This is a genomic window from Kitasatospora sp. NPDC018619, from assembly GCF_044391605.1.
Lineage (GTDB): Bacteria > Actinomycetota > Actinomycetes > Streptomycetales > Streptomycetaceae > Kitasatospora.
Genome location: NZ_JBISAI010000005.1, coordinates 55936 through 171278, shown reverse-complemented (window position 1 = coordinate 171278; position 115343 = coordinate 55936). Strand labels below are relative to the sequence as shown.

86 protein-coding genes and 2 pseudogenes (2 of these 88 only partly in view) are annotated in these 115343 nt (G+C 75.6%); 55 read left to right on the top strand and 33 right to left on the bottom strand.

Annotated features, from left to right (window positions below; translation table 11 throughout):
• From ACH5AR_RS09945 to ACH5AR_RS09930, 4 genes are all read left to right on the top strand, one after another.
• Positions 1-702, top strand: the final stretch of a protein-coding gene (locus tag ACH5AR_RS09945; protein WP_396300872.1) for an enoyl-CoA hydratase-related protein. The gene continues 999 nt to the left of window position 1, outside the view; the window shows 702 of its 1701 coding nt (coding positions 1000-1701); its start codon lies off the left edge, out of view; its stop codon occupies positions 700-702.
• A 366-nt stretch (positions 703-1068) separates the two neighbouring features.
• Entirely contained in the window at positions 1069-1512 is a 444-nt protein-coding gene (locus ACH5AR_RS09940) for a DUF5947 family protein (RefSeq protein ID WP_396300871.1), read from the top strand.
• Positions 1509-1724 (top strand): hypothetical protein, encoded by a 216-nt coding sequence (locus tag ACH5AR_RS09935; protein ID WP_396300870.1) that lies wholly within the window; start codon positions 1509-1511, stop codon positions 1722-1724. Before ACH5AR_RS09940 ends, ACH5AR_RS09935 begins: the two co-directional genes overlap by 4 nt.
• The gene (locus ACH5AR_RS09930; protein WP_396300869.1) at positions 1721-2614 is read left to right on the top strand and encodes a hypothetical protein; all 894 of its coding nucleotides are present in this window, start codon (positions 1721-1723) and stop codon (positions 2612-2614) included. The genes ACH5AR_RS09935 and ACH5AR_RS09930 overlap by 4 nt, the downstream gene beginning before the upstream one ends.
• A 54-nt stretch (positions 2615-2668) precedes the next feature.
• Here the strand turns inward: ACH5AR_RS09930 and ACH5AR_RS09925 are convergent, their stop codons facing one another.
• Together ACH5AR_RS09925 and ACH5AR_RS09920 are read right to left on the bottom strand one after the other, a co-directional pair.
• Complete coding sequence (locus ACH5AR_RS09925) at positions 2669-2971, bottom strand: hypothetical protein (RefSeq protein WP_396300868.1); 303 nt, start codon at positions 2969-2971, stop codon at positions 2669-2671.
• A gap of 390 nt (positions 2972-3361) precedes the next feature.
• Positions 3362-3772, bottom strand: a complete 411-nt coding sequence (locus tag ACH5AR_RS09920) for a hypothetical protein (RefSeq protein WP_396300867.1) — start codon at positions 3770-3772, stop codon at positions 3362-3364.
• A 391-nt stretch (positions 3773-4163) separates the two neighbouring features.
• On the opposite strand from ACH5AR_RS09920, the gene ACH5AR_RS09915 reads away from it, so the two are divergent.
• The 11 genes and pseudogenes from ACH5AR_RS09915 (at position 4164) to ACH5AR_RS09865 (ending at position 14766) form a co-directional block, all read left to right on the top strand.
• Positions 4164-4886 (top strand): DUF4232 domain-containing protein, encoded by a 723-nt coding sequence (locus ACH5AR_RS09915; protein WP_396300866.1) that lies wholly within the window; start codon positions 4164-4166, stop codon positions 4884-4886.
• Between the two features lie 74 nt (positions 4887-4960).
• Positions 4961-5590, top strand: coding sequence for a TOPRIM nucleotidyl transferase/hydrolase domain-containing protein (locus ACH5AR_RS09910; RefSeq protein ID WP_396300865.1), 630 nt, complete (start codon positions 4961-4963; stop codon positions 5588-5590).
• Between the two features lie 212 nt (positions 5591-5802).
• On the top strand, positions 5803-7503 hold the full coding sequence (locus ACH5AR_RS09905; protein ID WP_396300864.1) for a DUF4157 domain-containing protein: 1701 nt from the start codon (positions 5803-5805) through the stop codon (positions 7501-7503).
• Positions 7504-7640: 137 nt separating this feature from the next.
• A complete protein-coding gene (locus tag ACH5AR_RS09900) occupies positions 7641-8372 on the top strand; it encodes an SDR family NAD(P)-dependent oxidoreductase (RefSeq protein ID WP_396300863.1) in 732 nt (243 codons plus the stop codon).
• A gap of 100 nt (positions 8373-8472) precedes the next feature.
• Positions 8473-9030 (top strand): YciI family protein, encoded by a 558-nt coding sequence (locus ACH5AR_RS09895; protein WP_396300862.1) that lies wholly within the window; start codon positions 8473-8475, stop codon positions 9028-9030.
• A 122-nt stretch (positions 9031-9152) separates the two neighbouring features.
• Complete coding sequence (locus ACH5AR_RS09890) at positions 9153-9761, top strand: nucleotidyltransferase domain-containing protein (protein WP_396300861.1); 609 nt, start codon at positions 9153-9155, stop codon at positions 9759-9761.
• A gap of 143 nt (positions 9762-9904) precedes the next feature.
• A pseudogene (locus ACH5AR_RS09885) lies at positions 9905-10297 on the top strand (isochorismatase family protein); the annotation flags it as partial.
• A 133-nt stretch (positions 10298-10430) separates the two neighbouring features.
• Complete coding sequence (locus ACH5AR_RS09880; RefSeq protein WP_396300860.1) at positions 10431-11264, top strand: ADP-ribosyltransferase; 834 nt, start codon at positions 10431-10433, stop codon at positions 11262-11264.
• Positions 11265-11403: 139 nt separating this feature from the next.
• Positions 11404-12783 carry a carotenoid oxygenase family protein gene (locus ACH5AR_RS09875; RefSeq protein WP_396300859.1) on the top strand — a complete coding sequence of 460 codons (1380 nt, stop codon included), beginning with the start codon at positions 11404-11406 and terminating at the stop codon, positions 12781-12783.
• Between the two features lie 9 nt (positions 12784-12792).
• Positions 12793-14118 (top strand): aldehyde dehydrogenase family protein, encoded by a 1326-nt coding sequence (locus ACH5AR_RS09870; RefSeq protein WP_396300858.1) that lies wholly within the window; start codon positions 12793-12795, stop codon positions 14116-14118.
• A 45-nt stretch (positions 14119-14163) separates the two neighbouring features.
• Positions 14164-14766 (top strand): SAM-dependent methyltransferase, encoded by a 603-nt coding sequence (locus tag ACH5AR_RS09865; RefSeq protein WP_396300857.1) that lies wholly within the window; start codon positions 14164-14166, stop codon positions 14764-14766.
• 253 nt (positions 14767-15019) lie between these two features.
• Here ACH5AR_RS09865 and ACH5AR_RS09860 read toward each other — a convergent pair whose 3' ends face one another.
• The gene (locus tag ACH5AR_RS09860; RefSeq protein ID WP_396300856.1) at positions 15020-15682 is read right to left on the bottom strand and encodes a helix-turn-helix transcriptional regulator; all 663 of its coding nucleotides are present in this window, start codon (positions 15680-15682) and stop codon (positions 15020-15022) included.
• 157 nt (positions 15683-15839) lie between these two features.
• Here ACH5AR_RS09860 and ACH5AR_RS09855 point away from each other — a divergent pair, with 157 nt between their 5' ends.
• On the top strand, positions 15840-19028 hold the full coding sequence (locus ACH5AR_RS09855) for a bifunctional cytochrome P450/NADPH--P450 reductase (protein ID WP_396300855.1): 3189 nt from the start codon (positions 15840-15842) through the stop codon (positions 19026-19028).
• An 81-nt stretch (positions 19029-19109) separates the two neighbouring features.
• Here ACH5AR_RS09855 and ACH5AR_RS09850 read toward each other — a convergent pair whose 3' ends face one another.
• Positions 19110-19994: a S1 family peptidase gene (locus ACH5AR_RS09850; RefSeq protein WP_396300854.1), complete on the bottom strand. Its 885-nt coding sequence runs from the start codon at positions 19992-19994 to the stop codon at positions 19110-19112.
• A gap of 578 nt (positions 19995-20572) precedes the next feature.
• Positions 20573-21226, bottom strand: a complete 654-nt coding sequence (locus ACH5AR_RS09845) for a phosphoribosyltransferase (protein WP_396300853.1) — start codon at positions 21224-21226, stop codon at positions 20573-20575.
• Between the two features lie 395 nt (positions 21227-21621).
• On the opposite strand from ACH5AR_RS09845, the gene ACH5AR_RS09840 reads away from it, so the two are divergent.
• The 6 genes from ACH5AR_RS09840 to ACH5AR_RS09815 all read left to right on the top strand — a co-directional run bounded on the left by ACH5AR_RS09840 (position 21622) and on the right by ACH5AR_RS09815 (position 30358).
• The gene (locus tag ACH5AR_RS09840; RefSeq protein WP_396300852.1) at positions 21622-22086 is read left to right on the top strand and encodes an STAS domain-containing protein; all 465 of its coding nucleotides are present in this window, start codon (positions 21622-21624) and stop codon (positions 22084-22086) included.
• 11 nt (positions 22087-22097) lie between these two features.
• Positions 22098-22580 carry an ATP-binding protein gene (locus tag ACH5AR_RS09835; protein ID WP_396300851.1) on the top strand — a complete coding sequence of 161 codons (483 nt, stop codon included), beginning with the start codon at positions 22098-22100 and terminating at the stop codon, positions 22578-22580.
• A gap of 181 nt (positions 22581-22761) precedes the next feature.
• Positions 22762-23136 (top strand): STAS domain-containing protein, encoded by a 375-nt coding sequence (locus tag ACH5AR_RS09830; RefSeq protein WP_396300850.1) that lies wholly within the window; start codon positions 22762-22764, stop codon positions 23134-23136.
• Positions 23137-23347: 211 nt separating this feature from the next.
• Complete coding sequence (locus tag ACH5AR_RS09825; protein WP_396300849.1) at positions 23348-27529, top strand: HAMP domain-containing protein; 4182 nt, start codon at positions 23348-23350, stop codon at positions 27527-27529.
• A gap of 94 nt (positions 27530-27623) precedes the next feature.
• Entirely contained in the window at positions 27624-29939 is a 2316-nt protein-coding gene (locus ACH5AR_RS09820) for a PP2C family protein-serine/threonine phosphatase (RefSeq protein WP_396300848.1), read from the top strand.
• 122 nt (positions 29940-30061) lie between these two features.
• Complete coding sequence (locus ACH5AR_RS09815; protein WP_396300847.1) at positions 30062-30358, top strand: hypothetical protein; 297 nt, start codon at positions 30062-30064, stop codon at positions 30356-30358.
• A 169-nt stretch (positions 30359-30527) separates the two neighbouring features.
• Here ACH5AR_RS09815 and ACH5AR_RS09810 read toward each other — a convergent pair.
• The 6 genes and pseudogenes from ACH5AR_RS09810 to gcvPA form a co-directional block, all read right to left on the bottom strand.
• Positions 30528-31136, bottom strand: a pseudogene (locus tag ACH5AR_RS09810) (DUF4937 domain-containing protein); the annotation flags it as partial.
• Between the two features lie 401 nt (positions 31137-31537).
• Entirely contained in the window at positions 31538-32191 is a 654-nt protein-coding gene (locus ACH5AR_RS09805) for a GntR family transcriptional regulator (RefSeq protein WP_396300846.1), read from the bottom strand.
• Positions 32192-32282: 91 nt separating this feature from the next.
• Entirely contained in the window at positions 32283-33029 is a 747-nt protein-coding gene (locus ACH5AR_RS09800) for an SDR family NAD(P)-dependent oxidoreductase (RefSeq protein ID WP_396300845.1), read from the bottom strand.
• 19 nt (positions 33030-33048) lie between these two features.
• Entirely contained in the window at positions 33049-34287 is a 1239-nt protein-coding gene (locus ACH5AR_RS09795) for an ATP-NAD kinase family protein (protein WP_396300844.1), read from the bottom strand.
• Positions 34284-35882 carry an aminomethyl-transferring glycine dehydrogenase subunit GcvPB gene (gene gcvPB, locus ACH5AR_RS09790; protein WP_396300843.1) on the bottom strand — a complete coding sequence of 533 codons (1599 nt, stop codon included), beginning with the start codon at positions 35880-35882 and terminating at the stop codon, positions 34284-34286. Before gcvPB ends, ACH5AR_RS09795 begins: the two co-directional genes overlap by 4 nt.
• Complete coding sequence (gene gcvPA, locus ACH5AR_RS09785) at positions 35879-37237, bottom strand: aminomethyl-transferring glycine dehydrogenase subunit GcvPA (protein WP_396300842.1); 1359 nt, start codon at positions 37235-37237, stop codon at positions 35879-35881. Before gcvPA ends, gcvPB begins: the two co-directional genes overlap by 4 nt.
• A gap of 156 nt (positions 37238-37393) precedes the next feature.
• Between gcvPA and ACH5AR_RS09780 the strand changes: the two genes are divergently transcribed.
• The 11 genes from ACH5AR_RS09780 (at position 37394) to ACH5AR_RS09730 (ending at position 51468) form a co-directional block, all read left to right on the top strand.
• Positions 37394-38725 carry an ABC transporter substrate-binding protein gene (locus ACH5AR_RS09780; RefSeq protein WP_396300841.1) on the top strand — a complete coding sequence of 444 codons (1332 nt, stop codon included), beginning with the start codon at positions 37394-37396 and terminating at the stop codon, positions 38723-38725.
• Between the two features lie 11 nt (positions 38726-38736).
• Positions 38737-39669 (top strand): carbohydrate ABC transporter permease, encoded by a 933-nt coding sequence (locus ACH5AR_RS09775; RefSeq protein WP_396300840.1) that lies wholly within the window; start codon positions 38737-38739, stop codon positions 39667-39669.
• Positions 39666-40580, top strand: a complete 915-nt coding sequence (locus ACH5AR_RS09770; RefSeq protein ID WP_396300839.1) for a carbohydrate ABC transporter permease — start codon at positions 39666-39668, stop codon at positions 40578-40580. The genes ACH5AR_RS09775 and ACH5AR_RS09770 overlap by 4 nt, the downstream gene beginning before the upstream one ends.
• Positions 40581-40582: 2 nt before the next feature.
• Entirely contained in the window at positions 40583-42616 is a 2034-nt protein-coding gene (locus ACH5AR_RS09765) for a beta-galactosidase (protein ID WP_396300838.1), read from the top strand.
• Positions 42613-44844 carry an MGH1-like glycoside hydrolase domain-containing protein gene (locus ACH5AR_RS09760; protein WP_396300837.1) on the top strand — a complete coding sequence of 744 codons (2232 nt, stop codon included), beginning with the start codon at positions 42613-42615 and terminating at the stop codon, positions 44842-44844. Before ACH5AR_RS09765 ends, ACH5AR_RS09760 begins: the two co-directional genes overlap by 4 nt.
• Positions 44845-44886: 42 nt before the next feature.
• Positions 44887-45597 carry a ribonuclease H gene (locus ACH5AR_RS09755; RefSeq protein WP_396300836.1) on the top strand — a complete coding sequence of 237 codons (711 nt, stop codon included), beginning with the start codon at positions 44887-44889 and terminating at the stop codon, positions 45595-45597.
• A gap of 549 nt (positions 45598-46146) precedes the next feature.
• Positions 46147-46878 (top strand): dienelactone hydrolase family protein, encoded by a 732-nt coding sequence (locus tag ACH5AR_RS09750; protein ID WP_396300835.1) that lies wholly within the window; start codon positions 46147-46149, stop codon positions 46876-46878.
• Between the two features lie 36 nt (positions 46879-46914).
• A protein-coding gene (locus ACH5AR_RS09745; RefSeq protein ID WP_396300834.1) for an IS5 family transposase occupies positions 46915-47759 on the top strand; the annotation gives its coding sequence in 2 pieces (ribosomal slippage) (positions 46915-47272 and positions 47272-47759; 846 coding nt in all).
• Between the two features lie 198 nt (positions 47760-47957).
• Entirely contained in the window at positions 47958-49280 is a 1323-nt protein-coding gene (locus tag ACH5AR_RS09740; protein WP_396300833.1) for a hypothetical protein, read from the top strand.
• Positions 49281-49533: 253 nt separating this feature from the next.
• Positions 49534-50511 (top strand): sphingomyelin phosphodiesterase, encoded by a 978-nt coding sequence (gene sph / locus ACH5AR_RS09735; RefSeq protein WP_396300832.1) that lies wholly within the window; start codon positions 49534-49536, stop codon positions 50509-50511.
• A gap of 153 nt (positions 50512-50664) precedes the next feature.
• Complete coding sequence (locus tag ACH5AR_RS09730; RefSeq protein ID WP_396300831.1) at positions 50665-51468, top strand: thioesterase family protein; 804 nt, start codon at positions 50665-50667, stop codon at positions 51466-51468.
• Between the two features lie 126 nt (positions 51469-51594).
• Here ACH5AR_RS09730 and ACH5AR_RS09725 read toward each other — a convergent pair whose 3' ends face one another.
• Entirely contained in the window at positions 51595-52914 is a 1320-nt protein-coding gene (locus tag ACH5AR_RS09725; RefSeq protein WP_396300830.1) for a radical SAM protein, read from the bottom strand.
• Positions 52915-53334: 420 nt separating this feature from the next.
• Here ACH5AR_RS09725 and ACH5AR_RS09720 point away from each other — a divergent pair, with 420 nt between their 5' ends.
• Both ACH5AR_RS09720 and ACH5AR_RS09715 read left to right on the top strand, forming a co-directional pair.
• Positions 53335-54651 carry a family 2 encapsulin nanocompartment cargo protein terpene cyclase gene (locus tag ACH5AR_RS09720; RefSeq protein ID WP_396300829.1) on the top strand — a complete coding sequence of 439 codons (1317 nt, stop codon included), beginning with the start codon at positions 53335-53337 and terminating at the stop codon, positions 54649-54651.
• Positions 54652-54737: 86 nt separating this feature from the next.
• Entirely contained in the window at positions 54738-55616 is an 879-nt protein-coding gene (locus ACH5AR_RS09715) for a geranyl diphosphate 2-C-methyltransferase (protein WP_396300828.1), read from the top strand.
• Between the two features lie 276 nt (positions 55617-55892).
• Here the strand turns inward: ACH5AR_RS09715 and ACH5AR_RS09710 are convergent, their stop codons facing one another.
• Entirely contained in the window at positions 55893-56537 is a 645-nt protein-coding gene (locus tag ACH5AR_RS09710; RefSeq protein WP_396300827.1) for a dihydrofolate reductase family protein, read from the bottom strand.
• A 291-nt stretch (positions 56538-56828) separates the two neighbouring features.
• Here ACH5AR_RS09710 and ACH5AR_RS09705 point away from each other — a divergent pair, with 291 nt between their 5' ends.
• Positions 56829-57899, top strand: a complete 1071-nt coding sequence (locus ACH5AR_RS09705; RefSeq protein WP_396300826.1) for a phosphatidylinositol-specific phospholipase C domain-containing protein — start codon at positions 56829-56831, stop codon at positions 57897-57899.
• 113 nt (positions 57900-58012) lie between these two features.
• Entirely contained in the window at positions 58013-58405 is a 393-nt protein-coding gene (locus ACH5AR_RS09700; protein ID WP_396300825.1) for a ribonuclease domain-containing protein, read from the top strand.
• A 206-nt stretch (positions 58406-58611) separates the two neighbouring features.
• Here the strand turns inward: ACH5AR_RS09700 and ACH5AR_RS09695 are convergent, their stop codons facing one another.
• Positions 58612-60207 carry an alpha/beta hydrolase gene (locus tag ACH5AR_RS09695; protein WP_396300824.1) on the bottom strand — a complete coding sequence of 532 codons (1596 nt, stop codon included), beginning with the start codon at positions 60205-60207 and terminating at the stop codon, positions 58612-58614.
• A 144-nt stretch (positions 60208-60351) separates the two neighbouring features.
• On the opposite strand from ACH5AR_RS09695, the gene ACH5AR_RS09690 reads away from it, so the two are divergent.
• From ACH5AR_RS09690 to ACH5AR_RS09680, 3 genes are all read left to right on the top strand, one after another.
• On the top strand, positions 60352-61704 hold the full coding sequence (locus tag ACH5AR_RS09690; protein WP_396300823.1) for an MFS transporter: 1353 nt from the start codon (positions 60352-60354) through the stop codon (positions 61702-61704).
• A 59-nt stretch (positions 61705-61763) separates the two neighbouring features.
• A complete protein-coding gene (locus ACH5AR_RS09685; RefSeq protein ID WP_396300822.1) occupies positions 61764-62738 on the top strand; it encodes an SAM-dependent methyltransferase in 975 nt (324 codons plus the stop codon).
• A 101-nt stretch (positions 62739-62839) separates the two neighbouring features.
• Positions 62840-64474 carry a purple acid phosphatase family protein gene (locus tag ACH5AR_RS09680; RefSeq protein WP_396300821.1) on the top strand — a complete coding sequence of 545 codons (1635 nt, stop codon included), beginning with the start codon at positions 62840-62842 and terminating at the stop codon, positions 64472-64474.
• A gap of 58 nt (positions 64475-64532) precedes the next feature.
• Here ACH5AR_RS09680 and ACH5AR_RS09675 read toward each other — a convergent pair whose 3' ends face one another.
• The 5 genes from ACH5AR_RS09675 to ACH5AR_RS09655 all read right to left on the bottom strand — a co-directional run bounded on the left by ACH5AR_RS09675 (position 64533) and on the right by ACH5AR_RS09655 (position 69256).
• On the bottom strand, positions 64533-66014 hold the full coding sequence (locus tag ACH5AR_RS09675) for a cytochrome P450 (protein ID WP_396300820.1): 1482 nt from the start codon (positions 66012-66014) through the stop codon (positions 64533-64535).
• Between the two features lie 101 nt (positions 66015-66115).
• The gene (locus ACH5AR_RS09670) at positions 66116-66736 is read right to left on the bottom strand and encodes a GTP-binding protein (RefSeq protein WP_396300819.1); all 621 of its coding nucleotides are present in this window, start codon (positions 66734-66736) and stop codon (positions 66116-66118) included.
• Positions 66717-67079, bottom strand: a complete 363-nt coding sequence (locus ACH5AR_RS09665; RefSeq protein WP_396300818.1) for a DUF742 domain-containing protein — start codon at positions 67077-67079, stop codon at positions 66717-66719. The genes ACH5AR_RS09670 and ACH5AR_RS09665 overlap by 20 nt, the downstream gene beginning before the upstream one ends.
• A gap of 72 nt (positions 67080-67151) precedes the next feature.
• Positions 67152-67538: a roadblock/LC7 domain-containing protein gene (locus tag ACH5AR_RS09660; protein WP_363392345.1), complete on the bottom strand. Its 387-nt coding sequence runs from the start codon at positions 67536-67538 to the stop codon at positions 67152-67154.
• 17 nt (positions 67539-67555) lie between these two features.
• Positions 67556-69256: an ATP-binding protein gene (locus tag ACH5AR_RS09655; RefSeq protein ID WP_396300817.1), complete on the bottom strand. Its 1701-nt coding sequence runs from the start codon at positions 69254-69256 to the stop codon at positions 67556-67558.
• Between the two features lie 429 nt (positions 69257-69685).
• On the opposite strand from ACH5AR_RS09655, the gene ACH5AR_RS09650 reads away from it, so the two are divergent.
• Both ACH5AR_RS09650 and ACH5AR_RS09645 read left to right on the top strand, forming a co-directional pair.
• A complete protein-coding gene (locus tag ACH5AR_RS09650) occupies positions 69686-70621 on the top strand; it encodes a class I SAM-dependent methyltransferase (protein ID WP_396300816.1) in 936 nt (311 codons plus the stop codon).
• A 166-nt stretch (positions 70622-70787) separates the two neighbouring features.
• Positions 70788-71351, top strand: coding sequence for a DNA-binding response regulator (locus ACH5AR_RS09645; RefSeq protein ID WP_396300815.1), 564 nt, complete (start codon positions 70788-70790; stop codon positions 71349-71351).
• A gap of 34 nt (positions 71352-71385) precedes the next feature.
• On the opposite strand, the gene ACH5AR_RS09640 is transcribed toward ACH5AR_RS09645, so the two are convergent.
• Positions 71386-72375, bottom strand: a complete 990-nt coding sequence (locus tag ACH5AR_RS09640) for an alpha/beta hydrolase (protein WP_396300814.1) — start codon at positions 72373-72375, stop codon at positions 71386-71388.
• 311 nt (positions 72376-72686) lie between these two features.
• On the opposite strand from ACH5AR_RS09640, the gene ACH5AR_RS09635 reads away from it, so the two are divergent.
• Positions 72687-74135 (top strand): WGR domain-containing protein, encoded by a 1449-nt coding sequence (locus tag ACH5AR_RS09635; protein WP_396300813.1) that lies wholly within the window; start codon positions 72687-72689, stop codon positions 74133-74135.
• A 29-nt stretch (positions 74136-74164) separates the two neighbouring features.
• Here ACH5AR_RS09635 and ACH5AR_RS09630 read toward each other — a convergent pair whose 3' ends face one another.
• The 4 genes from ACH5AR_RS09630 to ACH5AR_RS09615 form a co-directional block, all read right to left on the bottom strand.
• A complete protein-coding gene (locus ACH5AR_RS09630) occupies positions 74165-75196 on the bottom strand; it encodes an LLM class flavin-dependent oxidoreductase (RefSeq protein WP_396300812.1) in 1032 nt (343 codons plus the stop codon).
• 216 nt (positions 75197-75412) lie between these two features.
• Positions 75413-75802 carry an SCO5389 family protein gene (locus ACH5AR_RS09625; RefSeq protein ID WP_396300811.1) on the bottom strand — a complete coding sequence of 130 codons (390 nt, stop codon included), beginning with the start codon at positions 75800-75802 and terminating at the stop codon, positions 75413-75415.
• A 122-nt stretch (positions 75803-75924) separates the two neighbouring features.
• Positions 75925-77469: an MFS transporter gene (locus ACH5AR_RS09620; protein WP_396300810.1), complete on the bottom strand. Its 1545-nt coding sequence runs from the start codon at positions 77467-77469 to the stop codon at positions 75925-75927.
• 159 nt (positions 77470-77628) lie between these two features.
• Entirely contained in the window at positions 77629-78615 is a 987-nt protein-coding gene (locus tag ACH5AR_RS09615; protein WP_396300809.1) for an endonuclease/exonuclease/phosphatase family protein, read from the bottom strand.
• Between the two features lie 217 nt (positions 78616-78832).
• On the opposite strand from ACH5AR_RS09615, the gene ACH5AR_RS09610 reads away from it, so the two are divergent.
• The gene (locus ACH5AR_RS09610; protein WP_396300808.1) at positions 78833-79762 is read left to right on the top strand and encodes a hypothetical protein; all 930 of its coding nucleotides are present in this window, start codon (positions 78833-78835) and stop codon (positions 79760-79762) included.
• A gap of 35 nt (positions 79763-79797) precedes the next feature.
• Here the strand turns inward: ACH5AR_RS09610 and ACH5AR_RS09605 are convergent, their stop codons facing one another.
• A complete protein-coding gene (locus tag ACH5AR_RS09605; RefSeq protein WP_396300807.1) occupies positions 79798-80889 on the bottom strand; it encodes a DUF5937 family protein in 1092 nt (363 codons plus the stop codon).
• A gap of 92 nt (positions 80890-80981) precedes the next feature.
• On the opposite strand from ACH5AR_RS09605, the gene ACH5AR_RS09600 reads away from it, so the two are divergent.
• A complete protein-coding gene (locus ACH5AR_RS09600; RefSeq protein WP_396300806.1) occupies positions 80982-81209 on the top strand; it encodes a hypothetical protein in 228 nt (75 codons plus the stop codon).
• A gap of 56 nt (positions 81210-81265) precedes the next feature.
• Here ACH5AR_RS09600 and ACH5AR_RS09595 read toward each other — a convergent pair whose 3' ends face one another.
• Positions 81266-82009, bottom strand: coding sequence for a class I SAM-dependent methyltransferase (locus tag ACH5AR_RS09595; protein ID WP_396300805.1), 744 nt, complete (start codon positions 82007-82009; stop codon positions 81266-81268).
• Positions 82010-82206: 197 nt separating this feature from the next.
• Positions 82207-85773, bottom strand: coding sequence for a DNA polymerase III subunit alpha (gene dnaE, locus ACH5AR_RS09590; protein ID WP_396300804.1), 3567 nt, complete (start codon positions 85771-85773; stop codon positions 82207-82209).
• 354 nt (positions 85774-86127) lie between these two features.
• Between dnaE and ACH5AR_RS09585 the strand changes: the two genes are divergently transcribed.
• Positions 86128-88056, top strand: a complete 1929-nt coding sequence (locus ACH5AR_RS09585; protein WP_396300803.1) for a glycoside hydrolase family 5 protein — start codon at positions 86128-86130, stop codon at positions 88054-88056.
• A 260-nt stretch (positions 88057-88316) separates the two neighbouring features.
• Positions 88317-88949: a class I SAM-dependent methyltransferase gene (locus tag ACH5AR_RS09580; protein ID WP_396300802.1), complete on the top strand. Its 633-nt coding sequence runs from the start codon at positions 88317-88319 to the stop codon at positions 88947-88949.
• On the opposite strand, the gene ACH5AR_RS09575 is transcribed toward ACH5AR_RS09580, so the two are convergent.
• The 5 genes from ACH5AR_RS09575 to ACH5AR_RS09555 form a co-directional block, all read right to left on the bottom strand.
• Positions 88912-90024 (bottom strand): glycosyltransferase, encoded by a 1113-nt coding sequence (locus ACH5AR_RS09575; protein ID WP_396300801.1) that lies wholly within the window; start codon positions 90022-90024, stop codon positions 88912-88914. The genes ACH5AR_RS09580 and ACH5AR_RS09575 overlap by 38 nt on opposite strands.
• Positions 90025-90110: 86 nt before the next feature.
• The gene (locus ACH5AR_RS09570) at positions 90111-91577 is read right to left on the bottom strand and encodes a condensation domain-containing protein (RefSeq protein WP_396300800.1); all 1467 of its coding nucleotides are present in this window, start codon (positions 91575-91577) and stop codon (positions 90111-90113) included.
• Complete coding sequence (locus tag ACH5AR_RS09565) at positions 91574-104710, bottom strand: MupA/Atu3671 family FMN-dependent luciferase-like monooxygenase (RefSeq protein WP_396300799.1); 13137 nt, start codon at positions 104708-104710, stop codon at positions 91574-91576. Before ACH5AR_RS09565 ends, ACH5AR_RS09570 begins: the two co-directional genes overlap by 4 nt.
• Before the next feature lie 225 nt (positions 104711-104935).
• Complete coding sequence (locus ACH5AR_RS09560; protein ID WP_396300798.1) at positions 104936-106198, bottom strand: MFS transporter; 1263 nt, start codon at positions 106196-106198, stop codon at positions 104936-104938.
• A gap of 262 nt (positions 106199-106460) precedes the next feature.
• Positions 106461-106919 (bottom strand): PaaI family thioesterase, encoded by a 459-nt coding sequence (locus ACH5AR_RS09555; protein WP_396300797.1) that lies wholly within the window; start codon positions 106917-106919, stop codon positions 106461-106463.
• Between the two features lie 403 nt (positions 106920-107322).
• Between ACH5AR_RS09555 and ACH5AR_RS09550 the strand changes: the two genes are divergently transcribed.
• The 8 genes from ACH5AR_RS09550 to ACH5AR_RS09515 all read left to right on the top strand — a co-directional run bounded on the left by ACH5AR_RS09550 (position 107323) and on the right by ACH5AR_RS09515 (position 115135).
• Positions 107323-108042 carry a Phenylacetic acid catabolic protein gene (locus ACH5AR_RS09550; protein ID WP_396300796.1) on the top strand — a complete coding sequence of 240 codons (720 nt, stop codon included), beginning with the start codon at positions 107323-107325 and terminating at the stop codon, positions 108040-108042.
• A 48-nt stretch (positions 108043-108090) separates the two neighbouring features.
• Entirely contained in the window at positions 108091-109209 is a 1119-nt protein-coding gene (locus tag ACH5AR_RS09545; protein WP_396300795.1) for a radical SAM protein, read from the top strand.
• A gap of 102 nt (positions 109210-109311) precedes the next feature.
• The gene (locus ACH5AR_RS09540; RefSeq protein WP_396300794.1) at positions 109312-109566 is read left to right on the top strand and encodes an acyl carrier protein; all 255 of its coding nucleotides are present in this window, start codon (positions 109312-109314) and stop codon (positions 109564-109566) included.
• Positions 109563-110819 (top strand): beta-ketoacyl-[acyl-carrier-protein] synthase family protein, encoded by a 1257-nt coding sequence (locus ACH5AR_RS09535; protein WP_396300793.1) that lies wholly within the window; start codon positions 109563-109565, stop codon positions 110817-110819. Before ACH5AR_RS09540 ends, ACH5AR_RS09535 begins: the two co-directional genes overlap by 4 nt.
• Positions 110819-111631: an enoyl-ACP reductase FabI gene (gene fabI / locus ACH5AR_RS09530; protein WP_396300792.1), complete on the top strand. Its 813-nt coding sequence runs from the start codon at positions 110819-110821 to the stop codon at positions 111629-111631. The genes ACH5AR_RS09535 and fabI overlap by 1 nt, the downstream gene beginning before the upstream one ends.
• Positions 111628-112587, top strand: coding sequence for a beta-ketoacyl-ACP synthase 3 (locus ACH5AR_RS09525; protein ID WP_396300791.1), 960 nt, complete (start codon positions 111628-111630; stop codon positions 112585-112587). Before fabI ends, ACH5AR_RS09525 begins: the two co-directional genes overlap by 4 nt.
• Positions 112584-113528, top strand: coding sequence for an alpha/beta fold hydrolase (locus ACH5AR_RS09520; RefSeq protein ID WP_396300790.1), 945 nt, complete (start codon positions 112584-112586; stop codon positions 113526-113528). Before ACH5AR_RS09525 ends, ACH5AR_RS09520 begins: the two co-directional genes overlap by 4 nt.
• Before the next feature lie 38 nt (positions 113529-113566).
• On the top strand, positions 113567-115135 hold the full coding sequence (locus ACH5AR_RS09515) for a long-chain fatty acid--CoA ligase (protein WP_396300789.1): 1569 nt from the start codon (positions 113567-113569) through the stop codon (positions 115133-115135).
• Positions 115136-115175: 40 nt separating this feature from the next.
• Here ACH5AR_RS09515 and ACH5AR_RS09510 read toward each other — a convergent pair whose 3' ends face one another.
• A protein-coding gene (locus tag ACH5AR_RS09510) for a branched-chain amino acid aminotransferase (protein ID WP_396300788.1) crosses the window boundary here: on the bottom strand, positions 115176-115343 show its 3' portion. Its footprint extends 921 nt past the window's final position; 168 of the gene's 1089 nt are visible here — the last part of the coding sequence; its start codon lies off the right edge, out of view — the gene reads right to left on this strand; its stop codon occupies positions 115176-115178.

The window sequence follows — 115343 nt, the reverse complement described above, 5'->3', positions numbered from 1 at the left end:
GCCTACCGCGCCGCCCTCGCCCGGCCGACCTCGGTGCTGGTGCTCGGCGGGGCCCGGGACTTCTTCTCCAACGGCATCCACCTCAACGTCATCGAGGCCGCGGCCGACCCGGCCGTCGAGTCCTGGGACAACATCACCGCGATGGACGAGCTGGTGGACGCGGTGCTGACCACCACCGACCGGCTCGTGGTCGCCGCCGTCGGCGGCAACGCGGCGGCGGGCGGGGTGATGCTGGCGCTGGCCGCGGACGAGGTGTGGTGCCGGGCCGGCTCCGTCCTCCACCCGCACTACCGGCTGATGGGGCTGTACGGCTCGGAGTACTGGACGTACACCCTGCCGCGCCGGGTCGGCGCGGCGGCGGCCGAGCGGCTGACCCGCCAGGCGCTGCCGGTCTCCGCGGCCACGGCCGAGCGGATCGGCCTGGTGGACCGGGTGCTCGCCTGCGGCCCCGAGGCGTTCGGGCCCGCCGCCGCCCACCTGGCCGGGCTGCTCGCCGCCTCGCCCACCACCCAGCAGCGGATCGCGGCGAAGAAGGCCGCGCGCGAGGCCGACGAGCGGACGAAGCCGCTCGACGCGTACCGGGAGGAGGAGCTCGCGGTGATGCACCGGCAGTTCTTCACACCCGAATCGCCGTACCACGCGCTGCGTTCCGCGTTCGTGCGCGAGCACGCGGTCCCGACGGGCCCCGCGGCGCGGGTGTGACCCGAACGGCCGCGCCGGGCCCGCCTCCCCGGGCGCCGGATCCGGGCGTGCGGAGCGGCGCCCGGCCCGGACCGTTGCTAAGACTGGCACCGAGCGATTCCCTCCGGCCCCGTCCCCGAGGAGGCGCGCGGTGCGCAGCTTCGACCCCTGTCCGCCCCGCGGCGTGCACCCGTGCGCGGGAGGCGGGCACACCGTGCGGACCGGGCAGGCGCCCGTCGGCCTGAGCGGCCTGGGCAGTCTGGGTGGGCTGGGAGGCCTGAGAGGTCTGAGCACGACGGACGCGCTGCCCGAGCGGTTCGAGGCGCCCGGCCGCCCCCCGAGGCCGCGCCGGGCCGGCACCCGGCCGCCGCAGGCCGCGGAGGCCCGATGAGCACCCGCCGGATATCCCGCGGCGGCACCGCCCTGCTGCCCCGGCTGCGCGAACCGGCGCCGCCGCGCCCCGAGCAGTGCGCCTGCTGCGGCCGGGCCCGCCCGGCCGGCCACCGCCACCCGGTGGACGTCGCGGGCCGCGCCCCGGCCTGCGCCGCCTGCGGCCTGCTGGTGCACCGGACCGGCGCGGCCGGCGGCCGCTACCGCACCGTGCCGGACCGCTCCCTCGCCGGCCCGGCGGGCGCCCCGGACGAGCGGGCCCGGGCGGTGCCGGGCCTGCCGGCCGGCACCGCCTTCCCGGTGTGCACCGCCGCGCCGGACCGGCTGCCGGCCTGCTACCCCGGCCCGGCCGGCGGCGCCGCGGCGCGGGCCGAACCCGACGCGCTCCTCGCCCCGTTGGCTGCCCGGGCCTGCCCGCTGCCCGCGGAGGTGACGGCGTGACGGCGCCCGGCTCCGGCTGCACCGGCGTGCGGGCCGACCCGTACGCGGCCGACCCGACCCCGCCGTTCCGGCGGCGGACCACGGCCCCGGCCCGCTGCTCCGACGTGCCGGAGCGCGACGAGGTGCTGCCGCTCTGCTCCGCCGCCGCCTCCGCCGGCCCCGGCGGGTTCCCGGTCAGCCCGGCGGCCGCGACCGCGGAGGCGGCCCGGTGAGCGGCCTCCCGGAGCGGATCGAGCGGGGCTTCGCGGCCGCCCGGCAGATCGCCGACGCGGTGCTGCCGGAGGGCCACGTGCTGCACCCGTACGGCGCCCCGGCGGCCAGGAGCCGGCTGCGCTGGCGGTCCGGCGTCCTGGTGCCGCCCGACTACACCGCGCAGGGCGGCGAGCACTCCCACCAGCGCACCGAGTGCCTGATGGAGGCGCGCGCGGGGGACCTGCTGGCCGTGGAGCTGCGGTTCCTGAGGGTCCAGCGCCGCACCGTCGAGCAGGCCACCGCCGCGGGGTTCGAGTCCGTGGAGCGGCTGGAGCTGGCCGACCGGGCCCTCGCCGAAGGCGAGGAGGGCGTCGCGGAGCGCGTCGACATCGTCGTCCCCGTCGAGGAGCTGGCCGGTGCGGGGGTGCAGCGGCCGTTCCGGCTGCCGGGCGTCGGCGAGACCGGGCTGGTCCACGAGCGCGGGGCGGTCGTCGGCCGGGTGGTGCGGCGGCGCGAACAGGTGGACGGCCTGCTCTGGCTGCGGGCCGAGGAGCCGGCGGGCCCGTACCGGGTGCAGCGGCTGACGGCGGAGGTGGAGAACACCTCCGCCTGGCGGCCGCCCCGGTGGGCCACCCGCGACCAGGCGCTGCCCCGCTCGCTGGTCTCCGCGCACCTGCTGCTCGGCCTGGAGCACGGCCGCTTCCTGTCCGTCACCGACCCGCCCGACTGGGCCCGCCCGGCCGTCGAGCGCTGCCGCAACGAGCGCACCTGGCCGGTGCTGGCCGGGCCGGACGGCGGGAGCGGGGTGGTGCTGTCCGCGCCGATCGCCCTGGAGGACCACCCGCGGACCGCCCCGGAGGGCCTGGGCACCCCGTACGACGCCGCCGGGACCACCCCTCCAGGGGGGTGACCGCGTCGGGCCGGAGGGGGCGGAAGCGCCCCTGGGCCCGGCCGGCCAGGGGGTTCAGTCCCGGAACGACCACTCGTCGAGCACGTCCAGGTTGCGGAACACCGGCGGGCCCTCGCAGAGCGTGGCCGCCCGGGCGGCGAACTCCGTGGTCTCCGGGCGGTCGGAGTTGCGCATCGCGTCCTCGTACGAGGGGAACTCGACGATGTTCAGGTAGACGTCGTCGCCCTCGCGGTCCCGGGACTGCACGGCGCGGAGCGCCAGCCGGTGGCCCGCGTTCCGCTCGACCCAGTCGGCGAGCAGGGCGTTGAACTCGTCGATGCGACGCGTCCGGTACTCGATGATCTGGATGAACCCCACGGGTCCGCCTCCTCGGCTGTGCGCGGCCGGCCCCTGCTTCCAGGGTCCTGCCGACGGCCACGCTCTGCCACCGTGACGGGCTGCGGCTCGGGAGGCGGCCCGGGCGGTGCGGGTGCCGAAGCGGTCGCCGGGCCGGACGGTGCCGTCGCCGAAGGTCCGGTGGGTCGCGAACTCGGGCTCCCCCTCGGCCTGCCAGCCCTCCGGGCCCGCGGACGGGCGGCCATCCCCGCCGGGCCGGGTAGGGGGCCCTCACCCGCAGTCCCGGGCGGCGGCTGGGGGCACGGCGCAGGCGCGCGCGGTGAACGCGCGCAGCAAAGGGGGGGCGTGTGCCCGGGCACACGCCCCCCTTCCGGTCGGCCCCGCGTCAGGGCCGCCGAGCGTCGGCGGGGATCAGCGGACGGTGACGGTGAAGACGGGGGAGGCGGCGTCCCCGCTGACGATGCGCAGCTCGTTCGGGCCCGTGAGCCCGAGCTTCACGCCGAGGGAGTAGGAACCGCCGGCCGTGGTGCGGACGGAGGCGGGCAGGGTGACCCACGCGCCGTGCTGCTTCTGCTGGAGCGTCACCGTGCTGCCGGCCGGGAGGCCGGAGGTCGTGCCGGTGACCCGGAACAGCTGCCAGGCCTGGACGGAGGAGACCGAGGGCTTGGCGGTGATGGCGGCCGCCGTGGCGGCGGGCTGCGGGGCGGACGCGGGGCGGGCGGCGGGAGCGGCCGCGAAGGCGGTGCCCGCCAGCCCGAGGGAGAGCACGCTGAGGGTGGTGACGGCGGCCAGGCGCAGGACGTTCCGCTGGGAGACGATCACGGGTGCACCCCTTTCAGGGGAGTGGTGGTGGTGCCCGGATGCGCGGACCCCGCGATCCGGGCGCTGCCGTTGGTGAGGACACGCCGCAGCGCCGGTCGGTTGCGGACGGATCGTCACCGCCGTGTCGCAGTAGGCGATCACATGGCCTGTCGCCGGCGGGTGCCGGGCGCCGTCATGCCGATTCGCCGCTCGCGGGGCGGAGGTTGGCGGGGCGGAGTGAAGGACCACCGGGGGCGGGCGGTGTCAACCGGTTCCGGCTGATCCGGTGTCACGGTCCTGTCGCTGTCATGTCCTGACGATTGTGACGCTGCGGGTGGCACCGTTCGCGGCCGTCCCGCCGTCCTGTCGGATGTCCGAGCAGTCAGCCCGCAACCGTCACCGGGGAGCCACCGTGTCCGTCCGCCGCCACCGCAGCCCGCTGTTCGCCGCCTCCGTCCTCGCCCTCGGGGCGGGTCTCACGCTGACCGCCTGCGGGCCCGACAACGCCGATCCGGCCATCGCGGGCGCGTCCTCCGCGCCCGCCCCGGCCGCCGCCACACCCGCCGCCCCGGCCGCCACGGCGGGCAGCCCGACCGGCGCCGCCCCGTCGGCGGGCGCGCCGACCACCGGAGGAAGCCCGCGGCCCGCGACGAAGGCGCCCTCCGGCGCGGCCGCCGACGCCGCCGCCCACCCGTGCGACATCCAGAACCTGGCGGTCCAGGCGACGGCCCGCGCCGGGGCCGCCACCCAGTGGGTGATCGAGGTGCGCAACAACGGTGCGAAGGCCTGCAGCCTGAGCGCCACCCCGGGCGTCGACCTGGGCAACTCCACCGCGCAGGACCGGAGCGGGAACATCAAGCCGGTGCTCGCCAGCGGCACCGCGCGCTTCACCGTCCCGGCCGGGCAGGCCGCCTACGCGGTGATCGACCTCGACCCGAGCGGCGCCACCACCGGCACCGCCCCCGGCATCGACGAGATCAACGTGCTGGTCGACCAGGACGGCACCAACATGCCGCTCGCGAACACCCGCAACTTCCCGCTCCCCAGCGGCGCCCGGGTCCTCAACCCGAAGCTGGGCCTCTACCGGGCCGGCGTGGCGGAGGCGGTCGCGTCGATGACCGCCGCCCCCAAGTAGCCCCGGCCGCAGGTCCGTCGGGCAGGCGGCGAAAATCCCGCGCCGCACCGCCCGGGCGGGGGCAGAATCGCCCCATGGTGGAGATGCGGGTGTTCCGGGAGGCGGTCCTCGGGCGGGCGGCCGGGGAGGGCGGCGGACCGGCGGGCGGGCTCGCCGGTGAGCTGGCGGGCCGGCTGGAGGTCCGGACGGCGGTACTGGTCGAAGGGCAGAGCGACCTCGCGGCCGTCGAGGCGCTGGCCGCCCGCCACGGCCGGGACCTGGCCGCCGAGGGGGTCTGCGTCGTCCCGATGGGCGGGGCGATGAACGTCGGCCGCTACGTCGGCCTGCTCGGGCCGCAGGGCCTGGGCCTGCGCCTCGCCGGGCTCTGCGACGAGGGCGAACAGGGCTTCTACCGGCGCGGCCTCGAACGGGCCGGCGCGCCCGGCGAGGGGTTCTTCGTCTGCGCGGCGGACCTGGAGGACGAGCTGGTCCGGGCGCTCGGCGTGCCCCGGGTCGAGGAGGTCGTCCGGGCCGAGGGCGACCTTTCGGCCTGGCGGGTCTTCGGACGCCAGCCCGCCCAGCAGGACCGGACGCCGCACCAGCGGATGCGGCGCTTCCTCGGCACGAAGAAGGGGCGCAAGATCCGCTACGGCCGCCTCCTGGCCGAGGCCCTCGACCTTGACCGGCTCCCCGCGCCCCTGGAGGGCCTCCTGCTGCACCTGTGACGGGCCGGCTCGACACCCCGGCACCGGTCCGTGCCGACGGGACCGCGCCGTCCGCACCCCGCCGTCCTGTACGGAAGGGCCGCGGGAGACCGTCGCCGGGCCCCCGACCTCTGCCCTCGAGGACCGTCCGCCTGCCCTCACGTACCTTCCGCGCGCCCGGGCCGTCGGGTTGAATCGATCATCGTCGACGATCCCAGGAGGGGCGGAGCCCGATGCGTGAGCGGGAGAACGAGAAGGCCACCGGGTTCGAGGCCGGTCGGGAGGCGAGGCGCGCGCCCGCCGAGGCCGGGCGCCCACGGTCCGGACTGCTCGCCCTCCAGGGCACCGTCGGCAACGCGGCGGTCGTCCAGATGCTGCGCCGGGCCGGCCACGGACCGGACGAGGAGGGGCACCGGCACGGGGACGGCTGCGGCCACGGCGGCTTCCGGGCCCCCGCCGTCCAGCGTGCCGCGGCCGCCGCACTCCAGCGCTCCGCCGTCCACGACGCCGTCCACGACGTCGTGCGCAGCCCCGGCCGGCCCCTGGACCAGGCCACCCGTACGGACATGGAGTCCCGCCTCGGCGCCGACTTCTCCGACGTCCGCATCCACACCGGCAGCGCCGCGAACGCCTCCGCCGCCGAGCTCGGTGCGCGTGCCTACACCTCCGGCAACCACGTCGTCATCGGCGCGGGCGGGGGTGACGCGCACACCCTCGCCCACGAGCTCACCCACGTCATCCAGCAGCGCCGGGGACCGGTCAGCGGTACCGACCACGGCAACGGGCTGAAGGTCTCCGACCCCTCCGACCGCTTCGAGCGCGAGGCCGAGGCCAACGCCCGTGCGGTGATGAGCCGTCCGGCCCCCGGGGCGGCCTCCGGCGTGCAGCGTTCAGCCGGCCCGCAGCCTTCGGCAGGCCCCGGGGCCGGGAGGGCGGGTGCGGCACCGGAGCCCGTGCAGCGCACCCTCGCGGCGGGCCTCGCGAAGGGCACGCAGGTCGTCAAGCACACCGACGAGGGGGACGTCGAGGGGCACACGATCCTCGGCTTCTCCTTCGGGTCCTACCTGATCTCCGCGGGCGCGGACGGCAAGAAGCCCCGGGCCTCCCTCAAGGACACGTCGTGGGGGACGGTGGAGGGGCGGGAGGCGTCCCGCGCGGAGTACGAGGCGGCCCGCGCCGCGGAGTCGGACCCGGCGGTCCTCGCGGCCAAGCAGAAGCAGAAGGACCTCGACCTCGGCGAGAACTACCTCAGTGCCGACTACCGCCGGATCAACCCGCTCCTCGCGGCCCTCGTCCAGGTCGGCTTCGCCCCCGGCGAGATCGCCGCCCCCGGCTTCTCCTACGCGTCCAAGGAGCGCGAGGTGCTCGACGTGTGGCGCAGCGTCGCCATCGCGCGGGGGTACGCGGACGAGCAGACCACGCAGGCGTGGGACGGGAAGCACCTCGCGGACACCTTCGAGATCTTCGCCCGGATCAACGGTGTGTGGGACGACTTCGCGACGCCCGGCGCGAACAAGGACGGCAAGGTGGTGCGGGGCGACAGCAGGCACATGTACGCCTCGTTCGGCGGCATCCTCAAGCAGCAGGAGAACCACCCGGACGGCGGCTACGTCTCGGTCGACCAGACCATCGAGTGGCCGGCGATCCTGTCGACCACGTACGGCGATCCGTTGACCCACACGTACGTGGCGGGCAAGGAGATCGTCTGGGAGTTCAGCCTCCCGAAGGACCACCGGGGAAGGTCGCTGGGCAGGAACAACCAGTCCGAGCAGGAGATGACCTTCCCCATCGGCACGAAGATCCGCATCCGCAAGGTCCTCGTGCGCAGCGGCGACTTCCGGCAGGAGCAGTCGGCGAAGTACGGCGAGAGCGCGGCCGTGATCGTTTTCGCCGACATCCTGGCGGGCGGGGGAGCGGCGGGAGGGGACGCCTGACGCGACGCCCGGCGGTGCTGCGCTGCCCCGCGGTGCCCGGGTACCCGTCACCACCGTCGGCCGTGACGTGCGACGGTCGTACCGTATGCTGCCCATCCGGTGCCGCCCGGAGCGCCGACCACCCCGAGGAGCCCGCCATGACCGACAGGACCGCGCTCGTCACCGGCGCCGGCCGGAGCCTCGGGCTCGGAATCGCCACCGCCCGGGCCCTGGCCGAGGAGGGCCACCACGTCATCGTCACGGCCCGCCACGGCGGCCAGGCCGAGGAGCAGGCGGCCGCGCTCCGCGCGGAGGGCCACAGCGCCGAGGGCCTTCGGCTGGACCTCGCCGACACCGACGACTTCGCGCGCATCGCCGACCACGTCAGGCGCGAGCACGGGCGCCTCGACGTCCTCGTCAACAACGCCAGCTGCATGCCCGACTTCGACACCCCGTCCATGCTCGACGCCGACATCGCCTACGTCCGCACCGCCCTGGACGTCAACCTCGTGGGGGTGTGGGCCCTCGTCCAGGCCATGGCCCCGCTGCTCCGGGCGGCGCCGGCGGCCCGGGTGGTGAACATCTCCAGCGGGGCGTACCGGCAGATCGCGGCCGGGGCCGACCTCCCGCGGCAGGTGGGCGCCCCGGCGTACTCGTTCTCCAAGTACGCCCTCAACGCCCTCACCGCGAGCCTGGCGGCGACGTTCCGCGGCACGAACGTCCTGGTGAACGCCGTCGACCCGGGGAGGGTCGCCACCCACCCCGAGCTCGGGCCCGACGAGGAGGACCGGCCCGCCTCGGAGAGCGCCGTGTGGATCGTCCGGGCGGCGACCCTGCCGGCCGACGGGCCCAGCGGCGGGGTCTTCCACGACGGCGAGCGCGTCGCCTGACGGGCCGTCGGCCGCGAACGGCCCGTCGCCTTCGCCGGCCCGGGAACCGCGGGTGGAAACCCGTTGGACCCGGTCGCCCCTGCGAGGGGATCCTGTGGGCATGGAATTCTTCGTCCACCACCGCGATCGGCCCGGCTCCGAGGGGCTGCGCCGGGAACTGCTGGAGGAGCACTGGTCCTACATGGACCGGTACGCGGGGGAGATGATCGCCCGGGGCCCGACCCTCACCGAGGACGGCGGCGTCCCGACGGGCAGCGTGCACATCCTCGACCTGCCCGACGCCGCCGCCGCCCGCGCGTTCGCCTTCGACGAGCCCGGCTACCAGGCCGGCGTCTACCGGGACGTGCTGCTGCGGCGGTGGCGCAACCTGCTGGGCCGCACCATGTGGGACTTCCCCGGCGGCGAGAGCGGCGGCAACCGCTACCTGGTGCTCGGCCTCGGCCCGGCGCAGGACGCCGGCCCGGCCCCCGCCGCGGTGGCCGACCGGGAGGAGCTGATCGCCTACGGGCCGCTGCTGTCCGACGACGGCGCCACCCGGCTCGGTGCGGCGGCGCTGGTCCGGGCGTCGGACCGGGAGGCGGCACGCGCCGTCCTGGGCCCGGCCGGGTACGCCGCCGTCGAGGTGCACCGGTGGCAGTTCGGCGGTCGGCCGGCATGACGAGGCGGCGCCGGGCCGGAGTCGACACCGAGGTCCTGCGGACCGCTCGGCACCGCCCCCGTGTCCCACCCGGACCCCCACGCGCGCCGGCGGGAGGACAACTGCCCGGCGGCGGGCACCTGTTGTCCCCGGAGGAGGTCGACGCCCTCCCGGCCCGGTGGTCGTCCTGCTGGACGCCGGACGAGGTCGCGCGGCGCCTGGCCGGGATCGGCACGCCGTGGTACGTGGCCGCGGGCTGGGCACTGGACCTGTTCCGGGGCGGGCCGACGCGTGCGCACGGGGACCTGGAGATCGCCGTCCCGGCCGCGGGCTTCCCCGAGGTCCGCGAGCGCTTCCCCGAGTACGTCTTCGACGCGGCCGGCAGCGGCCGGAGCTGGCAGGACGCCGCCCCCGAGGTGCTGGCCGCCGTCCACCAGACCTGGCTGCGCGACCCGGCCACCGGCGCCTACCTGCTCGACGTGTTCCGCGAACCGCACGACGGCGACACCTGGATCTGCCGCCGGGACGAGCGGATCCGGCTCCCGTACGCCGAGATCATCCACCGCACCCGGGACGGCATCCCGTACCTGGTGCCCGAGCTGGTCCTGCTGTTCAAGGCCAAGCAGCCCCGCCCCAAGGACCAGGCGGACTTCGAGGCGACCGTCCCGCACCTGGCCCCGCCCCGGCGAGCGGCCCTCGCCGGACTGCTCGCCCGCGTCCACCCGGGGCACGCCTGGCTCGCGGCCCTGTAGCGCCGCAGGGCCGGGTGACGGCCTTCGATGATGGCGCTGTTCGGATGCTGCGTTCAAGCGGCCGCCGGTCACCCGACGGGGTGGAGACGTTCGGGATGCGCGGCTGCTGCGGGGGAGCACGGGAGGGCCCTGACGGGGTGTTCTTCCAGGACTCCTTCCCGGTGCACTGCGTCGTCGGCACCGAGGGTGGCGAGTTCCACCCCGGGTTCGCCCCCACGGCCGCGCGGACGGTGGACGAGGTGTTCTACAAGGGCGCGCACTCCGCCTCCAAGAGCGGCTTCGAGGGCGTCACCGCGGACGGCACCGCCCTCGCGGACTGGCTGCGCGCCCGGGAGGCCACCGAGCTGGACGTGGTCGGCATCGCCACCGACCACTGCGTGAAGGCCACCGCGCTCGACGGGGTGCGGGCCGGCTTCGCCGTCCGGGTGCTGGTCGACTACACGGCCGGTGTCGCCCCCGGCACCACGGACCGCGCCGTCATCGAACTGGGTGACGCGGACGTCGAGTCGACGGGCACGCCGGTCGTCGTCGGCTGACCGCGGGGAGGGCCGGGGCGAGGCGCGGGCGCGTCCGCCCCCGCACGGGCGGGCGTCCACCGATGGGGCCGACGCGCCCTCGACCGGGTGAGTTGCGACACCGCGCGGCCGGTGGGCGGCCAGGCTGACTGGCATGATCGACTTCCGCATCCGCACGGCCGCCGGTGCCGTCGCCCTCGCCTGCTCCGTCGCGCTCGCCCCCGGCGACCCGGCCGCCGCCTCGGCCGGGACAACCGTCGGGACAGCGGCCGGGACAACCGCCGGGACGACCGGCGCCGCCCCGTTCCGCTGCCTCGACCCCAGCGGGCAAGGGCTCTGGAGCGGCCCCCAGTGCGACGGCGTCATCGTCCGCGAACTCGGCACCGGCGCCGTCGCCATCGTCCTGGACGGGCGCCGGATCGACTTCGCCGACGAGGCCGAACTGCGCGCCGACGACTGTGCCGCCCGCCCCTCCGTCACCCTTCCCGCCACCTCCTTCGAGAGCATCCCGGCGGGCCCGGACCCGCTGTACGCCGCCGTGGACCGCCGGGTGGACGTACCGCGCATCACCCCCGCGCCGCACTGGCGCAAGGACTGCCGCCCGGTCTACCGCTCGGACGGCCGCGACCCGTCCGTCATCTTCGAACAGGGCTTCGCCCCGAAGGACACCGTCGGCGGGCAGTACGACATCACCAGCTACGTCCTGCAGAACCAGCCCTCGCCGTACGTGAGCACCACCTACGACCCCGAGCTGTACAAGAAGTGGAAGAAGGTGCCCTGGGACTACTTCATCGACGCCCCGGGCGGCATCGAGGTCAACGCGACCATCGGGGACCAGCACCAGTACGCCGACCAGGTGGAGGTCGCGTTCCCCGGCGGGGTGGACCGGCACTTCATCCGCCGGGCCTGCCCGGTCGACCGGGCCACCGCCTCGCTGGTCGAGTCCGGCTGCGTGGACAACCCGAACTACCGGCCCTGGCTGCACTGAGCGCGCCCCCCGCGACGGCGAGCCGGGCCGCACCGCCCGGCTCGCCGTCCGGCCGTCACCCGAGCGGGGGCGGGTCGTTGAGCCGGGTGTGCCGCGCCGGGGCGCGGCGGCAGTCGGAAGCGGCCTGAGGGAGTCCACGGTGTCCACCGTCACCAACCCGTTCACCGGTGCCTACGCGCCGGTGGAGGAGGAAGTCACCGCCTTCGACCTGCCCGTCACCGGCACCCTCCCGCCGGAGCTCAACGGCCGGTACCTGCGCAACGGGCCGAACGGGATGCGGGCGGAGGACCCCAGGCCGCGGCACCTGTTCGCCGGGTACGCCATGGTGCACGGGGTGCGGCTGCTCGACGGGCGGGCCCGCTGGTACCGCAACCGGCTGGTCCGCAGCGCCGCCGTGGCCGAGGCCCTCGGCGAGCGGCCGCGCCCCGGCGCCGCGCCGCGGATCGCCGACGTGGCGCCCAACACCCACGTCATCGGGCACGCCGACCGCACCCTCGCGCTGGTCGAGGGCGGCTTCCGCCCGTACCGGCTCTCTTACGAGATCGAGACGGTGGGCGCCGACGACTTCTGCGGCACGCTGCCCGGCGGGTTCGCCGCCCACCCCAAGCTCGACCCGGTCAGCGGCGAACTGCACGCGATCACCTGGCAGCGGGACGACTGCGAGCGGCTGCGGCACCTGGTGGTCTCCCCGCAGGGCGCCGTCGTGCGCTGCGTGGACATCCCCGTCCCGCACCGGCCGGTGGTCCACGACATGGCGCTGACCCGGAACTTCGCCGTCGTCTTCGACCTCGCCGCGCGGGTCGGCACCGCCGACAACCTCGCCCGCAGGACGTATCCGGCCCGCTGGGACGGCGCCCGCGGCGCGCGGATCGGGCTGCTGCCCCGCACCGGGAGCGAGGTCGCCTGGTACGAGGTCGAGCCGTGCTTCGTCTTCCACGCGCTCAACGCCCACGAGGACGGCCCCCGGGTCGTCGTCGACGTGGTGCGCTACCCGAGGATGTTCGTGGACGGCGCGCTGCACGGCCAGAGCAGCCCCACCCTGGACCGCTGGAGCGTGGACACCGTCACCGGCAGGGTCACCGAGAGCCGTCTGGACGACCGCCCGCAGGAGTTCCCGGCGGTCAGCCCGGCGGTCGTCGGCGCCGCCCACCGCTACGGGTACGCCACCGTGGCCACCGACCTGCTGCGCCACCTCGCCGCCGCCGACTCCCTCGACGCGCTGCCCCCGGAGGCCGCCGGCGACGCCCTGATCAAGCACGACCTGACCCGGCAGTCCAGCACCGTACGGCGGTTCGGCGCCGGCCGCTACGCCGGCGAGGCCGCCTTCGTCCCGCGGCAGGGCGCCCGCGCCGAGGACGACGGCTACCTGCTGGTCTACGTCCACGACCCCGAGCGGGGCGCGAGCGACCTGGTCGTCCTCTCCGCGGAGGACTTCACCGGCGCCCCGCTCGCCACCGTGCACCTGCCGGTGCGGGTACCGGCGGGCTTCCACGGCAGCTGGATCCCCGACCCCCTCTGAGAGGCATCCATGACCACCACGTCACCGACCCCGGCCGAGGCCGTCGCCCGGCTGCGCGCGACCTTCCGCACCGGCCGGACCAGGCCGCTCGCCTGGCGCACCGGGCAGCTGACCGGGCTGCGCGCCCTGATGACCGAGAACCGCGAGGAGATCACCGCCGCGCTCCACGCCGACCTGCGCAAGCCGCGCGCCGAGGCGGAGGCCCTCGAAGTCGACTTCACCGTACGGGAGATCGACCACACCCTGCGGCACCTGGAACAGTGGCTGCACCCCGAGCCGGTGCCCGCCGCCGCGCTCACCCGGCTGCCCCCGGGCTCGACGGCCCACACCCGCCACGACCCGCTCGGGACGGTCCTGGTGATCGCGCCCTGGAACTACCCGGTGCAGCTGGTGCTGGTGCCGCTGGTGGGCGCGATCGCCGCCGGCAACACGGTGCTCACCAAGCCGAGCGAACTGGCGCCCGCCTGCTCGGCCCTGCTCGCCAGGCTGCTGCCCCGGTACGTCGACCCGCAGGCGGTCACCGTGGTGGAGGGGGACGGCGGGACGACCGCCGCGCTGCTGGCCGAGCGCTTCGACCACATCCTCTACACCGGGGGTGCCGGCCACGGCCGGGCGGTGCTGCGGGCCGCCGCCGAGCACCTGACCCCCGTCACCCTCGAACTGGGCGGCAAGTCACCGGTGTTCGTGGACCGGGGCGTCGACCTCGACGTGGTCGCCGACCGGGTGGCCCGCGCCAAGTTCGTCAACGCCGGGCAGACCTGCGTGGCCCCGGACTACCTGCTGACCGACCCGGACACGGCCGAGGCGCTGGAGGGTGCGCTGGCCCGGGCCGTCACCGCCCTGTTCGGCCCGGACCCGGCCCGCTCGCCCGCGTACGGACGCCTCGTCAACGAGCGGCACTTCGACCGGGTCGCCGCCCTCCTGGACTCGGGGCGCACCGTCTTCGGCGGGCAGCACGACCGCGCCGACCGCTACATCGCGCCGACCCTGCTGGCCGAGGTGAAGCCGGACGCCCCGGCCATGCAGGAGGAGATCTTCGGCCCCGTCCTGCCGATCGTCGAGGTCGCCGACGTCGGCGAGGCGATCGCCTTCGTCAACGACGGGGAGCACCCCCTGGCGCTCTACGCCTTCACCGAGGACGCCGAGGCGCGCCGCCGCCTGGCCGAGGAGACCGCCTCCGGCGGCCTGAACTTCGGCCTCCCGCTGGCCCACCCGGGCATCCTGGAGCTCCCGTTCGGCGGCGTGGGCGAGAGCGGCTTCGGCCGCTACCACGGCCGCTGGTCGCTCGACACCTTCAGCCACCGCCGCGCCGTCCTGGACGTCCCGCTGGGCTGAGGAGGCGCAACGGGCGGCCGGGGCGCGCGGCGTAGAGGGCCGGGCATGACGACCCCGCAGCCGCTCGGCCCCCTCTCCCGCACCGCCCTGGCCGTCGCCCGGGTGCGCGCCTACGAGAGCTCCCGCCCCGACCCGCTGTTCGCCGACCCGTACGCCGCCGCGTTCGTCGCCGCCGCGGGCCTCGACCTGCCGTCCGGCGGGCCGGCGAGCGGCCTGGCCAGGGCCCTCGCCGCCCACGGCGTCCTGCGCACCCGCTTCTACGACGAGCGGCTGCTCGCGGCCGGCGCCGACCAGGTGGTGCTGCCGGCGGCCGGCCCGGACGCCCGCGCCCACCGGCTGGACCGGCCGGCCGGGACCAGGGTGTTCGAGCTCGACCTCGACCCGGTGTCGGCCTTCAAGGCACAGGTGCTGGACGGGCTCGGCGCCGTCCCGCGCGCCGGGCGCACCGTCCTGCCCGCCGACCTGCTGGAGCCGGGCCGGCCCGACGGGCTGGTCGCCGCGGGCTTCGACCCGGCGCGGCGCCCGGTCTGGCTCGCCGAGGGGCTGCTGGTCCACCTCACCGCCGAGGAGGCGGCCGGGCTGCTCACGGCGGTGGCCTGGCCGGCCGCCCGGGCAGCCGCCTCCTGCTGGAGCAGGGCCGGGACCTGAGCCGTACGCCGGACGAGCCCACTCCCGCCCACCTGACCGGCCTGTGGCGCGGCGGGCTCGGCCCGGCGACCGACGCGTGGCTGGACGGGCACGGCTGGACGGCGGAGGTCACCACGCTGGTCCGGCTCGGGGAGGCCTACGGGCGTCCGCCGCCGGACCCGTCCGCCACGACGGCCTTCATCGAGGCGGAGCGGCGCGCCGAGCGCTGACCCCCGCGCCGGACCCGGGGTGGGCCCAGGCCCGACGGGGGGGCTCAGGCCGGCCGGGGCGGCCAGCTGTCCGGGGCCAGGACGCCGGTGGCGTAGGCCCGGGCGACCAGGGCGGTGCGGTTCGGCACCCGCCAGCGGCGGGTGAGCCGGGCCAGGTGGTAGTTGACCCCGTCCGCGGTGACGCCGATCTCCCGGGCGATCTGCGCGGTGGTGTCGCCGCGGGCCGCCGCGGCGAGGATCCGGGCCTCGACCGGGCTGACCTCGACCCGCGGGCCCGGCGGCGGGGCCTCGTGCGCGGGGTCCGCCGCCCGGAGCGACAGCAGCAGCCACGGGGTCTGATCCGGGGTGTCGCCGACCAGCTCGACGGTCATCACCCCGTGCCGTTCGCAGCCGCCGGCGGGCGTCCAGGACACCCGGGCCGGGTACTGCGAGCGGCGGTGCAGCCGGACGGCCTCGGTGAGCGCCTCCAGGGTGCCGCTGTCCCGCAGGGTGAAGAACTCCAGGATCTTCCGTTTGCGCAACTGGCCCGGGAGGCAGCCGAATTCGGCCGCCATCGCGCGGTTGACGATCAGGATCCCGCCGCCGAACTCGCACACCGCGATGGGCAGCGGCACGTGGTCCAGCAGCCGCAGCGCCCGGTTGCGCCAGATCACCGCCGCGTCCAGGCGGCTGCCCGGCTCGGGCCCGCAGCCCTCGGTGGTCCGCATCCGTGGTCCTCCTCCCCGGGGCCAGTGCTGACGGTCCGTGGGCAAGCCCGGCACCGACCCGGGTACTACACAATCATGTAGTGATCGCGCTCCGCTGCCCGGCCCGGTGGGCGCACAGTGGAGGCCGCAAGCATTCCGCCGTGGGAGGGGAACACCGATGACCGAGACCGTGGAGAGCAGGACCGAGGACGAGCGGGCGGGCGGGGCCGCGGGCGCCGTCCCCGTGGTGGACATCTCGTCCGCCCCGTCGGGCACCGTGCCGGTCCTGCGCACCATGGAGCTGGCCAGAGCCCACGGCCCGGCGTTCGTCCAGCGGACGCACGGCCGGGACCTGATGGTCGTCAGCAGCCTGGAGCTGGTGGAGGAGCTGGCCGACGAGACCCGGTTCACCAAGTCGATCGGCCCGGCCCTGGAGAACGTCCGCCGGTTCGCCGGCGACGGCCTGTTCACCGCCTACAACGACGAGCCCAACTGGGCGCGGGCACACGAGATCCTGATGCCCGCCTTCGCGCTCGGCTCGATGCGCACCTACCACCCGGTGATGCTGCGGGTGGCCCGCCGGCTGGTCGAGTCCTGGGACCGCCGGGAGGCGGCCGGACTGCCGGTGGACGTACCCGGCGACATGACCCGGATGACCCTGGACACCATCGGACTGGCCGGCTTCGGCTTCGACTTCGGCTCCTTCACGCGCGAGGAGCCGCACCCCTTCGTCGACGCGATGGTGCGCTGCCTGGAGTGGGCGATGACCAAGTTCACCCGCGACCCGGACGGCGACCACCGCGAGCGCGACGCCGCCTTCCAGAGCGACGCCGACTACCTGGCCGCCGTGGTGGACGAGGTGATCGCCGCCCGCGCCGCGGAGGACGTCCAGGGCCCGGCCGAGGACCTGCTCGGCCTGATGCTCGGTGCCGTCCGCCCCTCGGACGGCACCCGGCTGGACGCCGAGAACATCCGCAACCAGGTGATCACCTTCCTGATCGCGGGCCACGAGACCACCTCGGGCGCGCTCTCCTTCGCGTTGTACTACCTGACCAAGCACCCGACCGTGCTGCGCCGGGTGCAGCGCGAGGTGGACGAGCTCTGGGGCGCCGAGCCGGACCCGGAGCCCAGCTACGAGGACGTCGGACGGCTGCGCCACACCCGCCAGGTGCTCAACGAGGCGCTGCGGCTGTGGCCGACGGCGCCCGCGTTCAGCCGGGAGGCCCGTGAGGACACCCTGCTCGGCGGCCGCATCCCGCTGCGCGCGGGGGAGACGGTCTTCGTCTCCACGCCGATGCTGCACCGCGACCCGGCGTGGGGCGACAACCCGGAGCTGTTCGACCCCTCCCGCTTCGACCCCGAGGACGAGCAGGCCCGCTCGCCGCACGCCTTCAAGCCCTTCGGCACCGGTGAACGCGCCTGCATCGGGCGGCAGTTCGCGCTGCACGAGGCCGTGATGCTGCTCGGCATGCTGGTCCACCGCTACCGGCTGATCGACCACGCCGACTACCGGCTGGCCATCAAGCAGACGCTGACCATCAAGCCCGACGGCTTCACCCTCGGCCTCGCCCGGCGCACGCCCGTCCGGCGCGCCGCAGCCCCCGCCGCCCCCGCTGCCACCAGCGCCGCCACGGCGGCCCCGACGGCCGACGATCGCCCCCGGCGGGTCCGCCGCGGGACGGGCCTGCTGCTCCTGCACGGCTCGAACTACGGCGCCTGCCGGGAGCTCACCCGCCGGCTCGCGGAGGCCGCCGCCGACCTCGGCTGCGAGACGGCGGTCGCGCCGCTGGACGCCTACGCGGACGGGCTGCCCACCGACCGGCCGGTGGTGATCACCGCGGCCTCGTACAACGGGCAGCCGACCGACGACGCGGCGCTGTTCGTCCGCCGGCTCCGGGAGGAGCGCGCGCAGGGCGCGGCCGAGGGCGTCGCGTACGCGGTGCTCGGCATCGGCGACCGCACGTACGCCGCGACGTACCAGCGCGTCCCGGCGCTGATCGACGACCGGCTCGCCGCGCTCGGCGGCACCCGGCTGCTGCCCCGCGCCGAGGCCGACGCCTCCGGCGATCTGGCGGGCACCGTACGGCAGTTCACCGAGGCGCTGTGCGAGGCCCTGCTGGCGCGGCACGGGGACGCCGGGGCCCCCGCCGGGGAGCAGCCCCCGGCGGCCTACTCGGTGACCGAGGTGACCGGCGGCCCGCTGGCCGCGCTGGCCGCCCGGCACGACATGGCGGAGCTCACCGTCACCGCCGTCGGGACCCTGACCGACCCCGGCTACCACCGGGTCAAGCGGCTGGTCCGGCTGGCCCTGCCGGAGGGCACCGGCTACCGCACCGCCGACCACCTCACCGTGCTCCCGGCCAACGCCCCGGAGCTGGTCGAGCGCGCCGCCAAGCTGTTCGGCGCCGACCTCGACACGGTGCTGTCCGTCGTGGCGCACCGGCGCACCGGGCCGGCCTTCGACCGCCCGCTGACGGTGCGCGAACTGCTCACCCGCCACGTGGAGCTCCAGGACCGCCCGAGCCCCGAGCAGCGCGCCGCGCTGGCCGCGCTCAACCCCTGCCCGCCCGAGCAGGCCGCGCTGCGGGCCCTGCCCGCGGACGACCCGCGCACCCTGCTGGACCTGGTCGAGGACCACCCGGCGCTGCGGGAGCGGCTCAGCTGGCCGGTGCTGCTGGAGCTGCTGCCGCCGATCCGGCCGAGGCACTACTCGATCTCCACCTCGCCGGCCGGCGACCCGGGCCGGGTGGAGCTGATGGTCTCGGTGCTCAGCGGGCCGGCCCGATCGGGCCGCGGGGACTTCCGGGGCACCGGCTCCGGCTACCTCGACCGGGTGGCCGTCGGCGACACGGTGCTGGCCCGGGTCCAGCCCTGCCGGGAGGCGTTCCGGATCGGCCACCGCACGCCGGTGGTCATGATCGCGGCCGGCACCGGCCTGGCGCCCTTCCGGGGCGCCGTCGCCGACCGCCGGGCGCTGCTCGCCGAGGGGGCCGCCCTCGCCCCGGCGCTGCTCTACTTCGGCTGCGACGCCGCGGACGCGGACTACCTGCACCGGGACGAGCTGGAGGAGGCCGAGCGGGCCGGCGCGGTCTCGCTGCGGCCCGCCTTCAGCGAGCGGCCGCAGGACGGGCGGCGCTACGTGCAGGACCGGATCGCCGCCGAGGCGGCCGAGGTCTGGGAGCTGCTCGACGCGGGCGCCGAGGTGTACGTCTGCGGGGACGGCGCCCGGATGGCGCCCGGCGTGCGGGCGGCCTTCCGGGCGCTGTACGCCGAGCGGACGGCGGGCGCCGACGAGCAGCGGGCGCAGGCCTGGTTGCAGGGGCTGATCGAGGCGGGGCGGTACGTCGAGGACGTGTACGCGGGCTGACCGGGGCCGCCCCGCTGACGGCCGCCGGCCTGCCGCACCCCCGGTGCGGCGGGCCGGCGGCCGGCGGCCCGTACGGCCGGCTCAGTACACGCTGACCTGGTACGCGGACAGCGCCGCGTTGACCGGCTGGTAGAAGGTCGTCCCGCCGGAGGTGCAGTCGCCGCTGCCGCCCGAGGTGAGGCCGAGCGCCTTGGTGCCGTCGTACAGCGGACCGCCCGAGTCGCCGGCCTCGGCGCACACGTTGGTCTGGATCAGGCCGCGGACGGTGCTGCCGTCGGTGTAGCGCACGGTGGCGTTGAGGCCGGTGACGCTGCCGCCGTGGGTGCCGGTGGTCGAGCCGGTGCGCTTGACCGACTCCCCGACGTAGGCGTCCGGGGCGGAGGTGAAGCCGCCGGGGTGGCTGAGGGCGCTGTTGTCGTAGCGGACCAGCGCGTAGTCGTGGCCGGGGAAGGTCGAGCTGACGGTCGGTCCGATCCGGGTGCTGTGGGCGGCGTCGGTGTACCAGTCGGGGGCGACGTTGCCGCAGTGCCCGGCGGTCAGGAAGTAGTGGGTGCTGCCGCTGGCCACGTTGAAACCGAGCGAGCAGCGGTACTGGCCGCCGTAGATGGCGTCGCCGGCGGCGAGCAGCGGGGTGAACGTGCCGGGCACCCGGTGGACGTCGACGGCGGCGGCGCCGGGGCCTGCGGCGGACATCAGGCGGGCGAGCGAGGCCGGGGTCACGGTGCTGTCGGCGGTCACCACGACGCGTCCGGCGGCCTCGTCGACGTACCAGGCGGTGCCGTCGATCTCGGCGTTCAGGATCGCGTCGCTGACCGCCGCGAGCTGTTCGGGCTGGGCGGTGCCGACGGGTGTGGCGGCGGCTCCGGGGGCGGCGACCGCGGTGGCGGTCAGCAGGCCGAGCGTCGCGGCGAGCAGGCGGAAGCGGCGCGTGGTGCGGGTGCGGGGCATGGTGCGCATGGTCCTCACCGATCTCCTTCCGAAGGGGAGACGGCCCTGAGGGTTGGGGCCGTGAAGCGCGGTCAGGCGGTGGGCGGACCCCGACCGGTGCTCTCCGGAAGCCCGGCGATGATCAGCTCCTGATCGGCGCTGACCGGAAGTATGAGGAAACGGACCGTTCGGGACAAGCTTCCTGATGGGGTGTCGGCGGACCCGCAGGCCCGGGAGTGAGGCTGCGGGTCCGCCGTTCGGCGGCTGCCGGGGCGTGCCGCCCGGGCGGGCGCCGGTGCGGGGCCGGACGGGCGCCGACCGCGGCGGAGGGCGCGGTGGAGGGCGCGGTGGAGCGGGCAGGGCGGGGCGCCGTGGAGGGCGCGCAGAGCACTCCGAGGGCGCACATCGCCGACCGGAGGAGCGCGGCGGGCCCACCCACGCGGGCGTGGCAAGGGGGCGGAGCGCCAGGCGCTCCGCCGCGCGAGCCGGTGCGGGAGGCCGCCGGGCACGGCGCCCTCGGCCGCCACCGGGCGGGCGCCCGACCCGGACGGCCGCGCGCCCGCCCCTCGGGGGCGGGCGCCGCGACTACGTCAGCAGGAGGACGGTAGGGCGACCACTCACGGGCGACCGACCGGGCGGCTGCGCAGCAGGACGGCCGCCTCGCGGTCGGTGACCTCGTGGAACTCGCCGTACCAGGGCCCGGCGGCGTGGGCGTAGCGGGGCAGGTGGAGGCAGACCACCGCGTCCACGTCCCGGCGCAGGTCGGCCGCGATCCGGGCGTCGCAGACCGGCGCCGCCAGGACCAGCCGCTCCGGGTGCTCACCGGCGAGGGCGTGCAGGGCGGCCCGGGTGGTGAGGGCGTCCGTCAGACCGTCGGAGACCAACACGGCGGTGCGCCCCTCCAGCGGCGGCCGGGGGCGGTCCTGGTGGTAGAGGGCCTCCCGGCGGTGCACCTCGACCCGCTCCCGCGTGACGCTCGCGTCCAGTTCGGCCGCGGTGACGCCCAGGTCCTCCAGGGCGTACCGGTCGAACAGGGGCGGGTCGCCGTCGGCGATCGCGCCGACCGGGCGGTCGTGGCCGGGCACGGCCAGCGGCCGGACCACCGTGGCGTCGAGCGGGGCGTCCAGGGCCGCGGCGACCTGAGCGGCCACCGGCAGTCCGCCCGGGGCGACGCCGAGCACCACCACCCCGCGTCCGTTCCGCTCCTTCAGCAGCGGGACGAGCCTGCGGGCCAACTGGTGCCCGGCGGTGCTGCGGTCGGGGAATCTCACGGGCCCGGTCCTCACTCCTCCACGCGTTCGGGCGCCCGGTCGGGTCGGCCGAACCGGCGGGCTCCGGCGACCCCGCCACCGGGGCGGCTGCCCCGTCCCGCCGGGCTCTAACGCCGTCCGACGCCGGGACGCGCACACCACGGTGCGCAGGGGCCACGGGGCGGCCGGTCCGCACGGGCGCGCGGGACGCGGCGCACGGGTGCGCGGGGGGCTCCAGGTGTGCCCGGGCGGGATCAGGGCAGGCGCGCGGCATGGACGGCCTACGGACGGCGCAACCCTCCCTGCCGGCGGTGCGCGCGGGCACGTCCGTCCGTGCCGTCCGCACCGCCCGGCCCGGTGCGGGCGATGATGGCCCGGACGGCGCCCCGCCGTCCCCACCGGACCGGGAGCGAACCATGCCAGGGTCAGCCGAGCACCACCGCGAGCCCACCTCCGCCCAGGACGGGTCCGGCGCCGGGCCGTGCGGCGGCGAACCCGGGGAGCTGCGCGTCGAGGTGGCCGACCGCGGGGCGGTGCGGATCGTCACCGTCGACGGGGAGCTCGACCACGACAGCGCGGACGGGCTGCGCGCGGCGCTCGCCCGGCCGGCGCCGGGGGACGGCATCGAGCGGATCGTGGTCGACCTCGCCGGCCTGCGGTTCTGCGACTCCATCGGGCTGAACCTCCTGCTGCGCGCCCGGCTGGAGGCGCAGGCGGCGGGCGTGGGCCTGGAACTGGCCGGACCCGGGCGGCTGATGGCGCGGCTGCTGGCGATCACCGGTGCCGACCGCGTGCTGCGGGTCCACCCCGACCTCCGCACGGCCCTGGAGGCCTCCGGGGAGGAGCCCGCCGGACCCGCCGGACCGCCCGAGCCGAGGTGAGGAGACCGGTCGTGGACCACCCCGGGAACGGTGGGCCTGCAACCCGCGAGCAGACCAGGAGGCTGGCGCTGGAGGGCAGCGTCGGCGCGGTGCAGCGCAGCCGTGAGTTCAGCCGGCGGGCGCTGGTGTCCTGGCGCTGGCTGCCGGCCCCCGACGAGCGCCGGCGGGCGGCGGCCGAGGACGTCCTGCTGATGGTCTCCGAGCTGGTCACCAACGCCTGTCTGCACGCCCCCGGCGGCCCGCGCGAGCTGCGGCTGCGCTGGAACGGCGCCCGGCTGCGGGTGGAGGTCGCGGACGCCAGCCCCGTCCCGCCGCGGCTGCGCCCGTTCGCCGGAGCCGGCCGGCCGGGCGGGCACGGGTTGCGAGTGGTGGACCGGCTGGCCACCGCCTGGGGCTCCCGGCCCGAGGACGGCGGGAAGCTGGTCTGGCTGGAGGTGCGGCGGCCGACGGCCCGGTCGGCGGACGGCAGCGCGGAGCCGGAGCGGACGGGCTGACGGCGGCCGACGGGCGGGCTGGGCGCTCGCCGACGGACGGGCTGGCGCCGCACCGTGCGGGCTGGGTGTCGCTCCGCCTCCACCCGGGGTTTCCGGGGCGCCGCGCCGGATAGCCGCCGGTGCGAGGGTGCGGACCGGCCGCCCGGGCCGGGGCCGCCCCACACGAGAGGAGCAGCGCGCCATGGGGCACCGCCCGTCCGGGAGCCGGAGTCGTCCGACCGTCCAGCGGCCCGAGGGGCTGACGGTCGAGATCCGGCCGTGGGCCCTGGGCGCCGTGCTGGTGCTGCTCGGCGAGCTGGACCTCGACTCGGCGGGCGACCTGCGGACCGCGCTCGACCGGGTCCTCGCGGAGGCCGGCGCCGTGGTCGTGGTGGACTGCGCGGGGCTGGAGTTCTGCGACTCCACCGGGCTGAACGCCCTGCTGCGGGCCCAGGCCCGGGCCGCCGCGGCCGGCCACCGGATCGAGCTGGCCCGGCCCCGGCCGCTGATCCTGCGGATGCTCGAACTCACCGGCGCCACGGACGCCTTCCCGGTCCGCGACAGCGCCCCGGGCTGAGGACCGCTGCCGTCCTGCCGGTCCGCGACAGCGCGCCGGGGCCGGGTGCCCGGGAGAGCGCGCCGGGGCCGGGTGCCCGCTGCCGCCCTCCCCGCGTGTCACCCCCGGCCCGCGGTGGCAGAGTGGGAGCAGGGCGGCGCCCCGCCGCCCTCGGGGCCGCGGGTGCCCGCAGGCGCACCCCGGCCGTGCGAGCGATCCGGACGGTGGACGGATGGACGAGCACCCGGTGGCCGGCGCCCCCGCACCCGACCCGGCGGAGCAGGCGCTGCGGCAGTTGCTCTCCGGGCTGACGGCGGTGCGCGACGGGGACTTCCGCACCCGGCTCGCCCTGGACCGGCCCGGGGTGCTGGGGGAGATCGCGGCCGTCTTCAACGGCATGGCCGACCAGCTGGCCCGGGTGACCTCCGAGGTGACCAGGGTGGCCCGGGAGGTCGGCACCGACGGGCGGCTGGGCGGCCAGGCCCACGTGCCGGACGCCACCGGGACCTGGCTGGACCTGACGGACTCGGTGAACGCGATGGCGGGCAACCTGACCTGGCAGGTGCGCAACATCGCCCAGGTCACCACGGCGGTGGCGCGCGGGGACCTCACCCAGAAGATCGAGGTGGACGCGCGCGGGGAGATCCTGGAGCTCAAGAACACCGTCAACACCATGGTGGACACCCTGTCCTCGTTCGCGGACGAGGTGACCAGGGTGGCCCGGGAGGTCGGCAGCGAGGGGCGGCTCGGCGGCCAGGCCCGGGTGCCGGGCGTCTCCGGGACGTGGCGCGACCTGACGGACTCGGTGAACGCGATGGCGGGCAACCTGACCTGGCAGGTGCGCAACATCGCCCAGGTCACCACGGCGGTCGCGGAGGGGGACCTGACCCGCAAGATCGACGTGGACGCGCGCGGGGAGATCCTGGAGCTCAAGACGACCATCAACACGATGGTCGACCAGCTGTCCTCGTTCGCGGACGAGGTGACGAGGGTGGCCCGGGAGGTCGGCAGCGAGGGCAGGCTCGGCGGCCAGGCGGACGTCCGCGACGTCTCCGGGACGTGGCGCTCGCTCACCGAGTCCGTCAACGTCATGGCCGACAACCTCACCGCCCAGGTCCGCGCCATCGCCGAGGTGACCACCGCCGTCGCCGAGGGCGACCTGACCCAGAAGATCCGGGTCGACGCGCGCGGGGAGATCCTGGAGCTGAAGGAGACCATCAACACGATGGTCGACCAGCTGGGCTCCTTCGCCGACGAGGTGACGCGGGTGGCGGGCGAGGTGGGGACGGCGGGGAACCTGGGCGGGCAGGCCACCGTCCGGGGCGTCTCCGGCACCTGGAAGGACCTCACCGACAACGTCAACGTGATGGCGTCCAACCTGACCGGCCAGGTCCGCTCGATGTCCGAGGTGGCGACCGCGGTGGCCCGCGGGGACCTCTCCCGGAAGATCACCGTCGAGGCCAAGGGCGAGGTCGCGGCGCTCGCCGACGCCATCAACACCATGGTGGACACGCTGTCCGTCTTCGCCGACGAGGTCACCAGGGTCGCCCGGGAGGTCGGCACCGAGGGCATCCTGGGCGGCCAGGCCCGGGTGCCCAACGTCGCCGGGACGTGGAAGGACCTCACCGACAACGTCAACTTCATGGCGCACAACCTGACCAGCCAGGTGCGCAACATCGCCCAGGTCACCACGGCGGTCGCGGAGGGGGACCTGACCCGCAAGATCGACGTGGACGCGCGCGGGGAGATCCTGGAGCTCAAGACCACCGTCAACACGATGGTCGACCAGCTGTCCTCGTTCGCCGCCGAGGTGACGAGGGTGGCCCGGGAGGTCGGCAGCGAGGGCAGGCTCGGCGGCCAGGCGAGGGTCGAGGGCGTCTCCGGGACCTGGAAGCGGCTCACCGAGAACGTCAACGAGCTGGCCGGGAACCTCACCCGGCAGGTGCGGGCGATCGCCGAGGTCACCAGCGCCGTCGCGGCCGGGGACCTGACCCGCTCGATCAGCGTGGACGCCTCCGGCGAGGTCGCCGACCTCAAGGACAACATCAACGCGATGGTCGGCTCACTGCGCGAGACCACCCTGGCCAACCAGGAGCAGGACTGGCTCAAGACCAACCTGGCCGGCTTCTCCGCCGCCATCCAGGCCCGGCGGGACGTCCGCGCCGTCGCCGAGATGATCACCGACGAGCTGACCCCGCTGGTGGGCGCCCAGTACGGCGCGTTCTACCTCGCCGAGGAGGGCGCGGACGGCACCGAACTGGCCCTGGTCAGCGCCTACGGCCGGCCGGCCGGCGAGCACCGGCGGCTGCGGCTGGGGGAGTCCCTGGTCGGCCAGGCGGCCCGGAGCCGGCGCACCGTCGCGGTGGACGAGCTGCCGCCCGGCTACGCCACCGTCTCCTCCGGCGCGGGCGGCGCCGACGCGCGCTCGCTGGTCATCCTGCCGATCGCCCTGGAGGAGTGGCTGATCGGCGTGATGGAGTTCGCCTCCCTCCACTCCTTCACCCAGGTCCACCGCGACTTCCTGGCCCAGTTCGCCGAGACCTGCGGCGTCAACCTCGGCAACCTGCTGGCCAACGCCCGCACCGACGAGCTGCTCGGCGAGTCCCGGCGGCTCACCGCCGAACTCCAGGCACGCTCGGAGGAGTTGCAGGAAGGGCAGGAGGAACTCCGGCGCTCCAACGCCGAGTTGGAGGAAAAGGCGGCGCTGCTCGCCCAGCGCAACCGCGACATCGAGGCCAAGAACCTGGAGATCGAGCAGGCCCGCCAGGAACTGGAGGAACGGGCACGGGAGTTGACCCGCGCATCGCTCTACAAGTCGGAGTTCCTGGCGAACATGAGCCACGAGCTGCGCACCCCGCTGAACAGCCTGCTCATCCTCGCCCAGCTGCTCGCCGAGAACAGCGGCGGCAACCTCACCGCCAAGCAGGTCGAGTACGCGGGCGTGATCCACTCGGCCGGCACCGACCTGCTCCAGCTCATCAACGACATCCTCGACCTCTCCAAGGTCGAGGCCGGGAAGATGGACCTGGCCGTCGAGCCGTTCACGGTCCGCGAGCTGCTGGAGTACGTGGAGTCGGCCTTCCGGCCGCTGGCCGACCAGAAGGGGCTCGCCTTCGAGGCCTCCGTCGATCGGGCCGTGCCCGAGCGGATCGTCACCGACCAGGGGCGGCTGCGCCAGGTGCTGCGCAACCTGCTCGCCAACGCCGTCAAGTTCACCGACACCGGCCGGGTCGGGCTGCGGATCGAGCGCGTCGGGGAGGAGGACCTGCCGCCCGGGCTCGGCCGGACGCCCGCCGCGGTCGCCTTCCACGTGGACGACACCGGGATCGGGATCGACCCGGACCACCTGGACACCATCTTCGGCGCCTTCCAGCAGGCCGACGGCTCCACCGCGCGGCGCTTCGGCGGTACCGGCCTCGGGCTGTCGATCAGCCGGGAGCTGGCCAGACTGCTCGGCGGCACCATCACCGTGCGCTCCGAGGCGGGGCAGGGCAGCCGGTTCACGCTCTACCTGCCGCTGGGCGAGCCGGCGGCGGCCGACAGCCCCGAGCCGCGGGTGCTCGTGGTGGAGCCCGACCCGCCGGGGCTGCTCACCCAGCTCGCCCGGACGGCGGGGGGCGGGCGGGGCCCGGGCGCGCCGGGTGCCCTTGCCTCCCCGGGCTCCCCGGAACCCCCGGACTCCCCGGACGGCGGGACGGCGGCGGCGGTGCGGGTCGACGGGGTCGGCGACGAGGCCGGGCTGCGGGCCGCGCTAGCCGACGGTCCGTACCGCTGCGTCCTGCTGGACCTGGTCGGGTCCGCGGACCTCGCCCCGCTGCTCGGGGGGCTCGCGGCCGCGGGCACGCCGGTGCTCGGGTACGGGGTCGGCGGCGCGCCGCCGGAGGGCGTGGAGCGGGTCGACGGACTGGACCGGCTGCGGGCACGGGTGGTCCGGGCGCTCGGCGGTCCCGGGGCCGCCGGGGGCACCGGTCCGCCGGAGTCGGAGGCGGCGGAGGGGGCCGAAGCCCTCCCGTCGGCCCCACCCGCGACGGGTCCGCTCGCCGGGCGGACCGTCCTGGTCGTGGACGACGACATCCGCAACGTCTTCGCCCTGACCGCCGCCCTGGAAGCGCACGGCCTCGGCGTCCTGCACGCCCCCGACGGCCGGGCCGGGCTCGACCTGCTGCGCGCCCATCCGGAGACCGACCTGGTCCTGATGGACGTCATGATGCCCGGGCTCGACGGCTACGCGGCCATCGCGGCGATCCGCGCCGACGCGCGCTTCGAGCGGCTGCCCGTCATCGCCGTCACCGCCAAGGCCATGCCCGGCGACCGGGACCGCAGCCTGGCCGCGGGAGCCGACGACCACGTCACCAAGCCGGTCGACACCGGGCGGCTGCTGGCGCGGATGCGGACCTGGCTGGCCGCGTCATGACGGCGGCCCGCCGTTCCCGGCGCACCGGCCCCGTGGCCCGGCCCCCGGGTGCCGCCGCCCGGCCGGGTGCCGCCGTCAGGCCCCGGGGCGGGTCGTGACCGCCGAGCAGGAGTCCGCGGAGCGCACCGCCCGGGCGCTCGCCGAGACGGTCCGCCGCCTGCGGGCCGCCACCGCCCGGGCGCACGCCGAGGCGCGCAACCGGGCCGCCGTCGACCTCGCCACCGGCATCCTGGCCGAGCGGCTGGGCCTGTCGGTCGCCGAGGCCGCCGCCCACCTCGCCCGGCTGGCCCGGGAGGCGCGCGTCCCGGTGCTCGCCCTGGCGGCGGACATCGCCGGGCTGCCGGACCCGGGGACGGCCCCGGCGCTCGCACCGTCCGGTCCCGGTGCCACCGCCGTCGCCGCCGCCGTTCCGGGTGCCGCCGAGCCGTACGGGGCCGGCCCGCCCGTCGCCCCCGCCCTCGCCGGCGCAGCCGACCTGCGACGCGCCGCCGGGGCCGTGCTGGACCAGGCCGCGGCGGCGCTCGGCGTCCGGGCGGTGGCCGTCTGGCAGCGGCTGCCCGGCGGCGCGCTCGCCCTCGCCGCCCAGGCCGGGCTCTCCGCCGAGGAGGCGGCCGGCTGGGCCCGGGTGCCGCCGGGCGTCCCCACCCCGGCCCAGCTGGTCGTCGGCGGCCGAGCCGAGCTGTGGCCCGGCGAGCCGGGGACGGACGGGCCCTCGGTGGGGGCCGGCACCGCCCGGGCGGTCCTCCCGCTGGTCGACCGGCGCCGCCGCCGCGGCGCGCTGGAACTTCTCTGGCCGCAGGACGGCCCGCCCGTCGCCCTCGGCCCGGCCCACCGCCGCGAGCTCTGCGCCCTCGCCGACCTCTGCGCGACCCTGCTCGGCCCGCCGCCCGAGCCGGTGGCCCCCGAGGAGGCCGAGGCCCTCCTGGCCGGGCTGCCCGCCCCGGCGCTGCTGCTCGCCCCCGTCGTCCGGGCCGAGCGGACCGCCGACTTCACGGTGCTGCGGGCCAACGCCCGGTTCCGCGACCCGCTCGGCCGCCCCCGCGACGCGCTGGAGGGCGCCTCGGTGCTGGAGACCTACCCGGTCGCCTGCGCCGGCGGACTGTTCGACCGGCTGCTGCGCGCGTACGAAACCGGCGTGCCGGCCGCCGCGGAACCGGTCCGGCTGCCCTTCCGGGAGCACGGCCCGAGCGTCCCGGTGGCCGTCCTGCTCTCCGTCCTCCCGCTCGGCGACCGGCTGCTGCTCTGCTGGCAGCTGGACGACGAGGGCGAGGACGACGAGCGCAGCGCCCTGCTGCACCAGGCCCAGCGGCTGGCCCGGGTGGCCGGGTTCGAGGAGCGCTCCGGCGGGGGGCGGATCCGCTGGAGCGACGGGCTGCGCGAGTTGTACGGCCTGCCGCCGGACGCGCCGCCGGTACCGCTGGACCGGCTCGCGCGGCACGCCCACCCCGACGACCGGCCGGCGATCCGGCGCCTGCTGGACACCGTCCGCCACCACCACCGCACCGCCTCCGCGGTGGTCCGGCTGGTCCGGCCCGACGGCACCCACCGCTTCACCCGGGTGATCGCCGAACCGGTGGTGGACGAGGCCGGCCGGCTGGTCGCCGTCCGCGGGGCGTACCACGACGTCTCCGCCCAGCACTGGACGGAGGTCGCCCTCGGCGCCACCCGCGAGCGGCTGGCCGACTCCGAGCAGGAGTCCGCCGAGCGGGCGCAGCTGGCGCTGCGGCTCCAGCAGGCGATCCTGCCCGCCGCCCCGCCCCCGCTCGGCGTCACCGGCCTGCACGCCGCCGTCCGCTACCGCCCCGCCGCCCAGCGCGACCGGGTCGGCGGCGACTGGTACGACGTGCTGGTGCTGCCCGACCGTCGGGTGCTGCTCGCCGTGGGGGACGTGGCCGGGCACGGCGTCGGCGCGGCCACCGGGATGGTCGCCCTGCGGCACGCGCTGCGCGGCCTCGCCGTCACCGGCGCCGGCCCCGGCCGGCTGCTGGCCTGGGCCAACACCGTCACCCTGCGCGAACCCGGGCAGGTCACCGCGACCGCCGTCTGCGTCCTGCTGGACCCGGTCAGCGGCGAACTGCGCTGGGCCCGGGCCGGCCACCTGCCGCCGATCCGGCTCGGCCCGGAGGGCGCCGAGGTGCTGCCGCTGCCGCACGGCGTGCTGCTCGGCGCGCTCGACGACGCCGAGTACGAGGAGCACACCGCCCGGCTGGACCCGGGGGACGTCCTGCTGCTCTACACCGACGGCCTGGTCGAGCGCCGGGACCGCCCGGTGGAGGAGTCGGTGGAACAGCTGCTCCGGGCGGCCGGCGCCCCCGGCCCCGACCTGGAGCAGTACCTGGACCGACTGCTCGAACTCAGCCCGGCGGACACCGACGACGACACCTGCCTGATCGCCGTCCAGACCGAGTAGCACCGCACGGCGCGGCCGCCGCGCCCCGCCGGCCGCCCGACCGCGGCCGTTAGGGGCGGGTGCGACCGGGTAGGCGCGAGCGGACAGGGGGGCCGATCGAGAGCAGGAAGGAAGGGATTCCCATGGTGCTGCTGGGACTTCTCCTGATGGCGGCCTCCGGCGCGTTCGTCGGACTGCTGATCGCGGACAACCTCTCCGGCGGGCCCGACTACCAGGTGACGATCCTGGGCAACGACCTGGTGGTGCTGAACAGCCTGAGCATCTTCCTCGCCGGGGTGGCCCTGGCGCTGCTCTTCTGCCTCGGCCTCGCGCTGATGCGGCTGGCCCGGCGCGTCCCGCGCCGGACCCGACCGGCCCGGACCCCGGAGGACCAGGCCGCCGCGCAGGGCGGCCGCCTGCGCCACCGGGCCGGCCACTGAGCCGCCGCCCCCGGGGCACCGGGCCGGGCCCGGCGCCCCGACGGACTTCTCGACGTCTCGTCGTCGAGGGCGGTCCCGCCGAGCCGGCGGGGCCGTCGGCTGGTCCTCCGGAGTGCGGCACCGACGTGGCCCGGGGCCCGGAGCCGGGCCCTGACGGCCGCCGGGCCGGTCAGTGCGGCCCGGCGGGCACCACGCGCCAGGAGGGTTCGAGGGGGAGCAGGTGGCCGGTGAGGGTGAGGACGTCGGTGGGGACGGCGGCGCGGGGGAGCAGGGCGGGGAGGTGGCGGGCGGTGTAGGCGTGGTGGGCGGCGGGGGTGGTCCAGAAGCCGGCGACGAGGTAGCGGTCGGCGGCGAGGCGGGTGACGGCGCCGCCGAGCATGCCGTCCGCGGCGGCCATGCCCGGCGCCCAGAGGTCGCGTTGGACGTCGAGGAAGTGCTCGGCGCGGCCGGGGCGAAGGCGGCAGTCGGCGGCGCGCAGGACGGTGGCGCGGGCGAGGGCGGCGGAGAGGGAGGGGGCCGCGCCCGGCATCGTGAGCACGACCGGGCCGGCGGCGGCCTCGACGGCCGTGTAGCTGGAGCGCTGTCCGGCCGACGCGGCGACGCCGTCGTGGCGCTCGCGCATGAAACGGGCGTACGCGGCCTCGTCGGCCCACAGGGCATGCAGGAGGGCCCGGTCCGTGTCGGGCTTCCAGCCGCCGACCTGGCCCGCCAGGCCCGGCTGGTCGGTGATCGCCGACCAGCGTCGCTGGCCGGTGGCGAACGCCTCGCGTGCTCCGGGCCGTACCCGGCAGTCCGATCCATTTGCCGAACATGCGGGCCATCATGCTGCCGGGAGGCGGCGGGGCGTCAATCGGGCGCAGGTCCCGGGGACGGTCGGGCCGCAGGCGTAGGCCGCGGCGCGTGGGCGGATGTTGCAGAAGCCCGTCACCGCCGCCCTGTGCGCCGCCGGGCGGGGGTGGGGGCAGGAACGAAGCACCCCGCCTGCCGGACCTGGTCGTGATCCCGGTCTTCCCCGGCGTGAACGCGCCGGACGTGGCCGGGCCCGCCCGGATCCTCGCGCTGGCCGACCGGCTGCACCGGCTCACCCCGGGCGAGGTGCTCGACTGACGGCCACGGCCGGGCGCGGTCCGTACCGCGCGGCCGTGGACGGCCCGGAACACGGCGCCCGGGGGCGGTGGTTCAGAGCGCTGCGACCGGGGGCAGGCGGTCCAGGATGCGTTCCATGCCGCTGGTCCAGTTCGCCTCCAGCGCGGCGACGGCCTGGTCGAGGTCGCCGTCCAGCAGGCACTGGGCGATCCGCTCGTGCTCCTCGGCGGCGCGTTCGAGGATCTCGTGGTCGCCGACCACCACCCGCTCGTAGCGGTGCAGGGTGAGCTTCAGCGACTCGATCATCTCGCGCAGGCGGGCGTTGGCGCAGCCGGAGAGCAGCAGGGCGTGCCAGGCGTCGTCGTAGCGCTCGATGGTGCCGTGCGGGGCCTGCGGGGCGGAGAAGGCGCGGGCCTCCGCGAGCAGCCGGGGGGCGATCTCGGCGAGGTGCGCCGGGTCGGAGGTGCGCAGGGCGAGCGACTCCAGCGCGATCACGATCGCGGTGAGGTCGAGGAACTCCTGCTTTCCGGTCGGCGCGAAGCGGAAGCCCTTGCCGCGCTCGCTGGTGACGATGCCCTCGCGCTCCAGGCTGATCAGGGCCTCGCGCAGGGGAGTTCGGCTCACGCCCAGCTCCTCGGCGAGCTGGACCTCGTTGATCGACTCGCCGGGGGTGAACCGGCCGCGGCCGAGCTGCTCCAGGAGTTCGTCCTTCACCTGCTCGCGCAGCGGACGCCGCTCGATCGCCATCGGGCTTCCCTTCTTCCTCGGTCCGTAGCGTACCGGCCGGGCGACCGACCCCCACGGCCGGTCGCCCGCAGCCGTCGACAGCCCCCGCCGGTCAGGCGGTGCCGGCGCCGTCCACGGCGATGACCGCCCCGCTGACGAAGGCGGCGGCGTCGCTGGCCAGGAAGGCCACCGTCTGGGCGATGTCCCGGGGTTGGCCGATCCGGCCGAGCGGGCGGTCGGCGGCGTCGGTGTAGAAGGCGTCGGGGCTCTCGCCGAGCTGGCGGGCCTCCTCGGCGAGCATGCCGGTGTCGGTGTCGCCCGGGCAGACGCAGTTGACCCGGATGTTGTCGGGGCCGTGGTCGATCGCCATCGCCCGGGTCATGTTGACCACCGCGCCCTTGGAGGCGCAGTAGGAGACGGCCCGGCCGCCGCCCCTGATGCCCCAGCCGGAGCCGGTGTTGACGATGCTGCCGCCGCCGTTCGCGGCCATCAGCGGCACGACGAGGCCGCTGAGCAGCATCACCGAGCGGACGTTGACGGCCATCACCAGGTCCCAGTCCTCGTCGGTGATCTCGGTGACGGTGGAGCGGCGGATGATGCCCGCGTTGTTGAACAGCACGTCCACGCCGCCGTGTTGCTCCACGGCGGTGTGCACGGCCCGTTCGCAGTCGGCGCGCCGGGAGACGTCGCAGCGCACGAAGGTGCCGCCGACGGCCTTGGCGGCCTCCTCGCCGCGGTCGGCGTCCAGGTCGAGCAGGACGACGGCGGCGCCGAGTTCGGCGAGCAGGGCGGCGGTGGCCCGGCCGATGCCGGCGGCGGCGCCGGTGACGATGGCGCGCTTGCCGTGCAGGTCGATCATGGGGGGCTCCTTCACAGGGTCAGGCGGAGAGGCGGTACACGGCGCCGGTACGGCGGCCGGTGATCACCCGGACGTGGCCGGCGAGGGCGTCGTCCAGGTCGGGGTCGCCGGTGTCCAGCAGCAGGGGCCGCCCGGCCAGGGCAGCCAGCTTGGCTTCGTCGGCGAGCACCAGCAGCTTCTCCCGGCCGGCGGCGCGCAGCAGTTCGGGGGCGAGCTGCTGGTTGCCGCGGCCGAGCAGGAAGCCCTGGCCGCCGATCGGGGAGAGGGCGATGTGCGGGGTGGTGGGCAGGGCGCGCAGCTGGTCGGCGCGGGCGTCGCGGAGCAGGAGGCGGGCCGCGGTGGCGAGGCCGTCGCCGCGGCCGGGGCCGAGCGCGCCCTCGGGGCCGAGCCGCAGCAGGTCGACGCCGGTCAGGCTGGCGCCCGGTGCGCCGAGCGCGGTGGCCACGGCGTGGGTGGTGCTGCCGGGTCCGAGCAGCAGCAGCCCGCCGGGGCCGACCCGCTCGGCGACCTCGGCCGCGAGGCCGGCCGGAGTCCCCGGGGCGGGCCCCGAGCTGCCGGTCTTGCGCTGCTGTACCCGGGTGGGCAGCACCGGGACGGTGAGGCGCCCGTACAGCCGGGCGGAGACCCGGCCGGCCCGCAGCGCGGCCTCGTCCCGGTCCACCACCTCGGCGGCCTCCAGACGCACGCCCCGGCCGGCCGCCCAGGCGGCCGCGACCTCGGCGGCGGCCCGGGGGTGGACGGCGAACACGGCGGAGTGCATCTTGACCCCGGCGGGGATGCCGAGCACCGGCAGCCGGGGGTCGGGCCCGAGGGCGTCCAGCACGTCGCGGGCGGTGCCGTCGCCGCCGCAGAACAGCAGCAGCTCGGCGCCGGCCGCGACCAGGGAGCGGACCGCGGCCCGGGTGTCGGCGGCGGTGGTGGTGCCCGGTCGTCCGCCCGCGGTGTCCGGTCCGTCGGTGCTCCCCGGTCCGCCCGCGGTGTCCGGTCCGTCGGCCGGGCCGTGGACGACCCGTGCCGCCCGACCGGCCGCCCGTGCGGCGTCGGCGCCCAACGGCCCCCAGACGGTGACCAGGTCCACGCCGTCCGGTAGGCCGCGCAGCGCCAGGGCGGCCCGGGCGAGGGCCTGCGGGCGGGCCCCGAGCGCCAGGGCCCGCCGCTGGACGTCGGCGCCGTCGCTGCCCTTGAGGCCGACCCGGCCGCCGAGCCCGGCGACCGGGTTGACCACGAGCCCGATCCGGCGGCCCTGGGCCGCGGTCACGGCTGCTCGCCGAGGACCTTGCGGCGGTAGGCGCGCCAGCTGACCGCCCAGACCGCCGGGTCGTCCAGCGGCTCGTGCCGGATCCGGTGCACGGTGGAGTTGTGCGGCGCGGTGCGGACGGTCTCCGGGTCCTCGTACGCCTCGCGGGCGACCTCGGCGAGGATCTGCGCGTACTCGTCCAGGTCGGCCCGGGAGTAGGACTCGGTGGGCTCCAGGGTCATCGGCTCGGGGACGACGTAGGGGTGGTGGCTGGTCCAGTAGTGGGTGCCGAAGTCGGCGGCGCGGTAGCCGAGGTCCTCGCTGTGCAGCCCGGTGTCCTCGTTGAGCTGCTGCCAGCTGTAGCGGACCTGCTCGACCCGGGGGCGCCCCTCGGCGTACGGGACGGACACGCCGCGGATCCGCCGCACCTTGTGCAGCAGGTAGTTGTTGTTGAGCACGGCGGTCTCGGCGGCCTCGCGCAGCCCCTCGGCGCCCAGCGCGGTGATCCAGGCGTAGGCGCGCACCAGGTTGGGGACGACGCCCAGGTACGGGCGGATCTTGCCGACGGACTCGGGCCCGCCGTCGTCCAGCACGTACCGCTCGCCGTCGAACCCGACGGTGGGGCGCGGCAGGTAGGCCGCGAGTTCGGCGGTGACGCCGCAGGCGCCGGCCGCCGGCCCGCCGCAGGCGTGCGGGGTGGAGAAGGTCTTGTGAAGGTTGAAGTGGCACAGGTCGAAGCCGGCCTCGCGGGCGCGGGTGATGCCCAGGATGCCGTTGGCGTTGGCCTGGTCGTAGGCGCACAGGCCGCCGGCCTCGTGGACGATCCGGACGAACTCGGCGATCCGGGGGTTGTAGATGCCGGTGTCCTCGGGGTTGGTGATGAGCAGCGCGGCGGTGCGCGGGCCGACGGCGGCGCGCAGCGCCTCGATGTCGGGGTAGCCGTCGGCGTCCGGGTGCAGGGTGATCACCCGGAAGCCGGCGGTCTTGGCGCAGGCGGCGTTGGACGGGTGGGAGAAGGCGGTGGTGACGACCTCGTCGCGCTGCTCCAGCTCGCCGCGCGCGGCGTGGTGGGCGCGGATCACCGAGACGTTGGTCCAGATCGCCGCCGAGCCCGCGCCGGGCTGGAGGCTGACCCGGTCCATGCCGGAGACCTCCTTGAGCAACTGCTCCAGCCGGTGGACGAGTTCGAGCACGCCCTGGACGGTGGAGGGGTCCTGGGCGGGGTGCAGGGACGCGATCCTGGGGTCGCGGACGAAGGTGTCGTTGACCTTCGGGCTGTACTTCATGGTGCAGGTGCCCTGGCCGACGTCCACGTTGAGGTCGGCGCCGAGGTTCTCCTGGGAGAGCCGCAGGTAGTGCCGGAGCACCTGCTGCTGGCCGAGTTCGGGCAGGGCGGGCGGGGCGGCGCGGCGCAGCGCCGCGGGCAGGGCCGCGGCCGGGTCCCCGACGGCGGCGGTGACGGCGGGCTCTGGCAGCGGGGGCAGCACGCCGCGCTCGCCGGGCGCGCCCAGCTCGAAGACCAGCTTCTCGTCCCAGCGGGCCTGGTGGAAGCGGCGCAGGGCGGGTTTGGGGGCGATCCGCGGGTCCACCGCGCGGTTGTCCTGACGGTTCGTCACTTGACGATCTCCTCCAGCGCGTCGGCGAGGCGGTCGATGTCGGCCCGGGTGTGCAGCTCGGTCACGCAGTAGCGGCCCTCGTCGGGCCCGGCCGGGGTGCCGCCGTGCAGGCCGTGGGCGAGCAGGGCGTCGGCGATCTCGGCGGCGGTGCGCGCGCCGGTGTAGCGGACGGTGAAGTCGGCGAAGTGCACGGCCTCGGGGTCCGGCAGCTCCACCCCGGGGACGCGGGCCAGGCGCTGTCGGGCATAGGCGGTGTGGGCGAGGACCGTGGTGCCGATCTCGCGCATGCCGTGCGGGCCCATCAGGGCGAGGTAGACCCCGGCGGTGATGCCGTGCAGGGCGGCGGCGGTGCCGACCCACTCCTTGCCCTCCTCGCGTAGCGCGAAGGAGGTGCGCTCGTACGCGACGTCGCCGAAGCCGTACTCGCCGGGGACGTCGGTGGGGGTGAGGCCGAACAGCCGGCTCGGGTACTCGGCGACCAGCCGCTCGTCGTCCGCGCTGCCGATGAAGCCCGCGTTGCCGCCGCCGTAGCTCGGGTGGATGCCGAGCGGCTGGAGGTCGCCGCAGGTGAGGTCGGCGCCGAGCTCGGCGGGCGGGGTGAGCACGCCGAGGCTGATCGGGTTGACGTGGACGACGGCCAGGGCGCCCGCCCCGTGGGCGAGTTCGACGTACTGCGGCAGCTCCGTGTCCACCCGGCCGTCGTGGTCGGTGAGTTGGGCGTAGACCGCGGCGGTGTCGCCCTCGGCGAGCGCGGCCCGGACGGCGGCGGGATCGGCCGGGACGGGCACCAGCTCGTGGGCGCCGCGGACGTAGTCGCGGATCCGGGAGAGCCGGTCCGGGTCGATCGCGCCGACCAGCACCAGCCGGCGCCGGCCGGTGGCCCGACCGGCCATCCGCAGTGCGGTCGCCGCGGCCTGGAACCCGTCGTACGTCGGCACGTTGACGACGTCGACGCAGAGCAGCTCGGCCATCAGCGACTGGTACTCCCACAGCGCCTGGAAGCGGCCGTGGTCCTCGTACGGCTCGCCCGCGTAGGCGGTGAGGAACTCGCTGCGGTTGACGATCTCGTCCACCACGGCGGGCACGTGGTGGCGGTAGCACCCGGCGCCGAGGAAGCTGCGGCCCGGCGGCACGGCGGTGTTGCGGGAGAGCAGCTCCTCCAGGTGCGCGACCAGCCGGGCCTCGGAGTCCAGCGGCTCGGGCAGCCGCAGCGGGCGGTCCAGCCGGAGGGCGGCGGGGATGTCGGCGTAGAACTCCTCGACGTCTTGGGCGCCGACCGCCGCCAGCATCGCTTTCCTCACCTGCGGGGCGGAGTTGGGGATGTACGGGTGGGTTCGGGGGACGCGTGTGCTCATCCTGGCACCTTCCGCGATTTCAGTCACAAGCCTTGACGGGGTTGTGAATGCTGAGTTCTGTATACAGCATTCGGCATTCAGCAGTCGGGAGGCAAGATGTCCGCACCAACCCGGCACCAAAAAAATCCCCAACCACCCTGCGGCCAGGGCGAATCGGTGCCGGGACCGGCCCGCCGCCGAATCCTGCGGGCCGGGCTCGCGGGCGGCGCGGCACTGCTGGCCGGCGCCGCCGGCTGCGCGACCGGCGGCGCCGGCGGCACCGCCGCCAAACGGCTCGCCGGCAGCCCGGCCGCCGCCCTCTCCGGCAAGGTGACCGTCTGGTCCTGGGACGTCGCCGCCAAGGCCGTGCAGCGGCTCGGCCGGGCCTTCGAACAGGCCCACCCCGGCACCACCGTGGACGTGGTGGACATCGGCTACGACAACGCCTACGACAAGATCACCGTCGGGCTCGGCGCCGGCAGCGGGCTGCCCGACGTCCTCACCGTCGAGGGCCACAGACTGCCCACCTACATCGGCAACTTCCCGCACGGCCTGGTCGACCTCACCAGCCGTGCCGCCGAACTCAAGTCCCGTTTCTCACCAGCGGCCTGGCGCGCCGTCACGGACGGCGCGGGCAAGGTCTTCGCCCTGCCCTGGGACAGCGGCCCGTGCGCCCTGTTCTACCGGCGCGACCTGTTCCAGCAGGCCGGCATCGACCCGGCGGGCCTGAGCACCTGGGACGACTACCTCACCGCCGGCACCGCCCTCAAGGCCGCCACCGGCAGGAAGCTGCTCATCCTGGACGCCAAGCAGGACAGCATGTTCGCCATGCTGCTCCAGCAGCAGGGCCAGCGCTGGTTCACCGACGGCAGGGTGGCCGTCGCCACCCCCGCCGCCGAACGCGCGCTCACCCTGATGAAGCAGCTCGTCGACCGCGACCTGGTGGACTTCGAGAACGGCTGGGACGGCCTCGTCTCCGGCACCCACGACGGCAAGGCCGCCACCACCCCCACCGCCGCCTGGTGGGACGGCACCCTCACCACCGACATGGCCGACCTCGGCGGCAAGCTCGGCGTCGTCCCGCTGCCCGCCTTCACCCCCGGCGGCACCCGCACCTCCAACAGCGGGGGCTCCGCCCTGTGCGTACCCGCCCAGAGCAGGAACCCGGAGACCGCCTGGGCCTTCCTCTCCTTCCTGCTCGCCGACAAGGCCAACCAGGCCTCGATGATGCAGCACGAAGGGCTCTTCCCCGCCTACCTCCCGGCCCTGGACGACCCGTACTTCCAGCAGCCCGCGCCCTACTACGGCGGCCAGCCCGCCATGCGGCTGTTCGCCGAACTCACCCGGAGCATCCCCGCCGTCGAACTCACCGCCGACGACTCCAAGGCCGGCGACATCGTCACCACCGCCGTCAACCAGGTGCTGCACAACGGCGCCGACCCGGGCACCGTCCTGCGCTCCGCCGCGCGCCAGATCGCCACCGCGACCGGCCGCCAGACAGTCGGCTAGGAGCGGCCCCGATGACCAGCCCCACCGTCCCGCTGCACACACCGGCCGCCGCCGCCCCGGCCGCCCCCGCCCGTCGGCGCCGGCGCTCCCCACGCACCGCCGCCTGGCTGTTCGCCGGGCCCACCACCGCCCTCTTCGTCGCCTTCTTCGCCTACCCGCTCGGCGCCAGCCTCTACCAGAGCTTCACCGCCCGCCGCGACGGCGCCGACGTCTGGGTCGGCCTCGACCAGTACCGGCGGATGCTGCACGACCCGGCCTTCCTGCACTCCCTGGTCAACACCGGCCTGATCCTCGCCGTCCAGGTGCCCGTGATGATCGGCCTCGCGCTGGTCCTCGCCGTGCTGCTCAACCAGTCCTGGCTGCGCTTCCGGGCCGGCTGGCGGGCGGTGTTCTTCCTGCCCGCGATCACCACCCTGGTCGCCTACGCCGTCGTCTTCCAGGTCCTGCTGCGCACCGACGGCGGCCTCGCCAACCAGCTCCTCCAGGCGCTCGGCCTCGACCCGGTCGACTGGCTCAACTCGCCCACCTGGGCCCGGATCTCGCTGATCGCCTCGGTCACCTGGCGATGGACCGGCTACAACGCCGTCATCCTGCTCGCCGGACTGCACGCGATCGGTCGCGACCAGTACGAGGCCGCCGCGCTCGACGGCGCGGGCGCCCTGCGCACCTACACCGGCGTGGTGCTGCCGCAGCTGCGCCCGGTGGTGCTGTTCTGCGTCATCACCTCCACCATCGGCACCCTGCAACTCTTCGACGAGAACTACGTGCTGACCCGCGGCGGCCCCGGCGACGCCACCCTCACCCCGGTGGTCTACCTCTACAAGGTCGGCTTCCAGCAGCTCGACTTCGGCTACGCGGCCGCCATCGCCTGGGTCGTCGTCGTGATCATCGCGGCGGTCTCGCTCCTCCAGTTCCGGCTCTACGGAAGGGAACGCCGCCGATGACCGCCCCCGGACCGCTCCGTGGCGGCGGCGCCCCGCTGCCCGCCCGCCACGACCGCCCGCCGCTGCCCGCCCGCCATGACCGCCCGCCGCTGCCCGCCCGGCTCGGGCGCGCCGCCGTCCTCGCCGCCCTCGCCGCCGGCGCCGTGCTCAGCCTGGTGCCCTTCGCCTGGATGCTGATCGCCAGCACCCACAGCAGCTCCGAACTGTTCCACTCCCCGCCGCCGTTCCTGCCCGGCGGCAGCCTGCTGCGCAACCTGGCGCACCTCCAGGAGACCATCGGCTTCGGCCGGGTGCTGCTCAACAGCCTCGGGATCGCCGCCGTCTACACCCTGCTCAGCTCGCTGCTGTCCGCGATGTGCGGCTACGGCCTGGCCAAGTACCGCTTCCGCGGCCGCGGACTGCTGCTCGGCCTGGTGCTGGCGACCATGATGATCCCGTTGCAGGTGCTGCTGGTCCCGCTGTTCCAGATGATGGCCAGCCTCGGCTGGATCGACAGCTACCAGGCCGTGATCGTCCCCTTCCTGGCCAACTCCTTCGGCATCCTGCTGATGCGCCAGGGCTTCCTGGACTTCCCCGACGAACTGCTGGAGTCGGCCCGGATCGACGGCTCCGGCGAACTGCGCACCTTCTACCGGGTCGTGCTGCCCTGCGTGCGGCCGCAGCTCGGCGCCCTGGTGATCTTCACCTTCATGGGCCAGTGGAACAGCTTCATCTGGCCGCTGCTGATGCTCAACACCGAGGACAGGTACACCGTGCCGGTCGCGCTCAACACGCTGACCGGGCTGACCCGCGTCGACTACTCCGGCCTGATGCTCGGCGCCTTCCTGGCCACGCTCCCGCTGATGGTGCTCTTCCTGCTCTTCCAGCGGCAGTTCGTGGCCGGCCTGCTGGGCGGAGCCCTGAAAGGATGACGATGGACCGCCTCACCCGGGTCCCCGGCCTGCTCTACGGCGGGGACTGGAACCCCGAGCAGTGGCCCGAGCAGGTGTGGGCCGAGGACGTCGAGCTGATGGCCGAGGCCGGGGTCAACCTGGTCACCGTCGGCGTCTTCTCCTGGGCCCGCCTCCAACCCGACGCCGAAAGCTGGGACTTCGGCTGGCTGGACCGCCTGCTCGACCTCGTCCACCGGCACGGCATCGCCGTCGACCTGGCCACCGCCACCGCCTCCCCGCCCGCCTGGCTGGTCCGCGCCCACCCCGAGCTGCTGCCCGTCACCGCCGACGGCGTCCGGCTGGAGTTCGGCTCGCGCCAGCACTACTGCCCCTCGTCGCCGGCCTACCGCTCGGCCGCCGTCCGGCTCACCCGGGCACTCGCCGAGCGCTACCACGACCACCCCGCGCTCGCCCTGTGGCACATCCACAACGAGTACGGCGACCACGTCCAGGAGTGCTTCTGCCCCGCCTCGGCCGCCGACTTCCGCCGCTGGCTGCGCGAACGGCACGGCGGCATCGAGGAGTTGAACCGCTCCTGGGGCACCGCCTTCTGGTCCCAGCGCTACACCTCCTTCGCGCAGATCGAGCCGCCGCGCACCGCGCCCGGCCCCGTCAACCCCACCCAGCTGCTGGACTGGCGCCGGTTCTGCTCGGACGCGCTGCTCGCCCTGCACCGCGCCGAGAAGGCCGTCCTGGACGGGGTCTCGCCCGGCGTCCCGGTCACCACCAACTTCATGTCGATGCTCAAGGCGCTCGACTACTGGGAGTGGAGCCGGCACGAGGACCTCGTCTCCGACGACGCCTACCCCGACCCGGCCGATCCGCGCGCCCACGTCAACGCGGCGATGAACTACGACCTGATGCGCTCGCTCAAGGGCGGCCGCCCCTGGCTGCTGATGGAGCAGGCCCCCTCGGCGGTCAGCTGGCGCCCGGTCAACCTGCCCAAGCGCCCCGGCCTCTACCGCCTCTGGTCGCTCCAGGCGCTGGCCCGCGGCGCCGACGGCGTCCTGCACTTCCAGTGGCGCGCCTCGGTGGCCGGAGCCGAGAAGTTCCACAGCGCGATGCTCCCGCACCGGGGCACCGCCGGGCGCGGCTGGCAGGAGACCGTCCGCCTCGGCGCCGAACTGCGCCGGCTCGGCGAGACCGCCGGCAGCCGGCTGCGCGGCCGGGCCGCCGTGCTGCTCGACTGGGACAGCTGGTGGGCCCTGGAACTGGACGACCACCCCTCCGCCCGGATGCGCTGGCCCGACCTGCTCCGCCCCTGGTACGCGGCGCTGTTCGAGCGCGGCGTCACCGTCGACTTCGTGCCGCCCACCGCCCGGCTCGACGGCTACCCGCTGGTGCTCGCCCCCAACCTCTACCTGCTCGACACCGCCACCGCCGACCGGCTCACCGGCTACGTGCGGGCCGGCGGCCGACTGGTCTGCGGCCCGTTCAGCGGCATCGCCGACCGGCACGACCACATCCACCCCGGCGGCCACCCCGGGCCGCTGCGCGGACTGCTCGGGATCGTGGTGGACGAGCACTGGCCGATCCCGGACGGGGAGACCACCGCCGTCACCCTGGACGGCGCGACGGCGCCCACCGCGCTGCGCGCCGAGCGCTGGAGCGAGTGGATCGAGACCGAGGGCGCCGAGACCCTCGCCCGCTACGCCTCCGGCACCCTGGCCGGCCTGCCGGCCGTCACCCGCCACCGGCTCGGCGCCGGCAGCGCCTGGTACCTGGGCTGCCACCTCGGCGCCGACGTCGGCCGGGTGCTCGACCTGCCGCTCGCCGAAGCCGGGGTGGGGCCGGAACTGCCGGGCCTGCCCGAGGGCGTCGAGGCCACCCGCCGCCACGCCGCCGACGGCCGCCAGTACCTCTTCCTGCTCAACCACGGCGACGCCGAACGCCGGATCCCCCTCGACACGCCCGGCACCGACCTGCTCACCGGCACCGCCACCGGCACCGCCGTCACCCTCGCGCCGCTCGGCGCCGCCGTCCTTCGACTCCCCGCCGCCGAGGAGCGCCCGTGAACCCGCTGACCCGCCGCCACTTCCTCGCCGCCTCGGCCGTCGCCGCCGGCACCCTGGCCGCCCCGACCGCCGCGCACGCCGGGGACGGTCCGACCGCCGGGGACGGCCCGACCGCCGGGGACGGCCCGGAAGCCCCCCACGCCGGGGACGGCCCGGAAGCGGTCGGTGCCGAGCGCTACGCCGACCTCCTCGACCTGCACGGCACCCCCGCCCAGGCGTACCCCGGCGACGCCCGCGGCAACAACCCGATCAACGTCTTCGCCGACCTCGGCGCCTGGCACGCCTACGCCCTGCCCGGCCCCACCGACCCGCAGGGCGGCTTCACCGGCCCGCTCCACCTCGCCCAGGAGTACCCCTGGTGGCTCAGCGACGGCCTGCACCGCCTCCGGCTCACCGAGGGGGGCCGCCCCCTCGACCTCACCGCCGGCGGCCCCGCGCGCAGCACCTCGCTGCCCGGCCTGCTGCGGCTCGGCCACGACCTCGGCGGCGGCCTCACCCTCACCCTGGAGCTGCGCTTCGCCGGGAACCGCACCGCCCTGCTCCGCGCCCGGCTGGCCAACACCGGCCCCGCCCCGCGCACCCTGGCCGCCGCCTGGACCGGCCGGCTGCTGCGCCCCGCCACCGGCCCCCAGCACGCGGCGCCGGAACTGCGTGCCGCCGCACGCGGCGTGGAGGTGCGCTTCGCGAGGGTCCGGCAGACCTGGGACTACCTCACCGACGGCACCGAGCGCTTCGCCGTCCGCCACGCGCGGCCCGTACGGGTCGTGGTCAGCGCCGACGGCGACGGCCACCGCACCGAGCTCGCCGAGCCCGTACGGCTGGCACCGGGGGAGGCGCGCAGCCTGGACTGGACGGAGAGCTACACCTTCACCGGGGCCGAGTACGCGCGGGCAGCGGAGCAGGCCGAGGCCGCGCTGCGCGCCCCGGAGCGGGTCGCGGCCGAGGGCGACGCCCGGTGGCGCGGGTACCTCACCCGGGCCACCGAGGGCGTCCCGGCCGAGCGCCGCCGCACCGCCGCCAAGTGCGTGCAGACCCTGGTCACCAACTGGCGCAGCCCGGCCGGCCGGATCCGGCACGACGCCGTGACCCCCACGCTCTCGTACAAGTGGTTCAGCGGGGTCTGGGCCTGGGACACCTGGAAGCAGGCCGTCGGCACCGCCGCCTTCGCCCCCGCCCTGGCCGCCGACCAGATCCGGGCGGTCTTCGACCACCAGGTCCCGCCCGGCTCCGCCGGGCGCCCCCAGGACGCCGGGATGGTCCCGGACTGCGTCTTCTACAACGACCCGGCCACCGGCGGCGGCAACTGGAACGAGCGCAACTCCAAGCCCCCGCTGGCCTCCTGGGCGGTCTGGGAGGTGTACCGCCGCAGCGGCGACCGCGCCTTCCTGCGGGAGCTGCTGCCCGCGCTGAGCGCCTACCAGGACTGGTGGTACCGCACCCGGGACCACCACGGCGAGGGCCTGTGCGAGTACGGCGCCACCGTCGACCCGGCCAACGCCACCGCCGAGGACTGCCGGGAGGCGGCGGCCTGGGAGTCCGGCATGGACAACGCCCCGCGCTTCGACGCCGCCGGCGTCGTGGCCAACCGGGACGCGCACGGGACGCTGGTCGGCTGGTCGCTCGACCAGCGCTCCGTCGACCTCAACGCCTACCTGGCCGCCGACCACCGGTACCTGGCCCTGATCGCCGCCGAACTCGGCGACCGGCCCGCCGCCGAGCGGCTGCGCGCCCGCGCCGGACGGATCGACGCCGCCGTGCGCGACACCATGTACGACCCGGCCACCGGCTGGTTCCACGACACCGACCTGGCCACCGGCGCCCGGCTCACCGCCCGGGGCCGCGGCATCGAGGGCGCGATCCCGCTGTGGTCCGGCACCGCCACCGCCGCCCAGGCCCGGACCGTGCGCCGGCTGCTGCTCGACCCGGCGGAGTTCGGCACCGCCCTGCCCTTCCCCACGGTGGCCCGCAGCTCGCCGTCCTTCGACCCGGCCGGCTACTGGCGCGGCCTCGCCTGGTTCGACCAGACCTACTTCGCCGTCGAGGGCCTGCGCCGGTACGGCTGGCGCGAGGACGCCCGGCGCACCGTGGAGCGGCTGCTGGCCACCGCCGCCGGGCTGGCCGGCGACGACCCGGTGCGGGAGAACTACGACCCGCTGACGGGCGCGGGGCACAGCTCCAGCAACTTCAGCTGGTCGGCGGCGCTGCTGCTGCTCCTGCTGCGCGACTGAGCGGCTTTGGCTCCGGGCCCTGCGACCAGGCATGATCGGGGCATGGTCGAACGAGTCATTGCAGCGTGTGACGGAGCAGCCAAGGGCAACCCCGGTCCGGCAGGCTGGGCCTACGTGGTCGCGGACGCCGCCGGGGCGCCCCAGCGCTGGCAGGCGGGTGCGCTCGGGCACAGCACCAACAACGTGGGCGAGCTGACGGCGCTGCGGCAGCTGCTCGCCGCCACGGACCCGGCGGTGCCGCTGGAGGTGCGGCTGGACAGCACCTACACCCGCGACTCGGTGACCAAGTGGCTCAAGGGCTGGAAGCGCAACGGCTGGAAGACGGCGGCCGGCAAGCCGGTCGCCAACCAGGAGCTGATCCAGGCGATCGACGCCCTGCTGGAGGGCCGGGACGTCACCTTCGTCTACGTGCCGGCCCACCAGGTGGACGGCGACCGGCTGAACGCGATCGCCGACAAGGCGGCCAGCGACGCCGCCCGCACCCAGCAGGACGCCTCCGGCACCGCCGCCGACCTGCCCGTGCCCGACCCGGCCGCCGCCACCAAGGTGCCCAGGGCGCGCGGCGCCCGCCCGGCCTCCGGCTCCGCCTCCGCGTCCTCCGCCGGCGCCGCCAAGCGGGCCGGCGGCTCGCGCACCCTGAACGCCCGCTTCCCCGGCACCTGCCCGTGCAGCCGCCCGTACGCCAAGGGCGACAAGATCACCAAGGTCGGCGGCTCCTGGGGCCACCCGGAGTGCGCCGCTGCCCACGCCTGACGGCCGCGCCCGGGCCGGGTTCCGCGACGCCCGCCGGGCGGCTGCCCGTACCCGTCCGGCCGCCCGGCCCGGCGGTGGACCCGGGCCGTCGCAGGGCACCATCCGGACGCCCGGGCCCGGACCGTGCGGGCGGCCCGCGCGTCGGGGTGTGGACCGCGCCTCGGGTGCGCCGCTGCCCATGCCTGACGGCCGTGCCCGGGCCGGGTTCCGCGACGCCCGTCGGGCGGGTGCCCGTACCCGCCTGGCCTGGTGGTGGACCCGGGCCGTCGCCGTGCACCATCCGGGCGCCCGGGTCCGGACCGTGCGGGCGGCCCGCGCGTCGGGGTGTGGACCGCGCCTCGGAGTGCGCCGCTGCCCATGCCTGACGGCCGTGCCCGGGCCGGGTTCCGCGACGCCCGTCGGGCGGGTGCCCGTACCCGCCTGGCCTGGTGGTGGACCCGGGCCGCCGCCGCGCACCATCCGGACGCCCGGGGCAGCCGTGCGGGCCGACCGCTCTGCCGACGGCTAAGTCCGGCCCGAGCGGGGCCGGCCGTCACTAGAGTCCGGTCCATGACGACGGTCACCACACGCACGGTCGAGTACCCGGCCGACGGAATGACGATGATCGGCCACCTCGCGCTGCCCGCCGGCACCGGCCCGCGGCCGGCCGTCCTGCTCGGGCCCGAGGGCCCAGGCCTGAGCGACGTGATGCGCCGCCGGGCCGATGCCCTCGCCGAACTGGGCTACGTGGCCCTGGCCTTCGACCTCCACGGCGGGCACTGGTTCAGCGACCCGCAGGAGATGCTGGCACGTGTCCTGCCCCTGCTCGACGACCCCGACCGGATGCGGGACATCGGCTACGCCGCCCTCGGTGTGCTGCGCGCCGAGCCGCGGACAGACCGCGGGCGGATCGCCGCCGTCGGCTACGGGACCGGCGGCGCGATCGCGCTGGAACTCGGGCGCGCCGGCGTCGACCTGCGGGCGATCGCCACGGTCAACGGGCTGGTCACGGGCCGCCCGGGCGAGGCGGCCCGGATCCACTGCCCGGTCTGGGCCGGGGTCGGGTCGGAGGACCCGATCATGGCCGCCGCGCAGCGGGACGCCTTCGCCGCCGAGATGCAGGCCGCCGGGGTCGACTGGCGCCTGGTGGTCTACGGCGGCGCCCAGCACGCCTTCCACCACCCGACCGTCGACCACGCCGTGCTCCCCGGAGTCGGGTACCACCCCGAGCACGCCCGGCGGGCCTGGCAGGACCTCCTCGGTGTGCTCGCCGAGTGCCTGCCGCTGCCCGCGGAGGGCTAGGCAGTTTCGTTTGGATCACCTACTCGTTGGTCTGGTGTGCCGTTGACTGACGCGCAGTGGGCGCGGATCGAGCCGTTGCTGCCGGACCGGACGCCGAGGCGTGGTGGCCGGTGGCGTGACCACCGTGAGGTGATCGACGCGATCGCCTTCAAGTTCCGGACCGGCTCGCAGTGGGTGCACCTGCCGGAGAGGTACGGCAACCGGCGGGGCGTTTACAACCGGCTCCGGATGCGGGCCGTCGATGGGACCCGGGAGCGGGTGTTCGTCGCGCTGATGGCCCAGGCCGACGCCGGCGAGGACCTGGACCGGGCGGTCTCGGTGGACTCCACGGTCGTGCGCGCACACCGGCATGCGGCCGGGGCCCGCCAAAGGGGGCCCCGGTCCGAGAACCGGACGGCCACGCGATCGGGCGGTCCCGCGGCGGACCGACCACGAAGATCCACCTGGCAGCGGACGGCCGGTGCCGCCCGCCGGCGTTCGTCCCCACCGCGGGCCGGGTCGGCGACGCACCCGCTTTCACCGCCGTGACGGCCCGCCTGCGTGTTCCCCGGCCGCGGGGGCGGCCCCGAACCCGGCCGGACGTCGTCCTGGCCGACAAGGCGTACTCCTCGCGTGCCATCCGCGACCATCTGCGCAGGCGGGGCATCCGGACGGTGGTTCCCGTTCCGGCGGACCAGCGGGCCCACCGGCTGCGACGCGGCAGCCGTGGAGGCGGGCCGCCCGCCTTCGACCGTGAGACCTACAAGCAGCGGAACACCGTTGAGCGTCGCATCAACCGCCTCAAGCAGTGGCGGGGCATCGCCACCCGCTATGAGAAGACCGCGACCATCTACCTGGCCGGGCTCCACATCGCAGGCATCTTCCTCTGGTCCGCTCGATGATCCAAACGAAACCGCCTAGGTGTTCCGACCCGGGAGCCGGGGCCGCCGCGGCCGCACGGGGGCGGTGCGTTCCGCCTGTGTGCGGGAGTTGGCGAGAAGGTGTCCGTGTCGGGGAGGCCGGGTTGACCGTGGGCACGACCGGACGGTTGGCTCGGCCGAAGGGACGGGGAGCGACGGGGGCGAAGGGGAGGGGAACCCATGAGGACGACGACGGTACGGGCGGCGTGCGCCCTGGCGGCCGCACTGCTGGCGGGCGCCGCGGCACCGGCGGCCCAGGCCCGGCCCGTGCCCGCGCCTGCGGGCGGCGGCACGGTACGGGTGAACGTGAGCCCCGACGGCGCGCCCGCCGACGACTGGTCCGAGCCGCTCGGGCTGAGCGCCGACGGCCGCTACGCCCTGTTCACCTCGCTGGCCTCGAACCTCGTGCCCGGCGACACCAACCGCCTCTACGACGTCTTCGTCCGCGACCTGTGGACGCGGCACACCGAGCGGGTCAGCCTCGCCGACGACGGCACCCAGCTGGACGGCTCCAGCAGCCAGGCGGCGATCAGCGCCGACGGCCGGTACGTCGCCTTCACCAGCGACGCCGCCAACGCCGTCCCCGGGCACGGGGCCGGGCGCACCGACGTCTACCTCCGCGACCGCCGCACCGGCCGCACCGAGCTGCTCACCGCGGGCAGCGGCGTCGGGAACTCCGTCGCCCCGGCGATCAGCGCCGACGGCCGCTTCGTGGCCTACTCCTCGGACCGCACCGACCTCGCCCCGGGGGCGCGGACCGGCACCGCCAACATCTACCTGACGGACCGCCGGGCGGGCACCACCCGGCTGGTCACCACCGGGCAGGGCGGTGTCCCCGCCGACGGCGGCTCGGTGGAGCCCTCGCTCAGCGCCGACGGCCGGACCGTCGCCTTCCGGTCGAAGGCGGCCAACCTGCTGCCGGCGCCCGGCCCGACAGCCCCGACAGCCCCGGCGGCCCCGGCGGCCCCGGCGGCTTCGGACACGCCGACCGCTTCGAGCGCCCCGAAGCCGCCGCCCGCCCGCCAGCTGTTCCCGCTCTACGTCTACGACGACCGCACCGGCCGGATCGAGGGCGCGAGCACCGACCCGGGCGGCGCCCTGCGCGACGCCGCCCGCCAGGGCCGGGTGAGCCCCGACGGGCGGTACGCGCTGTACCGGGTGTTCGAGCCCGTCCCGGAGGGCAGCCGGGTCGCGCTCCGCGCCCGCGACCTGCGCACCGGGGAGGTCACCGAGGTGGCCCCGGTCGGCACCCACCCGGCCGTCATGACGATGGACGACCGCTGGGTCTACTTCGCCTCCGACGACGCGGGCCTCGTCCCCGGCGCGGGCGCCCTCCCGGCCGTCTTCCGGCGGGACCTGCGGACCGGTCTGGTCGAGCCGGTCGCCGAGGGCGTGGGCCCGTCCCCCCAGCCAGCCGTGGACGCGTTCGGGACCACCCTGCTCTACGGCGCCCTGGAGGGCACCCGCGCCGACGTCCTGGTGCGCTACCTGCCGCCCCGCTGACCGGTAGGCGCCGCAGCGGCGGGGCTCGGCCGCCGCGGCCGCCCGGAAGCCGTCCGCCCGGAAGCCGTCCGCCCGGAAGCCGTCCGCCCGGAAGCCGTCCGACGCGGCCTCAGGGGCCCCGGGCGGGCGGCGGCTGTGTTACCGACGAGTTCACCCAATGCTCGCCCGGAGTCTTGCGGGCCGTGCCGCGGGCCGAGTTGGATACACAACATCCCTCGACCCGACGGGTCCACGACAACGCCACGGAGCTCCGATGCCCCTGTCGACCGTCCGCCGCGCCCTCGCCGCCGGTGCCGCCGCGACCGTCCTCGCCGTGCTCGGCGCCGCCCCGGCCTCGGCCGACAGCGCCCCGACGACCGCGCCTCCGCTGGACGTGCTGACGTACAACACGTTCCTGATGAGCACCAACCTCTACCCGAACTGGGGCCAGCAGTACCGGGCGCAGGCCATCGCCTCGGCGGACTTCTTCCAGGGCCACGACGTGGTCGTGCTGGAGGAGGCCTTCGACAACGCCGCCTCCGACGCACTCGTCGCCAAGGCCTCGGCCGCCTACCCGTACCACACCCCGGTGGTCGGCCGCTCGTCCAGCGGCTGGGACGCCACCTCCGGCAGCTACAGCTCCGCCACCCCGGAGGACGGCGGCGTCACCCTGCTCAGCAAGTGGCCGATCCTGCGCAAGGAGCAGTACGTCTACAAGGACGCCTGCGGCTCCGACTGGTTCTCCAACAAGGGCTTCGTCTACGCGGTGCTGGACGTGAACGGCCGCCGCACCCACGTGGTCGGCACCCACCTCCAGTCCACCGACTCGGGCTGCGCGAGCGGGCAGGCGGCGGACATCCGGGCCAGGCAGCTCACCGCGATGCGCTCCTTCCTGGACGCCAAGCGGATCCCGGCCGACGAGCCGGTGCTGCTCGCGGGGGACCTCAACATCGACTCGCACGGCTCCGAGTACCAGGCGCTGCTGACCAACGGCAACCTCGCCCCGGCCTCCGCGCGCACCGGCTGGCCGTACTCCTTCGACACCGTCGACAACTCCGTCGCCGCCTACCGCTACCCCGGCGAGCCCCGGGAGGACCTCGACTACGTCCTCTACCGGGCCGACCACGCCCGCCCGCAGCAGTACGCCAACGAGGTGCTCCGGGTGCACAGCGCGCCCTGGACGGTGAGCAGTTGGGGCAAGAGCTACACCTACACCGACCTCTCCGACCACTACCCGCTCGCCGCGCACTGACGGCCCCGGGGCCGGCGCGGGTGTGGGATGCGTCACGCGTGGCGCCGCACCGGCGGTTCGGCCCCTTACGATCCTGAACGCCGAGGCCGGGCGCCGTCGTACCACGGCGGCGCCCGCCCGGCAGCCAGCGATCCGGCCCGAGGAGAAGCGCACGTGACCACCCCCACCGCCGCGCCCGACAGCTACTACCAGCGCACCGGCGAGCACACCTACAAGCCGACCCTCCAGGCGCAGGGCGCCTGGCACCCCGACGAGCAGCACTTCAGCCCGCTCGGCGGCCTGATCGTGCACGCCGTCGACCGCCACCGGGCCGGGCGCCCGGCCGACGGCCTGGCGCTGGCCCGGATCAGCTACGACATACTCGGCCTGATCGCGCTGGAGGAGTTCGAGATCACGGTGGAGACCGTCCGCCCCGGGCGCACCATCGAGCTGGTCGAGGCCACCGTGGCGATCGGCGGGCGCGCCGTGGTGCGGGCGCGCGCCTGGTTCCTCGCCGAGCTGGACACCACGGCCGTCGCCGGCACCCACGACGAGCCGCTGCCCGCGCCCGAGGAGTTCGAGCCCTGGACGATGCGCGGGGTCTGGGGCGGGGGCTACATCGCCTCGATCGACGTCCGCCGCCGGGCGGTCGCCCCGGGCCGGGCCGCCGCCTGGATCACCACGCCGGTCGAGCTGGTCGCCGGGGAGCCCAGCGGCCCGCACGCCGCCTTCGTCGCCCTGGTGGACACCGCCAACGGCATCGCGGTGCGGCAGGACCCCACCGCGTGGATGTTCCCCAACACCGACCTGACGATCCACTTCCACCGCCGCCCCGAGGGCCGCTGGACGGGCCTGGACACCAGCGTCAGCTTCGGGCCGGCCGGGCACGGCGTCACCAGCTCCGTGCTCCACGACGTCCACGGGCCGCTGGGCCGGGCCGAGCAGATCCTCACCGTCCGCCCGCTGGGCGGGAGCTGACGGAGCCGGCGCCACCGACGCGCGCGCCCCTTCGCCGCCCGCCCCCCCCGTACCGCCGGCGCCCCGCGCGCCCCCGGCGGTACGGGGGGGCGGGCGGCGGCGCCGGACGGGTGGGGGCAGGGGGGCTCAGCCGGTCAGCGAGTCCATGAAGGAGCTGACCGAGAACACCGCGTTGCCCGGCCCCGCCGGGCCGTAGCCGGGCGGGGAGGAGAGGCCGAACTCCTCCAGGGTCGCCCGGTAGGTCCGCAGCAGCCGGATGTGGTACTCCAGCGGCGCGCCCTGCGGGTTGGCCTTGCCCAGCGGGGTGGTGGGCTCGGGGCACCACGTGGTGAAGCGCGGCACCACCCCGTGCGACATGAAGAAGCGCAGGCCCTCCTCGGTGGAGGCGATCGCCTCGTCCACCGTGGTGAAGCCGAAGGGCCCGGCCATCTCCACACCCGCGACGAAGTTGGGGATGACGTTCTCCGGGCCGAACACCTCGGTGGAGTCGAGGATCCGGCGGTGCCACTCGTCCCGCCCGACGTAGCGCTCCTTGCCCGGGCAGTAGAGCTCGAACAGCCGCCTGTCCCACACCTCGAAGTTGGGGTGGTAGATCCGCACGCCGTAGTCGTGGAAGCGCTGGACGTCCTCGCGCGGCAGCGCCTGGGCCACCACCTTGCCGATCCAGCGGCCGGGGAAGCGCTCCTCGATGGCCTTGGCGTACTGCCCGTAGAAGTCGGCCTCGTCCCGGCCGCCGACGTGCGAGGTGATCGCCCCGCCGGTGAGGGTGTACGCCTGCGAGGCGCGGGCGGTGTCGTGCTCGTCGATCAGCGCCAGCGCCTCCAGCACCTCCTCGACCGGCTTGACCCCGGTGTACGGGCGGCCGGCGGCCTTGTGCTGGCGCCAGTTGTGGTTGATGTCGCAGTACTGGCACTCCTCCTTGGCGCCGAAGTACTGGCAGACCCGGAACACCGTGAGGTAGATCAGGTAGCCCCACTGGATGGTCGGGGCGACCTCCATCACGGACTTCCCGTTGGCCAGCGTGTGCCGGTAGTAGTCCGGCATCGGCGGCAGGCCGACGTCGGCGATCCGCGCACCGTCCAGGTAGAGGCCCAGCGTGCCGTCCTCGCCCGCGCCGACCCGGTACGGCGAGTCCGGGTTCACCCGCACCGACACCACCGTGCGGCGCAGCCCGTACGGCCCGCCGGTCAGCACGACCTCCTCCGGGGGCCGGTTGAGCGCGGCGGCGCCCAGCTCGGGCAGGGTGCGGTGGTCGAAGGAGAAGATGAAGTACGACTTCGGCTTGACCTCGCCGCTCCCGTCGGCGCTGCCGCTGAGGGCCGACTCGTCGAAGGCCATGCCGCCGCGCAGCAGGTCCTCCTTGATCACCGCCTCCCGGGGCACGTCGGGATAGCGCTCCATGAGCTCCTCGACGAGGGCGGTGCGGCTGCGGGCCTGGCTCTCCATGGGCTGGTCTTCCTTCCTGGCCCCGTCCTCACGGCGCCCCGCCCATTCTCGTCCCCCTTACGCGCGCGCCCGCGCACCGGGGCCCGGCGGGGGGACGGCCCGGCGGAGGCGGCCCGGGTGGGGAGCGCGGGTGGGACCTCCCTGCGCGGGCCGATCGATGCACGACCTCGGCGCACCAAACGCCGTCAGCACAAACGTTCACCCTATCGGGTGAGGAAGATCGTCCGTTGCGATGCGGAACGCTCCTTCGCCCCTACGGTGGTGACCGAGCGGGACGGGGGCGGAAGCCGGAGTTCCCGTTCCCGGCGGGCGGACTGACGGACCGTCATATTGTGCGACCCCTTCCAGAGGAGGCTCCATGCCCCTGCGTGCCAGACCGGCGACACCGTCCGGGCCCGTCACCGTCCCGGCGGTGGGCCCATGAGCACCCCGGCGATCGACCGGATCCTGGGCGGGCCCAGCGGCCTGGGCACCTCCGGGCTGCGGTTCCGGCCCCAGGAGCCGGAGGCCGCCGCCCCGGTGCCCGTGGCCCCGGCCGCGGGGGCCGCGGCGCAGGCGCCCCAGGCGCGGGTGCCCGAGGTACGGGTGCCCGCGCCCGCGGCGCCCGGGCTGCCGGAGGCCGCGGCCGCCACCGCGGCGGCCACCCCCGGCTTCCGCCCGCCCTCCGCCCACGTCCTGCCCGTCCCGGCCGCGCCCGCCCAGGCCCCGGTCGGCGTCGGAGGCGCCGCCGAGGCGCCGAGCGGCGGCAAGCCCCGGCCCGGCGACCCGATCCCGGGCCTGTACCACCACCCGATCGCCGAGCCCGACCCGGTACGGGTGGCGGAGCTCAGCGAGAGGGTCAAGGTCTGGGCGATGGAGGAGATCGAGCTCTACCCGCCGGACTGGGAGAAGGACTTCGACGGCTTCTCCACCGGTCGCTACATGGTGGCCTGCCACCCGGACGCGCCGAGCGTCGACCACCTGATGCTCGCGGCCCGCCTGATGGTGGCCGAGAACGCGGTGGACGACTGCTACTGCGAGGACTTCGGCGGCTCGCCGATCGGCCTGGGCAGCCGCCTGCTGCTCGCCCACACCGCGCTCGACCCGCTGCACACCACCGCGGAGTACCACCCGGCCTGGGAGGACTCGCTGTCCTCGGACGCGCCCCGGCGCGCCTACCGCTCGGCGATGGGGTACTTCACCCGGGCCGCCACGCCCTCCCAGTCGGACCGCTTCCGGCACGACATGGCGCGGCTGCACCTCGGGTACCTGGCCGAGGCCGCCTGGGACCAGGCGGACCACGTCCCGGAGGTGTGGGAGTACCTGGCCATGCGCCAGTTCAACAACTTCCGCCCCTGCCCGACGATCACGGACACCGTCGGCGGCTACGAGCTGCCCGCCGAGCTGCACGCGCTGCCCGCGATGCAGCGGGTCATCGCCCTGGCCTCCAACGCGACCACCATCGTCAACGACCTGTACTCGTACATGAAGGAGCTGGACAGCCCCGGACTGCACCTGAACCTGCCGGTGGTGATCTCCGAGCGCGAGGGCGTCCCCCGCAAGGAGGGCTACCTGAAGGCGGTCGAGGTCCACAACGAGCTGATGCTGGCCTTCGAGGCCGAGGCGGCGGCGCTGGCAGTGGCCTGCCCCGTCCCCACGCTCGTACGGTTCCTGCGCGGCGTGGCCGCGTGGGTCGACGGCAACCACTACTGGCACCAGACCAACACCTACCGCTACACCCTGCCCGACTTCTGGTGACGCCGCCTCCTTCGGCGGCACCCGCCGCCGGCGCGGCGCACCACTCCCGATGACCGACACGTTGACCACCCGCTAGGAGCTGACCCATGTCCGTGACCGACGACATCACCACCCCCGGCAACGCCATCCCCGGCCCGGCGACTCCGTACCAGGGCGACATCGCGCGCTACTGGGACCACGAGGCGCGGCCGGTCAACCTCCGCCTGGGTGACGTCGACGGCCTCTACCACCACCACTACGGCATCGGCGAGATCGACCAGGCCGCGATCGGGGACCCGGCCGACAGCGAGCGCGAGAAGAAGGTGATCGCCGAGCTGCACCGCCTGGAGTCCGCCCAGGCCGACGTGCTGCTGGACCACCTCGGGGACATCCGCGCCGACCACACCCTGGTCGACGCCGGCTGCGGCCGCGGCGGCTCGATGGTGATGGCCCACCAGCGCTTCGGCTGCCGGGTCGAGGGCCTGACCCTCTCCACCCAGCAGGCCGACTTCGGCAACAAGCGCGCCGCCGAGCTGGGCATCGCGGACTTCGTCCGCTCCCGGGTCGCCAACATGCTGGACATGCCCGTCGGGACCGGCACGGTCGCGGGCTCCTGGAACAACGAGTCCAGCATGTACGTCGACCTGCACGACCTGTTCGCCGAGCACGCCCGGGTGCTGAGCGTCGGGGGCCGGTACGTCACCATCACCGGCTGCTGGAACCCGCGCTACGGCCAGCCGTCGAAGTGGGTCTCGCAGATCAACGCCCACTTCGAGTGCAACATCCACTCCCGCCGCGAGTACCTGCGGGCGATGGCCGACAACCGCCTGGTGCCGCAGGCCGTCATCGACCTGACCCCGGACACCCTGCCGTACTGGGAGCTGCGGAACACCACCTCGCTGGTGACGGGCATCGAGGAGGCGTTCATCGAGTCCTACAAGGACGGCTCCTTCCAGTACGTGCTGATCGCGGCGGACCGGGTCTGACCAGGTAGCGGCCCGGCTCCGGGCCGGTGGGCCGGGCAGCACGGCGGGGGGGGGCCCCCCCCCCCCCCCGGGGGGGGGCCCCCCCCGCGGGGGGGGGGGGGCGCCGCCGGGGGGGCGGGGGGGGGGGGGGCCCCCGCCCGCGGCCCCCCCGGCCGGGGGGGGGGGGGGCGGGGGGGGGGGGGGGGGGGGCCCGGGCCGGGGGGGGGGGGGGGGGGCCCCGCGGGGGCCCCCCCCCCCCCCCGGGGGGGGGCGCCCGCCGCCGTCGTCGGTGCGGCGCTACGGCCGGGTGAACGTGAGGTGGGTGACGCCGCTCGGACTGGTCACCGCCTCGGTGCGGAAGCGCTGTTCCAGCCCTTCCAGCCCGTCCCAGAGCCGCTCGCCCCGGCCGAGCAGCAGCGGCACCACGACCACGTGCAGGTGGTCGACCAGATCGGCCAGCAGGAAGTCCCGGACGGTCCGGGGGCCGCCGCCGATCCGCACGTCCAGGCCGCCGGCCGCCTCCCGGGCCCGGCGCAGCGCCTCCTCCGGGGAGGCGTCGAGGAAGTGGAAGACCGTCCCGCCCTCCATCTCCAGCGAGGGGCGCGGGTGGTGGGTGAGCACGAAGACCGGGGTGTGGAACGGCGGGTTCGGCCCCCACCAGCCCCGCCAGTCCTCGTCCTGCCAGGGGCCGCGCTGCGGCCCGAACTTGTTGCGGCCCATGATCTCCGCGCCGATGCCGTCGCCCCAGGCGCGCGCCATCGCGTCGTCCACGCCGGTCTCGCCGCCCTCCTGGCCGCTCATCCGCCGGAACGTCCGGGTCGCGAAGAACCACTCGTGCAGCCGGTGGGCGGCGTGGCCGAACGGCGCGTCGAGGCTCTGCCCCTCGCCCGTGCCGTAGCCGTCCAGGGAGATCGAGAAGTTGTGGACCCGGACCAGGGACATCGCTTCCTCCGCCGCTCGGCGCCTCGGCGCGCACCGGTCGGCCGCGCCCCGCCCGCGGGCCACGCTAACCCGGGGCGCCGACGCCCTGACGCTCCGCCACCGCTTTCGGCGTGGCGGGCGGGACGCGTGCGGGCCGGGGGGAGGGAGGGGAGCGGAGCGGGGGAGATGCGGTGCAGCCGTCATGCTGTTGTCGTGCCTTCTTCATCCCCAGCACGCCCGGGTGGGCGATGCTTCGTCAGGCTGCCCGGAAGCAGGGCGGCCGGCATCCCACGACCTGGGGGGACCGTTCCGATGACCGTACGCCGCACCCTGACCGGATTCCTCGCCGCGGGCCTGATCGCCGCCGCGGCGGCGCTGGCCCCGACCGCCCCGGCGGACGCCGCCACGGGCGGGACGGGCGGCCTGCCGCTCGGCTCCGCGACCACCGTCGGCATCCACAACACCTACGACCCGGCGGCCTTCCCGTACCTCGCCCAGGGCCTGGACACCGGCACCGGGATGATCGAGCTGGACATCTGGCCGAACGTCATCACCAAGCAGTGGCAGGTCAGCCACTCCGACCCGTTCGGCAACTCCAACAACTGCACCGCCGCGAGCACCCCCGCGCAGCTCTACGGCGGCAGCACCGACCAGAACCTGGAGGGCTGCCTGGACGACGTCCGGGTCTGGCTCGCCGCGCACCCGGGGGCCGGGCCGCTGGTGGTCAAGCTGGAGCTCAAGCCGGGCTACTCGGCCGACCTCGGGATGGGCCCGGACGAGCTGGACGCGCTGATCGCCGACCACCTGGGCTCCGCCGTGCTGCGCCCGGCCGACCTGCTGGCCAGGCCCGGCGGCGGCTCGTTCGCGAGCGTCGACGAGGCCGTGCGGGCGGGCAACTGGCCGAGCCGGGCGGCGCTGGCGGGCAAGGTCCTGCTGTACGCGATCCCCGGCACCTTCGAGTTGGGCAACCCCTTCGACACCCTGCACACCGACGTCGAGCAGGGCCGGCACCTGCGGGACCTCGCGGCGGCCGGCCGGATCGGCCGGGCGCAGGTCTTCCCGTCCGTGCTCGGCGCCGCCACCGGCGACCCGCGCGGCCGGTACACCGGCGCGGACGCCTCGATCCGGCCCTGGTTCGTGGTCTTCGACGGCGACGCCTCCACCTACGTCCGGACCATCGACACCGCCTGGTACGACAACGCCCACTACCTGCTGGTGATGACGGACTCCCACCTCGTCGCCCCGGAGATCAGCGCCACCGACCCGACCGCCGAGCAGGCCCGGGCCCGCACCGAGCAGCTGGCGAAGGCGCACGCGAGCATCGTCTCCAGTGACTGGCGCAAGCTCCCCGCGGTGCAGTCGCTGGTGCTGCCGCGCGGCTGAGCCCGTAGGGCCGCCGACCAGGTCACGTCAGGCGGGAGTACGCCGAGTTGAGCGGAGGTGAAGAGTTGGAACGGGGCTTCCGGTGGCTCCGGGCGGCGGCCATCCTGGTTGTCATGACCCGAACTCTACGCGCGTGGAAGACCCGCGTCGCCGCCACCGCCGCCGTCGCCCTGGTGACCCTCGCGCCGATCGCCGTCGCCACCGAGGCGCACGCCGCGGTGAGCGGCTCGGTGTGCCTGTCCGCCCTGCCCTCGCAGGCCCACACCACCCTGGACCTGATCGCCTCCGGCGGTCCCTTCCCGTACAGCCAGGACGGCGTCGTCTTCCGGAACCAGGAGGGCGTGCTGCCCGCCCGGACGTCCGGCTACTACCACGAGTACACCGTCGTCACCCCGGGCTCGCCGACCCGCGGCGCCCGTCGCATCGTCACCGGCAAGCAGTACCACGAGGACTACTACACCGCCGACCACTACGTGACCTTCCGCAAGGTCGACTTCGGCTGCTGACCCGGCCGCCTCCCGACCGGGCCCCGGCGCGCACCCTGCGCCGGGGCCCGTGGCCGCGCCCTGCGCCGGGGCCCGTGGCCGCACCCTGCGCCGGGGCCCGCGGCCGCGCCCGGCGGCGCGCGCAGGGCACCGGGCGGCTCCCGGACCACGGCGGCGGCGCCGGGCCCGTGGGGGCCCGGCGCCGCCGTCCTGCGGTGGTCCCGCGGTCAGTCCGTCGGGCAGCGCACGCCCGCGGCCGGGACGGTGCCGTCCAGCAGGAAGGCGTCCACCGAGGCGCGCACGCACTTGCTCGCGCCGTATCCGGTGTGGCCCTCGCCCTCGCGGGTGACCAGGACGGCGTTGCCGAGCTCGGCGGTGAGCTTCTCGGCCCAGGCGTACGGCGTGGCCGGGTCGCCGGTGGTGCCGACGACCACGATCGGGGCGGTGGCGGTGTTCCTGATCGCGTGCGGCTTCTCGGTCGAGGCGGTGGGCCAGATCCGGCAGTCCGGGTCGAACAGCGCGGCCAGCGGGTCGTGCCTGCTGACCAGCGGGGCCTTGGCGGCGAGGTCGGTCAGCGCGGCCTGCAACTGCTCGCCGGCCGGGGCGTCGGTGGCGCCGTCGGCGCAGTGGATGGCCGTGTAGGCGTCCGCCGACGAGTGGTACCTGCCGTCCTTGTCGCGGCCGTTGTAGCCGTCGGCGAGGTCCAGCAGGTAGTCGCCCTTGCCGCGCACCATCGCCCAGCCGATGGAGTTGCGCAGGCCGGCCCAGGCCTTCTCGCCGCCGTAGAGCCGGCTGAGCACGCCCGTCCAGGCCGCGCTGGACGTCAGGGTGCGGCCCTTCTCGGTCCTGAGCGGCTTGTCCTTGAGCCCGTCGAGGAAGGCGGCGAGCTTCTGCGGCGCCTGCTCGGGGTCCTTGCCGAGCGAGCAGGCATCCTTGGTGACGCAGTCCGCGGCGAAGGCCTTGAGGGCCCGCTCGAAGCCGCCCTGCTGCTCGATGTTGTGCTGGACCAGCGGGGTGGAGGCCGAGGTGGCGCCGTCCAGGACGACCCGGCCGACCCGGTCCGGGAACTCCTCGGCGTACAGCGAGCCCAGGTAGGTGCCGTAGGACAGGCCGAGGTAGCTGAGCTTCTGGTCGCCGAGGGCGCCGCGCAGCACGTCCATGTCCCGGGCGCTGTTGCGGGTGCTGACGAAGGGCAGGAGCTGGGCGTACTTGGCCTGGCAGGCGTCGGCCAGCTGCTTGCCGTGGTCGGCGGCGGGCTGGTCGGTGGTCAGCCAGTCGTCCCGGGTGCGGTCGTCCAGGCAGTTGAGCGGGCTGGTGCCGGCGGTGCCGCGCGGATCGAAGCCGACGATGTCGTAGCGGTCGTGCACCGGGCCGTCGAAGCGCTTGGGGTCGGAGGTGACCATGCCGACCCCGGAGCCGCCCGGGCCGCCGGGGTTGATCAGCAGCGAGCCGATCCGCTGGTCGGCCTTGGTGGCCGGGTTGCGGACCACGGCGACGTCCAGGGTGCCGGCGTCGGGGGCGGCGTAGTCCAGCGGCACCTTGAGGGTGGTGCACTGCAGGGCGGAGACGTCCTCCGTGTTCTGCGGGTCCTTCTGGCAGGGCCCCCAGGCGAGTTGCTGGCCGTAGAAGGCCTTGAGGGCCGGGTCGGCGGCGCCGGTGGGCTTGGGCGTCGGGGTCGGCGCCGGGGCGTTGCTCGGCGCGGCGGCCGAGGTGGCGGGCGCGGCGGCGGTGCCGCCCCCGCTGGTGCAGCCCGCCAGCACGGCGGCGGTGGCGAGGGCTGCGGCGGCGGCGGGCAGGGCGCGCCGCGGGGTCCTGGGGATCATGGAATGCACGGCACAGGAATATCACCCGCCTGTCACATCAGTCACATGGGATTCTCAGACTGCTCCGCTCGCAGCGCCGGGAGGCGCCCTCCGGGCCGCGCGCGGGTGATTCCACGCGGCGCCGCCCGGTGCCATGCTGGGCTCATGACAGACAGCAGCGCGGTGGCCGCGCTCCGCGACCGGACGGAAACCGGCGGCCGGCGGCGGGAGTTGGCCGCGGCGACGGTCGGCTCGGTGGTGGAGTCCTTCGACTGGAACGTCTACGCCGTGCTCGCGCCGTACTTCGCGGCGGACCTCTTCGGGCACGGCAGGCACGGCGTCAGCGGGGTCCTCGGCGCGTACGCCGCCTTCGCGGTGGGCTTCGTCGCCCGGCCGGTCGGCTCCTACCTGATCGGCCGGCTCAGCGACACCCGGGGACGGCGCTTCGCGCTCAGCCTCGGCATGGCGGTGATCGCCGCCGCCAGCCTCGGCATCGCCGCCGTGCCGGGCCAGCGGAGCATCGGGGCCTGGGCGGCGGTGCTGGCGGTGCTCGCCCGGGTGGTGCAGGGCCTCGCCTTCGGCGGGGAGGCGCCGAGCGTCGCCGCGTACGTCACCGAGACCGCCCCGCGCCGGCACCGCTTCGCGTTCAGCTCCGTCTCCTACGGCGGGATCATCCTCGGCTCGCTGCTCTCCTTCGGCGTGCTCGCCCTGCTGGTCCACACCCTCGGAAAGTCCGGCCTGGAGAACGGCGGTTGGCGCTGGGGCTTCGTGGTCGCCGGGCTGCTCGGGCTGGCCGCCGTCTGGGTGCGGCGGTGGGCGCCGGAGAGCGCGGAGTTCCACCGGGCCCGGCAGCGCTCCGGCCGCGCCGCCCGTCCGCCGTTCCTGCGCACCCTGCGCGAGCACCGCTGGGCGGTGCTCACCGTCTTCCTCAACACCCTGGGCGGGACGGTCGGTTACTACTTCGCGCTGGTCTACCTGCCGCAGTACGCCGCCGCCTACCACGTGATCGGCAAGGAGGAGGCGGCCTCCTTCATGACCGTGGTCCTCGGCGTGGTGCTGGCCACCATGCTGCTCACCGGCGCCGCCGCCGACCGCTTCGGCCTGCTGCCGGTCACCCGGATCGCCTTCGTCCTGCCGATCCCGCTGGTCGGGGTGGTGCTCGCCGGGCTGCGCCAGGGCTGGCTGCCGTTCCAGGCCGCGGCGGTGGTGCTGGGGATGCTGGTGGCCACGGTGCTCGGCACGCTCAACGTCTTCACCGGCCTGCTCTTCCCGACCGAGGTGCGGGCGGTCGGCCTCGGCGTGGTCAACGCGGCCACCATCGCGGCGTTCGGCGGGACCTTCCCGCTGCTGGCCGAGTGGCTGGGGGACCGCCACTGGCTGGGCGTGATCCCGGTGTACGTCACGCTCTGCACGGCCGGGCCCGCGCTCGCGCTGGTGACGGCGGTGAAGGTGCCCGCCTTCGCCGAGGCCGTCCGGGAGGCGGAGGGATCGGTTCGGCGGACACCGGGAACCGCCTGACGGGCAGTCATCGGCTGTGGTTGAGTGGTCCGGACCACTGCTGAACGGGGAGGACGAGCGTGGCCACCGACGCATCGGGTGCCGACACACCGGGCACCACCGCACCGGCCGCCGGGCGGCCGGCCGACGAGGCCTTGGACGACCGGGCCCCGGAGGCCCGCGAGCCGGACGACCACGAGCCGGAGGGCCGGGTGTCGGAGAGCTGGCTCACCGAGCCCGGCTTCGAGGACCCGCCGCAGGTGGACCTGCGCACCGACCGGGCGCACTCCGCGCGGGTCTACGACTACCTGCTCGGCGGCAAGACCAACTTCCCGGCCGACCGCGAGGTCGGCGACCGCGTCCTCGCCGAGCTGCCCGGCGTGCGCGAGGACGTCGCCGCGGCCCGGGCCGTGATGCACCGGATGGTCCGCCGGCTCGCCCGGGTGCACGGCGTCCGGCAGTTCCTGGACGTCGGCACCGGCATCCCGACCGCGCCCAACCTGCACGAGGTCGTCCAGGCCGTCGACCCGGCCTGCCGGGTGGTCTACGTCGACAACGACCCGATCGTGCTCGCCCACTCGCGGGCGCTGCTCACCAGCACCCCCGAGGGCCGGACCGCCTACGTCCAGGGCGACCTGCGCGAGCCGGAGCGGTTCCTCGCCGACCCGGGGGTGGCCGCCACCCTGGACCTGCGCGAGCCCGTCGCCCTGACACTCGTCAACATCGTCCACTTCCTCTCCGACGAGGCCGCCCACCCGCCGGTGCGCAAGCTGCTGGACGCGCTGCCCGCGGGCAGTTTCCTCGCGCTGTCCGCCGGGGCGGCGGACGTCGCCCCGGAGCGCGCGGAGACCGCCACCCGCCGGTACGCGGAGGCCGGGATCTCCATCCACCTCCGCTCGCGCGAGCGCGTCGAACGCTTCTTCGCCGGGCTGGAGTTGGACGAGCCGGGGGTGGTCCTGGTCGACCGCTGGCATCCGGAGCCGACGGAGGGCTCCGGGGAGGTCGCCGGCGAGGGCACGGTCGGCGTGTACGGGGGTGTCGGCCGCAAGGCGTAGCGGAGCCCGCGGGCCCGATTCCGCGAAAACGATCGTACTTGCGCGTACATGTCATTAAAGTGACAGCCCGTCGAACCCCCCACTCGACAGGCGGAGTCCTCATGACCCTTGCACGCAGGTCCATCCTCAAGGGCACCTCGGCGGCCGGCGCCGCCCTGGTGGCCGCGGGCCCGACGGCGGCCGCGCAGGCCGCGGCCGCCGGACCGGCCGACGAAGCCCCCACCAGCCCGCTGCTGCAGACCACCCCGCACCGCGCGGGCACGGCCTCCGTGACCGGGCTCCACCTCCAGTTCGGCACCGACGCCGGCACGGAGATGACCGTCTCCTGGCTCACCCCGCAGTCGGTGCGCCGCCCCCAGGTGCGGTACGGCTCACCGGACGGCGGCCTCGGCCGGGTCGTCCAGGCCGAGACCCGCACCTACCGGGACTCCCTGGACCGCACCGAGGTGTACGTCCACCACGCCCGGCTCACCGGACTGCGCCCGGGCACCAGCTACCTCTACAGCGCCGGGCACGACGGGGCCACCCCCGAGACCGGCACCTTCACCACCGCCCCGCGCGGCCGCGCCCCCTTCACCTTCACCAGCTTCGGCGACCAGGGCGCGCCCAACCTCCGCCGCCGGATCGCCTTCCCCGACGGCATGTCCTCCCCGCTCGGCAAGTACCCGGTGTACATGAGCAGCCAGGTGGGCACCCCGGCCGCCGCCGACATCGTCGCCGCCGTGGAACGCGTCGGGCCGCTGTTCAACCTGGTCAACGGGGACCTCTGCTACTCCTCCTACGCCGGCCGCCACGGCCAGAGCCGCACCGCGACCTGGGCCGACTGGTTCATCGGCAACAGCCGGTCCACCCGGCTGCGGCCCTGGATGCCCTGCGTCGGCAACCACGAGAACGAGGGCGGCAACGGCCCGGTCGGCGCGCTCGGCTACCAGGCGTACTTCACCCTCCCCGACTCCTCGGCCTCCTCCGACCAGGAGACCCGCGGCCTGTGGTACGCCTTCACCGTCGGCTCGGTGCGCTTCATCAGCCTCGCCAACGACGACGAGGCGATCCAGAACTCCGGCGACAACTACCTGCGCGGGTTCTCCGGCGGCGCCCAACGGCGCTGGCTGGAGCGGGAGCTGCGGGCGGCCCGGAACAGCCGGTCGATCGACTGGATCGTGGTCTGCATGCACCACCCGATGATCTCCAGCTCGATGCACGGCTCCGGCAGCGACCTCGGCCTGCGCGAGGCGTGGGGCCCGCTGTTCGACGCCTACGGGGTCGACCTGGTGCTGTGCGGCCACGAGCACTACTACGAGCGCTCCCACCCCGTCCGCGGCACCCTGCCCAACGACACCCGCACCCCGGTGCCGACCGACACCCGCACCGACCTGGTCGACACCGGGCGGGGCACCGTCCACATGGTCATCGGCGCCGGCGGCAACGCCGCCACCACCCAGGACGACCTCTTCCGGCAGCCCAAGGGCCGGGTGGTCGTCGGACTGGAGGACCAGAAGCCCGGAATGCCGTACCGGGAGTCGGTCTGGGTCACCGAGGACGCGCCCTGGGCCGCCGTCCAGGACCGCGAGCACCCCCACGGCTTCGCGGCCTTCGAGGTCGACCCGGGCGACCGCCGCGGGGGCACCACCACGATGAAGGTCACCTACTACACCTTCGACGGGCCGCACGGGGACCTCACCCCGGTGGACGCCTTCACCCTCTACCGGCGCCGGACCGACGGACGCGACGGCTGACCGCCCGTCGGCCGCCGGTCGGCCGCCGCGCCGAGGCCCGTCCGGGTCCCAGGCCCGCTCAGGCGCGGAACAGCCGGGTGAGCGCGTCCCACCAGCCGCGCCGCTGCGCCGGGACACTCGGCGCGGCGGCCCCGGACGCCCCGGCGCTGCGGGCGGGCGGCACCGTCTGCTCCGCCGCCGTCCCGGCCCGGGCTGCCTCGGCCTCCGCCAGCTCCGCCTCCGCGACCGACACCGGGTCCGGCTCGATGTCGCGGGCGGTGAACTCCACCGGCAGCGCCGTCAGGTGCCGGGAGATCCAGGCCGAGGTCCAGACCAGCTCCTCCTCGGGCACCGCGAGCCGGACGTCCGGCAGCAGGGTGAGCAGGATGTCGATCCCGGCCTCGGCGACGTGCCGCCCGATGTCCTGGCCGGGGCACTCGTGCGGCCCGGCGCCGAAGGACAGGTGGGAGCGGTTGCCGTACAGCGGGGCCGTCAGGTCCGGCCGGACCACCGGGTCGACGTTGCCCGCCGCGAGCCCGAGCAGCAGCAGGTCCCCGGCCCGGATCCGCTGCCCGCCGAGCTCGGTGTCGGCGGTCGCCCACCGGCCGGCCACCAGGGACATCGGCGGGGAGTCCCAGAGCACCTGGTCCAGCGCCTCGCCCAGGGTCATCTGGCCGCCGGAGAGGTGGGCGCGGAAGCGCGGGTCGGTGAGCACCATCTTCAGCGAGTCGGCGATCAGGTTGACGGTGGTCTCGTTCGCCGCCAGCAGCACCACCCGCAGGTGCTCCATCACCTCGTCCTCGGTCAGCCCGGCCGGGTGCGCCAGCAGACGGCTGGTCAGGTCGTCGCCGGGGTTTTCGCGCTTGAGGGCGATGGTGCGGCGCAGACCGGCGACCACGTACTCGTTGCTGGCGATCGCCGTCTCGGTGCCCTTCATCAGGTCCCGGGCGGCGGTCACCAGCTGCGGCCCGTACTCGTCGGGCATGCCGAGCAGCTTGGTCATCACCAGCATCGGCAGGTGCTCGGCGAACTGGGAGATCAGCTCGGCCCGGCCGGTCGGCCCGACCACCTGGACGAGGTCGGTGGTGAAGCGCCGCACGTGCCGGCGGATGCCGCGCCGGTCGAAGCCGTTCAGGCCGTCCAGCAGGGCGCCGCGCAGCCGGCGGTGCTCGTCGCCGTCCGCGAACACGCAGATCGGCTGCCAGGCGACCACCGGCAGCAGCGGCGAGTCGGCCGGCACCTCGTTGTTGCGGAAGGCGCTCCACAGCCGCGAGTCCCGGGAGAACAGCGACGGGGTGCGCATCACGGTGATGTTGGCGCCGTGCCCGAGCACCAGCCAGGCCGGGTGGTCGCCGTGCAGCAGCACCGGGGCCACCTCGCCGTGCTCGGCGCGCAGCTTGTCGTACAGCGCCGCCGGGTCGGCCTCGGCCTCCGGCCCGTACAGGCGGCGCAGGCCGCCGGGGCCGGTCGGAGCGATGCCGCCGCCCGCGTGGGCCGGGCAGCCGGGCGGCGGGGCGGTGGCCGGCAGGGGGCCGGCGGGTTCGGGGATCGGGGGGGTCACGGGGTCTCCGGATCGCGGGTGGGGTCGGTGACGGGCGTCGGCGACGGGCTGCGCCGGGGCCCGGGGGTCGGGCGTCGGGCTCCGGGCGGACGGCCGTGCGGTCAGTCGCCGGAGGGCGGTACGGCCAGCTCGTACAGGTAGTGCATCAGGGTCATCAGGGTGTCCCGGCTGGACTCCCGGCTGCGGGCGTCGCAGCTGACGATCGGGACGTCGGGCGGCAGGTCCAGCGCCCCCCGCAGCTCGTCGAGCGGGACGCAGGGCGCCTCCGGGAAGCCGTTGACGGCCACCACGAAGGGCACGCCGCGCTCCTCCAGCCGCCCGATCACCTCGAAGCTGACCTCCAGCCGGCGGGTGTCCACCAGCACCACCGCGCCGAGGGCGCCCTCGAACAGGCCGTTCCAGAGGAACCAGAACCGCTCCTGGCCGGGCGTGCCGAAGACGTACAGCACGAGCCGGTCGCTGATGCTGATCCGGCCGAAGTCCATGGCCACGGTGGTGGAGGTCTTCTGCTCCACCCCGGTCGGGTCGTCCACGCCGACCCCGGCCTGGGTCATGGTCTCCTCGGTGGTCAGCGGGCGGATCTCGCTGACCGCGCTGACCAGCGTGGTCTTGCCGACGCCGAAGCCGCCGACGACCACCACCTTGACCGCCGTGGTGACGGTGTCCGGGAGCAGGTCCGCACCGGCCGGCCCGACGACCGTGTCAGAGCCGTTGTAGTCCATGGATCACCGCCTCCAACAGGGCACGGTCGGGGAGTTCCGCCTTGGGCACGGCGGCGCTGCGGGCCTCGATCAGCCCGTCGTCGAGCAGGTCCGCCAGCAGCACGGTGACCACGCTGACCGGCAGCCCCAGGTAGGCGGAGACCTCCGCGACCGAGAGCGGGGAGCGGCACAGCCGCAGGATCGCGGCGTGCTCCGGCTGGTGGGCGGGCGTCGGCTCCGCGTGGGAGACGACCAGGGTGACCAGGTCGAAGACCCCCGGCCCGGAGGGGCCGCAGCGGCCCCGGGTGATGACGTACAGCCGGTCGGGCTCGGGGCCGTCCCAGCCGCCCTGCTCGGCCGTCATGCCACCGCCTCGGTGTGCTCGTTCATGTGCCCGCCCTGCCGCCGGAGCCCGGTGCCCGGGCCGGGTGCCGGTTCACGCGACCACCTCGGGGTTGCGCGGGGGCGTGGACAGGTGCTCGCCGATCCGGGCGACGAGGTCGCGCATCTGGTGGCTCACCAGCCCGGCGTCCACGCCCTCGTCGGCGAGGACCGCGAGGTAGGCGCGGTCGCCGGCCGCCATCAGGTAGAAGTAGCCACCGTCGACCTCGATCACCACCAGCCGCATCGAGCCGTCGCCGTGCGGGAACTCGTGGCCGATCGCGCCGGCCAGGCTCTGCAGCCCCGCACAGGCGGCGGCGAGGCGGTCGGCGGTGTCCGGGTCGGTGCCGTACTGGGCGATCCGCAGGCCGTCGGCGGACAGCACGATGACGTGGCGCACGCACGGGACGCTGTGCGCGAGGTCGTTGAGGATCCAGTCCATGTTGCTGCGGTGCGGAATCACTGCTCGCCCTTCCCTGCCGTCTCTTCACTGGTGGGTCCGGCGGCCGTCCGGCCGGGACCCGTCTGTCCGGCACCCGTCTGCCCGGCGTCCGTGCCGCGTCCGGTCTCGGCGGCGCGTGCGGTGCCCGCCGCCGGGGACGGGCCCGGCCCCGTGCCCTTGATGCCGTCCATGAACGCCTCCAGCCACAGGCCCGGTTGCTTGGGCTCCTTCGGCGGCCGGGGCGGCTCGGCGGGGCGCTGCGCCTGGGCCGGCGGGCCGGCGGGCTGCGCGGCGGTGCGCGCCGGTGCGCCGTACCCGGCCCGGGGCACCATCGGGCGGCTGCGCCGGCGCTGCGGCAGGCCGTTGGGCGTCCACTCGGTCACGATCACCTCGTCGTCCCCGGCGCCCGGGCCGGAGGGCCCCCACGGGTTGGTCGAGCCGTAGGACGGCCCGACGCCGGCGGAGGTCGTCCGGGTGCCCCACGGACGGCCGGTGGCCGCGTGCCGGGGCGGGTTCGCGGGGAGCGGGCGGGGGCCGGAGAAGGCGCCGATGCCGTGCGCCCGCCCGGTCGGCGGCGCGGTGGTCAGCAGCTCCTGCGGCACGACCAGCACCGCCCGCACCCCGCCGTACGCGGAGCGGCGCAGCGAGATCTGGAAGCCGTACGCCTGGCAGAGCCGGCCGACGATGGCGAAGCCGAGCCGGGGGGACTCGGTGAGGTCGTCGAAGTCCTTGGAGACCATCGCCTCGCGGATCGAGCGCTCGGCGCGGAACCGGGCCTCGTCGGTGAGGCCGAGCCCGCCGTCCTCGATCTCGATCGCCATGCCGCTCTGCACCTCGGAGGCGCTCAGGTGCACGTGGGTGTGCGGCGGGGAGTAGCGGGTGGCGTTGTCGAGCAGCTCGGCGACGGCGTGGATGAGCGGTTCGACGGCCGGTCCGGTGACGGAGATCTGGGCGACCGGGTGCAGGTCCACCCGCTGGTACTCCAGGATCCGGGACATGCCGCCGCGCAGCACGCTGTACAGCGCGATGGGGCGGGTCCACTGGCGGCCGGGGCGGGCGCCGGACAGGACGGCGATGCTGTCGGCCAGGCGGCCGGTCAGCGCGTTGCCGTGGTCCAGGCGCAGCAGGTCGTCGAAGACCGCCGGGTCGTTGCCGTGCCGGTCCTCCATCTCGCGCAGGTCCTTGGCCTGGCGGTGGATGATGGCCTGCACCCGGCGGGCGATGTTGACGAAGGCCCGCTCGGCCGAGTCGCGCCGGCTGACCTCGTCGTCGACGGCCTTGGCGACGGCCTCGGCGACGGCGACCAGGGAGCGGCGGAAGCGCGGCGAGACGGGTGCGTCGCCCTTCTCCAGCGGGCCGGTCAGGACGTCGAAGGAGTAGCCGTAGCGGGCCCCGGCGACCACCCTGCGCATCTCGACCCGGGCGAGCCGGTCCAGCTCGTCCTCCTGCCCGGCCAGCCGGCGCTGCCACTCCTCCACCTGCCGGGCGTGCAGGTCGCGCGTCTCGCGCAGCGCCCGGCCCCGGCGGGCCGACTCGGCGGCGACCACGGCCACCAGCACGGTGCCCGTCGCCCCGCACCACAGCACCCCGGCCCGGGCCGCGTCGGACACCAGCACCGCGGCGACCGCCACGGCCGCCGCCATCACGGCCGTCGGCAGCACCCAGCCGAGCAGGGGTGCTCGGCGCCGTCTGGCGGGTGACGATCCAGCTCGAAGCATTCAGCATCCTCAAACGATCGGAACGGTACGGGAGAGAGCGGGGGAGCTGCTCCGGTGGCGTGGTGGTGCAGCATAGCCAAGTTCAGGACATCCTGACCGAAAGTCAAAAATACCGTCCCGCAACCGACTTGTGGCGATCTGTCGGACAGTCCCGACATTTCGCACAGCAGTCGCAACCCGAAGCGCTCGCCGCCCGCCCCCAGGCTTGTCGCCCCGGCGCCCGCGCGCCGCCGACCCGCCCCGGATTCGCTCATGCGGAGGGTTTCCTCGCCAAGTCCCCCGACTTCACGCCGAGTTCGTGCTACGTCCGGCTCGCCGACGTCCATGGATCACCCGTGCGGGGGAATCCGCGCCTGTGTGCAACAGATGTTGCCTCGTTGGGCAATGGGTGTTGACGACGGTCGGGCGCGGTCCGTACAGTGCCGGACCATGGAGACGCGTGATCTTGGTCGGCGGGTGGCGGAGGACGTGGCCGGCGGCGGCGGTGTGGACGGGCTGCGGCGCCTGTCGGGGGTGATCGAGGCACTGGAGGAGCGGCGCACGGAACTGGTCGAGGAGCTGCGGCGGGGCCGGGAGGCGACCTGGGAGGAGATCGGGCGGGCCTGCGGGATGACCAGGCAGGGGGCGACCAGGCGGTGGGCCGGGCGGCTGCGGGCACGGTCGTTCGGGGCGGCGGCGGACGCCTACCAGCACGGTCGGCCGGGCTACCCGCGGGCGCTGGTCGGCTCGGCGGTGCCCCGGGAGGCCCGCCGGGTGCTCGACCTCGGCGCCGGGACGGGCAAGCTGACCGGGCTGCTGGTCGAGGCGGGCCTGGACGTGGTGGCGGTCGAGCCCGACGAGGCGATGCGCGCCCGGCTGGCCGCGGCGGTGCCCAGGGCGGCCGTCCGGGCCGGCTCGGCCGAGCGCATCCCGCTGCCGGACGGCAGCGTGGACGCCGTGGTGGTGGGGCAGGCCTGGCACTGGTTCGACCCGGCGGCCGCGCTGCCCGAGGTCGCCCGGGTTCTCGCCCCCGGCGGGACGCTGGCGCTGGTGTGGAACGTCCGGGACGAGACCGAGCCCTGGGCCGCCGCCCTGGGCCTGCTGATGCACCGTGCGACGCCGCCGCGGATCGACACCCGGCCGGTCCTCCCGGCGCCGTTCGGCGCGCCCGAGCGGCTGGAGATCCGCTGGGAGCACGCCACCACCCGGGCCGGGATCGTCGACATGGTCGCCTCGCGCAGCTACGTGATCGCGCTGCCGGAGGAGCAGCGGGTCCGCCTGCTGGCCGACGTCGAGCAACTGCTGGCCACCCACCCGGACCTGGCCGGCCGCGAGGAGATCGCCCTGCCCTACGTCACGAGGTGCACCCGCGTCCGCCTCGGCTGAGCCCGGCCGCCGGCCGCGGGCCGTCCCGGTCGAGGGCCGGGCGGTCGCGCGGCCGCACCCGGCGCGCCTGCTCGACGGGTAGCGGCCGGCCGCGGCACCCGCCTGACAATTGTCACGGCGCCCCGGTGCGCGAACACACTGCCCCGCGGCGCGCGCCCCGACCAGCATGGACCTGCGCACCCTGCTGGACCTGGAGGACGACTTCGAGGTGGTCGCCGCCGTGGGCCGCGGCGACCAGGTCGCGGAGCAGGCCGGGGAGCACCGGCCGGACGTCGCCCTGCTCGACATCGAGATGCCCGGGCTGGACGGCCTGGCGGCGGCCGCCGTGCTGGCCCAGCAGGCGCCGTGGTGCCGGGTCGTCATCCTCACCACCTTCGGCCGCGCCGGATACCTGCGCCGGGCCATGGAGGCCGGCGCGCTCGGCTTCGTGGTCAAGGACGCCCCGGCCGAGGTGCTGGCCGACGCGATCCGCCGGGTCGCGGCCGGGGAGCGGGTGGTGGACCCGGAACTGGCCGCGGCCACCCTGGCGGCGGGCGCCTCCCCGCTCACCGCCCGGGAGCGCGACGTGCTGAACGCCTCCCGCGCGGGCGCCGGGGTGGCCGAGATCGCCGCCAGGCTCTACCTGTCCGAGGGGACGGTCCGCAACTACTCCTCCTCGGCGATCGCCAAGACCGGCACCCGCAACCGTGCCGAGGCCCTGCGGGTCGCCGACGAGCGCGGCTGGCTGTGAGCGGCGGGCGGACCGGGGCGGGCGCGGGCCGCGGTCACCCCCGCAGGACGCGCCGGAGCCAGCGGGTGCGGGCCTCGTGGGCGTCCCGGGTGAGGGCGGCCTGCGGCGCGAGGGTGTCGAAGCCGTGGCAGGCGCCGGGCCAGACGTGCAGTTCGGCCTGTCCGCCGGCCCGCCAGATCGCGTCCGCGTAGGCGACGGCCTCGTCCCGGAACGTCTCGGCGGAGCCCACGTCCAAGTAGGCCGCGGGCAGCCGGGCGAGGTCGGTGGCGCGCGCCGGGGCGGCGTACGGCGAGACGTCGGCGGCGCCGTACCGGTGGCCGAGCACGGCCTGCCAGGAGGTGGCGTTGGAGGTGCGGTCCCAGGTGTCGTGGCCGGCCATCTGACGGCTGGAGAAGGTGGTGCCGCGGTCGTCGAGCATCGGGCTCAGCAGCAGCTGGCCGACGGGGGCGGGGCCGCCGCGGTCGCGGGCCAGCAGGGCCAGCGCCGCGGCCAGCCCGCCGCCGGCGCTCTTGCCGCCGATGACCACGCGCCGGGGGGCCACGCCCAGCTCCCGCGCCTGCTCGGTCACTCCGACGAGCCCGGCGTAGCAGTCCTCGAGGGCCCCGGGGAAGCGGGTGCGCGGCGCCAGCCGGTACTCGACGGACACCACCGCCAGCCCGAGCGGCAGCGCCCAGCCCTCCAGCAGCCGGGGCAGGACGGACCACGCGTTGCCGGTCACCATCCCGCCGCCGTGCAGGTAGTACAGCAGCGGCAGCGGCCCGCGGACCCCGGCGGGCCGCGCGCTGACGAGGGTGACCTCGCCGCCGTCGGCCCGCGGCACGCGCAGCTCCTCCACCGCGAACCGCCCGCCGGCCCGCAGCCGCTCCGGCGTCGGGCGGGGCCGGGCGGCGGCGTCGGCCTCCTGCCACGCCGGCAGGTCCTCCGGGAGGAGCACCCGCCGCGCCCGCCCGCCGGCCGCCGCCACCGCCGCCCGCACCTGCGGGTCCAGCGGAGGTACGCCCCGAGCCCCGGCTCCGTCCGTCATCGGCACCCCCTTCGCCACGGGCGCCCCCCGGCGCCCTCCCGGCACAGCTTGCCAGCCCCGCACGCCGGCCCCGCACGCCGGCCCCGACGGCGCACCCGGCCCCGCCGGCGCCGAGCGCCCGGGCCCGCTCCCCGTAGGCGAATTCCGAGGAGCGGGCCCCGGCGTTTCCTCGGGGTGCCCGGAGCGTAGCCCGGACCACCGACAGTGGCCCGCTCCGACGACCGGCTGTCGGTGGCGGACGGTAGCTTCTGGGGTGTCGGCGGGCCGGTCCCGCACCGACCCCCATCCCCGATGCCCGAAAGGGGCCCGTCGTGTCCGTCGCCGTGGAAGAGCAGGTCACCTACCTCGAACTGTCCGAGGACGAGGGGAGCGCGCACAAGTTCTACGAGGTGCGGCTCGCCGGCCAGGTGGTGACGGTGCGGTACGGGCGGATAGGCGAGCCCGGGCAGAGCAAGTCGACGACCTTCCCCAGCCCGGAGAAGGCGGCCGCCTCGGCGGCGAGGAAGATCGGCGAGAAGGTCCGCAAGGGCTACGCCCCGGCCGTCCAGGGCGTGCGCCGGCGCCGGGCGGTGACCAGGCGGCAGATCGTCAGCACCCGCTCGACGGCCCGCCAGGCGCCGCTGCTGTGGCGCTTCCGCTCCGGCTCGCCCGCCTTCGGCATCTTCGTGGGCGAGGAGCACGCCTGGGTCGGCAACGAGCGCGGCGACGTCTACACCCTCACCCACGACGGTGAGGTGACGGGCCGCTACCGCCTGCCGGACGGCGTCAAGTGCATCGTCGCCGACGACTGGTGGATCTACGCCGGCTGCGATGACGGCAAGGTGTACGACCTGGGCGGCAAGATCCCGCGGGTGGCGTACGAGATCGCCCAGGACGTGGACATCTACTGGCTCGACATCCACGACGGCGTCCTCGGCGTCGCCGACGAGCGCGGCGGGCTGACGACGGTGGACCACGAGGACGAGTTCCAGTGGCGCCGCCAGGGCGAGGGCCGCTCCGGCTGGATGGTGCGCTGCGACGCCGACGGCGTCTACCACGGCCACTCGCGCGGCGTGGCCCGCTACGACAGCCGCAGCGGCGACCAGCGGTGGTACACTCCCACCCGGGGCGGGGTGCTGTTCGGCTGGCAGGAGGCCGACGAGGTGTTCGCCGGCACCGCGCAGGGCTGGGTGCACCGGCTGCGCAAGTCGGACGGCTCCGAGGTGGCCGCCTACCGCTGCGACGCCGGCGTCTTCTCCTGCGCGGCCTCCCCGGACGGCGAGTACGTCTTCGCCGGGGACAACCACTCCTCGGTGTACTGCTTCGCGGCCGACGGCACCCGGCTGTGGAAGCTGGCCACCGGCTGCGGGTCGGCGTACAGCATGCAGTACCGGGACGGCCGGCTGTACCTGGTGACCACGGACGGTTCGCTGGCCTGCCTGGACGCGAGCGAGCAGGCGGTGCGGGCGGCGCAGGACGGCACGCTGCCGAAGACCGCCGAGGTCAAGGGCGCGGACCGGGAGCCGGTGCTGGCCGGCGCCGGGCCGGAGACGGTGGCGGTGGCCACCGTCCGTACCGGCGCCGAGGTCGAGGTCGAGTGCGTCCAGGACGGCGCCCGGCTGCGGGTGCGGGTGCTCTCGCCGGGCTACGATCCCTCCTGGCGGGTGCAGTTCCCCAAGGACATCCGCGTCCCCGGGGCCCGCTACCTGGTCGCCGAGGTGCGGGAGTCGGCTTCCGGCGGCTTCTACCGGGCGCGCGGCGAGATCAAGCGCCTGCTCTGACCGGGGCGGTCCGCCGCGGGCGCGGGAGGTCAGTCCCGTCCGGGGGCCCAGCCGAGCGCGGGGCCCAGCCGGGTGGCCAGGTCGGTGAGGATCTGCACGTAGTCCTCGTGCCCGAAGGTGAACGGCAGCGCGAAGGCGACCTCCTCGACCTCGCGGTAGCCGGCGTGGGCGTGCAGCCGCTCGACGAGCTCCTCGGTCGTGCCGACGAGGTCGCGGGCGAACAGCAGCCGGGCCGGGCCCTGCGGGGCCAGGGTGCGCGCGGCGCGGGCGCGGGCGTACGCCAGGTACCTGGCGCGCTGTTCGGCGGTGGCGCTGTCGGTGGGGATGACCACCAGCCCCTGGGAGACCCGGGCGCGCTCGCCGTCGGGGTGGCGCTCGCGGAAGGCGCGGATCTGGGCGGCCTGGAGGGCGGCGAAGTCGTGCGGTCCCTCGTCGTCCCCGGCCTTCACCACGCTGCTGATGAGCAGGTTGACGCCGTGCTCGCCGGCCCAGCGGGCCGAGCGCAGGCTGCCCGCCCCGTACCAGAGCCGGGAGGCCAGCCCGGGGGAGTGCGGCTGGACGCGGCGCGAGTACACCTCGATGCCCTCGGTGCCGGCGAAGTCGGAGGCGTCCTCGCCCCGGACGAGGGCGAGCAGCCGCTCGGCGCGCCGGGGGCTGAAGTCCTCCTGCTCGCCGGTGTCGGGGTAGAGCGCGCCGCGCACGTGGCCGTAGTGGGTGGGCGGGCCGACGCTGAAGCCCGGGTTGAGCCGCCCGCCGGAGAGCAGGTCCACGGTCGCCAGGTCCTCGGCGAGCCGCAGCGGGTTCTCCCAACCGAGCGGGGTGACGGCGGTGCCGAGCTGGATGCGGCTGGTGCGCTGGGTGGCCGCGGCGAGCACGGCGAGGGGCGAGGAGATGCCGTACTGGAGGTGGCGGTGGCGCAGCCAGGCGCTGTCGAAGCCGAGCCGTTCGCCGAGGACGATGAGGTCGAGGGTGGACTCGTGGCCCCGGCGCGGGTCCGCCTCGTCGAAGAGCCCGATGGTCAGGAAGCCGAGTCTGCGCAGCGGGCGAGGGGTCGGCGACATACGGGGCTCCGCGGGGTGAGGGCGGCCCGGGGCGGGCCGGTCGGGTGGTGCCGTTCGAACGTACGCAGCGGCCGGGCCGCCGGACAAGATCGGCGCGCGATCCGGACACCGGCCCGCAACCTGCCGCAACCTGCCGCAACGAAGCGCAACACGGCGACGCGGGCGGCGGCTGCCCCCGCCCTGCCGGTAGGGGGGAGCCGCCGCCCGGGCGAGCGGTCAGCAGCTGCGCAGCTCCGGGCTCTGGTTGCGGATCTGGTTGTGCGGCGAGGTGAACTCGCGGTAGGCCGCGCCGTCCTCGCTGCCGGGGCGGAACGCCCCGACCCGGTGGCAGTTGACGAAGGCGAGCTTCACCCCGAAGTGGTCCTCCAGGCTGCCGCGGATCGCGTTGCTGGCGAGCGCCCGCAGCAGCTGGGCCCGCTGCTCGTCGCTGGGCGTGGTGTTGTCGGTGGCGAACTCCTGCTCACCGGCGGCGAGTTCGGTGCTGAGCCCGGCGACGACCTGGTAGGCGTACGGGAGCGAGGCGCGCACGGTGTCGAGGAAGTCGGCCTGGTCGACCCGGCCCTGCCGGGCCTGGGCGAGGAGGGCGGGGGAGACGTCGAGCGACATGGGTGTCCTCTTTCGGGGAGGTGTCGGGCTTCGGCCGGCGCCGGGCAGCCGTCGGCCCCGCGCCGGTTATCGAAGATGAAAACCATTTACAGGTAGGACTCTCCCGGCCCTCCGGCGCCCTGTCAAGGTCCGCCCCCCGAAGGGCTGACGGCGGCTGGGGCCGGCGGCCTGGTGGCCTTGATGACGAACACCGCGATCGTCACCGCCAGCGCCGCGAAGACCAGGCCCAGCTGGAACGCGCTGCCGATCCCGTGGACCAGCACCTGCGAGGAGTAGGGCGCCGGGAGCCGGCCGGTGGCCCGGAACTGGGCGGCCTGCTGCGGGGTGGCCTGGCGGAGGAACGCGCCCGCCTGCTGCCGGGCCTCGTTGCGGCCGGCGGTGCCGTACACCGTCACGAGGATCGACAGCCCGAGCGAGCCGCCGACCTGCTGGGTGGTGTTGAGCATCCCGGTGGCGGCGCCGGTCTCCTGCGGGGCGACGCGGGAGACGACGGTGAGGGTGGCCGGGACGAAGATCGAGCCCATGCCGAGGCCGAACATCATGGTCGGCCCGAGGATGCCGCCGGGGTAGCTGCTGGCGGTGTCGATCCGCGTCGCCCAGACGACCCCGCCCAGGACCAGCAGCGAGCCGGCCACCAGGAAGGGCTTCGGCCCGAAGCGGACCTGGGTGCGGGCGGCGAACTGGGCGGCGGCGACGATGGCCACGCTGATCGGCAGGAACGCGAAGCCGGCCCGCAGCGGGCTGAAGCCGAGGACCTCCTGCACGAACAGGGTGATGAAGAAGAAGATGCTGAACATCGTCGCGGCCACGCAGAGCAACAGCCCGTACGCGCCCGAGCGGTTGCGGTCGCGGAACAGGCGCAGCGGGGTGATCGGCTGCGGCGCCCGGCGTTCGTTGACCAGGAAGGCGGCGAGCAGCACCAGGGCGAGGCTGAAGGACGTCAGGGTCACGGCGTCCGTCCAGCCGTGGTCGGAGGCGCGGATGAAGCCGTAGACCAGCGAGACCATGCCCGCGGTGGCGGTGAAGGCGCCCAGCAGGTCGAAGCGGCCGGGGTGGCGTTCGGACTCGTTGATGTAGAGCGGGGCCAGCAGGGCGATCGCGATGCCGATCGGCACATTGACGAAGAACACCCAGCGCCAGGACAGCCAGGAGGTGAGCATGCCGCCGAGCAGCAGGCCCACGGCGCCGCCCGCGCCGGCGACCGCGGAGTAGACCCCGAAGGCCCGGTTGCGCTCCCGGCCCTCGGTGAAGTTGGTGGCGATCAGGGCCAGCGCCGTCGGGGAGGCGACGGCTCCGCCCAGGCCCTGGAGGGCCCGGGCGGCCAGCAGCCAGGCGGAGGACTGGGCGACGCCCCCGAGCAGCGAGGCCAGCGCGAACACCAGGACGCCGACGACGAACACCCGCCGCCGCCCGAGGATGTCGCCCGCGCGCCCGCCGAGCAGCAGCAGCCCGCCGAAGGTGAGGGTGTAGGCGTTGATCACCCAGGACAGGTCGGTGGTGCTGAACCCCAGCGCCTGCTGGATGTGCGGCAGCGCGATGTTCACGATCGTGATGTCGAGGACGACCATCAGCTGTGTCGCCGCGATGACGGTGAGGGCTACCCCCGGGTGCTGGCCCCGACGGGCGGTCGCGGGCGAGGCCTCGGCCAGGGCGCGCGAGGTGGCCATGGCAGGTCCCCCAATGGGTGAGGGGTCAGGGTCGGGCAGGGGAGACGGATTCGTTCACCACTACCGAGTATCCCCGGGACATAGGGAACACAATCGTTCATTACGGACACGGCGTCCGGGCTGCCGGGCGGACGGAGCGGGCCGGCGACCGTGGGGGGTTCAGCGCAGGACGGCGAGCTCGGCCACCACGGCGCGGTGGTCGCTGCGCGGCAGGGCGTGCTCGGAGACGCCGACGGCGGTCAGCGCGGGCCCGTGCAGGACGTGGTCGATCTGGATCAGGGCCGGGACGCGGTAGTCGGGGTGGTTCTGGGGCCAGGTCGGGAAGAGGCCGGCGCCGAGCTCCTCGTGGGTGTCGGCCAGGCCGGTGTCCAGCAGGTCGCGCATCGGCCGGTGGTCGAGGGTGGCGTTGAAGTCGCCCAGCAGCAGCGCGTTGCCGGTGCGCCCGGGCGCGGCGGCGCGCAGGTCGTGCAGCCCCTCGGCCCAGCGGCGGGCGTCCCCGAGCGGGTAGTAGGTGTGCACGGCGACCAGCTGCACCGGGCGGCCGCCGACGTCGACGGTCAGGTTGGTGGTCGGCCAGGCCGGGTCGGCGGCGGAGCTCACGGGCAGCCGGGTGTAGAGCGCGGTGTCGGTGCCGGCCGGCCGCTCGCGGTGCGGCAGCAGGGCGCGGATGCCGGCCGCGTCCAGCGCGTCGGCGGCGGAGTCGCTCTGCTCCTCGACCGCGAGCACGTCGATCCGCTGGTCGCGCACCAGCTCGACCAGGGAGCGCGGCGAGACCTGCCCCATGAAGTTGTTGCTGGTCGCCACCCGCAACCTGGGCGCGTCGGCGGGGGCGTCGGCGCCGTCCGGGACGAGCCGGGGCACCAGCCACCACAGGTGCAGCGCCACCAGGACGGCCGCGACGGCGGCGAACCACCGGGCGCGCAGCACCACCACGGCGGCCAGCACCAGCACGCCGAGCAGCGCCGCGTACGGCAGCCCGGCCATCGGCAGCGCCCACACCGTGCCGTCGTCCCAGCCGGCCACCCGCACCAGGGCCGGCACGGCGGGGACCAGCAGCAGCACCCCGCAGCCGACCAGCGCGGCGCGGCGCCACCGGCCGCCGCGGGCGGGCGGGGCGCTCCTCGACGTACGGTCCGTCGCGGTCACGGTGCTCCTTCCGGGAGGGGCGGACGGCCGTGATCACCGGCCGCCGTCGTGGAGGACGGACGCCCGCGCCCGGGCCCCGGTTCCGCGCGGCGGCGGGGAACCGGGCCGACTCCCCGGTGCCCGGCCCGGCGGGATGGCACGATGAAGGGGCCGTGGTCGGGCCTGAGTCGGGGGGTTGGCTGTGCCGGGTGACGAACGTCGCGTCCAGGGGAGGGCCGTGCCCCCCGCGCCGATCACCCCCGGCGACTTCCCCACCAGCCCGCTCGCCCTGCGCTCCGCCGACCCCGCCCGGCAGGCCCCGGCCCGGGCCTTCGCCGCCGAGCAGGCGAAGGCCGCCACCGAGGCGGCCGGCCTGCTGGCCCGGAGGTGGGAGGGCGCCCAGAGCCCGGCGGACCGGGTCGCCGCGCTGGCCGCCGTCCACGCGCACCTGGTCGAGTGGCGCTACCGCCTCGCCGTCGCGATGGGACCGCCCCCCGCCGCCGACGCCGCCGCCCACTTCGACCCGGAGCGCTTCCGCACCCCGATCCGGGAGGGCGACACCAACTACGACCGCCTCGGCGAGGTGGGCCGCCTGCGCGAGGGTGCTCGGTGGGACCGGGCCGCGCGCGCCTACACCGGGGGCCGGGCGACCCCGGCCTGGGAGGCCATGGTCCGCTACGGCCGCCTCGCCGAGCGGCGCTTCGCCGCCGAGGGCGTCCGGGGCGACACGCTCCGGAACCGGGTGCTGCTGCCGGACGGGCGGCTGGTCGACGGCAACCGGCTGCTGCGGGGCGAGGCCGCCCGGCGGGTGGACGACGAACTCGCCGCCCGCTACGCGGCCCGGGGCCTGGACACCTCCCGGATGGAGCGCGGCGGCAGGGCGGTCTACACCGCGACCCCCGCCCCCCGGGACGGCGCCGTCCTGTACGCCGCCGCCCTCGACCTGCTGGCCCGCCCCCGCCCCACCGCCGCGGACCACCTGCTGGCCCGCTACCTGCTCTTCCAGGCCCCGCGGACGAAGAAGGGGAGCGACGCCGTGACCAGGACGTTCGTCGTCGCGGTCGGTGCCGTCACGCTGCCCGGCGGCGCGCCCGCCCTGCCCGCGGACATCGACCTGCGCTGCTACGTCCTGGGCCGGCGCCACCTGCCGTCCGCCGCAGGGCGGTAGCGCCCGCCGCCCGTTCACCGTTCACCGTTCACCGCTCACCGCAGGACGGACTCCAGGAAGTCGCTGCCGAGCCGGGCCACCACCGAGATGTCCAGTTGGTGCAGGACGTACCGGCCGCGGCGCCGGGTGGTGAGCAGCCCGGCCTTGCGCAGGACGCCGAGGTGGCGGGAGACCTCGGGGGCGGTGATGCCGTACGCGTCGGCCAGCTCGTTCGTCGAGTAGGCGCCGCGCGCGAGGTTGCGGCACAGGTTCATCCGCATCGGGTGGGTCAGCGCGTCCAGCCGCAGCTTGACCGTCTCCACGGGCTCGGGGCCGCCGACCTCGTGGGTGTCGGCCGGGTACTGGATCACGGGCTGCCAGCCGGGCCCGTACAGGGTGAACAGGTGCGGCCAGCCGAAGACGCTGGGCAGAAGGGTGAGCGCGGTGTCGCGGGCCTCGGTGCGGCCGTGCAGCAGCTTGTCGACGACGATGCGGGTGCCGTGGACGTCCTCCTCCAGGCTCAGCGCCGGGGACGCCGCGGTGAGCGCCTCCGCCAGGCCCTTGCGGCGCAGCAGCTCGGTCTTGTGCTGGGCGTCGGCGGTGAGCTGGACACGCACCCGCCGCCAGGTGTCGGCGAAGAACGCCTGGTCGCAGTCCTCCAGGAGGCGCCGGATCCAGGCGCGGGTGCCGGCCGGGTCGGCGAGCATCCGTTCGGCGAAGGCCGCCTGGCGCGGGCCGCGCGCGGCGGCGAGGTCGAGCGCGCGGCGCCGCGACCACGCGTCGACCAGCGGCGAGGGCAGGCCCCGGGGGTAGTGGCTGGTGCTGCAGGAGATCTCCAGGGCCGTGCCGACGAACTTCTCGTCGTCCATGCGGTCCAGGTCGTCCAGCTCCTCGGCGAGGGTCTCCCGGGGGCGCGGCGGCATCAGGAAGTCGGAGCGCGTGGACCGCCACATGAAGTCGGCCTCCAGCAGCCGGTCGGCCAGTTCCGCCTCGAGTGCGCCGGAGGTCGTGGTGGTCCACGCGTGCAGCCGGGGGTGGTGGGCCGGCTCGGCCAGCGCGTGCAGCGCGTTGCCGAGTTCAGCCAGCGGCGAGGGGCGGAAGGTGATCCGCTCGTGCGGGAGTCCGGTGATGTCGATGGTCACGCTCACTCCCCTATGGTGCAGGTCAGGGGGGTCGGGTCATTTGACGGGGGTCGTCAATCGACGGGACCGGCGGGGCGGTCGTGGTGCACGGTGGGCCCATGAACGCACTGCACCAGCACCTCGTGGACAGCTACCGGGCCGCCCAGCGCGACGAGCCGGCCCCGCCCGCCCCCGGGACCCACGACGTCGCGGTGCTGCGGGCGGCCCGCGACCACCGCCGCTTCGAGGCCGTCCTGGCGGGCCGTCCGACCACCGGCCGGCTGCGGCTGGCCCTGCGCCGGTGGCTGCGCGGCGCCGCGAGGCGGCGGCCGCAGCCGGGGGCCTGACTGCCCGTCCACTGCGGCGGACGGGCGGTCAGGCCCGCCCGGTCCGCGGTGGCCGGTCAGGCGCGGCAGCGCAGCATCTCCAGCGGCGGGTGCGCGAGGAGGTCCGCCCAGAACTGCGCGCCGAACGCGCGCAGTCCGGCCTCGGACACCTCCAGCGGCACCCACTCCAGCCCGGTGAACCCGGCCGCGCGCAGGCTCCGCTCGTACACCTCGCGGCGCGGGGCCGCGGTGAGGATGGTGATCGGCTGCGGGTCGAGCAGGGCCGTGACCCGGACCCGCGGGCCCGTCTCGCCCTCCTCGCCGGTCGGCTCGCAGCGGAATCCGTACGCCTCCAGGGACGGGCAGTCGAACCGGTAGTCCGGGTTCTGGGCGAGGACGAAGAGCTCCCCGCCCGGCACCAGGCTGCGGTGGACGGCGCGGCACATCCGCTCCATGGCGGCGACGTCCTCGGCGTAGTTGAGGCACTGCACCGCCAGCGCGAGGTCGAACCGCCGGTCGAGCGGCCGCAGTTCGGCCACGTCGCCGACCTCGTAGCGCACGCCCAGCGGGTCGCGGCGCTCGATCGCCCGCGCGGCGGCGATCATCTCGGTGGAGATGTCGACGCCTAGGACGTCGATGGCGCCGCGCCGTCGGAACTCCCTGCTGTAGAAGCCGGTGCCGCAGGCCAGGTCGAGGACGGACCTGCCGCGCACGTCCCCGACCAGGCCGAGGAAGCTGGGCACCTCCCCGTAGCGCGTCAGCGGCAGGGCCTTGAAGCCCTCGAACGCCTCGCCGATCCCGTCGTACTGCTGCACGCCCATGTGCGGCCCCCTCGGTCCGTCGTCGGTCCCCTCGGCCCGGGCCGAGGTCGTGGGGGAAATCCTCCTCCGGGCCCCGCGCCGGCCGTACTAGCGGATGACACGAAGAAACCGCCCGCGGAGGGGCGGTTCTTGGGGGCCGGCCGGGCCCACCGCTCCGGAAGCCGGGCGGGCGCGGTGCGGCGCCCGCCCGGCGGCGGTCAGGCCCGGGTGGCCGTGCCCGACCAGGAGCGGTTGCCGAGCAGGGTCTTGACGTCCGAGGCGAGGCCGTTGTCCGGGTTCACCCGGAACCCGAGCTCGTAGAGGGTGTCCTTGTCCCAGTTGGTGGTGCGCAGCCGCACCGGGACGTCGCCGGGGTGGTTCTGGAGGGCGAGCTTGAGCTCGGCGACGACCTGGGGGTTGATCCGCGCGGCCGGGACGGTGATGTGCACGGGCGGCTTGGTGCCGAGCTCGGCGGAGGAGACGTCGAGGGTGGTGATCTCCTGCCCGAAGACGCTCAGCGAGCCGTCGCGCTCGTTGAGGCGGCCGCGGACCGAGACCACGTTGTCCTCGATCATCTGGTCGGCCATCAGGTTGTAGGTCGCGGGGAAGAACAGCACCTCGACCGAGCCGTCGCGGTCGGCGAGGGTGATGATCGCCCAGGCGTTGCCGGCCTTGTTGATCCGCCGGTCGACCCCGGTGATCAGTCCGGAGAGCCGGACCTCGCCCTCGGAGCGGCCGGAGCCCAGGAGCTCCGCGATCGAGGTGTCGCGGCTCTGGGAGAGGATGTGCTCGGCGCCGTCGAGCGGGTGGCTGGACACGTACAGGCCGAGCATCTCGCGTTCCAGGGCGAGGAGTTGGCGGCGGGGCCACTCGTTCTCGGTGAGCTGGAAGTCGAGCCCGATGCCGGGCCCGGCGTCGTCGCCGGTGTCGAGCGCGCCGAACAGGTCGTCCTGTCCGATGGCCTGCTGCTTCTTCAGCCCGGTGACGGCGTCGATCGCGTTCTCGTGCACGCTGCTGAGCGAGAGCCGGGTGTGGCCGAGCGAGTCGAAGGCGCCCGCCTTGACCAGCGAGTCGACGGTGCGCTTGTTGCACACCACCAGTTCGACCTTGTCCAGGAAGTCGGCGAAGGAGGTGTACTTGCCCTTCTCCTCGCGGGTGCGCACCAGGGACTCGATCACCGGCACGCCGACGTTGCGCACGGCCTTGAGGCCGAAGCGGACGTCGCTGCCGACGGCGGTGAAGTCGACCACCGACTCGTTGACGTCGGGGGAGAGGATCTTGATGCCCATCTGGCGGCACTCCGCCAGGTAGACCGCCATCTTGTCCTTGTCGTCGGCGACGGAGGTGAGCAGGGCGGCCATGTACTCGGCGGGGTAGTTCGCCTTGAGGTAGGCGGTCTGGTACGAGACCAGGCCGTACGCGGCGGAGTGCGACTTGTTGAACGCGTACCCGGCGAAGGGGACCAGGACGTCCCAGACGGCCTGGATGGCCTCGTCCGAGTAGCCGCGCTCCTTGCAGCCCGCGTGGAAGGGGACGAACTCCTTCTCCAGCACCTCCTTCTTCTTCTTGCCCATCGCGCGGCGCAGCAGGTCGGCCTGTCCGAGCGAGTAGCCGGCGAGCACCTGGGCGGCGCGCTGGACCTGCTCCTGGTAGACGATCAGGCCGTAGGTGGGGCCGAGGACGTCCTTGAGCGGCTCCTCCAGCTCGGGGTGGATCGGGACGATCTCCTGCTGGCCGTTCTTGCGCAGCGCGTAGTTGGTGTGCGAGTTCATGCCCATCGGCCCGGGCCGGTACAGCGCCGAGACGGCGGAGATGTCGGCGAACTCGGTGGGCTTCATCAGCTTGAGCAGGGCGCGCATGGGGCCGCCGTCGAGCTGGAAGACGCCCAGGGTGTCGCCGCGGGCCAGCAGCTGGTAGGTGGTCGGGTCGTCGATCGGGATCTTCTCGATGTCGACGTCGACGCCCCGGTTGGCCTTCACGATCTTGATGCAGTGGTCGATGATGCCCAGGTTCCGCAGACCCAGGAAGTCCATCTTGATCAGGCCCATGGCTTCGCACGACGGGTAGTCGAAGCCGGTGATGATCACCCCGTCCTTGTCCCGCATGTGCAGCGGGATGAGGTCGAGCAGCGGGGTGGAGGACAGGATGACGGCCGCGGCGTGCACGCCGGTGCCGCGGATCAGGCCCTCGATGCCCCGGCCGGTGTCGATGATCTTCTTGACGTCCGGCTCGTTCTGGTACAGCGCCCGGATCTCGGTGCCCTCGTTGTAGCGGGCGTGCTTCTCGTCGAAGAGGTCGGCCAGCGGCACGCCCTTGCCCATGACGTCCGGCGGCATGGCCTTGGTGATCCGGTCGCCCATCGAGAAGGGGTAGCCGAGGATGCGGTTGGCGTCCTTCACGGCGGCCTTGGCCTTGATGGTGCCGAAGGTGTTCACCTGGGCGGTGTAGGCGGCGCCGTACTTCTCGGTGACGTAGCGGACCATCTGGTCGCGCTGGCGGTCGTCGAAGTCGATGTCGACGTCCGGGGGGTTGATGCGCTCGGGGTTGAGGAAGCGCTCGAACAGCAGGTCGTGCTCCAGCGGGTCCAGCTGGGTGATGCCGGTCAGGTAGGCGACCATCGAGCCGGCCGCCGAACCGCGGCCGGGGCCGACCGGGATGCCGTTGTCCCGTCCGTACTGGCAGATGTCGGCGACGACGAGGAAGTAGGCGTCGAACCCCATCGGGGTGATGACGCCCATCTCCAGCTCGATCCGGTCCAGCACCTCCTGGCTCGGGTTGTCCCCGTAGCGGTGCTTGAGCCCGATCTCGATCTTCTTGCGCAGGTAGGAGGCCTGGGTCTCGCCCTCGGGCACGTCGAACTGCGGCATCCGGTCGACGTAGGTGAAGACCTCGTCGTACGACTCGATCCGCTCGGCGATCGCGAGGGTGTTGTCGCAGGCCTCCGGCAGCTCGCGGAAGAGCTCGCGCATCTCCTCGGCGGTCTTGACGTAGTAGCCGGTGCCCTGGAACTTGAAGCGGTTCGGGTCGTCCTTGTTCTTGCCCACGCCCACGCAGAGCAGGCTGTCGTGGGCGTCGGCCTGGTCGGCCGTGACGTAGTGGGAGTCGTTGGTGGCCAGCAGCGGGATGTTCAGCTGCCGGGCCAGCCGCAGCAGGTCCTCGCGGACGTCCCGCTCGATGTCCAGGCCGTGGTCCATCAGCTCCAGGAAGTAGTTCTCCTTGCCGAAGATGTCCTGGTAGGCGCCGGCCGCCTTGACCGCCTCCTCGTACTGGCCCAGGCGCAGCCGGGTCTGCACCTCGCCGGAGGGGCAGCCGGTGGTGGCGATGATGCCGGTGGCGTTCGCGGCGATCAGCTCGCGGTCCATGCGGGGCTTCATGTAGTAGCCCTCCATCGACGCGAGCGAGGAGAGCTTGAAGAGGTTCCGCAGGCCGGTGGCGTTCTGTGCCCACATCGTCATGTGGGTGTAGCGGCCGCCGCCGGAGACGTCCTTGCCGCCCTCGCCGTCGGCGCCGGTGGGGCGCTGGCCGCCGGGGGACCAGAACACCTGCTTCTTCAGGAAGCGCGAGCCCGGGGCGACGTACGCCTCGATGCCGATGATCGGCTTCACGCCGGTCTTCGCGGCCGCGTGGAAGAACTCGTAGGCGCCGAACATGTTGCCGTGGTCGCTCATCGCGATGGCGGGCATGCCCTGTCTCTCCGCCTCGGCGAACAGCTTGCCGTTCTTGGCCGCCCCGTCCAGCATCGAGTACTCGGTGTGGACGTGCAGGTGCGCGAAGCTGTCGGACACGGCGCTGGGCTCCTGGGGGGTTCTCGGACGGGGAAACCGGCCCACCCTAACCGGTCGGCGCCGACGACGTGCCGTGCCGGGCCCGACGAGCCGCGAGCGCGACGGGACCTTCCGGCTTCCGTGACGCGCGGCCGCCGCTGCGCCGGCCGCGCCCGCCGGGGGCCCGGACCAGGCTAGCCGCATCCCGGTCACCGCGCGGGCCCGGGGTGCGGGAGGCGGCCCGGCGGCCCGGATCCGCGGGGAGGGCGGCGCGAGCCCTTCCCGGGCCCGGGATTGCGTCCTATCGTCTGTCCTCGCCGTCGGCGCCGCGGCGCCCGGCCCGGCCCGAGCCACCTCACCTCAGCGGGGTTGACGATGAAGAGTCCTGCGGCGCGCCTGCCCGCCCTGGCCGTGGTCCTGCCGGTGCTCGCCGCCCTGGCGGCCGGCCCGGGCAGCGCGGCCCCCGGCGGGCCCACCGCGGCGCCCGGCGGCCGGACCGCGGCCCAGGCGGCCTCCTGGACCGGCCCGCTGAGCACCCGCGGCCGCTACGTGGTGGACGCCGCGGGCGAGCGCTTCAGGCTGCGGGCCGCGAACTGGTCCGGGGCGCAGGGCACCTGGCAGGGCAGCGGCAGCGCCGACGACCCGGCGGCCAACCAGGCCGGGCAGGTCTCCCACAACATCCCCCTGGGCCTGGACCGGGTGCCGCTGGCCCGGCTGCTGGCCGACTTCCACGGGCTGGGCCTCAACAGCGTCCGGCTGCCGTTCGCCGACGCGATGATCCACGACACCACTCCCGTGCCGGACTCCGCCGTCGCCGCCAACCCCCGGCTGCGCGGCCGGACCCCGCTCCAGGTGTTCGACGCCGTGGTGGCCGCGCTGACCGGCGACGGCTTCGCGGTGATCCTCAACAACCACACCACGAGCTACCGCTTCTGCTGCGGCCTGGACGGCAACGAGCGCTGGAACAGCGGCCAGTCCACCGCCCGCTGGGAGGAGGACTGGCTGTTCATGGTGAACCGCTACAAGGCCGACAAGCGGGTGGTCGGCGCCGACCTGCGCAACGAGGTCCGCCGCGACCTCTGGGACGACCCCAACTGGGGCCTCGGCGACGCCCACGACGCGTACGCGGCGTTCGAGGAGGCGGGCAACCGCATCCTGGAGGCCGACCCGGACCTGCTGGTCGTGATGGAGGGCATCAACTGGTACGGCGTCCCCGCCGCCGGGTTCAGCCACGGCCGCCCGCTGCTCACCCCGGTGCGCAACCTCTCGCCCACCCTGGTCGACTCCGGCAAGCTGGTCTACTCGGCGCACTTCTACGGCTACACCGGCCCGGCCAACACCGGGGCCGGCAGCGGCCCCGGGGCCACCGACGACCCGCGCTACCAGGACTTCACGCCCGAGCAGCTCGCCCGGGTGGTGGACGACCAGGCGCTGTTCGTCACCGGGGCCGGGCAGCACTTCACCGCGCCGGTGTGGATCAGCGAGTTCGGCGCGGCCGGCCGGGGCTCGACCGACGCGAAGGAGCAGGCCTGGCTGCACGCGTTCACCGACCTCCTGGTCCGCGGCGACACCGACTTCGCCTTCTGGCCGCTGGTCGGCTGGGCCGACGCCGCGGGCCGCCCGCTGGACACCTGGGCGCTGCTCTCCTACGGCCCCGACGGCACCCGCACCGGCCTCGCCGACCCCGGCGACTGGCGGGCCGCCGACTGGTGGAAGCTGGTCGGCGCACCGGGCGCGAGCGGCCCGGTGCCGACGGTCGACCACTGGAACCTGCTCGCCCTCGACCACGCCGACCAGGACCTCTCCCGGCGGATGCTGGCGCGGCCGGACTGGAGCCCCGGCAACCGCAAGGGCGACTGCCCGGACGGCCAGCGCCTGACCGCCCTCGCCCGCGGCGACAGCCGGGCGCTGTGCACGGACGCGGGCGAACCCGCGGCGGGCGGCGGCGACCGGACCGCCGTCACCGACGAGCGCTACGTGACCGGGGGCGACTGGGCGTCCGGCTACGACAAGCTCCAGTGCCCGGACGGAGCCTTCGCGGTCGGCTACAGCGTGCGCGGCAACGGCATGGCCGCCCTGCTGTGCGCCCCCGCGGCCGGCCCGCTGCCGCGCACCGGCCGCACCCTCTGGTTCGACCGCGGCGACAACCGGCCCGCCACCGGCGGCTCGGTGGCGAGCGACTGGGCACCGGGCCGCTACAAGGGCCAGTGCGCGGACGGCGAGTACCTGGCCGGGGTCGCGTCCACCTGGCAGCGCCTCCAGTACGGGGCCCCGGCCGCGCTGCTCTGCCGCCCGCTCGCCTGACCCGGCGGGCGCCGCCCGGCGACGGACAGGCGGTGGCGGAGGATCGGCGTCCCGCTCGCGCCCACTGCCCGTACGCCCCGCTCCCCTGCCGCCGGGCACGGGCAGGGCGGTCGGCCGGGCCGACGGGCCGCCGCGCCGTCGGCCGGGTTGCCGAAACGGCATGGAGCCTTGCGGCTGCGGCGCGGCGGGCCGCACTGTCGGGGCAACGCGCCGGCGACCGCCACGGACGGGCCGGCCACCCCCTGACGAGAGGCCCACCGATGCCCGCCGCCACCGACTCCGCCGCCTTCTGGGAGAACCACTACAGCCGCCTCGACGACCGGTGGGGCACCCGCCCCAACGCCGTCCTGGCCGAGCTCGTCAGCGGGCTCGCGCCGCGCCCCGGCACCGCCCTCGACCTGGGCTGCGGCCACGGCGGCGACGCGCTCTGGCTCGCCGGGCGCGGCTGGGACGTCACCGCCGTGGACGTCGCCCCGACCGCCCTGGAGCGGGTCGCCGAAGGGGCGCGGGCCGCCGGACTGGCCGCCCTGGTCCACCCCGCCCGGCACGACCTCGCCCGCACCTTCCCCGCCGGGGCCTTCGACCTGGTCAGCGCCTGCTACTTCCACACGCCCGTCGAGATCCCCCGCACGCAGGTGCTGCGCCGGGCCGCGGCGGCCGTCGCGCCGGGCGGGCTGCTGGTCGTGCTGGAGCACGCGTCCGTCGCCCCCTGGTCCTGGCAGGCCGGCCAGGAGGTGCGGTTCCCCGCGCCCGAGGAGGTGCTCGCCGCGCTGGAGCTCGACGGCGGCTGGCACACCGAGCGCTGCGACGCGCCGCAGCGCACCGCGGACGGGCCCGGCGGGCAGCGGGCGACCGTCACCGACACCGTCGTCGTGGTGCGCCGGACGGCCTGAGCCCCCGGCGAGGATCGTCGGACGCGCGCTGACCGAGGCCCGGCGCGTCCACCCCGGCGTACACCTCCAGTGGTACGGGCATGCGCCGCAGCAACTCGTCCGTCCAGGCGGCCGGATGGCTGGCCGAGGCGGCGCCGCCGGGCAGGGCCCGCGCCAGACGGACGCCCTCGACCAGGGCCTCGACGGCGGCCCGGGCGGAGTACCGGTCGGCGACCCACCGGCGGCCCGCCCGGCGGGCCTCCTCCTGCCCGGGCAGGTCGAGCAGTTCGAGGGCCCGGTCGGCCAGCCGGTCGGTCTCCAGCTCCGGGATCCGCCACGCGGAGGGCGAGTCGAACAGCTCCGCTCCGCCGCCCCCGGCGTAGCCGGTCACCAGGCAGCCGGCGGCCATCGCCTCCGCCGGCGGCAGCCCGAAGCCCTCGCCCTCGGGCGCCCCCAGCGCGATGAACACCGAGGTGTCCGACAGGACGCGGGCCACCTCCTCGTGCGGGAGCCCGCGGATGTCGCACAGCTCGACGCCCGCGGAACGCGGGTCGGCCCGCAGCAGGCGGTGCAGCAGCGTGCTCTCGACCGGGCGCTTGCGGGGCATCCACGCGATGCGCCGGGCCCGTCCGGCCGCGGCCGGCCGGAACACCTCGGTGTCGATGACGTTCGGCACCAGGTGCGGCTCGTACCCGGGCAGGGCGCGGCGGAGCATGGAGACGCCCGCCCTGGAGACCGTCCACAGCGCGGGCCGGGAGGACCAGCCCGGGTACGGCCCGGCGCCGGGGACGGTCAGGAAGGTGACGTAGTGCCCCTGCGCGTAGACGACCTTGCGGCCCCCGGGCGCCGGGTCGTGCTCCGGCAGCACACTGATCTCGGGCAGCACGAGCACGTCCTCGGGGCCGAGCTCCAGGGTCGTCCCGGACAGCGCCGGCACCTCGTCCCGGAACCACGCGTAGCGGAACCCGGGCGTCGGCGTCCAGCGGTACGCCTCGACGCCGGCCGCGCGCAGCAGCGACACCTGCTGGTTCAGCACGCGGATGCCGCCCACCGGGAACTGGAACTCGAACGACGCGTAGATCACTCGGCCTGTCATCGCACCCTCCCGGGGCACCGCGGTCGGCGGGGTCGTCCGCCTCCTACCCGGTGGGCCCCCGGGCAAGCCCGGGGGCCCGGTCCGCGCTACTTGGGCGGCACCCCCAACTGCCGTGCCAGGTCCGCCACCAGGGCGTCCAGCCAGCTCCGGACGGTGCCCGGGTCGAACAGGTCGGCGTCGTACTCGACCTGTCCGGCGTAGCCCTCGGAGTCCGGGGTGAGGGCGAACGCGCAGTCGGCGCGGGCGGAGTGGCCGGGGACGTCCTCGATCTCGGCGGTCAGGCCGGGCAGGTCGAGGCCGACGGCCGGGGTGCTCTGGACGGCGAGCACGACCTGCGGGTACGAGGCCGGCAGCGCCACGCCGCGCTCCCGCAGCGGTTCGACCAGCAGGCCGAACGGCATCAGGGAGTGGTCGAGGGCGGAGGCGATCGCCTCGGCGGCGCGGTCTACCAGCTCCCCGAAGCCGCCCTCGGCCCGGGTGGGCACCAGGATCGGCATGCTGCTGGTGAGCAGGCCGACCACCCGTTCGTCGGCCGGCCGGCGGCGGTTGGCGTTGGAGAGCAGGACCAGCGTCCGCGGCGCGCCGCCGAGCGTGCCGAGCAGCCGGGCCAGCGCGGCCACCAGGACGGCCGAGGCGGTGGTGGAGTGCGCGGCGGCGTAGCGCCCGACCTCCCGGGCCACGGCCGCCGGGATCCGGAACGCCGCCGTCTCGCCGCGCCCGGAGCGCCGTTCGGGGCGCGGCCGGTCGGTGGGCAGGTCGACCGAGAGCGGGGCGCCGGAGAGGACCCCGGCCCAGTGGTCGACCGCCGCCGCGACGGAGGCCCGGTTGACCACCGTCCGCTCCCAGCAGGCGTGGTCGGTCATCCGGCCGGCCTCCTCGGGCAGCGGCCCGCCGCGGTAGAGCGCGCCCAGGTCGGCCAGCAGGGTGGCCAGCGACCAGCCGTCGACGGCGATGTGGTGGATGGTCAGCAGCAGCACCCACTCCCGCTCCGCCGGGCGCAGCAGCCGGGCCCGCAGCAGCGGGGGCGCCGCCAGGTCGAACGGGCGGCCGACCTCGGCGTCCAGGGCCGCGGCGAGGGCCGCGTCCCGTGCGGCGGGCGCGAGCCCGCGCAGGTCGTCGACCGGGACGCTCGACGGGGTGTTCGGCACCACCTGCTGGAGCCCCCCGAGTTCGGTCTCCACGAACCGGGTGCGCAGGCTCTCGTGCCGCTCGGTCAGCGCCGTCAGCGCACCGGCCAGCCGCTCGGGATCCAGCGGCCCGCGCAGGGTGATCCGCTGGAGGATGTTCCACACCGCGGGATCGGCCGACGCGCCGTGGGCGGTGCGCAGCCGCCACTGGGTCACCCCGGCGGGGGCGGCGGACAGCGCCGCCCCGTCGCCGGTCAGCACCGCCAGCAGCCGCGCGCGGTGGGCCCGGACGAGCCCGGTGACCTCCTCGTCCACCGCCCCCGCGGGCGCCAGGTAGCCCAGGCGCTCGCCGGTGGTGCGCAGCACGATCTCGCGTTCGTCGAGCAGCTTCAGCAGCCGGGCCCAGCCCTCGTCGGCGGTGCTCACAGCGTGCCCTCCTCGAAGGCCGGCGCCGGGTGCTGCCCGGCGGCGGGCCGGTGGGCGGCCATCGCGCGGATGGTCGGACGGCGGAAGAAGTCCAGCACGCCGATCCGCAGCCCGGTGGCCTCGTGGACGCGGTTCAGCAGCCGGGTGGCGGCCAGCGAGTGCCCGCCCAGGTCGAAGAAGGAGGTCTCCACCCCGGCGGGGCGGCCGAGCTCCTCCTCCCAGAGCCGCTGCACGGTGCGCTCCAGCTCGGTGGCCGGCCCGGCCTGCGCCCGGTCGGCGCCGAGCGGGCGCGGCTGCGGCAGGGCGGCGGTGTCCAGCTTGCCGTGGGCGGTGAACGGCAGGGCGTCGACGGTGGCCCAGAGCCCGGGCACCATGTAGTCGGGCAGCAGGTCGGCCAGCCGGTCGACGATCCCGGGCAGGTCGGCCGGCGCGCACCCGACGTACCCGGCGAGCACGGTGCCGGCCGCGGTGCGCCGCGCCGTCACGGCGGCGGCGTGCACGCCGGGCAGGCCGCGCAGCACGGTCTCGATCTCACCCGGCTCGACCCGGTAGCCGCGCACCTTGACCTGGCGGTCGGCCCGGCCGAGGTACTCCAGCAGGCCGTCCGGCCGCCAGCGGCCGAGGTCGCCGGTGCGGTAGGCGCGGCCGTCGGGGGTGTCGGTGAAGCGGGCGGCGCTCTCCTGCTCGCGGCCGACGTACCCGAGGCCGACCTGGACGCCGACGGCGTGGATCTCGCCGACCGCGCCGGGCGGCACCCGGCGGCCCGCGGCGTCCCGCAGCACGATCCGGCTGCCCGGGGTGGGGCGGCCGATCGGCGCGTGCTCGGTGCCCTCCGGGTCGACCACGCAGGCCGTCAGGCCGTGGGTCTCGGTCGGGCCGTAGTGGTTGACCAGCCGGCAGCCGGGGTTGCGGCGCAGGAAGGCCCGCAGCGCGGGGGTCAGCAGGACCTGCTCGCCGCCGGAGACCAGCTCGCGCAGGTGCGGTACCGGCTCCTCGCCGAGGGCGTCGGCGAGCGCGGCCAGCGGGGTGTACGGCAGGTGGATCCGCTCGGCGCGGGTGTCCCGGACGACGGCGGCCAGCGCCCGCACGTCGTAGCGGGTCTCCTCCTCGATCAGCAGCAGGGTGCCGCCGCCGGCCAGCGTGGTGAGGATCTCCTGGACGCTGACGTCGAACCCGCACGAGGCGTACTGGAGGGTGCGGGCCGCCGGGTGGTCGGCGACGTTCCAGGCCACGAAGTGGGCCAGGGCCAGGGAGTGCATCAGCACGCCCTTGGGGCGGCCGGTGGAGCCGGAGGTGTAGAGCAGGTACGCGGGGGCGTCAGCCGCGGGCACGGGCAGCGGGGGCAGCCCGCCGGGGGCGTCCCCGGTCGGGGCGGTGCCGGCGCCGGTGCCGGTGAGCACCGTGGGCACGGTGAGGCCCAGGTCCTTCGCGGCCTCGTCCGAGGTGGTGAGCAGGACGGCCGGCGCGCTGTCCTCGACGATCAGCCGGCAGCGCTCGGGGCCCTGCAGCACGTCGACCGGGAGGTACACGGCGCCCAGCCGCAGGACCGCCAGCAGGGCGGCCACCAGGTCCACCGAGCGGGGGAGCAGCACGCCCACCCGGTCGCCCTCGCGGACACCGGCCGCCAGCAGCCGGGCGGCCAGCTCCTCGGCGCGGGCCAGCAGCGTGCGGTAGTCCGTCCCGGTGCCGTCGGCGGCGACCACCGCGGTCTGCCCGGGCCGGGCGGCGGCGGTCGCGGCGACGGTGGCCAGCGGGTGCTCGACCTCCCGGGCCGCCGGGGGGCCGCACTCCAGGGCGGTGTCGGCCTCGGTGGCGGGGACGGCGGTCAGCTCGGCCAGCGGGCGTTCCGGGTCGGCGACCGCGGCCGTGAGCAGCCGCTCGAAGGTGTCGAGCAGGCGGTCGACGGTGGCCCGGTCGAAGAGGGCCTCGGCGTACTCCACGTGGCAGCGGATGCCCTCGGGCAGGCTGGTCAGGAAGAGCGTGAGGTCGAAGGCGGCGCGGTCGGCGACGTGGTCCAGCGGGCGGGCCGTGACCCCGGGCAGGTCCAGCTCGAAGACCATGTGGTTCTCGAACTCGACCATCACCTGGAACAGCGGGTTGCGGCTGGTGTCGCGCTCCGGGTTCAGCTCCTGGACCAGCACCTCGAAGGGCAGCTCCTGGTGCTCGTAGGCGTCCAGCGCGGTGGCGCGGACCCGGCCCAGCGCCTCGGCGAAGGCCGGCTCGCCGGAGAGGTCCAGGCGCAGCGCCAGCGTGTTGACGAAGAACCCGACCAGGTCCTCGGTGCCCTCGGCCCGGTTGGCCACCGGGGTGCCCAGCACGATGTCGTCCTGGCCGGCGTACCGCTGGAGGACGGCGGCGAAGCCGGTCAGCAGCACCATGAACAGGGTGGAGCGCTTCGAGCGCGCCAACTTCCGCAGTTCGTCGGAGAGTTCGGCGGGCAGACGGCGGACGAAGGAGCGGCCGCGGCCGTCCGGCACCGCCGGGCGCGGCCGGTCGGTGGGCAGGGCCAGCACCGGCAGGTCCCCGCCGCCGAACACCTTGCGCCAGTGGGCCAGGCTCTCCTCGTACGCGCCGGCGGCGACCCTGGCCCGCTCCCGGGCGGCCTCGGCGGCCTGGCCGGTGGTCGGTACCGGCAGGCGGGCGGCGCGGCCCTCCCGGGCGGCCCGGTACAGCTCGCCCAGCTCGCGGGTGACCACCACGGTGGACAGGGTGTCGATCACGATGTGGTGCATCGACAGGACCAGCACGTTGCGCTCGGGCCCCTGCTCCAGCAGCAGGGCCCGGAACAGCGGGCCCTCGGCCAGGTCGAAGCGGTGCGCGCCCTCGGCGGCGACCAGCCCGGCCACCGCGTCCGCTCCGCTGCCGTCGGCCGTGACCCGTTGGAGCACCGGGCCGGCGGGCGGCGCCTGCACCTGCTGGAACGGCTCGCCGTCCTGCTCCCGGAAGACGGTGCGCAGGGCGGCGTGGCGCTCGACCAGGCCGCGCAGCGCGGTGTCCAGCGCCGCCGCGTCGAGCGGGCCGTCCAAGGCGATCGCCTTCACCTCGTTGTACTGCCCGCCGTCGGGCAGCATCCGGTGCAGGAACCACATCCGCTGCTGGGCGTAGGACAGCGGGGCACCGCGCAGGGTCTCCCGGCGCAGGGCGTCCAGCTGCGGCAGCCCGGCCGCCACCAGCTCGGGGGAGAGCCCGAAGTCCACGAAGGCGGCGATCTCGTCCGCGCCGGCCGCCCGCAGCTCCGACAGCACCCCCCGGACGCTCTCCGGAGTGCCGATCAGCGCGCGGGAGGCGCAGTACCGCTCGTAGGCGCGCTCCAGCACGTACTCGATGTCCTCCTCGCGGGAGTTCTCGAAGTCGAGGGTCAGGCCCAGGCTGTTGGCCATCTGGCCGAACAGCGAGAGCGAGGAGCGCAGGTAGTGGCAGAACGGGCGGTAGGCCTGCCCGCGGGCGGTGGCGAGGTCGGTGCCCAGGTAGGTGTGGACCAGCACGACCACCCGGCCGGCCTCCGGGTCGAGGCCGTGCTCGGCCCGGGTGCGCCGGTAGACCGCGATGTTCTCGGCGAGCTGGGCGACGTCCTGGGTCATCAGGTTGGTGATCACGCCGAGGTCGTGCCGGGCCGCCTCGCGGAAGCTGTCCGGGTTGCCGACGATCGCGGTGAACATCGGCGGCAGGGCCTGGAGCGGGCGCGGGTGCAGCGTCACCTCGATCGGCTCGCCGTTGCCGTTGCGCCCCCGGTACGGCTCGCCGCGCCACAGCGCCCGGACGGTGTCGACCTGCCGGTGCATCAGCTCCTTGTGGCTGCCGTAGTGCTCGGGGAAGAACAGGAAGTCGTTGGGGTGCCACCCGCTGGCGCAGCCCAGGCCGACCCGGCCGCCGGACAGGTTGTCGACCACCGACCACTCCTCGGCCACCCGCACCGGGTGGTGCAGCGGCAGCACGGCGCAGCCCGCGTTGAGCCGGATCCGGCTGGTCTCCCGGGCGAGGGCGGCGGCCAGCACCGAGGGGTTGGGGAAGATCCCGCCGAAGGAGTGGAAGTGCCGCTCCGGCAGCCAGACGGCGTGGAAGTCGTGCCGGTCGGCGAAGCGGGCGCTCTCCAGGACGATCCGGTACTTCTCGTCCTCCGGGGAGTCCAGCGGGTAGTCGCCGAAGAAGTAGAGGCTGAAGTCCACCGGCCGCTGCGGGTCGCTCACCGGCCGGTAGGGGAGCGGGTCGGCCTGGGCGGTGCGCACGGCCTCGGCGGGCACCGGGAGTGCGGCGGCCGGCCGCGGGGCGGGCAGCCGGACGCCGGGCGAGGCCGGGAAGAAGCCGCCGCGCCGCAGGTCGCGCAGCGAGTCGCGGACGGCGTCGATCACGAACTCCACGTCCGCGTCGGTGTGGGCGGTGGAGAGGAAGAAGTTGCGCCACTCCCACACGTAGACCCCGCGGGTCAGCAGGTGCGGGAAGAGCAGCTCCATGTCGGCCCGGGGCTCGAAGCGGAAGAGCGAGCCGAAGTGGGCCAGCCGGAGCGGGAACTCCTCCTCCTCGAAGAAGCCGTTCAGGGTGGCCGCCAGCTCGTCGGTGCGGGCGTTCAACCGCTCCTGGAGGCCGGGGCCGGCCGCCTTGAGGTGGCGCAGCACCGCGCCCGCGGCGGTCATCGCCAGGGGGTGCTGGATGTAGGTGCCGCCGAAGAAGGTGGTGTCCTTGGGCGGGTAGCTGTCGTCGCCGTAGTCCCAGTGCCCGCCGTCGATGCCGTCCATGATGTCGGCCCGCCCGGCGATCGCGCCGATCGGGTAGCCGCCGCCCAGCACCTTGCCGTAGGTGGAGACGTCCGGGGTGACGCCCCAGAAGCCCTGGGCGCCGCGCAGGTGGGGCCGGAAGCCGGTGAGCATCTGGTCGAAGACCAGCACGATGCCGAGCCGGGCGGTCAGCTCGCGCAGCGAGCGGACGAAGTCGGCGGGCTGACGGCCCGGGTGGCGGCTCTGCACCGGCTCGACCAGGACGGCGGCGATCCGGTCGCCGTGCTCCTCGATGGTCCTGAGGCTCTCCGGGTCCCCGTAGCGCAGCACCAGCAGGTCCGCGACGGCGCTGCCGGGGATGCCGATGGACACCGGGACGGTCTCGCGGTCGGCGCCGTGGCCCAGGGTGCGGCCCAGGGTGTGGTCGAAGTGGCCGTGGTAGGAGCCCTCGAACATGACGATCCTGTCCCGGCCGGTGTGCGCGCGGGCCAGCCGGATGGCCCCGGCGTTCGCCTCGGTGCCGGAGTTGGCGAAGGCGACCCGCTCGGTGCCGGTCAGCTCGGCCAGCAGCTCGGCGGCCTCGCCGGTCTCCGGGCCGCGCGGGCCCAGCCGGAGGCCGGAGGACAGGTGCTCGCGGACGGCCTCGGCGACGAACTCCGGGTCGTGGCCGAACAGGAGGACGCCGAAGCCCATGGTGATGTCGACGTACGGGTTGCCGTCCACGTCCTCCAGCCGGGAGCCCCGGGCGCGGCGGGCGGCGAGCGGGTAGAGCATCTCCTTGGTGCCGGAGCGGAAGCCGACCACGGCGCGGCTGTCCGCCAGCGTGCGGCGGTGGCGGCGGGTGATCGCCTTGGAGGCGGTGGTGCGGGCGGTGAAGCGGGCCACCAGCTCGTCCACGTGGGCGCGCTGCCGGTCGGTCAGGCCGCCGGAGGCCATCCCGGACTCGCGCGCGACCGTCACCCGGGGGCCGTGCACCTGCGGGGCGGCGGCCGGGGCCTCGGCGGCGGGGGCGGGTACGGCGGCGGGGGCGGGTACGGCGGTGGGAGCCGGGGCCTGGGCGGCGGCCGGAGCGGCGGCGGGAACGGCGGTCGGCGGCAGGGCGGTGGGAGCGGGCACCGGGGGGAGCACGGGCGCGCCGCCGGCGGCCAGCAGGCCGAGCTGGTCGCGCATCAGGTCGGAGAACTGGCCGAGCAGGGCGAGCTGGCGCTCGATCAGGCCGGTGCCGTCGGTGGCCGGGGGCAGCGCGGCGGGGGCCTGCGGCGCGGCGGCAGGTGCGGTGGGCGCGGCGGGCGCGGGCTGCGGCGCCGGGGCCGGGGCCGGGGAGGCCTGGACGGCCGGCACCGGCACGGGCACGGCTGCGGGCACCGGGGCCGCCACGGGCTCCTGGGCGGCCACGGGCTCCGGTTCGGGCTCGGGCAGCAGCGTGGCCAGCACGGCCGGCTCCAGCCGGGAGGCGATCAGCCCGGCCAGCCGGGCCGGGGTGTCGGCCGTCTCGAACAGCTCGCGCATCGACACCCGGACCCGGAACGCGCGCTCCAGGTCACGGATCATGTTGATCATCGACAGCGAGTCGGCGCCCAGGTCGAAGAAGGGCTCATCGGCGCCGACCGCGGCCTCCTGGTAGCCGAGCTGGCGGGCCGTCTGCTCGACGACCTGCCGCAGCACCGCCCGCTCGGCGAGCTCCTCGGGGCTCGGCGTCGGTGCGGCGTGCGGTGCGGGGCGGGGCTCGGCGGCCGGCTCGGCGGCCGGCGCGCTCTGCTGGGGTGGGTCCTGGCGCATGGCGGGGTCCTCGGTGGTCGGCCGGGCAGGGGCGGTGAACCAGTGGCGGCGGCGTTGGAAGACGGTGGTGGGCAGCGGCACGCGGCGGGCCGGTCCGTCCGGCCAGGTGCGGGCGGCGGCGAAGCCGGCCCAGTCGAGCGGGACGCCCCGGGTCCACAGCGCGGCCGCCGCGGCGGTGAACCGCTGCTCCGGGGAGGCGCCGCGGCGGCCGCCCGCCACGAAGTGGTGCCGGGGCAGCTCCCGGCGGCCCAGGCCGGTCAGCGTCGGGTGCGGCCCGACCTCCAGGAACAGCTGGTGGCCCTGTTCGTCCAGCACGGCGAGCACCCGGTCGAACCGGGCGGTCTCCCGGGTCTGGCGGACGAAGTACCCGGGGGCCGGGACGGTCCCGGGGGCCAGCACCTCGCCGCCGAGGTTGCTGACCAGCGGGACGGTCAGCGGCCGCAGGCGCAGCCGGGCCAGCTGGTCGCGCAAGGGGGCGAGCATTGGGTCGAGCAGGCGGGAGTGGAACGCCCGGTCGCCGGCCAGCCGCTCGGTGGCCACCCCGTCGGCGGCCAGCACGGCCTCGGCCGCGGCGATCTCGCGCGGCGGGCCGGCCAGCACGCACTGGCCGCCGCCGTTGACCACGGCCAGCTCCACCCCGGGCAGCCGGTCGCCGAACCCGGCGAGCCGGTCCGCACCGGCCCGGACCACCGTCATGGCGCCCGGCTCGGTGAGCCGGTGCATCAGCCGGCCGCGCAGTGCGGTCAGGAACATCCCGTCGGCCAGGTCGAGCGCACCGGCCGCGTGGAAGGCCGCGTACTCCCCGGCGCTGTGCCCGGCGACGGCGGCGGGACGCACTCCGAGCTCCTGCCAGAGCCGCAGGTAGGCGGCCTGGAGGGCGAACAGCGCGGGCTGCGCCGCCTCGGTGGTCCAGGTGTCCTCGGCGCCCGGCGGCACGGCGTCGAGCAGCAGCGGCAGCAGCGGCTCGCCCCAGTTCCCGCGGTGCAGCCGGTCGCACTCGTCCAGCACGGCACGGAAGGGCGGGAAGGCGTCGTACAGCTCGGCCGCCATGCCCCGGTACTGGGAGCCCTGGCCGGTGAAGAGCAGCACCGGGCGGACCTCCGCGCGCCCGGTCTCGTGGTGGAAGGCTCCGGCGGTGGCCCGGCCCGCCAGGAAGGCGTCCAGGCCCTTGCGCAGGGCGGCCGGGTCGGGGCCGGTGACGGCCAGCCGGTGGCGCAGCGCGCGGCGGCCGGCGCCGAGGGTGAGCGGCAGGTCGCCGGGGGCGGGGGCGGGCTCGGCGTCCAGCCGGTCGCGGAGCAGGGCGGCCAGCTCGGTCAGCCCCCGGGCGGTGCGGGCGGACAGCGGCAGGACGGTCGGGGCGGGCCGTGGGGCGGGCGCGGCCGCGGCGGGCGGGGCCTGTTCCAGCACCAGGTGGGCGTTGGTGCCGCCGACGCCCAGCGCGCTGACCCCGGCCCGGCGCGGGGCGGGGCCGGCCGGCCAGTCGCGGCGTTCGGCGGCGAGCAGGAACGGGCTGCCCGCCAGTTCCAGCGCGGGGTTGGGGCTGGTGAAGTTCACCAGCGGGGGGATGGTGCCGTGCCGCAGCACCAGCAGCGCCTTGATCAGGCCGGCCATCCCGGCGCAGGTGTCCAGGTGGCCGATGTTGGGCTTCACGGAGCCGAGCGAGCAGAACCCGGCGGCGTCGGTCCGGGCGCGGAACGCCTGGGTCAGCGCCCGGACCTCGATCGGGTCGCCGAGCGGCGTGCCGGTGCCGTGGGCCTCGATGTAGCCGACGGACTCGGCGGGCACGCCCGCCAGGTCCAGGGCGCGGCCGACCACCGCCGCCTGCCCGTCCACGCTGGGCGCGGTGTAGCCGACCTTCCGTCCGCCGTCGTTGTTGACGGCCGAGCCGAGGATCACCCCGTGCACGGTGTCGCCGTCGGCCAGCGCCCGGTCGAGGCGCTTGAGCAGCACGGCCGCGACGCCGTTGCCGCCGACGGTGCCGCCCGCCGCGGCGTCGAAGGCCCGGCAGGCGCCGTCGGGGGAGAGGATCGAGCCCTCCTCGTAGCGGTAGCCGGCGGCCTGCGGGACGTGCAGCGCGGCGGCTCCGGCCAGGGCCAGCTCGCAGTCGCCGGCCAGCAGCGCCTGCACGGCCAGGTGCACCGCCACCAGCGAGGTGGAGCAGGCGGTCTGCACGCCGACCGCCGGGCCGGTCAGGCCGAGCCGGTAGGCGACCCGGGTGGCGGCGAAGTCCGCCTGGTTGCCGATCGCGGTCTGCAGCGCGGCGACCGGCTCGGCCGGGTCGGCGGTGGTGGCCAGGGCGTGCTGGTAGTAGGTGCGCAGCGCGTACAGGGTCATCCCGGTGCCCGCGAAGACGCCGACCCGGCGATCCGGGTCCGGGGCGTCGTAGCCGCCGTCCTCCAGGGCCCGGCGGCAGGTCTCCAGCAGCAGGCGCTGCTGCGGGTCCATCAGGGCCGCCTCGGCGGCGCTGATGCCGAAGGCCTCGGCGTCGAACTCGTCGATGCCGGTGAGCGCCCCGGTGACCGGGACGAAGTCGGGGTGGCGGTACTCCTCGGGGCGCAGGCCGGCCGCCGCCAGCTCCTCCTCGGTGAACCGGGTGGTGCTCCGCACGCCCTCGACGATGTTCCGCCAGTACTGCTCGGGGGTGTCGGCGCCCGGCAGGCGCAGCGCCAGGCCGACGACGGCCACCCGGCGGTCGTCGCCCGGGCCGGCGGCGGGAGCGGCGGGTGCGGCGGCGGGTGCGGGCGGTTCGGCGGCCAGGTGCGCGATCAGGGCGTCCACGGTGGGGTGGCGGAACAGTTCGGTCGGCGCCGGGGGTACCGGCAGCGCGGCGCTGAGCGCGCCGTGCACCCGAATCAACTGCAGGGAGCCGATGCCGAGTTCGGCGAGCGGGCGGCCCGGGTCCAGCGGGGTGTCGAGGACGGACTCGAAGGCGTCCAGGACGAGCCGGCGCAGCCCGGCCGGCGCGGTGTGCCCGGCCGGCGCGGTCGTCGCGGACGGGCCCTCGGGTGCCGCGGTGCCCGCGGTGGCGGCCGGCGCCGCGGCGGCCACCGGGCGGGGCGCGGTGGCGAGCAGCCGGCGCCGGGCGGCGGGGGAGCTCGGGTCCGGGCCGGCGTACCGGTGGCCGGGGGCGCCGGCCAGCAGCAGCGCGGCCAGCCGGCGGCCGTGCGCGGCGCTCAGCACGGCGATGCCCCGTCCGGCGGCGGCCTGCTCGTTCTCCGTGTCCCGGTTCATGCCGATCCCGCTCCACAGGCCCCAGGAGACCGTCCAGGCCGGGGTGCCGCTCTCCCGGCGCAGCCGTTCGACGGCGCTCTCCAGGTAGCGGTTGGCGGCGGCGTACCCGGTGGAGCCGACCGCCTCCTGGAGGCCGATCATCGAGGAGAAGGCGACGAACTGGGCGCCGGGCCGCCGGCGGACCAGCTCGACGAGGTGGTCGGTGCCCTCGGTCTTGGCCCGCAGGGCCTCGCGCCAGTCCTCGGTGCCGGTGTCGGCGAGGAGCGCGAGGCGGTAGCCGCCGGCCAGGTGGAGCACCCCGTCCAGCGGGGCCCGCCAGTTCCGTTCGGCCTCGGCCAGCACCTCGGCCAGCTGCCGGCGGTCCGTCACGTCGGCCTGGCGGTAGGCGACCTGCCCGCCCTGGGCGGCCAGTCGGCGCAGCGCGGCCCGGCGCTCGGCGGCCTCGGCGGTCGGGGCGTCCAGGTCGCTCCGGCCGACGATCAGCAGCCGGGAGCCGTACTCGCGCAGCAGCCCGGGCAGCAGCTCGGCGGCGATCCCGCCGAGGCCGCCGGTGACGAGGAAGCGGGCGCCGGGGGTGAGGAGCGAGCAGCCCGGGTGCTCCGGGTCGGGTGCCTCGGCGGCGGCTTCCAGCCGGGGCACCCAGGGGCGGCCCGCGCGCCAGGCGGCCTCGGGCTCCGGCCTGGGCTCGGCGAGCAGGGCGAGCAGGGCGGCGGCCTGCTCCGCGGCGGGTGCGTCGCCCGGCAGGTCGAGGTGGCGGGCGGTGGGCACCAGCTGCTCGGCCCGGGCCCCGGCGGTCAGCGCCGCGGTCAACGCTCCCCGCGGGCTGGGGAGTTCGCCGGGGAGGACGGCGTGCAGCCCGGTGCTGACGGAGACCAGCTCGCGGGCCGGGGCCCGGGCCGGGAGCGCGCGCAGCAGGGCGAGCAGGGCCTCGTCCGGGGCGACGGCGGCGGCACCGGGGGAGGCGCTCCACAGGTAGACCAGCCGGTCGTACGGCCGGTCGCCGAGGGCGCGCAGCCACTCCTCGGGGTCGGCGGTCGGCGGGCGGTCCAGCACCCGGGCGGCCGGCAGGGCGGCGGCCAGGGCCTCGGTCAGGGTGCCGGGGCCGGAGGGGCCGACCAGGAGGATCGTTTCGTCAGCCAGCGGGACGGCCTCGGCCGGCGGCACCGGCCGGGCCTCCCAGCCGAGCCGGCGCACGCAGTCCGGCAGGGTCCGGGCGTTGGCCTCGGCCAGGTCCAGGGCCACGATGTGGTCGTCGAGCCCGCCGTCCAGCAGCCGGGCGCGCAGCGCGGTGCGCTGGATCTTGCCGCTGGTGGTGCGCGGGAACTCGGCCGCCGGGACGGGGAGCACCAGGGCGGGTACGGGCTGGCGGCGGGCCGCCAGCAGCCGCCGCACCCCGGCGACGACGGGCGGTGCGGGGGCGTGCGGGTCGCTCGGGACGTAGGCGATCACCAGCTGCTCGGTGCCGGTGCGCTGGTCCGGCACCCCGAAGGCCGCGACGTGCCCGGAGCGCACCCCCGGCAGCGAGGCCACCACGTCCTCCAGCTCGTGGCAGAAGTGGTGCACGCCGTTGACGATGATGATCTCCTTGCGGCGGCCGGTGAGCACCACCTCGCCGTCGGCCAGGAAGGCGAGGTCCCCGGTGTCGAACCAGCCGTCGCCGACGAAGGCCTCCGCGTCGGCGGCCGGGTTGTTCAGGTAGCCCGGCGTCACCCGGCCGGAGTGGACCTGGAGCCGGCCCACCCGGAGCTCGGGCAGCGCGCGGCCGGCGTCGTCGGCCACCCGGATCCGGGCGCCGGGCGCGGGCCGGCCCATGCTGAGGAAGGCAGTGCCGCGCTCCGCCGAGTCCGGGGCGGCGGGCTCCAGCCGGCCGGTCAGCGAGTCGGTGCGCACCAGCCGGCGGGCGCCGTCCTCGTGGTAGCGCTTGTAGGTGATCGCCGTACAGGTCTCGGCCATGCCCCAGGCCAGCAGCACGTGCGCGGGGCGGAGGCCGAACGGCGCGGTGGCGGCCAGGAACTCGTCGATCACCGCCTCGGTGCACTGCTCCCCGGCGTTGATCAGCGACCTGACCGAGGAGAGGTCCCACCGGCGCTCGGGCCCGGCGGCCCGCACGGCCTCGGCGACCAGCCGGTAGCCGAAGTTGGGCGACCAGGAGTGCGCGGCCCGGTGGCGCTCCAGCGCGTCCAGCCAGACCAGCGGGTCGGCGAGCACGAGCTCGGTGGGGATCTGCACCTGGTCGGTGGCGAGCACCACGTCGCGCAGGTGGAACATCAGCAGCCCGGCGACGTGGTCCAGCGGCAGCCAGTTGACGGTGGTGTCGCCCGGCTCGGTGCCCGCGGCGACGGCGCCCGCCACGTACTCCAGGATGCCGCGGTGGGTGATCTGCACCGCCTTGGAGCGGCCGGTGCTGCCGGAGGAGAGCTGGAGGATCGCGACGTCGCCGGGGTCGGGGGCGTGTTCGGGGGCGTGCCGGGGGGCGGCCTCGGCGGGGGCCGGGCGGTCGACCGCGATCACCCGCAGCCCCGGGGCCGGGTAGAGCTCGCCGAGCCGCTCCAGGCCCGCCACCGCGGGCCCGCAGGCCAGCACCGGCGGCTCCTCCAGGGTCTGCCAGGCGTGCCAGAGCTTCTCCAGGACGGGGTTGCGCTCGTGGTAGTCCGGCGGGCGGGCGACCGTCACCGGCCGCATCCCGCCCAGCAGGCAGCCCCACAGGGCGGGGAAGTAGAAGTCCGGCTCCGGGAGCTGGAGGATCACCCGGTCCCCGGCCCGCAGCCCGGCGGCGGCCAGGGTGGCCAGGACCTCGCGGGAGCGGGCGAGGAGCTGACGGTACGTCAGCAGCGTCGTCCCGCCGTCCGCCCGGACCAGGTGCAGCCCGCGGTCGGGGTGCCGGGCGGCGGCGCGCAGCAGGGCCTCGGGCAGCGTCCGGGGCGCGTCCGGTGCGGGGGCGGGCAGCGGGGCGCCGAGGGCCTGCGTCCCGGGGCCGGGTGCGGGCTCGGCGGGGGCGGGGCCGCTCGGGGGCCCGGCGGGGGCGGAGCCGGCCGGGGCCGGGGCCCTTCCGAACGGCCGCCAGTGGTCGGTGAGTTCGCGCAGGTGGCGCAGGGCGGGGCCGGGCGCGGCGGGCGGCCGGCTGCGCGCCGCGGCCAGGGCGGCGGCGTCGGGTTCGCCCTCGGGGGTGCGGACGATGCCGTCCAGGACGTGGACCTCGGCGCTCGGGTCGGCGTCCAGCAGCGCCGCGGCGGCCCGGCGGCGCAGGGCCTCGGGATCGCCGTCGACGGCGGGCACCAGGTAGGCCAGCAGGCCGGGGCGGCCGTGCTCGCGCTCGACGGGCAGCAGCGCGCAGTCGGCGATCTCGGGACGGAGCAGCAGCCGGGCTTCCAAGGTGCGCAGCCGGCCGTGGTCGGGACCGGTGGGGCTCATGGGTTCGGCACCTTTCGGATCGGTGCCGGGGCGCGGGTGTGGGCCGCCCCGGGGCAGGGAGGGGAGCGGAGGGGGTGGCGCGGACGGCGCGGGGGCGCCGCGGTACGGACGTACGGGCGTGCAAGGTGTGCGGGCGGGCGGGTGTACGGCGTGCGGAGGCGCGAGGAGCAGCGGGTGGGAGTACGGCGGAGTGCGGAGGGGACGGGCGCAGCGGTGCGCCGGGGCTCAGCGGCGGCGGGCCCGGGCGACCATCACCAGGAACCCGAGCGCCAGCACGATCGGCACGGCGTGCGAGACGCCGACGACGGTCAGCGGGCTGAGCACCGCCAGCAGGGAGCCGCTCAGGAGCATCCCGGTGCCCATGCCGACGTTCTCGGCGGAGGCGAGGATTCCGAAGGCCTCGCCGCGCCGCTCGTCGGCGAGGGCCTGGATCCGGGTGGTGTAGGAGATCTCGGTGAAGCCGTCGCCGAGGCCGGCGCCGATCGCCGCCAGCAGGAAGAGCGGGGTCGGCAGGCCGGTGAAGACGAGGATGAAGCAGGCGGACATCAGGCAGGTGCCCAGCGCGAAGCCGCGCTCGCCGGGCTCGATGCCGCGCCGCAGCATGAACCGGGAGACCAGCTGCTGGGCACCGAGGTTGCCGATCGCCCAGGTGGCCCAGAAGGTGCCGAGCAGGGCGGCCGGGTTGGCGGGGGAGGACTGGTCGGCGAAGACCGGCAGGCTGATGTTGTGGGCGGCCGAGCCGAAGGCGTCCAGCAGCCGGATGCCCGCCATGGCGCCCACCACCGGGACGGCCCGCAGCAGGACCAGGGCCTGCCAGCGGCCGGGCCGCCGGCCGGCCCGCGGCCCGGGCCCGGCCGGCGCGCCCTCGGGCTCCTCGGCCGGCGCGGCCCGGGTGGGCAGCGGCAGCCGGATCACCAGGGCCCCGAAGAGCAGGAAGCTGGCCGCGTCGATGAGCAGGGCGGCGCGGAAGCCCGCCCAGGCCACCACCACGCCGGCGGAGGCGAAGCCGAGCACCATCGCGGTCGAACGGCAGCCGGCCATCACGCTGTTGGCACGGGCCCGGCGCTCGGCGCCGACCATCTCCGGGATGCTGGTCCGCAGGGCGACGGCGGCCACCGCGGCCGCGCCGCCCAGGACCAGGGCGAGCGGGTAGAGCACGGGGATGCGCGCCGGGGCCGGGACGAGGGCGACCACCACCAGGGCGAGCGCCTGGGCCAGCGCGCAGCCCGTCATCAGCCGCCGCCGCTCCAGCCGGGCCACCAGCCGCCCGGCGACCAGCCCGCCGCCGAAGCCGCCGGCCAGCCGCAGGACCAGGTACCCGGCGGTGCCGAGCGCGTTCCCGGCGGCCTGGTAGGCGAACAGACTCAGGGCGACCAGGTCGAGCTGGCTGCCGTACGTGTTCAGGGCGTCGCCCGCGGCCAGCCGGTAGAAGGGCCGGGGCAGGCTGCCCGTGGTGCGCCGCGGTGCTTCGAGTGTGGTGTCCGGCACCGTCATCCCCCAGGGCAGGCCAAATGGCGGCTCAGTGTGACATTGCACGCAACCTAGAGGGGAACGGGCGCCGGAGCAATAGTTCGATCATTCCCTGTCCAAAAGATCGTCGGCCCGGCCGACTTGCTGTCATCTTTCGCGCCACGCTGGCCGGTTGTTGGCGTACGGACGGGGAGTGCGGCGACCGGTCGGCGGCGGCCGAGGAGCCTGCCGGGCCGGCCGCCGCCGCCGCGGCCCCGCGCGGCGCGGCCGCGGCGGGCCGTCAGGCCGTCGCGGGCGGGGCCGGCGGGATCGCGTAGGTCAGCGTGGCGCTGGCCACCAGCACGTCGTCGGCGTCCAGCAGCTCGGCCAGCACCACGCACAGCCGGCGCCCGAACTTGGCCGTCCTCGCGTGCACCCGCAGCGCCCCCGGCCGCGGCCGGTGGAGGAAGCTGATCTGCAGCGAGCTGGTCAGCGCCATCAGGGTGGGCCCGAGCCGGGAGTTGATCAGCAGGAAGGCGGCCAGGTCGCACAGGCCGGCCTGCTCCGGGCCCGAGACGGTGCCGCCCGGGCGGACGCGCAGCCGGTCGCCGTCCACCGCCATGGTCAGCGTGCGGCCGTCCGTCGCGGTCACCCGGCAGGCCGGGTAGTCGGGGAACTGACGGACGATCAGATCATTGAGCTGATCGGGGCCGAGGAGGACGTCGACGGTGGCGACCGCCGTGTTCGAATCGGTGGTCATGCGGCTCAGCGTAACCGTCGGCCGGGTGGTACGCCCGGGGCGGTCCAGGCGGGCTTCCGGCCAGCTTCGTTCGCCGTGGTCACCGGCCAAGATCCGTTACGGGAAGGACAACCGCGCATGTCGCGCCGGTGTCGTCACGGCCGGAACCCGCGCCCGAGGCGGCTGCGGATGGCCGAATCCGCTCGGCATGATTCGTGAGGGACCTTGTTCGGCCCAAAATGCAGCACCTACGCTCCGAGGAAGTTCAGCGGAGCCGGTGCGAAGCTCCGCCCGCCGCTGGGGGGCGGCATCTCATTCCTTGCGGTCGCCCGTCGGGGGCCTCGGCGGAAGCCGGCCCCCCGACCGCCCACACCCGACCAGGTCCTGCTGCCGGAGTCCTCCTTCAGAAACGGGGTGTTGTGCCATGGGTATTTCCATTCTGGACGACGAGGCGGTGGTGGTCCGCACTCCCGACGAGTTCCTGGCGATGCCGGAGGAGTACCGGGAGATCGCGATCCGCGGCATGGTCGTCAACACCGAGGGGGAGCTCTCCGGCGGCGACGACTACGTGCAGGTCTTCCTGCCGCTGGCGCCCGACGCGGAGGAGCGGCAGGTCTGCGCCGAGCGCGCCGCCGAGGAGTACGACCACTACAAGATCGGCAAGCGGGTGCTCGCCGAAGTCGGCGTCGACACCAGCTACATGGAGAAGCAGACGCTGGCCGAGCGCAACCTGTTCCGCGCCCAGGAGTTCCACAACTGCACCACCTGGGCCGAGCGCGGGATCTTCTCCTACATCGGGGAGGAGACCGCGATGGTGATGATCTCCGAGTTCGCGCAGAGCAGCTACCGGCCCTGGGCCGACGCGGTGCGCACCATCATCCTCGACGAGAAGGTGCACATCGCCCACGGCGCCCGGGTCTGCCGCAACCTCGCCGCCACCGACGACGGCCGCGAGCAGCTCCAGCAGGCCCTGGACCGGCTGTGGCCGACCTTCATCCGGATCTTCGGCAGCCCGCGCTCCGAGCGCGCCCGGCTGGCCGTCCGCTTCGGCCTGCGGCAGACCACCAACGGCCAGGCCTGCGACCTGTGGCGGGAGAAGGTCACCCCCCGCATCAAGAACCTGGGCCTGCGCCTCCCGGAGTAGCAGGAGCAGCAGCACGCCGATCCCGCGACTCCCGAGGAGCCCACCACCATGGCGACACCCGTGACCATCGAACAGCGCCCGCTCAGCCGGCGCGAGGCCAAGGCGCGCACCGCCGAACTCATCGCCGACCGCCCCGACCTCGCCGAACGCCTGCACCGGCTGCGCCGGTTGGGCCGCGAGGTCCGCTCCTGCGAGGTCCACCTCACCAACACCTGCAACATCCGCTGCAAGGGCTGCTGGTACTTCGAGGGCGGCTTCGACACGGCCGTCAAGGAGCTGTCCGACCTGGACCGCATCCGGGCCTTCGCCCGCAAGCTCGCCGACGACGGCGTCAACCAGGCCACCCTGATCGGCGGCGAGCCGACCCTCGTCCCGCGCCGGATCGAGGCCTTCGTCGAACAGCTGCCGTACATCACCATCTCCACCAACGGCCTGCGCCCGATGCCCAAGCAGGGCTTCGAGAAGATCGCCATCGCGGTGAGCATCTTCGGCGGCGGACCGCTCGACGACGACCTGCGCGCGATCCGGGTCAACGGCTCCAGGTTCACCGGCCTGTTCGACACCGCGCTCTCGCACTACCGCGACGACCAGCGGGTGCTGTTCATCTACGCGCTCTCCGAGGACGGCGTCGAGCACATCGAGCCCACCGTGCGGAAGATCGCCGAGAACGGCAACATCGTCACCTTCAACTTCTACAGCGAGCACGGCACCGAGAACCCCCTGAAGATCGCCAACGAGCAGCGGGTCCTGGACGAGGCGCAGCGCGTCAAGGAGCTGTACCCGCACGCGGTGGTCAGCCACCCGTACTTCATCCGGACCCTGGTGACCGGCCGGACGCACTGGGGCGGCCGCTTCGGCTACGACGTCTGCCCCAGCCTGAGCGTCGACGCCCCCGAGCACGAGGACCGCGTCGCCAACGGGAACCCGGTCATCCCCGGCTTCAACGTCTGGGGCGCCGACTACGAGTCGCTCCAGTTCTGCTGCACCTCCGGCGACTGCGGCGGCTGCCGGGACAGCCAGGCCGTCTACAGCTGGCTGGTGGTCAGCGCGAACCGCTTCCTGGACGACGCCGCCCGGCTGGAGCAGTGGCTGGACATCGCCGAGAGCTACTGGCGGCAGTGGCACTGGGCCCCCTACCACGCCAGCAAGGCCGGCACCGCGGCCTGAGCCCGCCCGCCTGACCGTGCCCGCCCGGGCCCGCGCCCCGAGCGCGCGCCCGCCGCCCGTCCCCGCACCGCCACCGCCGCCCCGCGCGGCCGAGGAGAAGCCATGCCCGACACGCTGGACCGCACCGCCATCGAGAACTTCGTCGTCGACGCCCTCGTCGAGCTCGGCGTCGAACGCGAGGGCATCGTCGACGACGCCGCCCTGGACGAGCTGGAGATCGACTCGCTGGACATGGTCGAGCTCAGCCAGTCCATCCGCAAGCAGCTGGGCATCCCGGTCAAGCCCAAGGACTTCGACCAGCTGTACACCGTCGGCGAGGTGCTCGACCTGTGCCGCCGCAAGGCCGGGCTGGAGTGAGGCCCCGGGCCGTCGTCACGGGCCTGGGCGCGGTGACCCCGCTGGGCGTGGGCGCCGACGAGCTGCACCGGCGGGCGGTGGCCGGCGAGAGCGGGATCGCCGACGGGGTCGGGCTGTGCCGGGACTTCCGGCCCGCCGACCACCTGTCGCGCCAGCAGATCCGCCGCACCGACCGCTTCACCCAGCTCGCGCTCGTGGCCGCCGACGAGGCCCTGGCCCAGGCCGGATGGACGGCCGACCCGCCGCCCTACCCCGCCGAACGGGTCGCCTGCGTGGTGGGCTGCGCGCTCGGCGGGACGGCGGCCTTCGAGCAGCAGGCCGAGGTGCTCCGGGACCAGGGCGGGGAGTTCGTCTCCCCGCTCATGGTGCCCGCCATGATGGCCAACGCCCCGGCCTCGCAGATCGCCCAGCGCCACGGCTTCCGCGGCGAGGCGCTCTGCCTGGCCTCGGCGTGCAGCAGCGCGACCCAGGCGATCGGCACCGCCCTGCTCCTGCTCGCCGCCGGCGCCGCCGACGCGGTGGTGGTCGGCGGCGCCGAGGCCTCCACCTCCGAGCTGGTGCGGGCCGCCTTCCGCACCGCCGGGGCGCTCTCCGAGAGCGGCCGCTCGGTGCCCTTCGACCGCGACCGCGACGGCCTGCTGGTCGGCGAGGGCGCCGGCATCCTGGTGCTGGAGACCGAGGCGGGCGCCGCCGCCCGCGGCGCCACCGTGCTCGGCGAGGTGCTCGGCTACGGCGCCACCTGCGACGCCCACCACCTCACCGCCCCCGACCCGACCGGCGAGCCCGCGGCCCGCGCCGTCACCCTGGCGCTCGACGCGGCCGGCCTCGCCCCCGGGCAGCTCGGCTACCTCAACGCCCACGGCACCGGGACCGTCCTGAACGACCGCTCGGAGTGCGAGGCCCTGCGGCTGGCGCTCGGACCGGCCCTGGAGGCCGTCCCGCTCTCCTCCACCAAGTCCTGCACCGGCCACCTGTTCGGCGCGGCCGGCGCGGTGGAGGCCGTCGCCACCCTCCAGGCGCTGCGGCACGCCACCGCCCCGCCCACCGTCGGGCTGCGCGAGCCGGACGCCCGGCTCGGCCCGCTGAACCTGATCCGCCGCGCCACCCCGCTCGCCGCCCCCGCCCTGCCCGGCGGCCGCCGCGCCGGGCTCTCCACCTCCTTCGGGTTCGGCGGGCACAACGCGGCCCTGGTGCTGGCGGCAGCCGGGGCAGGCACCGGCACCGCCACCGGTACGACGAAAGGCCAGGAGTGATGCTCGGCTTCCCCGGACGCCGCTATCTGATCACCGGCGTGCTGAACCAGGACTCCATCGCCTGGCACACCGCCAGGGCGCTCCAGGAGGCGGGCGCGGACGTCCTGCTCACCGGCTTCGGCCGGGCCCGACGGATCACCGAGAAGGCGGCCGCCGTCCTGCCCCGCCCCACCGAGGTGCTGGAGCTGGACGTCACCCGGCCCGAGGACTTCGCCCGGCTGGCCAAGGAGCTGGAGCAGCGCTGGGGCGGGGTCGACGGTGTGCTGCACGCCGTCGCCGCCGCCGGACAGACGGCGCTGAGCGGCAACTTCCTCACCACCCCGCCGGAGGCCGCCGGCCTCGCGCTGCGCACCGCCGCCGTCTCCCTGCACTCGCTGGCCACCGCCCTCGCCCCGCTGCTCATCGCGGACGGGCGGCGCGGCAGCGTCGTCGGGCTGGACTTCGACGCCAGCGGGGCCTGGGCCGGCTACGACTGGATGGGCGTGAGCAAGGCGGCCCTCGGCGCGGTCTGCCGCTACCTGGCGATGTACCTCGGCCCGTCCGGCGTCCGGGTCAACCTGGTGGCGGCCGGCCCGGTGGAGACCGTCGCCGGGCAGGCGATCAGCACCTTCGACCGGATCGCCGACCGCTGGCAGGCCGAGGCCCCGCTCGGCTGGGACCGCACCGACCCCGCCGTGGTGGTCGGCCCCGTGCTCTTCCTGCTCTCCGACCTCGCCGCCACCGTCAGCGGCGAGGTCCTGCACGCCGACGGCGGGATGCACGCCGTCCGGATGGGCACCGGCCCGGCCTTCGCCGAAGGGGGTGCGGCATGACGGCCGCCATCGTCGGGGTGGGCGCCGCCCTGCCCGAACGCGTCGTCCCGAACGCGCACTTCGAGCGGATCGGCGCCTCCCCGGAGTGGATCGTCAAACGGACCGGCATCGAGGAGCGCCGCTTCCTCGAACCGGACGGCCGGCTCGCCGACCTCGTGGTGGCCGCCGCCCGGCAGGCGCTGCGCGCCTCCGGGCGCACCGCCGCGAGCATCCGGCACGTCGTGGTCGCCACCATCACCCCCGACCGGGTCACGCCCGGGGTGTCGGTGGAGGTCGCCGCCCGGCTCGGCATGCCGCAGGCCGCCGCCTTCGACCTGCACGCGGCCTGCGCCGGCTTCGTCTACGGCCTGGACCACGCCGCCGCGCTGGTCGAGACCGGCCGGGCCGGGGCGGTGCTGGTCTGCGGCGCCGACGCGCTGACCCGGATCACCGACCACGAGGACCGCGGCACCGCCGTGCTGCTGGCCGACGGCGCCGGCGCCGCGGTGGTCGCCGACGTGCCTGGCGCACCCGAGCCCTGCTTCTCGCTCGGCAGCGACGGCGAGCAGATCCCGCTGCTCTACGCCGACCGCGACGACCGCAAGCTGCGGATGGACGGCCGGGAGGTGTTCGACCACGCGGTGGAGAAGATGTCCGCCGCCACCCGGGAGGTGCTCACCCGGCGCTCCCTGGCCTGCGAGGACCTCGACCTGTTCGTCGCCCACCAGGCCAACGCCCGGATCGTGCGCGCGGTCGGCAAGGAGGTCGGGCTGCCCCCGGAGCGGCTCTACCTGAACGTCCACCGGGTCGCCAACACCTCGGCGGCGTCGATCCCGCTGGGGCTGACCCACGCCCGCGAGGAGGGCCTGCTGGAGGGCCCGAAGCTGCTCGGCCTGGCGGCCTTCGGCGCGGGCATCACCTGGGGCGCCGGGGTGATCGGCTGGCGGCCGGGCGCCGGCGGGGAGGAGCACGCGTGAAGGCCCCCCGTTTCCCCGTGGTCGCCGAGCTCGCCGTGCCGGACGGGGCCCGGCTCACCGTACGGGCACTGGCCCGGCCGGAACCGGACGCCCCGGTGGTGGTGGTCCTGCCGGCGATGGGAACGGCCGCCCGGCACTACACCCCGCTGGTCCGCGCCCTGCACGGGGCCGGGCTCAGCGTGGCCACCTGCGACCTGCGCGGCCACGGCGAGAGCCGGCCGGTGCCGCGGCACGGGGTCGACTTCGGCTTCCGCGAACTGGTGGAGCAGGACTTCGGGGCGGTGCTGGAGGCGGTGGCCGGGGCCTTCCCGGGCGCGCCGCGGCTGCTGCTCGGCCACAGCCTCGGCGGGCAGCTGGGCCTGGTGCACTGCGGGGTGTTCCGGCCGCGGCTGGCCGGGGTGGTGCTGGTGGCCAGCGGCTCGGCCTGGTACCGGACCTTCGGCCTGCGGGCGGGCCTGCGGCGGCTGGCGCTGAGCCAGTTCTCGATCGTCGCCTCGGCGGCGGCCGGCCACTGGCCGGGGGAGCGGTTCGGCTTCGGCGGCCGGGAGGCGGCCCGGCTGATGCGGGACTGGGCGCGGCAGATGCGCACCGGCCGCTACCGGGTGCGCGGCGCGGCGGCCGACTACGAGCGGGCGCTGGCCCGGGTGGACCTGCCGGTGCTGGCGGTGGACGTGCAGGGCGACGAGCTCGCCCCGCCGCGGGCCGTCGACCACCTGTGCGCCAAGCTGGCCGCGGCCCGGGTGGAGCGCTGGAGCTACACCGCCGAACGGGCGGACGGCCGGGCGCTGGACCACTTCCGCTGGATCCGGCACAACCGCGCCCTGGTGGAGCGGATCGCCCCGTGGATGCACGCCGTCGCCGCGGAAGCCGCTGGTGGAGCCGCGGCGGCGAGCGCCGGGGACGGCGCCGCGCCGCACGGCGCCGTCCGCCCGACCGCATGACGATGAGACCGAGCCCCGCCGCCCCGAGGAGCGTCCCGATGTCCGCCGTCCCCGCCCCGCCCGGCACCACCCCCTCCGGCACCGGCCCCACGCCGTCCGGCGACGACCTGCCGCACGGCGTCCCCGACCTGCTCACCGCCACCGCCGCCCGCTGCCCGGACCGCCCCGTCCTGCGGCTCGACGACGAGGTGCTGGGCTTCGCCGACCTGGAGGCCCGCAGCGCCCGGGCCGCGCACTGGCTGGCCGCCCTCGGCGTCGCCCCCGGTGACCGGGTGGCCCTGCTGCTGCCCAACGCACCGGAGTTCGCCGTGCTGTACTACGGCATCCTGCGGGCCGGCGCGGTGGTCGTCCCGATGAACCCGCTGCTGAAGGCCCGGGAGATCGAGCACTGCCTCGCCGACGCCGAGCCCGCCCTGCTGCTCGCCTGGCACACGGGCGGCGAGGAGGCCGCCGAGGGCGCCCGGCGCACCGGCACCCGGCTGCTCGCCGTCGAGCCGGGCCGGCTCGCCGCGACGCTCGCGGAGCAGCCGGCCCTCCCGCCGGAGACCGGCGGCCGCGGGGGAGAGGACACCGCGGTCATCCTCTACACCTCCGGCACCACCGGCGCGCCCAAGGGCGCCGAGCTGAGCCACCGCAACCTCCTGTGCAACGTCCGGGCCGGGGTACGGGTGCTGGGGACGGCCGAGGGGGACGTGGTCTTCGGCGGCCTGCCGCTGTTCCACTCCTTCGGCCAGGTGATCGGCCTCAACTGCGCCGTCGCCGTGGGCGCCTGCCTGACCCTGGTGCGGCGCTTCGACCCCCTCGCCGCCCTGGAGGTGGTCCAGCGCGACCGGGTCGGCGTCTTCCTCGGCGTCCCCACCATGTACACCCTCATGCTGAACCACCCGCGGCGGGCCGGGTTCGACACCTCCTCGCTGCGGGTGTGCCTGGCCGGCGGCGCGCCGATGCCGCCGGAGGTGCTGCGCGGCTTCGAGACCGAGTTCGACTGCGTCGTGCTGGAGGGCTACGGGCTCTCCGAGTCCTCGCCGCTGGCCTGCGCCAACCGCAGCGACCGGGAGCGGGTCGCGGGCACCATCGGCATCCCGATCGACGGGGTGCGGATGCGGATCGTCGACGAGTCCGGCCGGGAGGTGCCGGACGGCACGGTCGGCGAGGTGGTGATCCGGGGCCACAACGTGATGAAGGGCTACTGGCGCCGCCCGGACGCCACCGCGCAGACCGTCCGGGACGGCTGGCTGCACACCGGGGACCTCGGCACCCGCGACGGGCGGGGCGACTTCCGGATCGTCGACCGGCGCAAGGACGTCATCATCCGCGGCGGCTTCAACGTCTACCCGCGCGAGGTGGAGGACGTGCTGTACGAGCACCCGGCGGTGGCCGAGGCCACGGTGGTCGGCGTCCCCCACCCCACCCACGGCCAGGAGGTGGCCGCCGCCGTGGTGCTGCGCGCGGGCGCCACGACGAGCCCGGAGGAGATCCGGGAGTTCGTCCGGGAGCGGGTGGCCCCGTACAAGTACCCGCGGGTGGTCCGGACCGTCGACGCGCTGCCGAAGGGGCCGACCGGCAAGATCCTCAAGCGCGAGGTGGTCCTGCCCGACCAGGGCTGAGCGGGTCGGGGCGGCCCGGTGGGGGCCGCCCCGCGGGCGGTCAGAGCACCCGGCGCATCCAGCCGTGGACGTCCTCGGCGCGCCCGTACTGGATGTCCAGCACGTGCTCGCGGATCGCGAGGGTCTGCTTGCCGGGCGTGCCGTTGCCGACGGTGAAGGCGTAGCCCTCGCCCTTGAACCCGACGATCGGGGTGACCACCGCGGCCGT

Excerpts from the sequence above, each read along its gene's own strand:
- ACH5AR_RS09940 (WP_396300871.1), top strand. The coding sequence starts at position 1,069 with ATGAGCACCCGCCGGATATCCCGCGGCGGCACCGCCCTGCTGCCCCGG.
- ACH5AR_RS09910 (WP_396300865.1), top strand. The coding sequence starts at position 4,961 with ATGGTGGAGATGCGGGTGTTCCGGGAGGCGGTCCTCGGGCGGGCGGCC.
- ACH5AR_RS09905 (WP_396300864.1), top strand. The coding sequence starts at position 5,803 with ATGCGTGAGCGGGAGAACGAGAAGGCCACCGGGTTCGAGGCCGGTCGG.
- ACH5AR_RS09900 (WP_396300863.1), top strand. The coding sequence starts at position 7,641 with ATGACCGACAGGACCGCGCTCGTCACCGGCGCCGGCCGGAGCCTCGGG.
- ACH5AR_RS09895 (WP_396300862.1), top strand. The coding sequence starts at position 8,473 with ATGGAATTCTTCGTCCACCACCGCGATCGGCCCGGCTCCGAGGGGCTG.
- ACH5AR_RS09880 (WP_396300860.1), top strand. The coding sequence starts at position 10,431 with ATGATCGACTTCCGCATCCGCACGGCCGCCGGTGCCGTCGCCCTCGCC.
- ACH5AR_RS09870 (WP_396300858.1), top strand. The coding sequence starts at position 12,793 with ATGACCACCACGTCACCGACCCCGGCCGAGGCCGTCGCCCGGCTGCGC.
- ACH5AR_RS09865 (WP_396300857.1), top strand. The coding sequence starts at position 14,164 with ATGACGACCCCGCAGCCGCTCGGCCCCCTCTCCCGCACCGCCCTGGCC.
- ACH5AR_RS09860 (WP_396300856.1), bottom strand. The coding sequence starts at position 15,682 with ATGCGGACCACCGAGGGCTGCGGGCCCGAGCCGGGCAGCCGCCTGGAC.
- ACH5AR_RS09855 (WP_396300855.1), top strand. The coding sequence starts at position 15,840 with ATGACCGAGACCGTGGAGAGCAGGACCGAGGACGAGCGGGCGGGCGGG.
- ACH5AR_RS09840 (WP_396300852.1), top strand. The coding sequence starts at position 21,622 with ATGCCAGGGTCAGCCGAGCACCACCGCGAGCCCACCTCCGCCCAGGAC.
- ACH5AR_RS09830 (WP_396300850.1), top strand. The coding sequence starts at position 22,762 with ATGGGGCACCGCCCGTCCGGGAGCCGGAGTCGTCCGACCGTCCAGCGG.
- ACH5AR_RS09825 (WP_396300849.1), top strand. The coding sequence starts at position 23,348 with ATGGACGAGCACCCGGTGGCCGGCGCCCCCGCACCCGACCCGGCGGAG.
- ACH5AR_RS09815 (WP_396300847.1), top strand. The coding sequence starts at position 30,062 with ATGGTGCTGCTGGGACTTCTCCTGATGGCGGCCTCCGGCGCGTTCGTC.
- ACH5AR_RS09805 (WP_396300846.1), bottom strand. The coding sequence starts at position 32,191 with ATGGCGATCGAGCGGCGTCCGCTGCGCGAGCAGGTGAAGGACGAACTC.
- ACH5AR_RS09800 (WP_396300845.1), bottom strand. The coding sequence starts at position 33,029 with ATGATCGACCTGCACGGCAAGCGCGCCATCGTCACCGGCGCCGCCGCC.
- gcvPA (WP_396300842.1), bottom strand. The coding sequence starts at position 37,237 with ATGAGCACACGCGTCCCCCGAACCCACCCGTACATCCCCAACTCCGCC.
- ACH5AR_RS09775 (WP_396300840.1), top strand. The coding sequence starts at position 38,737 with ATGACCAGCCCCACCGTCCCGCTGCACACACCGGCCGCCGCCGCCCCG.
- ACH5AR_RS09770 (WP_396300839.1), top strand. The coding sequence starts at position 39,666 with ATGACCGCCCCCGGACCGCTCCGTGGCGGCGGCGCCCCGCTGCCCGCC.
- ACH5AR_RS09765 (WP_396300838.1), top strand. The coding sequence starts at position 40,583 with ATGGACCGCCTCACCCGGGTCCCCGGCCTGCTCTACGGCGGGGACTGG.
- ACH5AR_RS09755 (WP_396300836.1), top strand. The coding sequence starts at position 44,887 with ATGGTCGAACGAGTCATTGCAGCGTGTGACGGAGCAGCCAAGGGCAAC.
- ACH5AR_RS09750 (WP_396300835.1), top strand. The coding sequence starts at position 46,147 with ATGACGACGGTCACCACACGCACGGTCGAGTACCCGGCCGACGGAATG.
- ACH5AR_RS09740 (WP_396300833.1), top strand. The coding sequence starts at position 47,958 with ATGAGGACGACGACGGTACGGGCGGCGTGCGCCCTGGCGGCCGCACTG.
- sph (WP_396300832.1), top strand. The coding sequence starts at position 49,534 with ATGCCCCTGTCGACCGTCCGCCGCGCCCTCGCCGCCGGTGCCGCCGCG.
- ACH5AR_RS09725 (WP_396300830.1), bottom strand. The coding sequence starts at position 52,914 with ATGGAGAGCCAGGCCCGCAGCCGCACCGCCCTCGTCGAGGAGCTCATG.
- ACH5AR_RS09720 (WP_396300829.1), top strand. The coding sequence starts at position 53,335 with ATGAGCACCCCGGCGATCGACCGGATCCTGGGCGGGCCCAGCGGCCTG.
- ACH5AR_RS09715 (WP_396300828.1), top strand. The coding sequence starts at position 54,738 with ATGTCCGTGACCGACGACATCACCACCCCCGGCAACGCCATCCCCGGC.
- ACH5AR_RS09710 (WP_396300827.1), bottom strand. The coding sequence starts at position 56,537 with ATGTCCCTGGTCCGGGTCCACAACTTCTCGATCTCCCTGGACGGCTAC.
- ACH5AR_RS09705 (WP_396300826.1), top strand. The coding sequence starts at position 56,829 with ATGACCGTACGCCGCACCCTGACCGGATTCCTCGCCGCGGGCCTGATC.
- ACH5AR_RS09700 (WP_396300825.1), top strand. The coding sequence starts at position 58,013 with ATGACCCGAACTCTACGCGCGTGGAAGACCCGCGTCGCCGCCACCGCC.
- ACH5AR_RS09695 (WP_396300824.1), bottom strand. The coding sequence starts at position 60,207 with ATGATCCCCAGGACCCCGCGGCGCGCCCTGCCCGCCGCCGCCGCAGCC.
- ACH5AR_RS09690 (WP_396300823.1), top strand. The coding sequence starts at position 60,352 with ATGACAGACAGCAGCGCGGTGGCCGCGCTCCGCGACCGGACGGAAACC.
- ACH5AR_RS09680 (WP_396300821.1), top strand. The coding sequence starts at position 62,840 with ATGACCCTTGCACGCAGGTCCATCCTCAAGGGCACCTCGGCGGCCGGC.
- ACH5AR_RS09670 (WP_396300819.1), bottom strand. The coding sequence starts at position 66,736 with ATGGACTACAACGGCTCTGACACGGTCGTCGGGCCGGCCGGTGCGGAC.
- ACH5AR_RS09665 (WP_396300818.1), bottom strand. The coding sequence starts at position 67,079 with ATGACGGCCGAGCAGGGCGGCTGGGACGGCCCCGAGCCCGACCGGCTG.
- ACH5AR_RS09660 (WP_363392345.1), bottom strand. The coding sequence starts at position 67,538 with ATGGACTGGATCCTCAACGACCTCGCGCACAGCGTCCCGTGCGTGCGC.
- ACH5AR_RS09655 (WP_396300817.1), bottom strand. The coding sequence starts at position 69,256 with ATGCTTCGAGCTGGATCGTCACCCGCCAGACGGCGCCGAGCACCCCTG.
- ACH5AR_RS09650 (WP_396300816.1), top strand. The coding sequence starts at position 69,686 with ATGGAGACGCGTGATCTTGGTCGGCGGGTGGCGGAGGACGTGGCCGGC.
- ACH5AR_RS09645 (WP_396300815.1), top strand. The coding sequence starts at position 70,788 with ATGGACCTGCGCACCCTGCTGGACCTGGAGGACGACTTCGAGGTGGTC.
- ACH5AR_RS09640 (WP_396300814.1), bottom strand. The coding sequence starts at position 72,375 with ATGACGGACGGAGCCGGGGCTCGGGGCGTACCTCCGCTGGACCCGCAG.
- ACH5AR_RS09630 (WP_396300812.1), bottom strand. The coding sequence starts at position 75,196 with ATGTCGCCGACCCCTCGCCCGCTGCGCAGACTCGGCTTCCTGACCATC.
- ACH5AR_RS09625 (WP_396300811.1), bottom strand. The coding sequence starts at position 75,802 with ATGTCGCTCGACGTCTCCCCCGCCCTCCTCGCCCAGGCCCGGCAGGGC.
- ACH5AR_RS09620 (WP_396300810.1), bottom strand. The coding sequence starts at position 77,469 with ATGGCCACCTCGCGCGCCCTGGCCGAGGCCTCGCCCGCGACCGCCCGT.
- ACH5AR_RS09600 (WP_396300806.1), top strand. The coding sequence starts at position 80,982 with ATGAACGCACTGCACCAGCACCTCGTGGACAGCTACCGGGCCGCCCAG.
- ACH5AR_RS09595 (WP_396300805.1), bottom strand. The coding sequence starts at position 82,009 with ATGGGCGTGCAGCAGTACGACGGGATCGGCGAGGCGTTCGAGGGCTTC.
- ACH5AR_RS09585 (WP_396300803.1), top strand. The coding sequence starts at position 86,128 with ATGAAGAGTCCTGCGGCGCGCCTGCCCGCCCTGGCCGTGGTCCTGCCG.
- ACH5AR_RS09580 (WP_396300802.1), top strand. The coding sequence starts at position 88,317 with ATGCCCGCCGCCACCGACTCCGCCGCCTTCTGGGAGAACCACTACAGC.
- ACH5AR_RS09575 (WP_396300801.1), bottom strand. The coding sequence starts at position 90,024 with ATGACAGGCCGAGTGATCTACGCGTCGTTCGAGTTCCAGTTCCCGGTG.
- ACH5AR_RS09565 (WP_396300799.1), bottom strand. The coding sequence starts at position 104,710 with ATGAGCCCCACCGGTCCCGACCACGGCCGGCTGCGCACCTTGGAAGCC.
- ACH5AR_RS09555 (WP_396300797.1), bottom strand. The coding sequence starts at position 106,919 with ATGACCACCGATTCGAACACGGCGGTCGCCACCGTCGACGTCCTCCTC.
- ACH5AR_RS09550 (WP_396300796.1), top strand. The coding sequence starts at position 107,323 with ATGGGTATTTCCATTCTGGACGACGAGGCGGTGGTGGTCCGCACTCCC.
- ACH5AR_RS09545 (WP_396300795.1), top strand. The coding sequence starts at position 108,091 with ATGGCGACACCCGTGACCATCGAACAGCGCCCGCTCAGCCGGCGCGAG.
- ACH5AR_RS09540 (WP_396300794.1), top strand. The coding sequence starts at position 109,312 with ATGCCCGACACGCTGGACCGCACCGCCATCGAGAACTTCGTCGTCGAC.
- fabI (WP_396300792.1), top strand. The coding sequence starts at position 110,819 with ATGCTCGGCTTCCCCGGACGCCGCTATCTGATCACCGGCGTGCTGAAC.
- ACH5AR_RS09525 (WP_396300791.1), top strand. The coding sequence starts at position 111,628 with ATGACGGCCGCCATCGTCGGGGTGGGCGCCGCCCTGCCCGAACGCGTC.
- ACH5AR_RS09515 (WP_396300789.1), top strand. The coding sequence starts at position 113,567 with ATGTCCGCCGTCCCCGCCCCGCCCGGCACCACCCCCTCCGGCACCGGC.